Origin of the sequence: Komagataeibacter sucrofermentans DSM 15973 (assembly GCF_040581405.1) — a bacterium.
Lineage (GTDB): Bacteria > Pseudomonadota > Alphaproteobacteria > Acetobacterales > Acetobacteraceae > Komagataeibacter > Komagataeibacter sucrofermentans.
Genome location: NZ_CP137157.1, coordinates 2,540,001 through 2,651,007 on the forward strand (window position 1 = coordinate 2,540,001; position 111,007 = coordinate 2,651,007).

A 111,007-nucleotide genomic window follows, 5' to 3' on the forward strand; every position below is an offset into this window, starting at 1 on the left:
GCCGGCACTGAAGGGCGGAACATCTCGCCCACCTGCTGCTCGCGGGGGGTCATGGCCTTTTCCACCGTGAACACATGCTTCGCGCCATCAGCCGTGGTGATGGTGAGCGGCACGGTGGGCAGCGGGGCCTGCGCGTGGGTGGGTTCACCCGTTTCCTCCGCCGCCATGGCGGGAACGGACACTGCGGCCATGCATGCGGCCAGGGCCAGCCACCGGCCCGCCTTGAAGGACATCATAAGCAAATACTCTCCTGCACCCTTTAATCCATCCGTCAGGTCAGGAAGGGGTTGCCCTTCCGCTCCGCGCCGATTGTCGTTGCGGGACCATGACCGGGCAGGATCGTGACATCATCATCCAATGTAAGCAATTCCCGCCCGATCGCCTCAATCAGCTGCGCATGGTCGCCATAGGGGAAATCGGTCCGCCCCACGCCGCCCCTGAACAGGGTATCGCCCACGAAGGCGAAGCGGGCAGCGGGATCATAAAAGATGACATGGCCCGGCGTATGGCCGGGCACATGGCGCACCTCAAAGCTGTGGCCCAGGGCCTCGAGCTTTTCACCATGCCTTACAAAACGGTCGGGCTTTACGTTCTCCAGCCCGGTCAGACCGAACAGGGCGGCCTGTTGGGGAATGGTTTCAAGCAGGGGCGCATCCGCCCGGTCCGGCCCCAGCACCGGCACGGGGGCGCCCTGCCGGGCCGAGAGTTCGCGCCGCAGGGCATCCGCCCCGCCTGCGTGGTCGAGATGGCCGTGGGTAAGCCAGATGGCGTCAACCGTCAGGGCCTTGTCGGTCAGGAATGCCATGATGCGGGGCACGTCGCCACCGGGATCGACCACGACCGCATGATGCGTATCGGGGTTCCACAGGATCGAGCAGTTCTGCCCGAATGCGGTCACGGGCACGACTTCGAGTGACAGGGGTGTTGGCATGATGGAAAGCCCTACAAACAAAAAATGCGCCCCACGTTACCGCAGGGCGCACCGTTACTGAACCACGCAGGTGACTCAGCTCTCCTTGGCGAGCGGCCAGCCGGTGGCCGGAATATCAAAATGCGGGGCCAGCTTGTTGTCCGGCGTGTTGGTCAGGTCATGCTCGAGAACCTTCACCACCAGCGGGCGGGCTTCCACGTCCAGATGTTCGCGGATCTGGTGCATCACCTCGCCGGGGGCGGCAAGGGCGATGCCCGGTGCTTCCTTTGCGCGGACGGCCTTGTTCAGGAACTCGGCAATTACCTTGCCATAAGCACCGTTGCGCGGAGCGTCCATGCCCTTGGCGTCGTCACTCTTGAGGTGGGTGATGGTGGCCAGGCCGTGTTCGCCATGCTTGAGAATGCGGGCGTGAATGCTATCGGCCACAACATACCAGACCGGATCGACATAGCTCATATAAAATACTCCATTCATGCATCGGGCCACCCAGTGGTGGCCCGCGTGTTGTCACACTACATGGGGTGTCCGGACATGCATGTCCAGCGGGTGACAGGCGCGCATGCGTGCTGATAAAGTGAAGCTGCCATGACAAAACTTTCTTCCACGCCCGATCCGCTGGACCTCCTGACCGAATGGGCCCGGGCGGGACTGCCCTGCGCCCTTGCCACCGTCACCTCCACCTGGGGCAGTTCCCCCCGGCCTGCGGGCAGCATGATGGCCGTGTGCGCGAATGGTCGCATCGAAGGCTCGGTCAGCGGTGGCTGCGTGGAAGGCGCCGTCATAGAAGAAGCCACCACCGTCATGCGCACCGGCAAACCGGCGGCCCTGTCCTATGGCGTATCAAGCGATGATGCCTGGGCGGTGGGGCTGGCCTGTGGCGGACTGCTTGATGTGTACGTGGCTGCGATCAGCACCCCCACCCACCCGCAGGGCACGCTGCCGCTCTCCATGCTGGAAACCGTGGCCGAAAAGCGCCGCGCCCGCGTGCCGGTCATCATGGCGACCGAGCTTGCCACCGGCGCGTGCCGTCTGCTGTATGATAATGTCGCGCCTGCTACGCCCACGGACCTCGAGGGCCGCCTCGCCGCCCGCGCACGCGAGGTTTTTGAAACCGGCCGCAGCCTGCGGCTTGAAGATGAAGCGGGGCAGGCCATATGGTTCCTGCACCTCGTGCCCATGCCGCCACGCCTGTTGATCGTGGGCGCGGTACATATTGCGCAGGTGCTCGCCCCCATGGCGCAGAGCACCGGCTTTTCGGTCACGGTCATTGACCCGCGCACGCAACTGGCCACGCCGGAGCGCTTTCCCGGCATCACGCTGGACACCGACTGGCCTGATGAAGCCCTTGAGCGGCTGGGCATCGATAACCAGACCGCCATCGTCACCCTGACGCATGACACCAAGCTCGATGACCCGACGCTGCAATACACCCTGGGCAGCGAGGCTTTCTATATCGGTGCGCTGGGATCGCGCAAAACGCAGGCCTCCCGCGTGGCGCGGCTGCATGAGAGCGGCTTTGCCGCTGACCAGATCGCGCGCATCCACGGCCCCGTAGGGCTGGCCATTGGCGCGGTGGGGGCGGCGGAAATCGCGCTCTCGATCCTGGCCGAGATCGTGGCCGTGCGGCACAACAAGCCACTGGGGCGGGTATCGGGCTGGGCGTGACAGCCGCGCCCGGGCGCATCGCCGCCATCGTGCTGGCGGGGGGCGCCTCGAGCCGCACGGCGCCCGCCCACAAGCTGCTTGCCCCCGATGCCACCGGCCTGCCCATGATTGCCCGCACCCTGCGCGCGGTCACGGCCAGCCGGGCCGACCCCGTTGTGGTCGTGCTGGGCCACCGGGCCGCCGAGATCCGGCAGGCGGCATTACAGGGGCTGCGACCGGACCGACGACCCCATTTCATTAGCGCGCCCGACCATACGCATGGCCTGTCACGCACGCTGGCCGCAGGCGTGCAGGCGGCCATGGATGACCCCACCATAACAGGCGCGCTGATCTGCCTCGGTGATATGCCGCTGGTCGGCACCGCCCTGCTTGATGCCATGATGGCTACTTTCCACACCCATCCCGGCTGCCCCGGCGTGCTGGCCACGCATGAAGGCAGGCGCGGCAACCCGGTGCTGTGGAGCCGCGCCCTCTTTACTGCCCTGATGGCGGGCGAAGGCGATAGCGGGGCCCGCCACCTGCTGGCGCAGCATGCCCCCGCCATGCCCCGCGTCGCGGCCGGCGCGGAAATTGCAGCGGATTTTGATACCCCGGAACGACTGAGCGAATTCAGCCGCCTTTTCGGGGGGGAGTTGACCTCAGCCCGGGCCAGCGCGAAGAGGGAAGGCAGCGCATGTGGCGCGCCGCATGCCAACCAACCAACCAGGATCCATAACATGAGCAAGATCATTCGCACCGAGCCCAACCCCATCCTGTCCAAGGTGGTGGAGTATCATGGCTTCCTGTTCACGCAGGGATTCGTGGCGAGCGACCTGTCCGCCGACATCACGGCCCAGACCAAGGACGTGCTGGCCCAGATCGATGAAGCACTGGAACTGCATGGCACCGACAACACCCGCCTGCTGCAGGCCCAGATCTGGCTGAAGGACATCAACGACCGTGATGCGCTGAATGCCGTGTGGGGCCCCTGGCTGCCCAAGGGCGGCGCACCGGCCCGCGCCTGTGTCGAGGCCAAGATGGCGCACCCGGACGTGCTGGTCGAAATCATGATCATCGCGACCAAATAAGACCTCGGGGCAGCGGGAAAGGCACCTGTGAAACATGTCACATTTTTGCAACTTTCCCGCTTTCCCAGAATCATTCTACTTCTGTTCTCCTCGCTGAAATCCTTGGAATAAGCGGCAGAAAATCAGGGCATAAATAGTCCGAATAAAGAATATATTCCTATTTTTTAATTCTGAACGTGTTTTTGGAGGAAATATGCAATTGTGCTCTTCATCCTCCACAGCGCAGGCTTGTCAGACTTGCAATGGGCTTGCTACTCGATGAACGCGATGTGAGCGGATCATTTTGAGAATCACCCGGATGGGGTGGAGAGATTGCGAAAAATGCGGATCAGAAACATGAAGCGTGGCGTCCTGCTTTCCGTTCTTACGGCCACTTTCGGATTCATGTTTTCTGAACAGGGCAAGGCCCATACCGTTCGGCATGTCAGCCATGTGCACCCTGTCGCTGCGCACACGACCTCTTCCAGCCACGCGTCAGTCCATCATGTGGCCTATCATGGCACCCATACCCATGAGCGCGGGCATGTGATCCAGTGCGTGGCCTTCGCCAAATCCGCATCCGATGTCGAGATTCGCGGCAACGCGGTAGACTGGTGGTATAAGGCCGCAGGCCGTTACGCGCGCGGCAGCGCACCGGAGGAAGGCAGCGTGCTCAACTTCCGTGGCACGCGCCGCATGCCGCTTGGCCATGTGGCCGTGGTGCGCCAGGTGGTCAACAACCGCACCATCGTCATTGACCAGTCGCACTGGGGCCAGCGCGGCATCAGCCGCGATGTACCGGTCATCGATGTTTCCCCCAACAATGACTGGTCCGCCGTGCGCGTGGCGCTTAACAGCCGCAACGGCGCTTTTGGCAGCATTTACCCCACCTACGGCTTCATCTACGCCCGGCCTGATACCACCTCGCACATGATGCTGAGCACCTATCAGAATGCCATGCGCAACCCTGCCGTCATGGCGCAGGCGCGCACCACCACCACCGCCCGCCACAACGGCACGGAAGTGGCGGAAGCGCCCGAGGGCATTGCGGGGCGTGCGTCCTCGTCCCTCGCCTATACGGATGATGCGCCCAACCGCTCCCTGCGCTAAAAAAGCACGCGCGGCGCCAGACCTCTCCCCGGAAAGTGTCTGGCAACGCTGTTTTCAGGAAATTCGAGACAATACCGCCTTATGAAAAGGCGCTACAGCAGCCCGAGCGGCCTTCAGTCAGGGCGGCCCGCCCGGTGATAGGGATGCCCGGCTGAAATGGCGCGGGCGCGATAAAGCTGCTCGGCCAGCATGCCGCGCACCAACATGTGCGGCCACGTCATCTTGCCAAGCGAGAGCGTATGGTCTGCACGCTGCACAACCGGGCCATCGAGCCCTTCCGCCCCACCAATGACAAAACATAGCGGCCGTGGTGTCTCGATCCACTGTTCCACCGCACGGGAGAAGGCCACGCTGTCATAGGTGCGGCCGCCTTCGTCCATAGCCACGACAATGGCGCGATCAGGCAGGGCCGCCAGAATCGCCTGCCCTTCCCTGCGCTTGATCTCGTTGGGCGCGCCGCGCCCTTCAGGCAGTTCAACCAGCTTGATGCGGGGCGAAAGCCGGGTGGCATAACGCTCGAACAGGTCGCGCTCCACCCGGTCCTTCATGCGGCCCACGGCAATCAGGTGAAACAAGGCTTACGCAACCGGGCCTGCGGGCGCCTCCGGCGGCACGTCGAGGTCATCGCCCCACATGCGCTCCAGCCCATAAAGCGCGCGGGCTTCGGCCTTGAACAGATGCACCACGATATCACCGGCATCAAGCAGCACCCAGTCGGAGCCGGTAGCCCCTTCCGTGCGCACGCGCTTGAGCCCGGCCTCGCCCAGCTTGCGCTCGATATGCGCGGCCATGGCGGCAATCTGCCGGTCGGCCAGGCCGGTGGCGATCACCATGCGATCGGCAAAGGAAGCGCGGCCCGTCAGGTCGATCACCACGATATCCTCAGCCTTGTCATCTTCCAGGCTGGTGGTGATGATCTCCAGAAACTGTTCCACGCGCGGGTCGGGCTCGCGCGCTTCGGCGCGGGCAGGGCCTGCCACGGCGGCCTTCTTGCGCGGCGTGCCCGGCACCTGCACGGCACTGCCCAGTGAACCCGTGACGGCACGCGGCGCGGCATGGGGGCTGCCGGTACGGCGCTTGGCGCCACTCTCGGCTATAGGCTTTCTGGTTATGGCTGTTACTCCCGTCGGCGGCCATGCGCGGCCTGCGATGCACGTATTTCTGTAGCTGATATAGCGTTCTGCGGCGCGGGAAGAAAGACCCATGCGGGCGGCATGCATGTAGCCAGTGTTCCCGCCCTGCGCGCAGGCAGCCGCCAGCGTGCAAGCCTGCGCGCAATCTGCCCGTGCAATGCGGCAGGATTATAGCCCGGGCGCGGCAATACGGCAAAGGGCACCATATGCACGATATCGCGCCACCGCCGCCACCGGTTCATCTGCGCCAGCCCGTCCGCCCCCATCAGCCACACAAAGCGCACATGCGGGAAAAGGCGCTTCAGCCGCGCCAGCGTATCGACCGTATAACGGGTACCGATGCGGCTTTCGATATCGGTGGCCACCAGTCGCCTACCCGCCACGCCGTGAATGCGCGCCCGCACCCCCGCCAGTCGCTGCGCCAGCGGGGCCATGCCCGCTACCGGCTTGAGCGGATTGCCAGGCGAGACAAGGAACCAGACCTGATCCAGCCCCAGTTGCCGCAATGCCCGCCAGGCAAGCTGCACATGGCCTTCATGCACCGGGTTGAACGAACCACCAAGCAGGCCCACGCACAGGCGCCGCCCATCCCCATGGGTCGGGATCACAGGCGCCATGCCACCGTGCACAGCCAGATCAGGGCCTGACCTGCCCCGTGCCGATCACCTCGTAGCGGAAGGTGGTGAGCTGCTCGAGCCCGACCGGGCCACGGGCATGGAACCGCCCGGTGGCAATGCCGATCTCGGCCCCAAAGCCGAACTCGCCGCCATCACAGAACTGGGTGGAGGCATTCCACATCACCACCGCGCTATCCGTGCCGTTGAGGAAGGTGGTGGCCGCCTGCGCATCTTCCGTCACGATGGCTTCAGTATGGGCGCTGCCATAGCGGGCGATATGGACCAGCGCATCTTCCACGCCATCCACCACGCCCACTGAAAGCACGGCATCAAGCCATTCGGTGGCGAAATCCGCATCGGTGGCGGCGGGCAGGTCGGGAATGATCTCGCGCGCGCGCTCGTCGGCGCGGAAGGTGCAGCCACGGGTGGCCAGATCCTCGATCAGGCCGGGTAGTATCCTGGGCGCAATGGCCTGATCGACCAGCAGCGTTTCAGTCGCGCCACAGATGCCGGGGCGGCGCAGCTTGGCGTTGAGCACGATGCGCCGCGCCATTTCCAGATCAGCCGCCGCGTGCACATAGGTGTGGCAAAGCCCTTCGGCATGGGCCAGCACCGGCACGCGGGCCTCGGCACAGACGCGCTCGACAAGCGACTTGCCACCACGGGGAATGATGAGGTCGATCAGCCCGGCCGCACCGAGCATGGCGGCCACATGGGCACGATCAGCATCGGGCGGGATCTGCACACATTCAACCGGCAGGGCCGCCGCTTTCAGCCCCGCCTGCATGGCTGCATGGATCACGCGCGCGCTGTTCAGGCTGTCCGACCCGCCGCGCAGGATCACGGCATTGCCGGACTTGATGCACAGCGCCGCCGCATCCGCGCCCACATTGGGGCGGCTTTCATAAATCATGCCGATCACGCCCACGGGCGTTGCCACCCGGCGGATGCGCAGGCCGTTGGGCCGGTCCCACTCCGCCATGACGTGGCCCACAGGATCCGGCAGGGCGGCAATCTGTTCAAGCCCCTGCGCCATGGCCTCGACCCGCTCGGGGTTGAGTATCAGCCGGTCACGAAAGGCTGCGGCCCCGGCAAATGCCGCCACGTCACGCGCATTGGCCGCTAGCAGTTCCGGCTGGGCGGCGCGCAGGGCCATGGCGGCGGCAGTCAGGGCTTTATTACGGGTTTCGGTCGTGCTGCGGGCCAGCACGCGGGCCGCCGCGCGGGCGGCAAGCGCCATGGTGCGGATCACGTCCGGCTGCGGTGCGTCAGCCCGCGTGGGGGTTGCAACAGCCTGGTCCATGATCCGTAACTCCCTGATCTATCCCTGAACGGGCACCGCGCCCGTATCAGACGTTGAAGCGGAACAGCAGGACATCGCCATCCTGCACCACGTAATCCCGCCCTTCGATGCGCAGCTTGCCCGCCTCACGGGCACCTGCCTCGCCATTGCAGGCGATGTAATCATCATATGCAATGGTCTCGCACGCAATGAAGCCCCGCTCGAAATCGTTATGAATGACGGCGGCGGCCTGCGGGGCCCTGGTGCCTTCGGTAATGGTCCAGGCCCGCGTCTCCTTCGGCCCTACGGTAAAGTAGGTGCTCAGGCCCAGCAGGCGGTAGCCTGCCGCGATCACGCGGTCGAGCCCGCTATCCTTCAGGCCAAGGCCTTCAAGGAACTCGACGCGGTCTTCAGCGCCAAGCTGGCTTACTTCGGCCTCGATCGCGGCGGAAACGACAACCATTGCTGCCCCTTCCTCTTCCGCCCGCGCACGCACACGCTCGGAAAATTCGTTGCCCGTGGCCGCCGAGGCTTCATCCACGTTGCACACATACAGCACCGGCTTCGAGGTCATGAGCTGCAGGCGGCGCACGGCCTCCTCCTGCCCCGCCGGGATGGCCTTGCGCGCGGGCAGGCCCTCACGCAGGGCTTCGATCAGCGGCTCCATCAGCTCAACCTGAGCTGCCGCCTCGCGGTCATTGCCGCGCGCCTTCTTCTGCAGCGCCACGATCCGCTTCTCCAGCGATTCGAGGTCGGCCAGCATCAGTTCGGTCTCGATGATCTCCGCATCGCGGATGGGGTCGACGCCACCTTCCACATGGGTGATGTCATCATCTTCAAAGCAGCGCAGCACATGGATGATGGCATCCACCTCGCGGATATTGGCCAGGAACTGGTTGCCCAGCCCCTCCCCGCGCGAGGCGCCGCGCACCAGGCCCGCAATGTCCACGAACTCAAGGCTGGTGGGCAGGATCTTCTGCGATTTGCCAATCCGCGCCAGTTCCGCCAGCCGCGCATCCGGCACGGCCACGCGCCCGACATTGGGCTCGATGGTGCAGAACGGATAGTTCGCGGCCTGCGCCGACGCGGTCTCGGTCAGGGCGTTGAACAGCGTCGATTTGCCCACGTTGGGCAGGCCCACGATGCCACAGTTAAAGCCCATACGCCCTTACTCCCCGGCCTGCGCGGCCATTCTTGTCATGAACAGTTCCGGCTTGCCATCCGCCAGCAGCGTGGCTTCATCAGCCAGCGTATCAAGCATCGGGTCCAGCCACTCACGGTCCGTGCGGGAAAAATCGCCCAGCACATGGCCCGTCACACGCTCGCGGCTGCCGGGATGCCCGATGCCAAGCCGCACGCGCCAGTATTCTTTCGTGCCCAGCATGCGGTCCATCGACCGCAGGCCGTTATGCCCTGCCGCCCCGCCGCCACGCTTTACGCGGATGCGGCCCGGCTCAAGGTCAAGTTCATCATGGAAGGCCGTAATGGCCTCGGGCGGCAGCTTGTAGAAGGCCGCCGCCTGCTGAACGCTCTCGCCCGAGAGGTTCATGTAGGTCATGGGCTTGAGCAGCAGCACCTTGTGCCGCCCCACCATGCCTTCGGCAATTTCGCCACGGAAGCGCTTGCGCCACGGGCCAAACCCGTGGCGCTGCGCAATCCGGTCCACCGCCATGAAGCCGACATTATGACGATTCCGGCTCATCCCCGTCTCGGGATTACCAAGACCGGTCCAGAGCAGCATCGTTCAGTCTCCTGTCAGGGTTCGTGGCGGTGGGTAAGCAATCAGCCTTCGGCTGCGGCTTCGGCGCCTTCAGCGGCCTCGGGCTCTTCATCAACGCTCGGCGGGGCCACGTTGGCGATGACGAAGTTGTTGTCCTGCAGCACGGGGGTCACTTTTTCCGTGCCCTTGAGGTCTTCCCAGCGCACGTTGTCGTGGAAGTCGAGCTGGGACAGGTCGGCGGTGAAGAATTCCGGAATATCGGCCGGATCAACCACGACATCGACCGTGTGACGGACGATGTTCATCACGCCACCGCGCTTGACGCCCGGCGAAACCTCTTCACCCGTGAAGCGGATTTCCACTTCCACGTGCACCTTATGGCCAGCGGCGAGGCGCTGGTAGTCCACATGGATCGGGGCATCGGTTACGGGGTGCAGCTGGATCTCGCGCAGCAGGGCGTGCACGGAGGCACCACCTTCAACGGAGATGTCATAGATGCGCGAACGCCAGCCGGACTTGTGCAGCTCACGGTGCACGATGCGGGGGTCAAGCGCGATCAGGGTGGGTTCCTGGCCGCCGCCATAGATCACGCCGGGCACGTGGCCGGCACGCCTCGTTGCACGCGCTGCCCCCTTACCAGCCTTCGCGCGCGAAGAGACTTCGATTTTGGTGAATTTGGTCACTTGTCTGCTCCTGAAACACAAGCGCGCGGGCCTCCAGGGGTGCCAGCGCGTGCGCGGCGTTTAACGGAAAACCGCGCCTTATGCAATCACCAAGCCCGGACAGGCCCGGTTTTTCAGGAAAGCGCGGTGAGACTCCACACCCCGGTCGCCCCCGGCTCGGCCCACATGGGGGTGGCGTTGGGCAGGCGCACGTTGGGCTTGAGGTGCATGGCCGCGCGCAGGGCGCGGAACATCGCGCCGTGGCACACGATCAGCGGCACGCCATCGAGCTCAAGCGCGCGATTGACCGCCGAGACCGCGCGCTCGCGCAGGTCGGCAAAGCTTTCGCCATCAGGAGGCGTGTACTCGCCTGCAATCCAACTGTCGTACCACGAGCCCATCGGCTTGCCTTCTTCCGCCCCGAAGCAGACTTCCTTCAGCCCGTCATCAAGGGCGACCTCAAGGCGGGGGGCACCGTGTGCCGCAAGCTGGTCGGCCACGATCTCGGCCGTGCGGCGCGCGCGCACCAGCGGCGAGGCAACAATGCGCACGATGGGCGCATGATCGCGCCAGTGCCGCGCCAGCAGCAGGCCAGCGGCCTCGGCCTGGGCAATGCCCGTGGCGTTGAGCGGAATATCGGTGCGCCCCTGCGAGCGCCCCTGCGCATTCCAGTCCGTTTCCCCATGGCGCAGGTACCAGTATGGCCGGGTCATCAGATCAGTCATGCGTCGTTCCTTCACTCTACTACGCCCTTGGGGGTAGCGCCGGGTGGCCGGGGCGGTCAATCCCGCCCCCTGCCTCAAACCGTATCAGTCGAACAGCGAGGAGACGGAACTTTCATCCGATATGGCCTGCATGGCGCGTGAAATCAGGGCCGCCGTGCTGATCTGGCGGATATTGGCCGCGTCCTTCACCGCCTCGGTCGCCTTAATGCTGTCGGTCAGCGTCAGCATGCCCAGCGGCGACTGGCCCACGCGGCTCACCGCGCTGCCGGTCAGCACGCCGTGGGTCACGTAAGCCTCGACGGCTGCCGCACCATGCTTCATCAGCGCTTCGGCCGCGTTGCACAGCGAGCCGCCGCTATCAACGATATCATCGACAAGGATGCAGTAACGGCCCCGCACGTCGCCAATCACGTTCATCACCTCCGACACGCCCGCACGCTCGCGGCGCTTGTCGATGATGGCGAGGTCCACGTTCAGCCGCTGCGCAAGCTGGCGGGCACGCACCACGCCGCCCACGTCGGGCGAAACGATCATGAGGTTGTGCGGGCCGCCGGGAATGTCCATCGGCGGGGCGTCATAGGGCAGAGGGGGTTCGCCCTCGAGCTTCATGCGGCCACGGATATCGCGCGTGAACAGCGGCGCTGCGTAAAGGTTATCAACGGGGATGTCGAAGAAGCCCTGGATCTGCATAGCATGCAGGTCCATGGTCAGCAGGCGGTTGGCGCCGGCCTCGACCAGGATATTGGCCACGAGCTTGGCGCTGATGGGCGTGCGCGGGCCGGATTTGCGGTCCTGACGGGCATAGCCAAAATACGGCATGACCGCCGTGATGCGCCGCGCCGAGCCACGGCGCAGGGCATCGAGCATGATCAGCAGTTCCATGAGGTTGTCATTGGTGGGCGAGCAGGTGCTCTGGATGACGAACACATCCTCGCCACGCACGTTCTCATGAATCTCGACAAAAATTTCCATGTCGGCAAAACGCCGCACGGTCGCGTTACAGAGCGGTAGCCCCAGTTCCGCCGCAACTTTCTCGGCGAGAGGCAGGTTGCTGTTACAGGCGACAATTTTCATCGTGTGACGCTCCCGGGCGGCGGTAGAGGCGCTGGAGGGCGGTTTTTTCCGCCCCCGTTGTGTATGTGCGGCGTTCTATCAACCGGCACATGGCCTGTCACCTGCCTAAGGGTATGCAAACCTGCACGTCTGCCCCCCGTTGCCGATCCGTCACACCCGTGTGGCCTGCGCCCATAATGCCCTGCCGGGCAGGAAAGCGGGTTCTGGCCCAGATTTTTTCTACAGGTTTCAGGGCTGCGTAGGGGCAGTGGGGGATGCGCCGGCTGCCGGGGCGGGGGCCGGAGCAGGCGCGCTGCCCGGCGTGGGCAGGGTGCCATCGGCGGCAAGCGGTGCGTTTTCGCGGCCGGAATAGCGGGTGATGATCTGCCGCACGGCTCCTGCCGCTTCATCAGCAGCGGCCACGGCCACGTCGCCCCAGCGGGAATCCAGCGAATGGGCCGCGATGTCATGAATCTGGGTGGCGGCACCGGCTTCGGCGCCCTGCGCGTCAAGCACCTTCCATGTCAGCACGATATGCTGCTGGGGCGTGGTCGAGGTGGTGGTCACCGCATCATTGAGCACCACGGTGCAGCGCACCGTGTAATCCGCGCCCGTGGCCGCATGCCGCAGGTCTTCATGCGCATCGGGGAAGGCTGCGGTAAAGGCGCGGGCCAGCGCGTGATCGCCATCGCCCGGCGCACCCTGCACGCCCGCGAAATAGACATGGGCGGGGCGATTCTTGAGGCTGTTGGGGTCTTTTTGCATCTGCGCGGCCTGGATGCCGGTCAGCAGTTCGGCAACCCCGGGGGCCACCTCCTGCGCCGAGCGGGTCTCGGCCTGCCCATCCGCGGCCTGCCACTGTGCCGCAGGCACCGCGGCACCGCTCATATGGCCGCGTTCCTCGCCCTTGGGGGTCATGACGGCATAGGTGGGAATAACCGTATCATCCTGCGCCGTGGTGGTCATTTTCAGCCACCAGTCACCGGGCTTGGCGGGCTGGCCCATGGCTGGCACCGACTGCGCCAGCATGGCCTCGACCATGGCGTGCTGCCAGGCCTGCGCGCCAGCCTCATCCGTGCCGGATGCGGTGGAAACCGGCACGGCCAGCCGCGCGGTGGGGGGCTGCGCGCCGGAGCCATCATGGCGGAAGGGGTGCGGCACATCCACGCAGCCACCCAGCAGGGAAAGCCCCACAAGGGCCGCGAGCGCGCCCGACCGGCGGGCAAGAACGTCTGACATCATGGGGCCCCTTATACCGCCCGGCAGGCGATAACGGAAATCTGGTGCCCGATCGGGCCGCCACCTGCCAGCGTGCGGCGGCGATGGCTGAAAAACCGCTCTTCATCATGCAGGGTATCAAGGCCCAGCGCCATGGCAGACCCCACCCCGCACCGCGCGAGGCGCATGACGCAGTAACCCGGCAGATCGAACATGAAGTGCCCCGCCCGCGCGGCCGGGCTGAAAAACGTATCCCCCGCCACGTCACAGGCCAGCACGGCATCGCGCATGTCCGGCCCGACCTCGTAACTGGCAGGCGCGATACAGGGGCCGACGACAGCGGTGATCTCACTGGCACCGCAGCCCAGCGCGCCCATCGCCGCCACCGTGGCCTCGATAATGCCGCCACATGCGCCCCGCCAGCCCGCATGGGCCGCGCCCACCACCGTGCCCTGCGCGTTGCTGAACAGGATCGGCGCGCAATCCGCCGTAATCACGCCCAGCGCCAGGCCGGGCGTGGCCGTGACAAGCGCATCCCCCTCCGGCCCAGCCCCTGCGGGCCAGAGAACGGTCGGCGTCAGCACGCGATCGCCATGCACCTGGGTCAGGCCCAGCAGGTGATCGGGCAAAACACCGACATACTGCGCCACGCGGCGGCGGTTTTCGCGCAAGGCACGCGGATCATCCGCCGAGCGGGTCGAGCAGTTGAGTGTGGCATATGGGCCGGTGGAGACCCCGCCAAGGCGGGTGAAGAACCCATGGCGCACGCCTTCAAGGGCGGAGGCGCGCACTACCTGCGCATCCGTGATCGCGCTATCCGTCATCCGTGTTTCCCCTCAATCCCGTAGCGGACAAATTTACAGAAGCTTTTTGGATGCCGCCTTTTTTCAGAAAGCTTCACCAAAAACTTCCTTATGCTGACTGCGGGGCACTCCTGTCGCGCAATCCCGCAAAACCCGGCAACAGGCCCGACATGCCCACCGACAGCCCCAGCACGCGAAACAGCCGCCCCATCTGCTCAGGCGCTGCCAGCCGCCGGGCGGCCGCCCTTATGTCGTGCGCCTGGTCGGGAGCCGCGCGCGCAAGCTGCTCGCAACGCGCACCCAGCCCGAGTGCCGCGAGAAAATCACCCTGCTTCACGCTGCCCCACACATCAACGCCACCCGCCGCCTGCGCCATGCTGGCAAAATCGACATGGGCAGTCAGGTCCGCCATGCCGGGATCACGCAACGGATCAGCGGGCTGGCCCTCACGGAGTGCCTGCAGGCTGTCGCCCCAGGCCGGGGCATCGTAACCGTAATCAATCAGCAGCGCCGCCCCGCGCCCGCGTTGCAGGCGGGCGGCAAGGGCGTGCACAAAATCGAGCGCGGGCTGGCAGGTCTCCAGCACGCTGCCCTCCGGCACGGGCCGCGCCAATGCCGGGTGGCCGGACGGCAGCACAGCCGCCTGCTCCACAAACCGCCCCGCCTGCACAAAGCGCTCCGCCCAGCCCTGCCCATGGCGGACAAACTGGCGAATGGGCAACGCATCGACAAACTCGTTGGCCAGCAGAACCACAGGCCCCTCGGGCAGGCTGGCAAGGCCATCATGCCAGTTGACAGGGTTTGGCGTGGCGTCCGTCAGGGCCGCGTTCTGGCAGGCCCGCAGGCGGGGCGAGGTCTCGATCAGATGCACCCGCGCGGCCTTGTGGCAGTCCGGGGCCACGCGGCGCAGCAGGCGCAGGGCATCGGCCATGAGCGTGCCCCGCCCCGGCCCCGCCTCGGCCAGCACGAAGGGATCGGGGCGGCCAAGCTGACCCCACACCACGGCCACCCACGCGCCCAGCAATTCACCAAACATCTGCGAGATTTCGGGCGATGTAATGAAATCGGCAAACGGGTCGCGGCCTGCGTAATAGGCGGCATTGGCCCGCGCCATGAAGTGGTCCAGCCGTTCGGGCTGCCCGGTCATGCCTTCCCCTCGGCGGCCTCTTCCGCCGGTTCCGCCATCACCACCGTGCGCGCGGGGCGCATATACGCATTGAGCATCAACCCCAGCCCGCCAATGGCCATGGGCACGCACAAAACCTGCCCCATGGTCACGCCAAAGGGCAGGAAGCCGATGAACGCATCGGGCTCGCGGAAGCATTCGCACACCGTGCGCGCCACTGCGTAGCCAAACAGGAACAGCCCCGCGATGAAACCGGGATGCTGGCGCACCCTGAGGCTGCGCGAAACGCACCACAGCAGGGTGAACAGCAAAAGCCCCTCGGCAAAGGCTTCATAAAGCTCGGATGGATGGCGCGGCTCCGGCCCGGCATCGGGGAAGATCATGGCCCAGGGCAGCGAGGGCGGGGCGGGCCTGCCCCACAGTTCGCCATTGATGAAGTTGGCGATGCGCCCCAGCCCCAGCCCGATGGGCACCACCGTGGTGATCCGGTCGGAAAAGGCAAGGAAACTCAAACCATTGAGCCGCGTGAATGCAATCAGCGCAATAATCACGCCCGCAGCCCCGCCATGAAACGACATGCCCCCATGCCACACCTGCAAGATGGCCAGCGGGTGCGAAAGGTAATAGCCGGGCTGATAGAACAGGATGTAGCCCAGCCGCCCGCCCAGCACCACGCCCAGCGTGGCCCATGTCAGAAAGTCATCGACCTGCAGCGCCGTGGCCGCCCGGGGGGCAAGGGCCGCAAGGCGGCGGGCAATGCGCCACCCCGCTACCAGCGCCACGATATAGGCCATGGCATACCAGCGTATGGCGAACGGCCCGAAATGGACCATTACCGGATCAAACTGCGGAAAGACCAGAACAGGCAGCATGGGCCGACTTTCAGTAATCAGGGAGGAAGCAGGGGCAGCGGTCGATGCCTAGAGATAGGGATCGGGCGTGGCAAGATAGTCATGCACGTAACGCCGCACGCCATCTTCCAGCGTGGTGAAGGGATGGCTGTAGCCCGCATTACGCAGCCTGCGCATGTCGGCACAGGTAAAGGACTGGTACTGCCCGCGCAGCGATTGCGGCATGTCGATGAATTCGATTTTGGGCGCAACACCCGCCGCATCGCACACCGCATGCGCAAGGTCGGCATAGGTGCGCGCCATGCCGGTGCCGCAGTTGAACAGCCCGCACACATTCGTATGGTCAAGCAGCCACAGCATGACATTGACCACGTCACCCACCCATATGAAATCACGCGCCTGCGCGCCATCGGGCAGGCCCGGCACGTCGGAGCGGAACAGCGTAAGCGGGCCGCCTGCCCGCGCCTCGTCATACTTGACCTTGACCACCGAGATCATGCGCCCCTTGTGGTACTCGTTGGGGCCATAGACATTGAAGAACTTCAGCCCCGCCCATGACAGGCCCGACAGCTCGCCCCGGCCCAGCCGGTGCAGCAAAATCTGGTCAAACGCCTGCTTGGACCACCCATACAGGTTGAGCGGGCTGAGCCTGCCCAGGCCCGCCGGGTCATCGCTGAACTGTTCGATCTTGTCCGCAGCGCCATAGGTGGCGGCCGATGACGCATAGATGAAGCGCACGCCCTCATGCGCGCACCACTCGGCCAGCCGGCATGACAGGTCGACATTGGTGCGCCACACCAGGTCGCCATCGCTTGCCGTGGTCTCGCTGATCGCGCCGAGATGCACCACCGCCGACACATCGGGCCGGGTGGCCAGCCACCCCTCAAGCGCTTCGGGCGCCACGATCCGCACCGGGGCATGGTGGCGCAGGTTGCGCCATTTGCCCGCATTGCCCAGCCAGTCCACCACCACCGTATCGACACCGCGCGCGTGCAGGGCCTGCTGCATGCATGAACCGATAAAGCCCGCGCCCCCCGTAATCACGATCACTGCCCGCACCCCCGCATTCTGCCTGCACATTGATTATGCCGCCCCGAAGGCCGCCACAATCGTGCGGATAGCCCTGAGGCGGCAATGTGTCTATAGTAGCGCCTTTCACCTTCGCGCCGCAGCCGGGCTCCGGTAGTGCGCGGAACGTCATGGAGTATCCACTATGTCCGACAGGCCCCGCATTTTTGATGATCTTGCCGGTGTGGCCGGCGGCGCGTTCTCGGCACTCGCTGGCGTGCGCGAGGAAATCGGCGCCATGGTCCGTGCCCGCGTGGATGAAACACTCGGCAGCCTGAACCTCGTGCGCCGCGATGAATTTGAAGTGGTGCGCGAAGTCGCCACCCGTGCGCGCCTGGCACAGGGCGAGATGGAAAACCGCATCGCACGCCTTGAAGAGCGCGTGTCCGACCTTGAAGCCAGCCTGACCACCCCCGCCCCCCATACCGGAAGCTGAACGAGGCTTGCAGCCAATGCCTGCGGGCCATAGTGTAACAGGATGGTCCGCGCCCTGATTCCCCGTAACAGGACACGGACCGGGTTGCAGAGACACGGAATCCGGCGTCATGCCCGGATCTCCTCCACGACGGCTTCGGGGAGTGCCACATGCCTGCTCTGACTCAGATCACCACCTCTCGTAATACGAACCCGCTCGACCAGATGGAACAGATCGTGGGCGGCTACGACTGGAATTTCGAGCGCCGCAGCGATTCGGAAATGGCAGCCGAGGCACCGGGAAAATGGTGCGATTACGGCCTGTTCTTCTGCTGGTCGGAAGAGGTGAACGCCATGCACTTCACCTGCACGTTCGACCTCAAGGTGCCGCCCGAGCAGCGCCGCAACCTGTTTGAACTCGTGGCCCTGGCCAATGAGCGGCTGTGGATCGGCCATTTCGGCATGGATCTTGAACACGGCACGCCCGTGTTCCGCCATGCGGTGCTGCTGCGCGGCTCGCGCGGGGCGTCGATGGAAAGCCTTGAGGACATGATCGACATCGCGCTGACGGAATGCGAGCGGTTCTATCCCGCCTTCCAGTTCGTGCTGTGGGGCGGCAAAAAACCGGCGGAAGCCCTTGAGGCCGCCATGCTTGACTGCGCGGGGATGGCGTAATGGGCGAACTCCTTCCGCCGCTGCTGCTCGTGGGCTGCGGCAAGATGGGGGGCGCCATGTTCGATGGCTGGCTGAAGGAGGGGCTCGCCCCTTCCTTCATCGTCGATCGCCATCGCGACTCGGTGCCGCCGCCACATCAGCTCGTGCGCAGCCTCGACGCGGTTCCCGCCAGCTTCCGCCCCGGCATGATCGTGCTGGCCACCAAACCGCAGAAAGTGGATGCGGTGCTGCCCACCCTCGCCCCCTTTGCCGCCCACGCCCCCGTGCTGTCCGTGCTGGCAGGCCGCACGGTGGAGAGCCTGGCCACGGCCACGGCCCTGCGCGCCTGCCTGCCCGCAGGCAGCCCGCCTCCTGCCGTGATCCGCGCCATGCCCAATACGCCGAGCGCCATCGGGCAGGGCATGACGGTGTGCTACGCCCCGCCGCCTGCTACCGCGGCCGATCGCAGGCTGTGCGCGCGGCTGATGAGCGCGGTGGGCGAAGTGGCCTGGATCGAGCATGAAGACCAGATGGACATGGTCACCGCCATTTCAGGCAGCGGCCCGGCCTACGTGTTCCTGCTGGCTGAACTGCTCGAGCAGGTGGGCATCGACCACGGCCTGCCCGCCGCCCTGGCCCGCCAGATCGCGCGCCAAACGGTGGCAGGCTCCGGCGCGCTCATGCAGGCCAGCGGGCTTGATGCCGCCACCCTGCGCCAGAACGTGACCAGCCCCGGCGGCACGACGCAGGCCGCCCTTGCGGTGCTGATGGCGCCCGATGCCTGGCCCGCCACGCTCGATGCCGCCCTTGCCGCCGCCGCGCGGCGCGCGCGCGAACTGTCAGGCCCGCAGCCCGTTTCATGACCCAGTGGCAGCGCACGGCCCCTATTTCTACGACCCCCAACCCGGAAGATCAGACCCTCCATGGATAACGACCTGTTTGACGCCACCCTTCTCCGCTCCGCGCTGGAGCGTGCCGGTTCGCACGGATGGCGGCGCACCACGGTCGTTGATGCCGCGCGCGATGCCGGGCTGAGCCTCGAGACCGCGCGCAAGCGTTTTGCGTGCAAGACCAAGCTGCTGTTCACGCTCGGGCGGCTGGCTGATGAATCCGCCCTAGTGGAAGACGAGACGGAAGGCAACGTGCGCGACAGGCTGTTCGACATGCTCATGCGCCGACTTGATGTGTTCCAGCAATACCGCGAGGGCGTGCGCAGCGTGCTGCGCGCCCTGCCCACCGACCCCGCTCTGGCCCTGCTGCTTGGCGGTGCGACACTGGAGAGCATGAAGTGGATCGCCACCGCCGCCGGCGTGGACACCAATGGCTTGGCCGGGGCGGTGCGCCTGCAGGCGCTGGTGGGCGTATGGACCCTGACCCTGCGCACATGGGACCGTGATGACAGCGTTGACATGGGCCAGACCATGGCGGCACTGGAGGAGGCGCTCAAACGCGCGGGCCGCTTTGTCTCCTTCGGGCCTGAGGCCGTCGAGTCCACGGTGCCTGCAGGCCACGACACCGACCCGCTGGTGGACCTGCCGCTTGAGCCTTCAGCCTGACGGGTCCGGACCGCTGTTAAAAATAACGCCTTGATAAAACAGAATGGACGTTTTCGGGTGTCGCCTTTTTTTCAAAAGGCGGCGTTCTTTTGAAGCTTTTTGAAAAAAGCTTCCCCAAAAACATCTTTCTGATGGTCCGGATGTTTTGAGGGCAGACTTTTCAAATCGCGCCTGAGATATTAGAACTGCATCACGCCATGCGAATCGCGTAGCGTTAGCCTGTTGGGGCGTAGCCAAGTGGTAAGGCAGCGGATTTTGATTCCGCCATGCGGAGGTTCGAACCCTCCCGCCCCAGCCAGTTTTTTCCTGAAAAAACGGCCTCTACCAATTTCAGAAACAAAAGTTTCCGGGTGCCGCCTTTTTTCAAAAAGACGGCGTTGCCCGCGGCTTTTCGCCGTTAGCCGCCACTGACCGCCTGCACCGCCACGGGCGGCCAGAAGGCACCCGCGATCTCGTTCTGGATCAGCCGCAATTCGCGCTGGATCCAGTCCATGTATTCATGCAGGCCGCGCAGGATGATGTCCTCCACCGTCTGTTCGGCCAGCGTCACGCGCAGTTCCTCCACCCGCTCCAGAATCGGCCCGCAATGGCGCAGTCGGTATTCTCCCGCCAGTGAGCCGAGCACGCTGTAAACACAGCGCAGGCTGGTAGAGAGCGAACGGGGAAACCCGTCATTCTTGAGCAAAAAACCCACGATATTGGCAGGCGTCATGCCCTCGGGCAGCACGCGGCGAAAGGCGTGGTAGGCCGCAGCCGAACGCAGCACGGATGTCCACTGGCTCATGTCGATATCTGACCCCACCCCTTCGCCGCTAGGCAGCAGGGTGTGGTATTTGATGTCGATCAGCCGCGTGATCTGGTCCGCGCGCTCAAGGTTCTTGCCCAGCAGGTAGAACAGCCAGGCCTGGTCGCGGTACAGCGTGCCCTCGGTAATGCCAAAATGGGTCTGGCAATCCTGCTTGAGCCGCGTGCACAGCGTGGACAGATAGCCCGCCCCCACATCGTCAGGCCCAAGGTCCATGGCCCAGCGGGTAAACATGTTGAGGTGCATCCACATCTCGGTCGAGATCAGGGGACGCAGCACGCGGGCGTTCTCGCGCACGCACCGCGCCATGGACACGATCGAATCCGGGTTATCGGGATCGGTAATGTAAAAGCCGACCACGGTGCGCTCGGTCGCCACCTTGTGGCGCAGGAAGAATGTATCCTCATCGGCATTGATGCGGATGACGCTGTCCCATCCTGCATCCAGGTTGCTGGCATGCACCGATGTGCCCGTGACCTCGATCAGGCGGGCCATGTTCTCGATGCGCTCCATGTAACGCGCCAGCCACATCGTGCTTTCCGCATAGCGCGAGAGCAGGTTGCGCAGGCCCGGCAGCACCGGGGTAGGAAAAACCGAAACCTGTGTCATGACGCCAGCACCCACGTATCTTTCGCCCCGCCACCCTGCGAGGAGTTGACCACAAGCGACCCCTTGCGCAGCGCCACCCGCGACAGGCCACCGGGCAGCACCCATGTCTCCCGCCCGGTTACGGCAAAGGGGCGCAGGTCTACATGCCGCGCCTCGACCCCTGCCGGGCACAGCGTGGGCGAGACCGACAGGCTGATGACGGGCTGGCTGATGTAATTGGCCGGGTCCGCGCGCAGCCTGCCGCGAAAATCCTCCAGTTCGGCCTGTGTGGCATGCGGGCCGATCAGCAGGCCGTAGCCGCCGGATTCGCCCACCGGCTTGACCACAAGGTGCTCAAGGTTGGCCAGCGTATAGGCCAGCCCCTCGGGCTCGGCGCAGATATGCGTCTCCACATTGGTCAGGATCGGCTCTTCATCGAGGTAGTAGCGGATGATGCGCGGCATATAGGCATAGACCGCCTTGTCATCGGCCACCCCGGTGCCGATCGCGTTGGCCAGCGTGACATTGCCGCGCCGGTAGGCATCGACCAGCCCCGGCACGCCGAGCAGGCTGTCGGGGTTGAACACCTGCGGGTCAAGGAAGTCGTCATTGAGCCTGCGATAGATGGAATGGACCGGCCGCAGCCCGGCCACGGTGCGCATGTACACCCGCCCGTCCTCCACGGTCAGGTCGCGCCCTTCCACCAGCGGAATGCCCATCTCGCGCGCAAGGAACACATGCTCGAAATAGGCGGCATTGTAGATGCCCGGCGAGAGCAGGACCACCTGCGGGTCATCCACGCCAGCGGGTGCGACTTCAGCCAGCGCGCGGTGCAGGCGGGGGCCGTATTCATCCACCGGGCGCAGGTCCAGCCCGGAGGCGAGGTCGGGCATGAGGCGCAGCATCATCTGCCGGTCCTCGAGCACATAGGATACGCCTGAAGGCGTGCGCGCGTTATCCTCAAGCACCAGAAAGCGGCCATCGCGGTCGCGCACGAGGTCGGTGCCATTGATGTGCACGTACACCCCGCCGGGCACGTCCAGCCCGACCATGGCCTGGCAGTAATTGGCGTTGCCCAGCACCAGCTGCGCGGGGATCACGCCATCACGCAATATGCGCCGCTCGTGATAGATATCGTGCAGGAACAGGTTGATGGCCCTGACGCGCTGCTGCACGCCGCGCTCGACATGATCCCACTCGGGCGCTGTCAGCACGCGGGGAATGACATCGAACGGCAGCACGCGGTCAATCGCCTCACGGTCGGAATAGACGGTAAAGGTGATGCCAAGGCGGTAGAACTGCGCCTCGACGGCGGCAGCGCGGCGGCGCAGTTCGGCCAGGTCAAAGCGGGCCAGCCGGTCGCGCACCTGTTGCAGCCCGGGGGGCGGGATGTCCTTGCGGTTGAGCAGTTCACAGAAAAAATCCGGGACATCATACGTCGCGAACAGCCCGGCGGCCTGTGCCGCCATCTTCATGTCACTCATGCCCTGCCTCCGTTTGCGGGGAGGAGGATCAGGCGTGAAGGAATCATGTCCACCCACCTGCTGTTTCATTTCGATCCGTTACTAGCGGAGCAAGAAAATCACCTCTTGCCAAGAACGAATCTGCAATCTCTTCCCTTTCGGGCCAAAATGCCGAAAAAATACGATATTGCTGCCACCGCCAATCCTGATACCGTGGGAGTGGCATACCAACCATATCCGAACCGTAACCATCGCCGGGATCACGCACCGGAGTCACGATGGCCGGCATGCGGAACAGCTTACCGAGGCTCAGGATTATATGAACGCGCGTGCCATGCTGGTCCACCACACACGCTACCGCTACGACCGGCCTGTCCACCTCGGCCCGCAGACCATCCGCCTGCATCCCCTGCCCGGCTGCGCCACAATGATCGCGCACGGGCTGGAGATCAGCCCCGCGCCCAGCACGCAGGCATGGTGCCACGACCCGTTTGGCAACCGCGTCGCCCGCGTCACGTTTGATGGGCGTGTCACGCATTTCGATATTACCGTAGCCCTCACCACCGACCAGACGCCCACGACGCCCCGCCCCCTTGCCGTGGCGCCGACCGCCCGGATCTGGACGGCGCGGAGCGTGGATGACAGCCCGTCGCTCATCGCGTACAGGCAATCCGCCCTCACCGATGCGACCACGCCACGGCTTGACGCGCTGGTGGCAGACTGGCGCGCGCGCCTGCCCTGCCCCACGGCCGATCTGCTCATGGACCTGACACGCGCCATCGCGGCCGGCATCACCTACCGCATCCGCACCGAGGCTGGCGTATGGTCGCCCGAGGAAACCCTGCGCCACGGCGCGGGATCATGCCGCGATACCGCATGGCTGCTCATCGCCATCCTGCGCCGCCTGGGCTTTGCCGCGCGTTTCGTGTCCGGCTACCTGTTCCAGCCCGAGCGCTGCGCGCCCGAGCAACTGGGCTGCGAACTCCATGCCTGGGCGCAGGTGCACGTGCCCGGCGCCGGATGGGTGGGGCTGGACACGACATCGGGCCTGCGGGCGGCACAGGGGCATGTGCCGCTGGCTGCAGCCCCCCGCCCGCAGCAGGCCGCCCCCGTGAGCGGGCTGCTTGACCAGTGCGAGGCGACATTCGAGGCGACAATGCAGACCACCGTGCTGCCCGCGCCCGCCGCATGCGGGCCACTGCGGTCGAGCCTGTCTTCATGAAGCTGTTTTTCTGCCAGTCGTGCCAGCAGATCCTGTTTTTCGAGAATACGGCCTGCGAACGCTGTGGCCACACGCTGGGCTACCTGCCCGAGCTGACTGAACTCAGCGCGCTCGATGCCCTTGGCGGTGATTTATGGAAACCACTCGCCGCCCCCGACCAGGCGCGCGCGCTGTGCGCCAACAACGCCCATAGCGCGTGCAACTGGCTGGCACAGCCAGGGCAGGCCTACTGCATCGCCTGCAGCTTCAACCGCACCATCCCCAACCTGTCCGTGCCCGGCAATATAGAACGGTGGCAGAAGCTGGAGGTGGCCAAGCACCGGCTGTTCTACACCCTGCTGCGGCTGGGCCTGCCGCTGCGCAACCGCAGGCAGGACCCCGAGGGCGGGCTGGCGTTCGACTTTCTCGACAGCCTGCCCGATGGCACGCCCGCCATGACCGGGCACATGAATGGCATCATCACCATCGCCATCCATGAGGCCGATGATGCCCAGCGCGAACGCCTGCGGCTGGAAATGGGGGAATATTATCGCACCCTGCTCGGCCATTTCCGCCACGAGATCGGCCATTATTACTGGAACGTGCTCATCCGCGACGCAGGCCCCGAACGCCAGGCCGCCTGCCGCGCGATATTTGGCGATGACCGGCGCGACTATGCCGCAAGCCTCAAGGCCTATTACGCCACGGGCGCCAGCACCGCATGGCAGGGGCGGTATGTCAGCCAGTATGCCACCTCCCACCCGTGGGAGGACTTTGCCGAGACATGGGCGCATTACCTGCACATCATCTCGACGCTGGAGACCGCCTGGACCTACGGCATGTCGATCAACGCGCGGGGCGCGCAGGCCCCGCCGCTACGCGCCAGCGTCACGCGCGACCCCTATACCGAGATGACCTTCGACGAGATCACGCAGGGCTGGCTGCCGCTGACCTATGCCGTCAACAGCCTCAACCGCTCCATGGGGCTGCCTGATTTCTATCCCTTCGTGCTCACGCCCGACATCCTGCGCAAGCTTGCCTTCATCCACGACCTGATCCGCGAGAGTCGGGTGGAGTAGTCAGCAGGGTTTCCAAGAAAGGTTTCCGGGGGACGCCTTTATTTCAAAAAAACGACGTCTGCCGCAGCTTTTTGAAAAAGCGTCCCAAAAACCTTTATCATTTTCCTTCAGCTTCATCGAAAGCGATGGCCTGCGTACCCGCATGCATGTCACGGCAGCACGCCCGCAGGGTCGCGATGAAATTGGACAGCAGCGGCACATGCTGGCCCGCGCGCATGGCAATGGCCAGTTCCGCCCGTGGCGCCTTGGCGCCGAGCGAATGATAGGTCACGCCGCCGGAATGGATCTGGTGCAGCGAGCGCGGCACGACCGAAACGCCAAGCCCTGCCGCAACGAGCGGCACGGTCGAGGCGATCTGCGGGGCCTGCTGGCCCATGCGCGGTGTAAAGCCCGCATTATGGCAGGCGGAGAGAATGGCATCATGAAAGCCCGGCCCCAGTTCGCGCGGGAAAATGATGAAGGGTTCATCAGCCAGCATCTCGAGTTCCAGATGCGGGTTGACGGCCAGCGGGTGCCCTTTGGGCAGGGCCACGACCGTCTCCTCCTCCAGCAGCGGCGAGACCAGCAGCCCTGCCCCATCAGGCACCGGCGGCCGCACGATGGCGATGTCGATCGCGCGGTCATGCAGCGCCTTGCGCAGGGCGGGCGTGTTGCTTTCCTCAAGGTAGATGGTCACGTCGGGCCACACTTCGCGGAAGCGGCGCACGGTCAGCGGAATCATGGGCAGCAGCGAGACCGCGCCTGCCAGCCCCACGCGGATATGCCCCTTCTCACCCCGCGCCAGCCCCGTGGCGGTGGCGATGAACTGCTGCTGCATGCCCAGAAGCGCGCGCGCCTGGTCAAGCAGCACAAGGCCGATATCGGTCAGCTTGACGCCGCGCGTCAGGCGCTGGAACAGCAATACGCCGAGTTCGTTTTCCAGTTGCTTGATCTGCTGGCTCAGAGGGGGCTGCTCCATGCCTATCTGCTCTGCAGCCCGCGTGAAGCTCCCGTTCTCGGCAACTGCCACGAAATATCGTAAATGCCTTAAATCCATATTCCATATAAATTATATATGGGAATCTTCTTCAATATATATTTGACGAAATAACATGCCATGCGCCACGTTTCGCGCCAACCGTGCTGAGGATGAGTATCCCCTGATGAAAATTGGCCTGTTCATTCCGTGTTATATCGACGCATTTTATCCCGATGCCGGGATTGCCACGCTGGAGCTGCTGGAAAAACTGGGGCAGGATGTCGAATATCCGCTGGACCAGACCTGCTGTGGCCAGCCCATGGGCAACTCCGGCTGCAACTCGGATGCCGCGGCGGCTGAAGCGCTGTTCGTGCGCAACTTCGCCAAATACGACAAGATCGTCATGCCTTCGGGCAGCTGCACGCACCATGTGCGTGACAATTTCGATGCGATTCCCCAGACGGATGAAGTCCGCCATGTGCGTGAAAATACCTACGAACTGGTGGAATTCCTGCACGATATCCTGAAGGTCGATGCCTTCCCCTGGGCCGAGTTCAACCACACCGTGGGCCTGCACAACAGCTGCGGCACCCTGCGCGCCCTGCGCACGGCCAGCATGTCGGAACTGGGTGAAAAGCCTTTCTCCAAGCCGATGGACCTGCTGAGCAAGGTCAAGGGCATCCGCTTCGCCACCCCCAGGCGGCCGGATGAATGCTGTGGGTTTGGCGGCACCTTCTCGGTCACGGAAGAGGCGGTGTCGGCCAGGATGGGCGTGGACAAGGTGCGCGACCACCATCAGGCAGGCGCGGAATACATCGTCTCGGCTGATTCATCGTGCATCATGCACCAGCAGGGCTGCGCCGAGCGCGCGGGCGTGCCGATCCGCTTCATTCACATCGCGCAGATCCTCAACGGAGCAGCTCAATGAGCAACAAGCCCGTCAATCACGCAAAGGCGGCGGAGCATTTTCTTGAGGATGCGCCCCACCTGCAGTTCCATGATGAACGCCTGTGGGACATGCGCCAGAAGCGCGATGCCCAGATGCACATCCTGCCCGAGTGGCAGGAACTGCGCGAGGAAGCCTCGCGCATCAAGGAACACACGCTCTCGCGCCTGCCCGAATACCTTGAGCAGTTCGAGACCAATGCCAAGAAGAACGGCATTCACGTGCACTGGGCGCGCGACGGGGCGGAGCATAACCGCATCGTGGGCGAGATCCTCAAGGCCCATAACGCACGCAACCTGATCAAGAGCAAGTCCATGGTCACCGAAGAGTGTGACATGCGGCCCTATCTTGCCAAACAGGGCGTGACGGTAACCGAGACCGACCTTGGCGAGCGCATCCAGCAGCTTGATGACCAGCTGCCCAGCCACATCGTGGTGCCGGCAGTGCACAAGCTGACGGCGGACGTGGCCAAGATCTTCGCCAAGGACTACCACACCGACCCCAACATCCGTGATCCGCACCTGCTTGCCGAAGCCCAGCGCCAGGCCGCCCGCCCCGTGATCCTGCACGCCGATGCAGGCATGACCGGCGGCAACTTCGTGGTGGCGGAAACCGGCACGTTTGTCGTGTGCACCAACGAAGGCAATGCCGACCTGAGTGCAACGGTTCCCAACCTGCACATCGCCACCATCGGCATCGAGCGCCTCGTGCCGCGCATGGCGGATATGGGCGTGTTCATCCGCCTGCTCTCGCGCAGCGCGCTCGGCTCACCCATCACCCAGTACACCACCCATTTCCGTGGCCCGCAGAAGGGTGGCGAGATGCATGTGGTGCTGGTTGATAACGGGCGTTCCGCACGCCTGGGCATGGAAGATTTCTGGACCTCGCTCAAATGCATCCGCTGCGGCGCGTGCATGAACACCTGCCCGGTCTATCGCCGCTCGGGCGGCTTGTCCTATGGGGCGGTGTATTCCGGCCCGATCGGCGCGATCATTGACCCGACCTTCAACGAGCGCAAATACAGCACCCTGCCCTATGCCTCCACGCTGAACGGCAGCTGCACCAATGTCTGCCCGGTCAAGATCAACATCCACGAGCAGCTTTACAAATGGCGCCGCGTGCTGGTGCAGCACCATGAAATGCCGTTCGTCAAGCGTGAGATCATGCACATGGCGGGCAAGCTGATGGGCCAGCCCAAGATGTACCGTGCCGCCATCAAGGCCACCGAGGTCTCGCTCAGCACCATGCCGCGCTTCGTGCTCTATAACTGGCTCAACCCGTGGGGCAAGCACCGCGAGAACCCGCATCCGGTCAAGCAGACCTTCAATGACTGGTATCGCAAGAACCGCGAGACCGCCAAGCCCGCCGCCGCACCGGAGACCAAGAAATGACCGCCGCACGCGACGAGATCCTGCAGGCCCTGCGCAATAACCGCCCCACGCCGGAAAATCATCCGCTGCCGCCGGTTGCCACCCTTGGCGACCTCGATGCCAGCCGCGAGCGCTTCATCACCAGCCTCAAGATCCTGGGTGGCGACGTGCTTGAGCCGGTGGAGGGTGAAACGCTGGATCAGGCCATCCTGCGCCGCCACCCCGATGCCAAGGTGATCTGCTCAAACGTGCCCGAGGCAAAAGGCACGCTGCCGGTCGAGAAGGTCAAGACCCCGCAGGATGCCGCCACCATTGACGTAACGGTGGTGCGCTCGCCCTTCGGCATTGCGGAAATGGGCTCGATCTTTCTGAGCGAGGCCGAACTGCCGATCAATTCGTTTGCCCATCTTGGCCAGCATATCGTGGTGCTGCTGTCAGTTGATCAGCTGACTGCCAACATGCACACCGCCTATCAGGAGCGGCCCGAATTCAAGACCGCCAATTACGGCGTGCTGATGAGCGGCCCCTCCGCCACGGCGGATATTCAGGGCGTGCTGATCCGTGGCGCACAGGGCGTGCGTTCACTTTCGGTCTGGTTTACCTGACCGCAAAAACGGCTCCTTCCTCACGGGAAGGGGCCGGACATCAAAAGATCAGACAGCCTTTTTCAGGTTCGGGCTGGCCTTGAAGCGCACCGTCTTGCCTGCCTTGACCTTGACCGGCTCGCCCGTGCGCGGGTTGAGCGCCTTGCGGGCCTTGGTCTTCTTGACCGTAAACGTGCCAAAAGACGGCAGGGTAAAACCACCCTCGCGCTTCAGTTCCTTGACAATGGCGGCAATCAGGTCAGATGCGGCCTGATTGGCCGCAACGCCAGTGCAATCGATCGAATCCTGAATGACGGCTGCAATGAAGGCCTTACTCATCGGAACTGCCTACTCCTTCCGGGCTGGAAATGAATTTCGTAAATATCCTGTGCCTGTCTTGAAAAACAGGCCAGTCGCCCCACCGGGCCGGACGGTCGCGGCTTGTAACCTGATGACTGAGGTTAGACCAGCAATTTTTTGTTATCACATGAAAATTATCGCTGATTTGTGCAGCAATAACCGACTGAATTCATAAAATGGCAGTCGTGGTCACCGATATGTTCCAGCATGGAGACTTTGTATCGATGAAGCATCATTAATCGTTTTCTTTGAATCAACTCATTGATAAAAAACGATAAAAATTTATGAAAATTTTCTTTTTTTAAAAAACCATGTTGTCTGAAGCTTTTTTGAAAAAAGCTTTACCAAAAAACTTCCTTTAATTTGCATGAGCGCTCATCAGCAGGCTGTTCTGGCCACCTTCCGCGCTCGTGCAGGCTGGTTGAGGGGCGATTCCGCCCCCCGGTGTCAGCTTTTGAAATTCTGCGCCTTAAGGTCGGTCACACCCACGAAGGTGATCTTGGTCTGGTCATCAAGGCTTACGGTTGTATTGCCCCCGCCAACGGTGGCCTGATCGAGCATGGACTGGATGGAAGCCGGAGTCGCATCATAGCCGGACAGGAGAATGGCGTTACCGGCCGACTTGCCAAAATCCTGGATGATGTCGGTGCCGCTATTCTTGCCCTTGATGAATTCGAATTCGGTCGCACCCTTGCCGCCCGCAAGCGTATCGTTGCCCATGCCGCCAACAAGCGTGCTGCTGCCCGCACCACCCACAAGCGAATCATTGCCCCTGCCCGCCACGGCATAGACACTGCCCGCTGCGCCACCGTTGAGCGTTTCGTTGCCGCTACCGGCATAATACGTGGTCGTGCCGCTGGTGACGGCAGTCAGGTCCAGCCCCGCCGCACCAAAAATGGTGGCCTTGGCGCCAGTTACGGTATCCGACACGGGCATGGACGACGCGCCGCTGATGAAGGTCAGCGTGCCCCCCACACTGACGCTGCTCTGGTCCACGCCGACCAGCGTGGCGGACTGGCTGGCTGAAATCGTGTCCTGCATGCCACCCGATACCGTCAGCCCGTGGCTGGCGTTGATCGTGCTGTCGCTCAGTTCGCTCACATTTAGCGAAGTACCGCCGTTGATGGTGTCATCCATACCACCTGTGATGGAGACGGTGGCGTTGCCCGACCCGCTGTTGAAAAAACCATCGGCATTCGTGGTATTGACCGTATCAAACTGGATATCCTGCACCACGACGCCATTGTACACATCGAGCGTGCTTCCATCGCCGTCGAACTGCGTGGGGGCACTGCCTTCCGGGCCGGGAGCCGTCCAGTCGCCTGTCACGGTAGGGGTGCTGTCATAGGCAAAGATGGTGTCCGTGCCGCCCAGGGTGTGGATGACATCCTGCCCCTTTCCGCTAAGGAAGAACGTGTCGCCCGCAGCGGCATAATAATTTACATTGCCCGACCCGCCCGCGTAGACCACCGTGCCCGCATCGCCATCCATCACATTGGTCGCATCGGATCCGCCCCGGATGTTGATCGACTGGTCGAGCACGCTGCCGGTCTTGCTGCCGATCTCGATCGTTCTGGCCGAGGCATCATAGGTGCCCGCTCCGGCCAACGTTTCGATACTGCCGCCTGAAGCCTCCTTGAGTGCCCCGTCAATGGCAACCACGCCCACGGCCTGGTCTGCCAGCGCCGCCCCCCATGCGGGGTTGCTGCTATCCCCTTCCAGCGCGGTGATTTCGTTCCTGGAGATCCCTTCATTAATGGCATTCAGCATATTCTGGGCATTCTGCGCCGCATTCTGCTGCAGGTCCTGCATCTGCGCAGTCGTGTCCTGATTAAGCCCCAGCGTGAGCCCGGTGGCACCGGCTACGGTCACGTATCCCATTCATTCCGTTCCTTGTCTCACGGCGGCAGGAACCGACCTCGCCGCAGATGATCCGCTGCCCCTTCCCTGCCGGTAGCCGGAGGAAGCATTCTTTCAGGACCGTATTTGTCAGGAATGGGTTAAGAAATTCGGAATCAAGATTGATCTGGATCAATCTTTTGGTACGCGCCGCTCCAGTTCTTCCAGCCACAGGCGGGCATTGCCATCCGAGGGCGCGCGCCAGTCACCGCGCGGCGACAGCGCGCCCCCGGCCACCACCTTCGGCCCGTTGGGCATGGCCGAGCGCTTGAACTGGCTGAAACCAAAGAAACGGTTGAGGAATACCCCCAGCCAGTGGCGTATTTCCGCCAATGTGTAAGCCCGCCTGTCATGCGCCGGAAAGCCGGGGGGCCAGTCCCCGCTCGTTGCATCGCCCCAGGCATGCAGCGCCATGAACGCGATTTTTGAAGGACGGAACCCATAGCGCAGCACATGAAACAGGGTGAAATCCTGCAACGCGTAGGGTCCGATCAGCGATTCCGTGCTCTGCACCGCCTGCGTTGCGGTGGCGGGCACCAGTTCGGGCGAGATCTCGGTGCACAGAATGGCCTCGAGCACCGTGCAGGTGCGTGCCTGCTCGCGGCCGCTGCCCATGACCCAGCGGATCAGGTGCTGGATCAGGGTCTTGGGCAGCCCGGCATTGACGTTGTAATGCGCCATCTGGTCGCCCACGCCATAGGTGCACCACCCCAGCGCCAGCTCTGACAGGTCGCCCGTGCCGATCACGATCCCGCCCGACTGGTTGGCCAGCCGGAACAGGAAATCGGTGCGCAGGCCCGCCTGCACGTTCTCGAATGTCACGTCATACACCGCCTCCCCCGCGGCGAAGGGGTGGCCCATCTGCTCTAGCATGAGGCGGGCTGCGGGGCGGATGTCGATCTCGCGCGCCTGCACGCCAAGAGCAGCCATGAGTTCATGCGCGTTGTCGCGCGTGGCCCCCGTCGTGCCAAAACCGGGCATGGTGTAGCCCAGCACCGCCTGCCGCCCCAGCCCGCATTCCTCTGCCGCGCGGGCGGCGACGAGCAGCGCATGGGTGGAATCCAGCCCCCCCGATACGCCAATGACCAGCGTTTTGGCGCGCGAGGCCAGCAGGCGGCGCTTGAGTGCAGTGACCTGAATGGTAAACGCCTCGTAGCAGTCCTGATCGAGCAGCGCGGGATCACTGGGCACAAAGGGGAAGCGTGGAATGTCGCGGCGCAGCCCCATATCCGTTTCAGGCGGGGTGATGGCCAGGTCAATGCGCCGCCACGTGCCCGCCGCGCTCTGGGCGCGATTATCGGCAAAGGTGCCCATGCGCAGGCGTTCCTGGCGCAGCAGGTCCAGGTCAACATCGGCCATGAGCGTGACCTGCCCCGAGGGGAAACGCCTGCTTTGCGCCAGTGTCACGCCATTTTCAAAAATCGAGGTCTGGCCATCCCATGCCACGTCGGTGGTGGATTCGCCCTCGCCCGCCGCCGCATAGACATAGGCGCACAGGCAGCGCGCCGAATGCGACTGGCACAGCAGCGTGCGCGTGCGCGCCTTGCCCACGGTAATGTTGCTGGCTGAAAGATTGGCAATGACCGTGGCCCCGGCCAGGGCAGCATCGACGCCCGGGGGGTGCGGCACCCACATGTCCTCGCAGATCTCGGCGGCCACGACCAGCCCCTGCACCGCAGGCGCATGGAACAGGAGATCGGTGCCAAACGGCACGGCCTCGCCGCCCAGGGTGACCATGCCACCGCGCAGCCCCGCGCCGGGGGCGAACTGACGCGCCTCGTAAAACTCGCGGTAATCGGGCAGGTAGGATTTGGGCACCACGCCAACCACGCGCCCGTCATGCAGGGCAACGGCGCAGTTATACAACGCATCGCCCACGGCCAGCGGCGCGCCGACAAGCACCAGCGGCAGCAGGCCTGCCGTCTGCCCGGCCAGCCAGCCAATCGCCTCGTGCACGCCATCGAGCAGCACATCCTGCTGGCGCAGGTCATCAATGGCGTAGCCCGACAGCCCGAGTTCGGGAAATACGGACAGCACCGCCCCGGCCTCGTGGCAGGCCCGGATGGCCTGTAATGTGTGGCGGGCATTTTCCATCGGGTCAGCCAGGACAACGGGCAGCGTGCAGGCCGCCACCCGGGCAAAACCATGGTGGTACAGGCTATGAAAACCTGCCGTGTCCGTGCCGTCTTTCATGGGCTGCCTCCCGCCTGATCTGCGCGAAACCCCGCTCGGGTCGCGACCGCGCCGGGGCCAAAATAACGTATTGCGATGAACCCGTCGCCCTCTGGCGCATTGTTAAAGGGCGGATGTCATGCCCGCGTCTGTCACAACATCGATCGGAAGGAACCGGATCATGGACCTGTTACGCTGGACCATCACATTCCTTGTTCTCGCCCTGATCGCCGCGGTTTTTGGCTTCGGCGGCATTTCGGACACGTTTGCCTATTTCGGCAAGGTGCTCTTCTTCATCTTCATCGTGCTGTTCATCCTTGGATTGTTTTTCGGCCGCGGCCGCGGAACTTCGCCCTGATCCGTAACCCCCGGCGCACGACAGGGATCAGCGCCAGCGCGTAGATCCCGCCCAGCGCCGCCATGGAAAGCGGCACGCCGGGCACAAGATAGGTTGCCGCATCGCACGGCTTGGCCGGGCGGCGCGGCATGGACGCCAGACGCTGCGCGAAACTGCCGCCATGAAACGTGGGCGCGCGGCATTCGGGCAGCGGACTGGGCCACCAGCCCTGCTCCACCCCTACATGCAGCCCGCCAAGAAAAGCTGCCACCAGCAGCACCGGCATGCAAAGCCATAACGCGCCGCGCGCCGCATCACGCGGCAGCACGAGGCCAAGCAGCCCCAGCCCCGCCAGCACCCGATAGGGCCAGCGCTCCCACAGGCACAGCCCGCAGGGCACATGGCCCAGCGTGTATTCACTCCACCAGGCCACGCCAAGGGCGGCGCACCCGGCCAGTACCATCAATAAAGCAGTTGAACGCATGGGCGGTTACGACCGCCCCGCAACAGGTGCCGCCTCAAGTGCCTGCAGGAAATCAGCCGCCCAGCTGATGGCCGTGGTGCTGCTGACTTCCTGCTCCAGCGCCTGCCAGCGCGTGCGCCGCTCCGCCAGCCCCATGGTCAGGGCGGCATGCAGGGCATCGGCAATCTCATCGGGATCATAGGGATTGACCAGAATGCCCTCATCCATTTCCGGCGCGGCGCCAGCAAAATGCGACAGGATCAGCACGCCCGGATTGTCCGGGTTCTGGGCGGCCACGTATTCCTTGGCCACGAGGTTCATGCCATCGCGCAGCGGCGTGATCAGGGCGGCTTCGGACCGGCGGTAGAACCCGGCCAGCACCTCACGCGGGAGCGGACGGGTGATGTAGCGGATCGGCGTCCAGTCAAACTCGGAATAGGCGCCATTGATCCGCCCGGTCAGCTCATCAAGCTGGCGGCGCAACTGGCGGTATTCCTCCACGCTGCCGCGCGAGATGGGGGCCACCTGCAGGAACGTGACCTTGCCACGATGCTCGGGGTAGCGCGCCAGAAGCGCCTCATAGCCACGAAACCGCTCGGGCAGGCCCTTGGAATAATCCAGCCGGTCCACGCCCAGCACCAGCTTCGCGCCGCGCAGGCTGCCTTCAAGCCGCTCGACCTCCGGGCCTTCCATGCTCTTTTCAGCCTGTGCGCGGAACTCATCGGGGTCGATGCCGATGGGGAAGGCCTGGCCCCGCGCATCAAGACCATTGGCCTGAAGGGAATGGTTGAGGTTCTCGGCATCCTCTGGCGTCTGCACGCCAATCAGGTCGTAGCTCTGCATATCCTCAAGCAGCAGGTCAGCACCGGGCAGCGAGCGCACGAGGCTCCATGGCGGGAACGGAATATGCAGGAAGAAGCCGATGCGGCACTTCACCCCAAGGTCACGCAACGCCTGCCCAAGCGGGAACAGGTGGTAGTCATGCACCCAGATCGTGTCATCAGGCTTGAGCAGGGGCAGCAGCGTGCGGGCGAACATGGCGTTGACCGCCAGATACGTCTTCCAGTCCGTGCGGGAATAGTTCATCAGCCCGACGCGGTAATGGAACAGCGGCCACAGGATGCCGTTGGAGAAATTCTGATAGAACCCCTCATATTGCAGCGGGGTCAGGTCAATGGTGGCGTAGGTGACGTTATCAACCTTGTCGAGCCGGGGCACCGGGTCGCCGCCATGTAGCTGCACCTGCTTGCCCGACCAGCCGAACCACAGCGATTCCCCCTCGCGCAGGGCATCTTTCAGCCCTACCGCCAGGCCGCCCGCGGGCTGGCTGCGCTCACGCGGGGAAGGCACGCGGTTGGATACGATTATCAGCCGCCCCATGCGCCATCGCCCCCCTGCGCCAACTGGGCCAGCCATGCACGGAAAGCCGCCGGATCAGGGAAATCATTGGGAATGCGAAAACCCACGCCTCCAAGCCTGACCGCTTCACGCATGCCATCCTCATCGGTCACGTCATCACCCACGAAAATGGGCAGCCGGCCTGCAAACGGCGCGCTCTGCATCACCGCTTCGACCGCATGGCCCTTGTCGATGCCAGCGGGGCGGATTTCCCACGCCATCTTGGCGGCCTGCACATGAAATGCGCCACTGGTGGCCTTAACCCATTCATCCGCGATCCGACCCAGAGCCGGGCCCGCATCGGGCGCGCCACGATAATGCAGCACCAGCCCCGCCTTCTTGTGTTCGATCCGCACGCCGGGGTGGGAGGCGGCCAGCTTCTCCGCCTCATCAATCCATGCCCGGGGCACTGGCGGCAGTGCCGCGCGCTCGATGGGCTGGCCCGGCGCATGACGGATGGCGATGCCATGCTCGCCCGCCACGGCATAAGGCACATCAGGCAGGAAATGGTCGATCTGCTCAATGGGGCGGCCCGAGATGACCGCGAGCGCATTGCCGCATTTATCGCGCAGGCGGCGCAGGGTATCGCGCAGGCCGGGCGCCACGACCACGGATTCGGGCGTGGGTGCGATATCCACCAGCGTGCCGTCAAAGTCCAGAAGGAAGGCCGCCCGCGCGGGAGGCGGCAGCCGATCGAGCGAAGGGAGGGAGGGTGTCTTGCTCATGGTAGGTCTAGCCTCTGGCAAAGCTGGATAATACGCAAGCCCACAAGCGTGCTGTCAGGGCTGCAGCATTTATACGACACAAATTAAATAATTTTCTAATGCAACATCAGGGGGGCTGCCCCTTCATCAGCAGGTTCGGGCGGCATGGCGGGCATCGGTGGTGAAACCGGCTGCGGCGCGGCCTGGGGCGCGATGGGCGCGGCATTCCCCCCACCCGCTTCAGGCGGTGCGGGCTGGCCATCAGGCGTGGTCATGGCGGGTGCGGTCGCCGCAGGCGCGGCGACAGTGGCGAGTGGCGGCGGAGTGGGCGCGACATTGTCACCCGCGCAACCGACAAGCTGCACATCATAAAGCGGATTCTGGAACACGCCGGTCGCGGGCTCGGCTACCGCCATCCAGCCCTGAAAGGCGGCCATGCCCTCATGCGCGTCGTGCACGTCCAGCCACGCGGCGCTATCGGCTGGCAGGGTGGCGGGGCGCTGCAGGCATGACGTGGCGCGCAGGGTCAGGCTTTTATAGGGCATGTCCTGGCCTACGGGCACGTTGAGCAGTTCGGTATGGGCATCAAGCTTGTCGAGCACGCGCACCACCGCAACCGTGCGCCCCTGCCACGTATCGGGCGGGTACATGGCAGGTGGCGACAGCCATTCGGTGGCGTGGGCAAGGCCCGGCAGGCCAGCAAGCAGCAGGGCGGGCAGGCAGCGGAGCGCGCGCCTCATGCGTGGGGGCTCCGCAGGGTGTTGATTACATCGATCAGGATCTGGCGCATGGCCGCCTCATCCACGCCCATCAGCACGGCATCCTCGAACGCATCTTGCAAGATACCCTGCACTTCCGCATGATTTTCCTGCAGGACCAGCAGTTTGTCGCGGCATGAAACCGGCGTGCCATCGCGCTGCGGCCACATGGCGGGCTGGGTGCTCCCATCACTCATGGCGCGTCTCCGCCCGGCGCAGGGGGCGTGGCCTGGCTGGCCTTGTCCTGCCGGGCCTTGGTCAGCGTATCGGTTACCGAGAAAATGAATTTGCTGAGCAGTTGCTCAAGGCTGATCGCGCCCTGGGTCTCGCCAATCGTGCCACCGGGGGCGAGCATCTTGTCATCGCCGCCGGGCGAGAGGGCGATGTATTTGCCGCCAAGCAGGCTGTCGCTGGTAATGATGGCCGCCGTATCATCAGGCAGCCTGATGTCGGGGCGCACGGTAAAGGTGACCTGTGCGGCATAGGTTTTGGGGTCGACGCGCTCATCGACCACCTGCCCCACCGTAATGCCCGCAAGCCTGACATCCGACCCGATGGACAGGCCATCAATATGGGCGAACCCGGCATTGAGCCGGTAGCCGGTTTCATGCGGACGGCCCTTGTCGAGCACGGCATAGGCCAGCAGCCCCGCAAGCCCTGCAAGCACGGCAAACCCGGCAAGAAGTTCCGCTGGCTGACGGCCCGCGCGCCCTGAAACAGCAGCAACCATGGTGGCAAAGCTTCCCCAATATCCAATGGCGCACACCCTAGCAGGTTACGCCACGGGTTTCATCCCTCGGGGTACCATGCCTCATAATCACTGGTGGTTGAAGCCCGCTGGCCACCCCGGCAGTCGCTGCCGGGCGGATGATAGGCCCCCACTGTTCCGGTCTGGTTGGGCTGCCAGGGCTGCTGCCACGGCTGGCGCGCGCTTTCGGGCAGGGGGGCGGCCTCCATGTGGTGCAGCCAGCCCCACCATTCGGACGGCACGGCGGATGCGTCCTCGCCCTTATGATAGATGACCCAGCGCTCGTGGCGCTTTTCCCCGCCGCCGGTGCGGTTGGGGGTGCGGGCCTCATAATAACAGCGGCCATCGGCATCCTTGCCGACCAGCCGCCCCCTGAAGCGGGTATAGATACGGGTGCCTAGATTTGCCATGCCGCAAGCCTAATCCGCCAGCAACCGTATGGTCCACGCGCATCTGCGCGCGCGCCCGTCACATCTGCGGGATCAGCGTGGAGAGGATCAGCGCAGGGAGTGCATTGCGGCTGCCAGCACTTTCAGGGACGCCGCCTTTTTGAAAACGGCGGCCACCCGGCAACCCTTATTGGCAAGGCGCACGGAGCACCCGCCTCACGGCGCGGTGATGAGGGTGGATGCGCCTTGTGCACAGTTATCCCCCATATCCACTGTATTCAGGGGCATGTATAGTTGCGACTCCGTTGTAAGCGGGTTCCGCTGGTGTGCGACCGACCGGTAAACAGGAAGCATGACAGCACGAAGCCACTGGAACGGCGTGCGTATGCGTACCGTTGAAGCCGCAGCGGACCCAGACGACGCGCCGCGTTCCGTAACCCTGCCCGCCGACTGGGATGACACGGCAGCCGAGGCCGTGGCCCGGCTGGCCCCCGGTCATGGCCCCGCCAACCTGCCCGAACTCGCGGCGCGATGGATCGATGACCTGTGCGCGGGCGAGGTGTCCGGCCCGGTCATTGGCCCGGTCGCGCGTGCGCTGTCGTGCCTGCTGCTCATGCGCCAGGCCGCGCCCACCGAAAGCCTGTGGCATGGCCACCATGACCGCAGGCCCGCCTTCGTGATCAACCTCGCCGCCTTTGTCGAGGCCGATAACAGCTTCATGGCGCGCGACTTCGTAGCCGCCCTGCGCCTGCTTGCCCGCGTGCTGCGCACCCTTGCGCACCAGAAGCTGCACATGCGCAATGGCGAACTGCCCCTGCCCGAGCCCGCGGGCGGGCCGGTGGCCCACCTGCGCGCCGTGGCCCCGCCCACTGCCAGCGAAAGCCATGAACGCCCCCCCGTTGCGGGGGCGCTGCTGCTGACCAACCTCGATGCGTGTCTGGCCGGGCTGGGGCTCGATTATGACAGTGAGGCCGGGCGCGACGCGGCGTGCAGCATCGTGGCGCTGGCCACCCTTGTAGCCCATGCGGGCGAAGGGGCGGACGCCATGCCGCTGCCCCCCGTGCGCAGCATCCTGCCCGGCGTGAGCCAGATCGCGCGCAGCGTGTGGCAGGAAGCGGCGGTCGAGACCGACCAGCCCGCCGCCCGTGTCGAGACCGGCTTTTCAACCCCTGGCCCCATCGATGCGCTGCTGGGCGTGGAAGCGTGCGGACTGGCCCCCGTCTTTTCCCCGCTGCGCGCTGACGGGCGGCTGGCCATGAGCACGCTGGCCCGCCTGGCCAGCCGGGGCCTGACGCTGGAGGCCGCCTTTGCCGCAACCCTGGCGGGCGAGAGCGTGCTGCCCCTGCCGGGTGCGGTATCGCATCAGGCCATGCACCGTGCGCTCAGTGGCTTTGTGGACCGCGTGCCCGCACGCCCTGACGCCACGCGCGACACGCTGGCCACCCGCGCGGGGCTGGAGCGCGGCGTGCGCCGCCACCTGCCCGCCCGCCATGGCGGCTTTACGCAGAAGACCCGCATCGGCGGCCACCGCCTGTTCCTGCGCACGGGGGAATATGCCGATGGCTCGCTGGGCGAGATCAGCCTGACCCCCACGCGTGAAAGCCCCATGGTGCGCGGCCTGATGGACACGCTGGGCCAGGCCGTGAGCATTGGCCTGCAATACGGCGCGCCGCTGGAAAGCTACGTGGAGGCCTTTGCCTACACACAGTTCGGCCCCGCCGGCACGGTAGAGGGCGACCCGGTTGCATCCTACGCCACATCCATGCTCGACTACGCCTTCCGTGCCCTGTCAGATGCCTATCTGGGCCGCAGGCTACCCGATGCCCCGCATGAGGACGCACTGGCCGAAAGCCCCGCCCCCATGCTGCCGCTCGACCTGCCCGGCTCCGGCAATGACGATGGCGATGACACGCCCCCCCGGCGGCGCGGGCTGCGGCTGGTCGGATAACCCGGCGCAGCACCCCGCCGCCTGAATGTAAGGATTGTTGCCCATGCCCGATACAACACCCGAACAGCGCCTCAGGCAGCTTGGCATCGTGCTGCCCACGCCTGCAACGCCCGTGGCCAATTACGTGGGCACCGTCATCAGCGGCTCCTCGCTGGTGGTGTCCGGCCAGTTGCCGCTGGTTGATGGCAAGCTGCTGACCACCGGCAAGCTCGGCGGCACCGTGGCGGTGGAACTGGCGGTGGAAGCCGCACGCTACAGCATGATCAACGTGATCGCGCAGGTTAAGGCCGCCCTTGGCGACCTCTCGCGCGTCAAGCGCGTGGTGCGGCTGGGCGGGTTCATTGCCTGCACGCCCGACTTCACGCAGCATGCCGCTGTCATGAACGGGGCCTCCGACCTGGCGGTGGCCGTGTTTGGTGATGCAGGCCGCCATGCGCGCTCGACCGTGGGCGTGCCCTCGCTGCCGCTCGACTCCGCTGTCGAGGTCGAGGGCCTGTTCGAAATCGGCTGATGTAACCGCCACGCATAACAAAGGGAGCCTGTCATGACCGCACCGCCCCGCACAGCCTGCACCAAGGCGCAGGCGTCATGACCGGCACCACCATGACCCTGCACCGCCGGATTGCCGAAATCCCGGCGGCGCAGTGGGATGGCTGCGCGGGCGATGAAAACCCGTTTGTCAGCCACGCCTTCCTCTCCGCTCTTGAAGACAGCGGCTCCACCGGCCCCCAGACCGGCTGGATGCCCCAGCACCTCGCCCTGCGCGATGGTGAAGGCCGCCTGCTGGCAGTCGCCCCGCTTTACGCCAAGGGCCATTCCTTTGGTGAATACGTGTTCGACCACGCCTGGGCCCGCGCCTTTGAGCAGACGGGCGGGCAGTATTACCCCAAATTGCAGGTGGCCGTGCCGTTCTCGCCCGTGCCGGGGCCGCGCCTGCTCGTTCACCCCACCGCGCCTGATGCCGACAGCCTGCGCCTGCTGGCGGGCCGCGCGCTGCGACAGGCCTGTGGGGAGATGGGGCTTTCCTCCGTGCATGTCACTTTCTGCACCACGCATGAATATGAACTGCTGGGCGAAGGCGGCTGGCTGCAGCGCCTTGGCGTGCAGTATCACTGGGATAATCAGGACTACACCAGCTTTGACGATTTTCTGGGCATGCTCGCCTCACGCAAGCGCAAGGCCATAAGGCGCGAGCGGCGTGACGCCAATGCCTGCGGGCTGAGCTTCCATACCTATCGCGGCGCAGAGATTACCGAGGCGCTGTGGCAGGATTTCCATCACTTTTACCTTTCCACCGTAGATCGCAAATGGGGCAGCGCCTATCTGCAACCTGCCTTCTTCCCGCTGCTGTCCGAACGGCTGGGCGACAAAGTCGTGCTGATGATTGCCAGGCAGGACGGCGTGCCGGTGGCGGGCGCGCTCAACCTGATGGGGCGCGATACGCTGTATGGCCGCAACTGGGGGCGGCGCGATGGCGACTGGCCGTTCCTGCACTTCGAGCTGTGCTATTACCGCGCCATCGACTTCGCCATCGCCCACGGGCTGAAACGGGTGGAGGCAGGCGCACAGGGCGAGCACAAGCTGCAACGTGGCTACCGCCCGTGCCTGACCCATTCCGCCCACTGGATCAGCCACCCCGGCCTGCGCGAGGCCGTGGCCGAATTCCTGCAACACGAGCGCGCGGCCATACGGGCCGAACTCCCTGCCCTCGATTCCATGACCCCTTACCGCGCGGAGGAATAGGTCCGGAATTCGGTTAAACGTTTTTGGAAAAAGGCGGCATCCAGGAACTGCTGTTTTCTGAAGCAGGACAGCACGATGATGCAGGTCATGCCGCAGGCGCCGCTGCCATGCTAGCCTGCGCATCATGGCACCAGCGGCCAGCAGGCCGCACCTGTACAGCCAAAGGAGCGCCACCATGTACGCAATGCGACTGCTCGCCCCCCATACTCCCCTGCAATGGACCGAACTGCCCGACCCGCAGCCCGGACCGGGGCAGATCCGCGTCACCGTAGGCGCGTGTGGCGTGTGCCGCACCGACCTGCACGTGGTCGATGCCGACCTGCCCTTCCCCGGCCATGCGCTCACGCCCGGCCACGAGATCGTGGGGCGGATCGACGCCATCGGCCCCAATGTGGAAGGTCTGCACATGGGCCAGCGCGTGGGCATTCCGTGGCTTGGCCATACCTGTGGCTGCTGCCACTACTGCCAGACCGACCATGAGAACCTGTGCGACCACCCGCTATTCACCGGCTACACGCGCGATGGCGGCTACGCCACCAAGGCGGTGGCGGATGCGCATTTCACCTTCCCCCTACCTGATGGGGATGACGACGTGGCCACGGCCCCGCTGCTCTGCGCGGGGCTGATCGGCTGGCGCTCGCTGGTCATGGCGGGCACGGAGGCGCGCAGCATCGGGCTGTATGGCTTTGGGGCAGCGGCCCATATCATTGCGCAGGTGGCGGTGTGGCAGGGCCGCAAGGTCTATGCCTTCACCCGCCCGGGTGACACGAAAACCCAGGAATTCGCCCGCTCGCTGGGCTGCGTATGGGCCGGTGGCTCGGATGAAGCCCCGCCCGAACAGCTTGACGCCACCATCATCTTCGCCCCCGTGGGGGCCCTTGTGCCCGCGGCCCTCAAGGCCGTGCACAAGACGGGGCGCGTGGTGTGCGCGGGCATCCACATGAGCGAGATCCCGGCGTTTTCCTATGACCTGCTGTGGGAGGAACGCCAGATCATGTCGGTGGCCAACCTGACCCGGCAGGACGGGATCGACTTCCTTGAACTCGTGCCGCACGTGGGCATCCGCACCACCACCACGCCCTATCCGCTGAAGGACGCCAACAGGGCGCTTGATGACCTGCGCCATGGCCGCTTTGAAGGCGCGGCCGTGCTGGTGCCCTGAAAAAGCTGGAAAAAGTTTCTGGCGAAGCTTTCTTCAAAAAGCTTCGCCAGAACGCCGATTTATAAACCGGGGCAGCACCCGGAAACTTTTTTCCCGCCCCCTGACCCGCATTGAGAGTGCCTGCGTGCACGCGCAAAAACGCCCGGCCCATTATTAATTCTGGCTTTTGGGGCAATCATTCTTTATGCACCGGCCTTCTCCCCTGACGCATGAACACGGCCGGCGGCCAGTTTCCTTCCTGCGTCGCCCATGTTCTTCATGTTTTTGTCCGGATTACCCGATACATGCCGTTTCCCGAAACCCACCCCGCCCTGCAACGCGCGCTGGACGAGCGTGGGTACGATAACCCGACTCCCGTCCAGAAAGCGGTCCTGGATGTCGCAGCCGAAGGGCGCGACCTCCTCGTTTCCGCCCAGACCGGCTCAGGCAAGACCGTTGCCTTCGGCATCGCCATGGCCGACACCCTGCTTGGCGGCGCGGAGCACTTTGGCCCCGCAGGCCCACCGCTGGCCGTCATCATCGCGCCCACGCGCGAACTGGCCATGCAGGTCACGCGCGAGCTGACCTGGCTCTACGCCCCCGCAGGCGGGCGCATCGTGTCGTGCATTGGCGGCATGGATGCCCGCCGCGAGGCACGTGCGCTCCAGATGGGTGCGCACATCGTGGTCGGCACGCCGGGGCGGCTGTGCGACCATCAGTCCCGTGGCCGTCTGGACATGTCGGACCTGCGCGTGGTCGTGCTTGATGAAGCCGACGAGATGCTTGACCTCGGCTTCCGCGATGAACTCGAGCAGCTACTCGACGCCATGCCCAAGACGCGCCGCACGCTGCTGTTCTCGGCCACCATCGCCAAGGAAATCGCATCGCTTGCGCGCCGTTACCAGAACGACGCCGTGCGCATCGACACTCTTTCGGGCGCCAAGCAGCATGCCGATATCGAATATCGCGCCATCGTGGCCGATGCCCGCGAGCTGATCCCCGCCGTCGTCAACGTGCTGCGCTATACCGACAGCCAGACCACCATGGTGTTCTGCGCCACGCGTGAGATGGTGCGCCACATGCAGGCAGCCCTGGTCGAGCGCGGTTTCTCCTCGGTCGCCCTTTCGGGTGAACTGGGGCAGAACGAGCGCACGCGGGCCATCGACAGCCTGCGCAAGGGCCAGGCCAACGTGTGCGTGGCCACCGACGTGGCCGCCCGCGGCATCGACATCCCCGCGCTGGCGCTGGTGGTGCATGCCACCCTGCCGACCGACCCCGCCACCCTGCTGCACCGTTCGGGCCGCACGGGCCGCGCGGGCCGCAAGGGCGTGTGCGTGCTGATGGTGCCCATGTCGCAGCGCCGCCGCGCCGAGCGCCTGATGCAGGGTGCGAAAATCACCGCCACATGGTCCGGCGTGCCGACCGCAGCCGAGATCCGCGCGAATGACGCCAAGCGCCTGCTGGCCGACCCCGTGCTGAACCAGGACGTGGCGGAAGCCGATGCCGAACTGGTGGGCCAGCTTGTGGAAGGCCGCACGAGCGAACAGCTTGCCGCAGCCCTTCTGCAGATGTACCGCGCCCGCCTGCCCGCGCCCGAAAACGTGCGCCACATCACGCCCGACGCCCCGCGCCCCGTGCGTGAGCGCCCCGAGCGCGATGGCCCCCGCCCCCCGCGCGAGAGCTATGGCAGCGGCGAGCCGGGTGCCTGGTTCGCCATGAATGTGGGCCGGCAGGAAAAGGCCGACCCGAAATGGCTGATTCCGCTGATCTGCCGCCTTGGTGGCGTGCGCAAGGCAGATATTGGCGCCATCCGCATCAACGACAGCCAGACGCTGTTCGAGATCACGCCGGAATCGACCGAGAAGTTCCGCTCGTGCATTGCCGCGATCGAGAATGACGAAGTGCAGATCTCGCCTGCCGCCGCTCCGGCTGGTGGCGCGGGCCCGCGCCGCAGCGGCCCGCCGCGCGGTGGTCGCCCCTTCGCCGCCCGCAAGCCCGGTGGTGGCGGTGGCCGCCCCGCTGGCGGATTTGGCGGGGGGCCGCGCGGTGCTGCTTCATCGCGCAAGCGCCCGCCGCGCCCGTAAGCGCAAACGTCTTTCTGTCATCCTTCATGCCCGGCATCGTCCGGGCATGTTGCGTTTCAGGGCCGTAAAACAGCGCTGCCCCATACGGCGCACTCTTTTGTGCCTTTGCAACCGCCTGCCCTGCGCGTTCGGGACCAGGCCACGCATGAGCGTGCTGCTGGCACAGCATATTTCCAAAAACACTTCATCAACGCAGCCCGGCGGGGCCTTTATTGGGAAGGTTCAAAAAAAATGCCGCCTTCCGAAAGAAAGGCGGCATCTGAAGACTTTTATGTGACCTATTATAAACCAGTTCTTTACTGGCTGTTCTGGCCATTGCCGCCAAACAGGCCGCTCACGTCGGAGTGGGTCTGGCTTTTCAGGTTATCCCAGCGCTGGCGTTCTTCGCTGCCTGCGTCACGCAGCTTGTCGAGGCGATTTTTGGGTGTATTGCGAATCGCATCAAGCCGGTCACGGCCGTTCTGGATCTTCTGGTCCACGCGGTCGCGGTCATCGGTCAGCTTCTGCTTTTCATTATCCCACCGGCCTACCGTACCCTGGCGCAGCTTGTCCTTGCGGTCCTGATAACCCTGCTCGACGTTCTGCCGTTTGTCTTTCCACGCCTGCTCGCGGTCCTGCACCCGGGTGTTGGCACAGTCACCGGCCTGCGCCACGCGGCCGAGCACATCCCATTTGGAGGTGGTCTGGCTGCTATCGCAATCAGCGGCCCGCGCCGTCATGGAAACGCCCGTGCCTGCCGCCACAACTGCCAGAACAAGCATATATTCACGAAACTTCATCAACGGGTCCTTGTACAAAATGGTTTCTACCTGAAAATTTACAGCAACATATGTCAGGTTCCGGTCAGAAACATGACAATGCACTGTCATCATTCCTGAATATAGTAATCAAACGCTGAAAGCGTAACGCCTGCAGCACATGCCACCTGCCCTGCAAACGCAGATGAACCCGAGACCCCTGGTGGACAGCCCGCCATAATGGCACTATGTGACGCATTAACACGTATACCAGCTATCCCGAACCATAACCCTGAACCCGGCTGCGCCCCACCGCCCTGTTGCGGCAATGCGACTGCCTGCCTGCCTGCGATGGTCCCTGCCGCAATGTGGAACGAACCATACCTTGAAACCTGCTGCCGCTCGGCCCTGCACCGGCTGAAGCTGAGCGGGGAAAACGGACGCCCGACCGGCCTGCGTGATGATCCCTGCCTGCGCAGGCTCACCGGCATGGGTCTGGCGCATATGCATGGCGAGACCCGCTTCACCATGACCGCACAGGGGCAGACCCGCCACCGGACAGAAATACTGAAACTGGCCCCATGATCACCCATGCCAACATCTGGCGCGCAATCGACCGCCTGGCCGCCGAGCGCGGACTGACCCCTTCAGGCCTTGCGCGGGCAGCAGGGCTGGACAGCACCACCTTCAACCCGTCCAAGCGGATCACCTCCTCGGGCCGCCCCCGCTGGCCGGGTACCGAAAGCCTTGCCCGCACGCTTTGCGCCACCGGCATCTCCTTCGAAGGGTTCAGCCGCCTGCTCGCGGGCCATGGCGACCCCGAGGTGGAGGGCAAGGTGCATCATTCCCACCTCAAGATCGCTCCGTTTTCGCAACTCGCCCACCCCGAACTGTTTGATGAAACCGGCCTGCCCGAGGGCGAACGGTGGGAGCAGTGGGATTTTCATGGCATGGCCGACCACCATTCCTATGCCGTGCATGTGGATTGCGATTCCATGGAGCCGATCTTCCGCAAGAATGGCACGCTCATCATCTCGCCCACGGCGGCCATACGCGTGGGCGACCGCGTGCTGCTCCATACCGCGCAGGGCATGACCTGCTGCGGGCATGTGGTCGAGCGCTGGCATGATGCACCCGTTACCGCCCCGCTGCATGAGCTCGTGCGCATCCGCGGCCTTGGCGCCATTGACGGGCAGGAAATCATCCTTGATGGCAATACGCGCATCCATCGCATCACGATGGCGTGCATGTAGGCCCGCGCGCAGCGCGGCCCCGATATTTTCCTGCCCGGCATGACAGGTAGCGGCTGACTTTCGTGCAAATTTACACTATGTCTCGCCCATGACCGACACGCCCCTCTCCCTGATCCGCAATTTCTCGATCATCGCGCATATCGACCATGGCAAATCAACCCTGGCCGACCGCCTGATCCAGGCCTGCGGCGCGCTGACACAGCGGGAAATGACCAATCAGGTTCTGGACAATATGGATCTGGAACGTGAACGCGGCATCACCATCAAGGCCCAGACCGTTCGCCTGACCTATCCGGCGGAAGATGGCAAGACCTACGTGCTCAACCTCATGGACACGCCGGGCCATGTCGACTTCGCCTATGAAGTCAGCCGCTCGCTCGCGGCATGCGAGGGCTCGCTGCTTGTCGTCGATGCATCGCAGGGGGTGGAGGCGCAGACCCTGGCCAACGTGTATCAGGCCATCGACGCCAACCACGAGATCGTGCCGGTGCTCAACAAGGTTGACCTGCCCGCCGCCGACTGCCCGCGCGTAAAGGAGCAGATCGAGGAAGTGGTGGGCATCGACGCCGAGGACGCCGTCGAGGTCTCGGCCAAGACCGGGCTGAACATCGAGGCCGTGCTCGAAGCCCTCGTCAAGCGCCTGCCGCCGCCCACGGGCGATGCCGAAGCCCCGCTCAAGGCGCTGCTCGTCGATAGCTGGTACGACCCGTATCTGGGCGTCATCACGCTGGTGCGCGTGAAGGAAGGGCGCCTCAAGCGCGGCATGCGCATCCGCATGATGTCGTCCGGCGTGGTGCATCTTGTTGACCAGGTGGGCGTGTTCGCGCCGCGCATGACCAACGTGGCCGAGCTTGGCCCGGGCGAGATCGGCTACATCAACGCCGCCATCAAGACCGTGGCCGACACCAATGTGGGCGACACCATTACCGATGACCGCCGCCCCGCCGAGACCCCGCTGGCAGGCTTCAAGCCCTCCATCCCGGTGGTGTGGTGCGGCATGTACCCCATCGTGGCCGATGATTTTGAAAAGCTGCGCGACAGCCTGGCCAAGCTGCGGCTCAATGATGCCTCCTTCCATTACGAGGCCGAGACTTCCGCCGCCCTGGGCTTCGGGTTCCGCTGCGGGTTCCTTGGCCTGCTGCACCTCGAGATCATTCAGGAGCGGCTGAGCCGTGAATTCGACCTTGACCTGATCGCGACCGCGCCTTCGGTGGTCTATAAAATGCGGCTGACCAATGGCGAGACGGCGGAACTGCATAACCCCGCCGACATGCCCGACCTGTCGCTGATCGAGACGATCGAGGAGCCATGGATCAAGGCCACCATCATGGTGCCCGATGAATATCTGGGCGCGGTGCTGACCCTGTGCAGCGAACGGCGCGGCGTGCAGGAAGACCTGACCTATGTGGGCAACCGCGCCATGGCGGTCTACCGCCTGCCGCTCAACGAGGTGGTGTTCGACTTCTATGACCGGCTGAAATCCGTCACCCGCGGTTATGCCAGCTTTGACTACCAGATGGATGGCTATGAGGAGAGCGACCTCGTGCGCATCTCCATCCTTGTCAACCAGGAGCCGGTGGATGCGCTGTCCTTCATCGCCCACCGCTCGGCCGCCGAGACGCGCGGGCGCTCCATCTGCGCCAAGCTCAAGGAACTGATTCCGCGCCAGCTGTTCAAGATCGCGGTGCAGGCCGCCATTGGCAGCCGCATCATCGCGCGCGAGACCATTGGCGCCATGTCGAAGGACGTGACGGCCAAGTGTTATGGCGGTGACATCTCACGCAAGCGCAAGCTGCTCGAAAAGCAGAAGGAAGGCAAGAAGCGCATGCGGCAGTTCGGCAAGGTCGAGATCCCGCAGAGCGCCTTCCTCGCAGCGCTCAAGATGGACCAGTAACCCCTGCCCCGACCGCGTGCCGCGCCGAATTGCGGCGGGCGGTCAGGACATGCCGTTTTTCGCTTGCGCGGACGGAATTTGGTGATATGTTCCGCACCCATCGGATACCGCCACCCCACGGGCGTGGCCAGACTTCGATACGGCTGGAGAGATGGCCGAGCGGCTTAAGGCGCACGCTTGGAAAGCGTGTGTACGTTAATAGCGTACCGTGGGTTCGAATCCCACTCTCTCCGCCACGCCATATAAGGCATTGATTTTCCACCACAATTTAGATGGCTTCCCGCAGTGTGACACATGCTTGTGACACACGGATCGACATGGCCACACCCTATATGACCCAACGTGGAAACACCTGGTTTTTACGTGTCAGGGTTCCTTCCGACCTTCGCCCGGTTGCCGGGTGCTATGTTGTCAGGACACTGCGAACCCATGATAGGATGACGGCACGAAACAGGGCCGTAGCCTTGGTGGCGACACTGTCGGGACTCTGGGATGAAATGCGTCTGAAGCTGGCCCAGGCCATCAAGGCTTATAACGACAACGACATCACGCTGTCGGACCTGAAAGCCTTCCTGCGCGAGCATCGGGACGAAATCGACCAGTTGCCCCAGACCGACCTGAAGCTGGTGGCCGACTGGATGAACGCCAGAAGCGACCGCCTGGACGGTGAAAATCGGGCAGAACGGGCCAATCTGGAAAACATCCGTATCCTGACCGATGCGTGGGCCGATGCTCACGGCAAGGGCGTTACGGAAGGGCTGGAACGGGCCATCAGGCTTGGTGGTCTGGGTGCCACTGCAAGCAGAAGTGGTCCCCATTTTTCGGACAGGGCGATAAGCTATCATCTGACCTGAACGAGGACGGGTTTTATGGGCAAGGTTACGCGGAAACGGTATGCGGCGGAGTTCAAATCACGGGTTGCCCTGGAGGCGATCCGTGGCGAACTGACGCTGGCGGAACTGGCGTCGAAACATGGCGTGCATCAGACGATGATCGCCCAATGGAAGCGCCAGGCGATCGAAGGCATGGCAAGCCTTTTTTCTGGTAAGTCAGTAACGGAACCTTCAGTCAGCCCTGCTGATGTAGAGAAACTGCACGCCAAGATCGGCCAGTTGCTGGTGGAACGGGATTTTTTGCGGGATGCCTCTGCTCGGTTGGGCGTGATCAGAGGCGGCAGATGATTGACCCGAAGCGAGCGCGCCTGCCGATAATCCGGCAATGCACGCTGCTGCAACTCAACCGGTCGGGCGTCTACTATCGACCTGTGCCACAGAGCGAGGCCAATCTGGAGCTGATGCGGCTGATCGACGCCCAGTTCCTGGAAACGCCGTATTATGGCTCACGGCAGATGACATGGTATCTGCGCCGCCTGGGACATGAAGTGGGCCGCAAGCGGGTCCGGCGGCTCATGGCGATCATGGGCCTGCGGGCGATCTACCAGAAGCCGCGCACGACCGTGCCCCATCCGGAACATCGGAAATATCCATATCTGCTACGGGATCTGGTCATCAATCGGCCTGACCAGGTCTGGTGTTCCGATATCACATATATTCCCATGAAACGGGGATTTCTCTATCTTGTGGCGATCATGGACTGGTTCACGCGCAAGGTCCTGTCCTGGCGTCTGTCGAACACGATGGACGTGGAGTTCTGTATCGAGGCGCTACAGGATGCCCTCATGCGCTATGGCGCCCCGGACATTTTCAATACTGACCAGGGGTCGCAATTTACGACACCCCGTTTCACCGGGATACTGGAAGAGCGTCAGATCCGCATCAGTATGGACGGGCGTGGGCGATGGCTGGATAACGTGTTCATCGAGCGTCTGTGGCGGTCGCTGAAATATGAATGCGTCTACCTGCACGCGTTCGAGACCGGATCAGAACTGAGGGCCGGGCTTGGCAGATGGATCGCCCATTATAACGAAAGGCGTCTGCATGCGGCGCTGGCTGGACGAACGCCCGATGAGGCGTATCATAACGTGCCGACGCCCTCTGGTCCGGGGTTAACCCCGGACCAGAGGGCCAACAGCAACGCCGTCAGAAGGGCGGCATAACAACAACCGGGTATAGCTTATCAAGCCCGCAAAACTGTCCGAACGGACGGGACCACCTCAGCAGGCACGGTGTGATGATACGTGCAGGTTTTGCAGTAGCCGGCATTTCCCGGCGGCGGGCGCTGCATACGTCTAAAGTATAGATGCACAAATCTGCCAATGACGTGCCGGCACAATCAAAACATGCCGTTCATATCCTTCCCTTTCCCTTTCATGAGTGGAAAAGGGCTGCGCGCGCAGGCTCTGTCGTTGCGTCAATCCGCACGGCCGTATCGTAACAAAGAATGACTGTGGCTTATCGACGGATTATTTTATTCCAGATAGCATGGTCCCATGGCCGCCACGAGGGTGACATGATTCCGTCATGGCACGACAAAACAGCTTGCGGAATATCCGGTCTGGCGCGTATCAGGCGCGACAACAGGCATTGCGCTCAGGGAAGTACGAAGATCATTGGAAAAGAGTGCGTTAAACGAAAAACCTGGTGCAGGTGAAGGCCGGGTTGCCGTTGTCACGGGGGCAACGGGTGGTATCGGGCAGGCTCTCGTCCGCCTCATGCGTGCGCGGGGCTACGCCATCATCATCCTGTCGCGTCAGGCACGGGCCGCGAGTCCCGGCATTACCAATGTCGTGTGTGACCTGACCGATAGCGAGAGCATAAAGCAGGCCGCAACCCATATTGCAGCCCAGACCTCCAGGGTTGATGTGCTGGTGCACTGCGCGGGCATCATCACGCCGCAGGTCGTGGGCAAACTCGACAGCGCCACGATTACCAGCCAGATTGCCGTTGACCTGACCGCGCCGATCGAACTGACCAATGCCCTGCTGCCCATCATGCGGCGCGGGGGGCATATTGTTTTCGTCAATTCCATGGCGGCGGCCTTTCCGCTTGCGGGCAGCAGTGTCTATACGGCGGCCAAATTCGGCCTGCGCGGGTTTGCGCGCGCGCTCGAGCAGGAACTGCGGCCCCGGCGCATACAGGTTTCCTCGATCTATCCCGCCAGCGTCAACACCCCCATGCTCAGCCAGGAAATGGCGGCGGGCGGGTCGATCTACAACTTCATCGACCCGCCACAGGAACCCGATGTCACGGCGCAGCGCATTCTTGAATGCTGCGAGCGTGGCAGCCGCGAGGTCTTCAGTTCCGTATTCGACAAGCTGTTCACCCATGCCTGCCTCACCTCCATGGGACTGCTCAAGCTGAGCCTGCCCATCATGAAACTGCTCGGGCGCAGGGGCTACCGCCGCTACCAGCGCGGCCTCACCACCCGCCCCTGATCCCAGCGGGGCCGGATTCAGGCCTTTTGCAGCAGTTCGCGCGCCAGTTCATTATGCCGGTGCGCCAGGCGATCAGGGTCATGTTCGGTAAACTGCCCGTCACGGATCAGCACGCGCCCGTTGACAATGGTGCAGGCCGCGCGGCGGGGCGTGCAGAACACAAGGGCCGCCACCGGGTCGGCCTGCGCGCCGGCATGGTCGATGCCACGCAGGTCAAACGCCACGATATCCGCCGCCATGCCCGGCGCGAGATGGCCAATGTCGTCACGCCCCAGCACGGCCGCCCCGCCGCGCGTGGCCAGTTCCAGCACTTCACGCGCCTGCATCATGGGCTGGCCCTCCGGCGTTTCGATCAGGCGGCCAAGCAGCATGGCCTGCCGGGCCTCGCCCAGCATGTGGCTGCCATCGTTCGAGGCCGAGCCATCCACTCCCAGCCCGACCCGCATGCCCGCCGCCACCATGCGCCGCACGGGCGCAATGCCCGAGCCAAGGCGCATGTTGGAGCACGGGCAATGCGCCATGCCGGTATGGGTGGCGCCAAAGCGGTGGATGCCCGCATCATCCAGCCGCACGCAGTGCGCGTGCCATACATCGGGGCCGATCCAGCCGGTATCCTCGGCATATTCCGCTGGCGTCATGTTGAATTTTTCGCGGCTGTAGGCGATGTCGCTGGCGTTTTCAGCCAGATGGGTGTGCAGCATGGTGCCGGTGGCCCGCGCCAGGGCGGCGGCATTGCGCATGAGGTCGCGACTGACCGAAAATGGCGAGCAGGGCGCCACCGCAATGCGCTGCATGGCCAGCGGTTCGGGGTCATGATAGGCCGCGATCACGCGCGCGGTGTCGGCCAGGATCGCGTCTTCGTCCTCCACCACGCTGTCAGGCGGCAGGCCGCCCTTGCTTTCGCCCACGCTCATGGCGCCCCGGGCGGCATGAAAGCGCATGCCCATCTGCCGTGCCGCCTCGATCTCGTCATCGAGCCGCGCGCCATTGGGGAACAGATACAGGTGATCGCTGCTTGTGGTGCAGCCTGACCACAGCAGCTCGGTCATGGCCGTGCAGGCAGAAACCCGGATCATCTCGGGCGTCAGCCCCGCCCAGATGGGATAGAGCGCCTGCAGCCACCCGAACAGCGAGGCATCCTGCGCTGCGGGAATGACGCGGGTCAGCGTCTGGTACATGTGGTGATGGGTGTTGACCATGCCGGGCATGACCACATGGCCGGTCATGTCCATCACGTCATCGGCGGCGGGCAGCGGGTCGGTAGCAGTGCCAATGGCCGCCACCTGCCGGTCACGCACAAGCACCCACCCGCCTTCGATCTCACGCCTTGCGGCATCCATCGTGACGAGACGCAGTGCATTCTTGAGCAAAAGGGTACGAGCCATGGGCCATCACCATACAGAAACGGGAAAACGAATGCTTATGCCCCATTTTGCGTGCCATGCCCATGGAACCACGCGAACGGGTATGGTTTCTAGAATTCTGAAACTGGCCTGTTCCCCTTCAAGGAGTTCGCACCATGGCAACACCCGCCGATACCCTGCATGTCGATCCGCTCGTATGGGGTCATGGCCCAAAAGTATTCGAGGCGTTTTTAGAGCCGACCTGCCCGTTTTCCGTCCGGGCCTTCACCAAGCTGCCCGAACTGCTTGAGGCGGCGGGGCCGGCGCGCATCACCATCAAGATCCGCCTCCAGTCACAGCCGTGGCACATGTTCTCGGGCGTGATCGTGCGCTGCATCCTCGCCGCAGCAACCCTGCCAGACGGGCGGGAAGCCGCCCGCGCCGTCATGGCTGCCGTGGGCGCGCACCGCGAGGAATTCGAGTTCACCGACCACTGCGCCGGGCCGAACATGGATGCGACCCCCAACGACATCATCCGCCGGATCGAACGCTATAGCGGGCTGCAGCTTGCCACGGCCTTTGCCGTGCCCGCATTGCAGAAGGCCATCAAGTGGCAGTGCAGATATTCCCGCCAGAACGGCATTCACGTCTCGCCCACCTTCATGGTCGATGGCCTGATCGACCCTGCTATCAGCAGCGGCGATACGGTGGAAGAGTGGGTGGCGCGTATTTTTGCCTGACCAGCCATAAAGGGCAAAAGGCTGGAAGCGCTGCCTTTATTTCAAGATAAGGCAGCGTTCTCTGAAGCCTTTTGAAAAAAAACTTCACCAGAAACTGTTCATGATTTTTAGGGGATATGGTGCCGGGTGAGGGATTTGAACCCCCGGCCTTCGGTTTACAAAACCGCTGCACTACCACTGTGCTAACCCGGCATTATAGCACTGCTGCTATGCTGTTTTCCCTTTTTGCCGAAATGTCCCGCACGGTCAAGCAGGGATTCGCGGGGCTGGTGGCTGCGTGAAAAGCCCATGCGAAAAACAGAAGAAAGTTTTTGGTGAAGCTTTTTTCAAAAAGCTTCAGAAGAACGCCGCCTTTTTGAAAAAAGGCGGCGCCCATAAACTTTTATCATTTATTATCAATGCATTGATTCCAATAATCCCTTAATGCGCCGCCATTTTCTTGGCCCATGCGGCATGGATACGCGCGCGTTCAGCCGCACTCAGCCCACCATTGCCAACCGACGGGGCCAATGCAGCCGGAGCCACCGTGCGGGCATGACGCCCATGGCGCACCGGGCGCGAGGCATGGGGCGCAATGCCTGCAGCCGGGTTCTCGTTCACATCGCGGATCGCGCTGGCGCAGGATGAGTTCTTGCCCACGCCACCTTCAATGGTAGGCAGCAGGCCGATAGGCGAGAACACGAAGCCCGTCAGCACCGAGGCCACGGCGCGGCCAATAATCTCGGCGCCGGGGCGGATATTGGGGCTTTTGAGCGGGCCGGTGATGTAGAGCGGGCCGGGAAAGGACGCGATAGCGAAATGCCGCGAATGCGTGAGCAGCGTATAGTCGATGGTGTTGTTGCTGAACTTGATGTCGCCCTTGCCCACGGTGCGCGTATCGCCTGTTTCAAGCAGCATGGTGCGGGTGTGGAAGACGCCCTCATTGAGCGGCATGTCGGCTATGAGGCATTTGAGGTCGGTGCGCGCGGGCAGGCCAAGGGCCGAGAGCAGCGCCTTGCCGAGTTCCAGCCCCAGCAGGTCGGGCAGTATGGCGGAAATATCGCCGCCATCATCAAGCGCCACGGTAATGCCACCATTGCCGCTGCCCACGATCTGGGCCAGTGACTGGCCATGGCCATGCACCATGATGTGCCCGCCAATAATGCCCTGCCCGTGCAGGTTGCGGCCCATCGCCTTCATGAGGCGGGCAAGATCGATCTGTTCCATGTCGATGCGGATGCGCGCATCAACCCCGTTGCCCTGCGGCACGAAGGTGCCACTACTGGCCAGCCGCCCGCGACCCACGCCAAAATTCAGGTGGTGCACGTCAATCGTGCCATCGCGGATATCAGCCAGCACATCGATGTTGTCGAGCGGGACGTGCTGGTTCTCGATATGGTCGCCATGATAGGCGAGATGGACATTGGTGGCCTTGAGCTTGGGCATGTTGATGGGCGTTGTGGGCAACACGGCGCCGCTGGCCTCATGCGCCTTCTCTTCAGCCGCCTGCTGCGGGGTCGAGGGGTGATCGCCCGGTGTTGCGCCAAAGAAACCGCCCAGATCGGCCAGGTCCACATGGCGCGAATGCAGGTCGGTATCGACAAAGGTCACGGCCTGATGCGGGTCCACGCTGATCGTGCCACCCAGGTCGCTGGAGCCGACCTTGCCCTCGAATTCATGAAAGCGCACCCGGCCATCGACATAATCAAGCCCGCCCGCCACACGGTATGCCGGGGTTTGCGGAATTACCACGCCGGTCAGCGGGTAGAGCAGCGACATGTCCGGCCCCGCCAGCGTCAGCCGCAGCCGCGCGCCCCTGAACGAGAGCGGGTCATCCACCGACCCCACCAGTGTCAGCCGTGTGGGGCCGTGGCGCACGTCCACATCCACCGGGTAGGGCCTCGTCCGGTCCGCCAGCGAGACCAGCGCCCCACCGGAAACATGCCCGGTAATGGCCTGCCCGGTATAGGTGCCGCGTATGTCGGCCACGATGCGGGGCTGCACGTCGCCCTTGCCGGGCGTGGTGTGCACCGCAGCCCGCATGTCGCTGCGCAGGCCCGCATGCACGAGGTGGAGCTGGCCGTCATTGATGGTGAGTTCGCCAATCTGCGGCATGCCGCCCGACGAACTGTCGCCGCTGGTGGGGAACTGGTAGTTGGCCCGGCCCCCGCGCTGCTCGTTGAGTTCAACCACCGGCTTGTCGAGCGCGATGACCGGCAGGTCGATCCGGCCGCCCAGCAGATGCCACAGGTTAAGGCCCACCATCAGGTGGTCGGCGGTGGCGAAGGGGGGCAGCTTTTCAAACCCGTCCGGCTCGTCAATCCGCACGCCATCCGCCGTGACGCGGATCACGCGCCCGATATGCACATGCAGGTGAGCCACCGTAACCTTGCGGCCCAGCGCAGCCCCCGCCCTGCGCTCCACGATGGGAATGAACCAGTCCCATGACCAGAAGATGACCAGCGCCATAATTGCAATGGCCAGCACCCCCAGAACCGGAAAACGTATCTGCGCCAGCACACCGCGCCGTACCGTGCTGTTCTTGGGTTCCGGTTGAGGCATTGCTGCTTGTGCTCCTTGTGCAGATGGGGATCAGCCATCAGATGAACGACTGGCTACGGGGTGGAGTTGCGCCCCACTCCCCGCAGCCTTGCACACCCCCGGTTAACGGCTGGTTCAGGCCAGTGCGCTTTGGGGTGGCGCGGGGAGCGTGCGTCCTGTATGCGATCAGGCAACTTTATCCCCTTCTGTAACCAGATTGACGCGAGAGGTCACTGTCATGCCCGCCTATCGTTCCCGCACTACGACCCATGGCCGCAACATGGCCGGTGCGCGCAGCCTGTGGCGTGCAACCGGCATGAAGGATGGCGACTTCGGCAAGCCCATCATCGCCATCGCCAACTCGTTCACGCAGTTCGTGCCCGGCCATGTCCACCTCAAGGATATGGGCCAGCTCGTGGCGGGCGCCGTGGCCGAGGCCGGTGGCATTGGCCGCGAGTTCAACACCATTGCGGTTGATGACGGCATCGCCATGGGCCATGGCGGCATGCTGTACAGCCTGCCCTCGCGCGAGCTGATTGCCGATGCGGTGGAATACATGGTCAACGCCCACTGCGCCGATGCGCTGGTGTGCATCAGCAACTGCGACAAGATCACGCCGGGCATGCTCATGGCGGCGATGCGGCTCAACATCCCCACCATCTTCGTCTCTGGCGGGCCGATGGAAGCGGGCAAGATCCTCAACAACGGCACCGAGCAGCAGGTTGACCTCATCACATCCATGGTGGCGGCGGCCAACTCGGATGTCAGCGATGAGCAGTCGGCCACGATCGAACGCTCTGCCTGCCCCACCTGCGGCTCGTGCTCGGGCATGTTCACCGCCAATTCCATGAACTGCCTGACCGAGGCGCTGGGCCTGGCCCTGCCGGGCAATGGCAGCCTTGTCGCCACCCACACCGACCGCCGCGAACTGTTCGAGCGCGCGGGCCGCGACATCGTGGCGCTGGCGAAGCGGTGGTATGAGAACGATGACGCCACCGCCCTGCCGCGCGGCATCGCCACCAAGCCCGCGTTTGAAAACGCCATGACGGTCGATGTCGCCATGGGTGGCTCAACCAACACCGTGCTGCACCTGCTGGCCGCAGCGCACGAGGGCAAGGTGCCCTTCACCATGGCCGATATCGACCGCCTCTCGCGCCGTGTGCCCAATCTGTGCAAGGTCTCGCCGTCGCGCATGGACATCCATATGGAAGACGTGCACCGCGCGGGCGGCATTCCCGCCATCATGGGTGAACTGGCCCGCATGGGGCTCCTGCACATGGACGTGCCGAGCGTGCATGCAGCCGATCTCGGCACGGCGCTGGGCCAGTGGGATATCAGCGCCACAACGGCGGATGAGGCGGCGCGCACCTTCTTCAGCGCGGCACCCGGCGGCGTGCGCACCACGCAGGCGTTCTCGCAGTCAAGCCGCTACAAAGCACTTGATACCGACCGGGCGAATGGCGCGATCCGCGATGCGGAGCACGCCTACAGCCGCGATGGCGGGCTGGCCGTGCTGTTTGGCAACCTGGCGGAAGATGGCGCCATCGTCAAAACCGCAGGTGTTGCCGACAACTTGCTCACCTTCACCGGGCCTGCCCGCATCTTTGAAAGCCAGGATGCCGCCGTCTCGGCCATTCTGGGCAACGAGATCGTGGCGGGCGACGTGGTGGTGATCCGCTATGAAGGCCCTAAGGGCGGCCCCGGCATGCAGGAGATGCTGTACCCCACCAGCTACCTCAAATCGAAGGGGCTGGCCGAGAAATGCGCCCTGATTACCGATGGCCGCTTCTCGGGCGGCAGTTCGGGGCTTTCGATCGGCCATATCTCGCCCGAGGCGGCGGAAGGCGGAATCATCGGCCTGCTCGAGGAAGGGGACACGATCGAGATCGACATCCCCAACCGTATCCTGCGCACCACCGTAAGCGATGCCACGCTGGCCGCCCGCCGCGACGGCATGGAAGAACGCGGCGAGCGCGCCTGGCAGCCTGACCGCACGCGCACGGTCTCGGTAGCACTACAGGCCTATAGCGCGCTGACCACCAGCGCGGCCCGTGGCGCCGTGCGCGATGTCAGCCAGCTTGGCCGCCGCACCAGCCGCTAGAATGCACAGGTGCCGCCGTGACCTGTCACGGCGGCACCATTGTCGAAGCTGTTTGAAAAAAACGCCTTACGCGCCCGGCAGGCAGGCCCTGCCACGCCCCATGCGGCGGAACGTGGCCGTGACATGGTGCCGCAGCGCCGCAAGGTCTGGCAGGATGGCGTTATGCAGCGAGCGCACGCTTTCATGCGTGGCATAAAAGCGCAGCGACGTGGCCAGCCCGGTGATGATGGCAGCCCCCACGAACACGCCATCCACTTCTATAATCTTTGAATCAAACATAACTTCCTGCCCTGAACGGCCCTTTACACCAGCGCACCGTGCGGTTCTTCCCCAGGTGGAGAAAACCCGCATGCCGGTCATGGCCTGTTTCTTGCTATTGTCGTAACGCGCCAACGCGGCCCGGACTGAAGGGTTGCCGGGCGAACTGGCACTTAAAAACATTTTTTTACAGACACTTGCGTCCGATTTCGCAACGCCGCGCCGTATCATGTTGCCGCATGCTGTAGCACTTCATGGCAAGGATAGAAAGAGCGTTATTGTGGCATTTCAAGGGCCATTTTTATATCATGACAAAACGATACTGGAACAATACATACGAGATATAATATATTTTTAATAAATGTCGAAAGATGCGTTTCAATTACATAGATTTGATATGCAACCCTGCCATGAGGCATACCCCGCCTGCCGGGCAGGGCTGGCATGAAGCCGCTCTTCATGACAGGAAAGAAGCCAGAACTGTTTCCTTACCTTCAATACGGACTGGTCCCGCCTTGCACCGCCCTGCATGCCCTTCCCTACCGCAACGCCTGCGTCGCCTGCTTCAGGGCGCGGGCGCCTGTCTTGCCGTGACCCTGCTGCCTGCGCCGGGCCATGCGGCACCGGCCTATCCCGCGGCGATCATGGGGCCGCAGACCACGGCCCATGCCTGGGGCATCGAAACCCGTTTTGCCCAGAGCACGCCCTGCCGGGTGGACATGACCATCAACCAGACAATTTTCATGGCCCACATGCCGGAAATGATTCAGGCCGGGCTATTCAACACGCAGGTCACGCCCGCGCTGCAAAAACAGATCCCGCACTATCTCATGAATACATTGCAGATCGATGTGACGCCGGGCTTCGTGCATGCGCTGTTCACCCAGCGCGGCGCGCCCGCAGGCTGCCATTTCGACTGGTTCTATATCGCCCCTGATGGCACCCGCCACCCCATGGTGGGCTTTGACATGACACGCGCGGCCGATGCGCGGATTGACTGGGCACATCTGCGCTTTGGGGATATGGCGGCAGCCACCCGCAACCCGGTGATAGACCCCCGGTTCGATGCGCTGGTCAATCAGGAGACAGTGGATGTGACCATTGCCCTGGGGCAGAACCAGAACGCGGCGGAAAGCGAGTTGCCGCCCCCTTCAAACGCAGGCAAGCCCGCGCAATAACCGGTTGCCCCCAAAGCTTGAAGGCGTTGTCTTTTTTTTAAAGGGCATTACGCTTTCAAAGCTTTTCTCATTCTTCTTTGCACGCGCTAGGCGCGGTGCCTGATGAACTGGAGCATGAGATCAATCAGGGCTGCCACCGCCAGCAGCACCGTCACCACGCGCAGCACCAGCCGCAGCCGACGCTCGCGCGGGGTCGGGGCCAGTTCGCGCCGGTTCATGATAAGGGGCTCCGGCTGGCGCGGAGTGCCTTGATCGGGTCGTTCAGCCATTGCCCTGTGCCATCAGATGTTTCATGGATAGGCCGCCGTTTTACCAGAACAGATGGATAACACCAGAGCGTGCCCCTTCCCTTTCTCCGCCCGCGCGCAGCTTGGTCCGCGCTGCTTTTTTCCGTGGTTCTACTGGCCACCGTGCCCAACCGCGCGGCTCATGCCCAGAACTGCACGGAACTCGGCGCAGGCCAGCAACTGCCCGTAGTGGATAACCCGAAACTGGCGCGTGACACGCAACTCCTGTGCAGCACCCGCTTTGCCGTGCTGTATTCCGCTCTGGCGCGTGAGCCGCTCTGGGTGGCCGAGCATCTCGATACCGCCATGGTCCGCGCCGCCATGCAAACCCCGCGTGAAGGCGAATTTCACCCTGACACGCGCATTGCCCCCGGCGCGCGCGCGGAACTTGAAGATTACGTGCGCTCGGGCTTCGATCGCGGGCACATGGCCCCCTCGGGCGACATGCCCGACCGGCAGACACAGCAGGAAACCTTTGCGCTCTCCAACATCGTGCCCCAGCGCGCGACACTGAACCGGGGCCGCTGGGCCGAGATCGAATCCGCCGTGCGCGGCCTGGCCCTGCGCACGGGCAACCTTTACGTGGCCACCGGCCCGGCTTTTCACTCAAGCAGCCTGTCAGCCATCGGGCCGGACCGGGTGCTTGTGCCCACTTCCACATGGAAGGCGGTCTATGACCCCCGCAGGCAGCAATCTGGCGTGTATGTCTGCCATAATGTGGCGCGCAGCCCCCGGTGCAGCCATGTCAGCGTAATGGAACTGACTCGGATTACCGGGGTCGATCCCTTCCCCGCGCTGCCAGCGAACGTCAAGCAGACCTGCATGACGCTACCGCTTGGCCATGCCCGCACGGCCACGAAGCATGCGCGGCGCCGCACCCGACGGCGTGTCTATGCACGCTGGTAAAAAGCAAAAAATAAAAGTTTTTGGGTGCTGCCTTTTTGCAAAAAGGCGGCGTTTCCTGAAGCTTTTTGAAAAAAGCTTCACCAAAAACTTCTGGTTTTTTCACCGGCCCTGCAAGAAATATTCTGGATGAAGGAGACATGACCATGACCGCCCACTCCCCCAAATCCACTACCCTCGTGCCCTTTGCCGATAACAGCGCCAGCCGCACCATTGCCGGCATGACGGTGGAAAACGGCACCGATAGCATCGCTTTTTATGGCCAGACGGATTTCAGCCGCGACAAGGCCGGCCTGGCACGCGCCCAGGCGCTGCTGGCCTTCATGCAGCAAGTTGTCACGACGCTGGAGGCACAAAAAGACCTGCCCGATGCCCTGCCGCCGCGCAAGCCCGCCAAGGTGGACAATCCCTTCATGTAAAATCTCCCCCCAACGCACAACGGGGCCGGTCCATTGCTGGACCGACCCCGTTGAAAAACCCGTTCCCCGCAGCACAGGGCTGCGGGAAAAGCCGGATCAGCGCTTGCTGAACTGGAAGGAACGGCGGGCCTTGGCGCGACCGTACTTCTTACGTTCAACAACACGCGAATCGCGCGTCAGGAAGCCAGCGGCCTTCAGGATGCTGCGCAGCGCGGGCTCATAGTGGGTCAGCGCACGGCTGATGCCGTGACGGACCGCACCGGCCTGACCGGACAGACCACCACCAACGACCGTGCAGTACACGTCGAACTGGTTGTAGCGGTCAGCCACCAGGAAGGGCTGCGTGATCAGCATGCGCAGCACGGGGCGCGCGAAGTAGGTGCCGACCGGACGGCCATTGACGATGATGTCGCCCTTGCCCGGCTTGATCCACACGCGGGCCACGGCATCCTTACGGCGGCCGGTGGCGTAGGCACGGCCCTGCGCATCGCGCTTGGCTTCATAAACCGGAGCGGCTTCCTGCGCGGACGTCACCTGACCGGAAGCAACGGCTTCCTTGAGGTCAGCGAGCGTGCCTGTACGTTCTTGGGTTTCAGACATATGGTTCAGCCCCCGACCTTCTGGGTGTTGACGGCATTCTTGCGGTTGAGCGATGCAACATCGAGAACCTGCGGCTTCTGCCCGTCATGCGGGTGCTCGGCGCCGGCATAGACATACAGGTGCTTCATCTGCGCGCGCTGCAGCGGGCCGCGCGTGATCATGCGCTCGATGGCCTTGCGCACGACATGGCCGGGGTTCTTGCCGGTCAGGCGCTGGGTGATGGTGCGCTCCTTGATCCCACCGGGGTAGCCGGTGTGATAATGGAACAGCTTCTGGTCAACCTTGTTGCCGGTCAGGCGAACCTTCTCGGCGTTGATGATGACGATATTGTCGCCACAATCAACGTGCGGGGTGAACTGCGGCTTGTGCTTGCCGCGCAGGCGCTGGGCAACGATGGCGGCCAGACGGCCAAGAACGAGGCCTTCGGCGTCGATCAGGGTCCAGCCACGCGTCACCTCGGCGGGCTTCAGCGAAAGTGTGGTCTTCATGGATCTAGTGTTCCGTCCAGTAATGTAGCGGTAACAGGTGGCGCGTTATCAGCCGCATCATGTGCAAACGTCAAGCACATAATCCGTTCCGAGCGGCATTTTTCCGCTAAAAAATCGTGTGTGGTATCATGATACCGCCATCTTTCGCATCACGACCTTTCCACGAGCGATTGCCGAGGGGGGGCACAATGCGATAGCAGTCAGTTCAAGGTCATTACGGATATCAGCCTCGTGAAGAAACTCTACCCTGCCATTCCCCTGCTTGTACTGGTGCTGCTGGTTGGCAGCTGGGGGGTGCATCACTTTGCCCAGCACAGGCTTGAAGCCGGCATAGCCGACTTCCGCGCCTCCATCGGGCCGAACGCCACGTTCAGCTACGCCACGGCCCGGCCGCGCACGCTGGCGCGGGGCGCGCATTTTACGGCCGTTACCTACCACAACCCCGCCATGACGCTGATCGCGGCTGACGTGCGGCTCGGCGGGCTGACCGGCAACAACGTGCAGGGCGAGAAGATCGGCAGCATCGTGCTGCGCGATGTCAAGATCATGACCCAGACCAGCACCATCTCGCTCGATGAGGTGGACCTGCGCAACCTGGTGCTGCCCAATACCGACCGCGCGAGCGCCGATTCCAGCCGCCCGCTGGGCTTCGATTCCCTCGTGCTTGATAACGGCACGTTTGCCAACATGCATCTGGCCATGCCCGCCAGCCAGACCGATGTCACCGTCGCCCGCATGAGCGTGGAGCAGTACGGGATGGGCCGCGCCTCGCATCTCGATCTCGACCGGCTGGCCACCCAGATCAACCTCACCCCCCCGCGCCGCATCTCGGTCGAGCACATCAAGATCGACGGACCGGATTTTGCCAGCGAGGTCGCGAGCCTGATCCAGTCGGGCCACCTGATCCATGAAAGCCATCCGCACACGATGGACCTCAAAAAGGTGGAGATCGACAGCACCCACCCCATGCTCCAGATCGACCATGTCGCCACCTCCAGCTTCTCCACCGCGACCGAGGACAAGATGGACACGACGCTGGGCAACCTCACGCTGTGGTCCACCGGCACGGATAACCAGACAATCCTCAATGCGTTCGGCTATGACAGTTTCAACGGCAACATCCATATCAACAGCACCAGCGACCGCAGTGCCGGGCGGGTGCATCTCGAGCCGATGACCATCGAGTCGGCCGACATGGGCAACCTGACCGTGGTGGCCGAGCTGGACCAGATTCCCTTTGATGACATGGCCATCATTCCCGAGACTGCCCGCATCGTCTCCGCCGCCATGACGTGGGAGGACCGCTCGCTGGCCAGCCATGTGCTGGCAGGCCTGGCCAAAAGCCGCAATACCGACCCCGAAATCTACCGCCAGAACCTGCTGGCCACGCTGGCCGCATCCGATGATGCCTCGATGCGCGCCATGGGCCGGTTCCTGCAATCACCGCAGGACCACCCGCTGCAGATCGCGCTGCGCCCGATGAAGCCGGTCAACCTGATGATGCTGGGCGTGGCCCTGTCGATGGCGGGCGATCCGTCGGTCGCGGCCCCGCTGGGCCTGACCATTTCCACGCCCTGATGTCCTGCCCCGGCCCCGTGCATGTCATCGGGGCCAATGGCCGCTCGGGGCTGGCGCTGTGCCGGGCGCTGCAGGCCGAAGGCCGCGATGTCGTGCCCATCGTGCGCGACAGGGCACGCTGGCAGGCAACGCACCTGCCCATGCCCGCCCGGCTAGCCGATCTTGCGCATGACCCTGGCCGCCTGCGTCACGCTCTGCTTGACGCCACCACCATTGTCCTGACCGCCCATGCCCGACACCTGCCCGCAGTAATCGCAGCGGCTCCCCCACAGGCGCGACTCGTTGCCCTGGGCAGCACGCGCATCTTTACCCGCTGGCCCGATGCCCATGCGCATGGCGTGCTTCATGGCGCGCAGGCGCTGGCCCGCTCGGGCCGCGATGGCGTGCTGCTGCACCCCACCATGATCTATGGCGCAACGGGCGAGAACAATGTGCAGCGCCTCGCCGCCCTGATGCGCCGCCTGCCGGTGCTACCGCTACCCGGCGGCGGACGCGCGCGGCTCCAGCCCATATGGCAGGGTGACGTGACCCGTGCGCTGCTCGCCGCCATCGGGCGCGCGTGGCATGGGCCGCACAGTCTGGTTATCGCAGGGGGGGATCAGGTCAGCTACCGCGATTTCACGCGCATGGTTGCCGTGGCTGCGGGGCTGAGGCCGCGCCCGGTGCTGCCGGTGCCGGGTGCCGTGCTGATGGCGCTGGCGCGTTTCAGGCTGCCGGGGCTGCCCACCATTACGCCCGCCGAGGTCCGGCGGCTCATGGAAGACAAGATTTTCGACATTACCCCCATGCGCGCGCAACTCGGGCTGACGCCCCTGCCGCTGGCAGCGGGGCTTGCGCGCACATTCGGGGCCGCAGCTATTTGCTGAAACGCGACAGAAGGCAAAGCCTTCTGGGAAAAGCTTCAGCAAAACATTTCTGATTTTCAGGGAATTACGGGTTGGGGCGAACGACGGGGCTCGAACCCGCGACCACCGGTACCACAAACCGGCGCTCTACCAACTGAGCTACGTCCGCCACAACTGGAGCGGTTATTTAGAGAAGCCGGGCAGACCCGTCAATTACCCTTTTTGCATTTTCATGACATTTTCCGCGCAGAGCTGTCCGCGCACGTTCTGCAGCCGCTGCACCGCCTGCGAAATGACGCCCGTTTTCTTGCAGAACGCAAAACGCACATACCGGTCGGGAATATCCGCGCCCGTATCATCATAGAAGGCCGAGACGGGAATGGCCGCCACCCCCACCTTGCGCGTCATCTGCTGGCAAAAGGCCACATCGCCCCCCGCAAAGCCCAGCGGCGCGATATCCGCGATCAGGAAGTAGCTGCCATCGCATGGCAGCACGTCGAATCCGGCCCGGCCCAGCCCTTCGGCCAGCCAGTCGCGCGCAGAACTCATGCTCTCGGCCAACCGCTCGAAATAGGCCGTATCCTTGTCCAGCCCCACCGCCACGGCGCGTTGCAGGTTGGGCGCCACGGTAAAGGTAAGCAGCTGGTGCGCCTTGGCCACAAGGGCGGCAAGCGGCGCGGGCGCGGTGACGTAGCCCACCTTCCACCCGGTCATGGAGAAGCTCTTGCCCGCGCTGCCAATGCGGATGCAGCGCTCACGCATGCCCGGCAGCGCCATGAGCGGCACGTGGCGGGCAGGGGCGAAGGTCAGGTGCTCGTACACCTCGTCACACACGGCATAGGCATCATGCCTGGCCACCAGCCCTGCGATGAATTCCAGCTCATCACGCGTGAACACCTTGCCGGTGGGGTTCATGGGCGTGTTGAGCAAGATGGCCTTGGTGCGCGGGGTAAAGGCGGCTGCGAGTTCCGCGCGCGGCAGGTCCCACCGCGGCGGGGCGAGGCGCACGGTGCGCACCACGGCGCCAAGCAGGCGCAGCACCGGCAGGTAGGTGTCATACAGGGGTTCGAACACCACCACCTCGTCGCCCCGGTTGACCAGCGCCATGAGCGAGGCGGTGATGGCCTCGGTCGCGCCACAGGTCACCACCACTTCACGCGCGGGCTCGACGGCAATGCCATAAAAACGCGCGTTTGACCGCGCCACCGCGCCCTGCAGCTCGGGCAGGCCGGCAAGCGGGGGGTACTGGTTGCGCCCGTCGCGCAGGGCGGCTGCCGCGGCATCGACAAGGTCGGCCGGGCCTTCGGTATCGGGAAAGCCCTGGCCGAGATTGATGGCGTCATGCTCCACGGCCAGCGCCGACATGACGGAAAATATGGTGGTTGGCAGCCCCGAAAGCATCGCGTTGGCGGGTTTCATCGTCTTATCCTGTCCGTGTGCGCATGGGTGTGGGCAATGCGCATTTTTGCCCATATCACCCGATTGCCTGAAAATGAAAGCCGTGCAACCCTGCCACGGCAACACGGGCGGCATGCGCTACAGATGCCATGAGACGGAAGACAGACCAACAGGCATGAAAAAGATCGAGGCCATCATCAAGCCCTTCAAGCTCGACGAGGTGAAGGACGCCCTGCATGAGATCGGCCTGATGGGCATTACCGTCACCGAGGCCAAGGGCTTTGGCCGGCAGAAGGGCCACACGGAACTGTATCGCGGCGCGGAATACATCATCGACTTCCTGCCCAAGGTCAAACTTGAAATCGTCTGCCCCGATGACATGACCGAGCGCGCGGTCGAGGCCATCATGGCCGCTGCCCGCACCGGCCGCATCGGCGATGGCAAGATCTTCATCACCCCGGTGAGCGAGGTGATCCGCATCCGCACCGGCGAGCGCGGGCCTGACGCCATCTGAGGGTTGGCCTGCAAACATGGGTCTCATGGCGGCTGGCCTATCGACAGCGGCCCTGCGTTTCCGTAACCATAACCGCCGCGCCGCATGGAACGGCACACCAAAGTCAGGACAGGTAATTAACATGGCAAAAAAAGCACAGGCTTCAGCCTCGGTTTCGACACCGTCGCATTCTGCTGAAGCCATCGCGAAGGTCTTTGAAATCATCAAGGAAAACGCGGTCGAGATGGTTGACCTGCGTTTCACCGATCCGCGCGGCAAGTGGCACCACACCACCCAGTACGTCACCACGATCGAGGATGACACCTTCCGCGAAGGCTTCATGTTCGATGGTTCCTCCATCGCGGGGTGGAAAGCCATCAACGAAAGCGACATGATCCTGTTGCCTGACCCGACCACCGCGGTGATGGACCCGTTCTCCGCCAAGCCGCAGCTGATCCTGATCTGCGATATCGTGGAGCCCTCCACCGGGCAGTTCTACAACCGCGATCCCCGCGCCACCGCCAAGCTGGCCGAGCAGTACCTCAAGTCGACCGGCCTGGGTGATACCGCCTTCTTCGGCCCCGAGGCCGAGTTCTTCATCTTTGACAGCGTGCGCTTCGGCACCGGCCCGAACTTCGGCACCTACGAGCTGGAAAGCATCGAAGGCCCCGGCGCGTCGCTCAAGGACTACCCCGAAGGCAACATGGGCCACCGCCCCGGCGTGAAGGGTGGCTACTTCCCGGTTGCTCCGGTTGACAGCGAAGGCGACCTGCGCGCCGAAATGCTGACCACCATGGGCGAGATGGGCCTGCCCATCGAGAAGCACCACCATGAGGTCGCGCAGTCGCAGCACGAACTGGGCACCAAGTTCGACACGCTGGTCCGCTCCGCCGACTTCATGCAGATCTACAAGTACTGCGTGCACAACGTTGCCCATTCCTACGGCAAGACGGCAACCTTCATGCCCAAGCCGATCTATGGCGATAACGGCTCGGGCATGCATGTGCACCAGTCGATCTGGCGCGACGGCAAGCCCACCTTCGGCGGCAACGGCTATGCCGACCTGTCTGATGAGGCGCTGTACTACATCGGCGGCATCATCAAGCACGCCAAGGCGCTCAACGCCTTCACCAACCCGTCCACCAACTCCTACAAGCGCCTGATCCCGGGCTTCGAGGCCCCCGTGCTGCTGGCTTACTCCGCCCGCAACCGTTCCGCCTCGTGCCGTATCCCGTATGCGACCAGCCCGAAGGCAAAGCGCGTCGAGGTCCGCTTCCCCGATCCGACCGCGAACCCCTACCTCGCGTTTGCCGCCATGCTCATGGCCGGCCTCGACGGCATCAAGAACAAGATCCACCCCGGCGATGCCATGGACAAGGATCTGTACGACCTGCCGCCCGAGGAACTGAAGCAGATCCCGACCGTGGCCGGCTCGCTGCGTGAAGCCCTGACCGCGCTGGAATCCGATTACGAGTTCCTGCTCGCCGGTGGCGTGTTCACCAAGGACCAGATCGAGAGCTACTGTGAAGTGAAGTGGCAGGAAGTCTACACGTTCGAGCACACGCCGCACCCGGCCGAGTTCGAGATGTACTACTCCGTCTGATCCCGCCTTCCCCCACGGGGAACGGAACTGACACGAAAAGCGCCGGAACCTTGCGGGTTCCGGCGCTTTTTTCATGTCTGGCCCACGGCACGCGCACGTTTGCTCGATTATGCAGCCCGCGCACTGGTCGCAGCCGTCATATCGCCTACACCTTGGGAGCCTCCATCAGCACAAGGACAGACCATGACCCAGCCACCCCCCGCCACCATGCAGGCCGTGACCGTGAGCGAACCGGGCGGCCCCGATTCGCTGCACATCGCCACCGTGCCCGTGCCGATGCCCCGCGCGGGCGAGGTGCTGGTGCGGGTCATGGCGGCAGGCATCAACCGCCCCGACATCATGCAGCGCCAGGGGCTGTATCCGCCGCCGCCGGGGGCAAGCCCCCTGCTGGGGCTGGAAGTGGCGGGCGAGGTCGTGGCGACTGGCGAAGGCGTGCCGCCCGATGCCTTTCCCGCACCCGGCGCGCGGGTGTGCGCGCTGGTCAATGGCGGGGGCTATGCGCAGTACTGCACCGTGCCTGCGGGGCAGTGCCTGCCCTGGCCCGCGGGGTTTGACGCGCTGCACGCCGCCGCCCTGCCCGAAACATTCTTTACCGTATGGTCCAACCTGTTCATGACAGCGGGGCTGAAACCGGGCGAGAGCATGCTGGTGCATGGGGGCACCAGCGGCATCGGCACCACGGCCATCCAGCTTGTGCGCGCCCTGGGCGGCACGGTTTACGCCACCGCTGGCACGGACGAGAAATGCACGCTGTGCACCACGCTGGGCGCAAAAGCCGCCATCAACTACCGCACCGAGGATTTCCCCACCCGCATCAGGGAACTGACGGATGGCACGGGGGTCAATGTCATCCTCGACATGATTGGCGGGGCCTATATGGAGGGCAACCTCAAGTCCCTTGCCGTTGCGGGGCGGCTGGTCATCATCGCGCTGCAGGGCGGGGCGAAGGCGGATGGCGTCAGCCTTGCGCGCATCATGACCCGCAGGCTGGTGGTGACCGGCAGCACGCTGCGCCCGCGTGAGGCTGCCTATAAGGCCGAAATTGCCCGCGAACTCGAAGCCCATGTCTGGCCGCTGCTGGCGCGGCGGGCCATCCGCCCGCTCATCCATGCCACCTTCCCCTTGGCGCGGGTTGCTCAGGCCCATAAACTCATGGAAAACGGAACCCATATGGGCAAGATCATGCTGGACCTGCAACAACCGCCCCGACAGACGACCGGACGATAGGAACACAAGCTGGTGCTACTGAACGTCATTGAGCGCGGACCCGAGGAAACCGGACCCGACACGGCCGGCAGGCCCCCCATTGTCCTGCTGCATGGCCTGTTCGGGCGGGCGCGCAACCTTGGCTTCTTTCAGCGCAGGCTCGCGCGCACCCGGCGCACGCTCGCCATCGACCTGCGCAACCATGGCGACAGCCCGCATGGCCTGATGGACTACAACACCATGGCGGGCGACCTGCTGGAAACGCTGGCCCACCACAACGCGCTGCCCGCAACGCTGGTTGGCCACTCCATGGGCGGCAAGGTGGCCATGACCCCGGCCCTGACCCGGCCGGGCATGGTGCACAGCCTGCTCGTGGCCGACATTCCGCCCGCGCGCACCGGCCACGGGCAGTTTGCATTGGGCGAGCAGATGCTGCGGGTGCCGTTTCCGCCCTTTCTCAACCGGGCGGGGGCGGAACGGCTGCTCCAGCATTACATCCCCAACACCGATGTGCGCGCGCTGATGCTGCAGAACATCCGCGTGGGGGAAAACCCCGGCTGGAACATCGGCCTGCGCGAGATGGTGGACTCGATGTCCAATGTCGAAAGCTGGCCCTACATCCCTGAAGGCTATACCTATCCCGGCCCCACGCTGTTCCTGGCGGGGGGGAATTCGCCCTATATCCGCCCTGAACATTATGCCATCATGCGTAGGCTTTTTCCGTGTTACCGGCTGGAACTGATCGAACGGGCAGGGCATTGGCTGCATGTCGAAAATCCGGAGAGATTCGCCGAATTACTGGAAAATTTTGTCGAAAGCTACTGAAGTAGCCTCCGTTACGCATCCGGTCCTTGACAGGCCCCCCCCCCGCGTCAGTTATGCTGGCAACATGCCAGGGCAGGCAGGCAGGCCCCGGCAACAGACCCACATGGCGGAGACCCGCAGCCTTTCATGACGGTGACACTCAGTCCCTCCTCCCGGCGGCCAGACGCCGTGGAGCCCGTACTGATCCCCCGCGAGCCGCCGCCTGGGGGCGGCCTGCCACGCAATGGCCGCACGGAACAGTACAACCCGCCCGCGCGTGAAAGGCTGCTGCCCGGCAACGCCGTGCCGCCGCCACCCGGCTACCGCAAGCTACGCCCCATGATGTCGGGCCTGATTCGCCCCGACACGGTGGAAACGCCGGGACCAGGGCGCGCGATTGCCATATCGGGCCTGCTGCATGCCGCCCTGCTGGCCGCGATCCTGATCGAATCCGCCCATCACAGCCAGCACGGCACGCCCGACGCCACGCGCACGGAGCCGCAGGTTGAGATGGTGTTCTCGCCGCCCACCTCCAGCGGGTTGCAGGGCCAGTCCTCGCCCGATATGGCGGGCGGCCAGAACGCGCCCCGGCAGCAGCAGACCAAGGAGCAGCAACCCAGCGCGCAGGAAAAGACGAACAACCCGCAAAAGAACAGCGAGGATTCGTCGCCCTCCGCCAATGCCTCCAGCGAGGATACCCCCTCCGCCCCGCCGCTGAGCGATGCGCCCTCCGACCTGTCGGTGCCGCAGTCGCAGCAGCAGGACAGGTTCAACCCTGCCATGCAGAACTCCGGCCACGGCAACCGCGCGGCCCAGCAGGCACAGAACCAGTCCTCGCCCAATGCCTATGCGGCGTTGCAGCACCCGATGAACTGGTCGCTCTCTCCCTCCCCCCTGCCCCGGCGCAGCAAGCAGGGCCGTGCGGGCGGCACGGGCGGGCCGATCGACCTTTCGCTCGGGCCGGTAGTGCAGAATGGCAAGATCAATGCCCCCTACTCCACCACAACCCAGATCAAGGGCGTGAGCGACGATTATGGCGAGGAACTTGAACGCTGGATCCGCAGCCACCTGTACTACCCCGAAGAAGCCCGCCAGGCAGGCGAAGAAGGCGCGGCCTCACTGCATGTGGAAATCGACCGCGACGGACACGTGACCAAGGTGCGCCGCACCGGGGCGTCCGGCTCGTTTTATCTTGACGCCGCGGCGATGAGCATATTCCGCAACGCCCAGTTGCCCCCCGTGCCGCCCGACATGCAGGGCAACAACTTCCCCATTGACCTGACCATCAACTACATCCTGCTCCGCCGCTGAAAGCACGGGCAGAAGGAGATTTCATCGCCATGGACACAGCACGACTCCTGCAGCAGGCCGGGCATGACTTCCACGCCTTCGACAATGCCGATGCCGCCGTGGCCCGCATTACCGAGCTTTATGACCAGGCCGCCGGGCTGATCCGCCATGCATTCGCCACGCGCGATACATCGGGCCTGGCGGATGCGGTCTATCCCTACCTCGCCTTCATGCCCGCCACGGCCCTGCCCCCCGATGGGCCGCGCCCGCCCTTTGACGTGGTGCTCGAGCCCGGCTTCTATGGCACCACGCTCACCCGCCCTGCCCTGTTCGGCGCCTACTGGCGCGAGCAGATCGAAAGCCTGCTGCGCCATTACCGCACGCCGGTCATGGTCGGCCTGTCGCGCCAGCCCATCCCGCTCTCCTACGTGATGGAAGAGGCGGTGACCTCGCTGACCGAATCCGACCTTGCATGGATCCAGACGCATTTCGCGCTGCCCGACCTGCACGTGACCGACGATTCGATCGCCAATTGCGAATACATCCCCCGCCCCGACGTGCCGCGCCCGCTTGCGCTGTTTACGGCCCAGCGCACCGATTACTCGCTGGCGCGGCTGCACCACTATACCGGCACAGCGCCACGGCATTTCCAGCGTTTCATCCTGCTGACCAACTACCAGCGCTATGTCGATGCATTTCGTGAATACGGGCATGCGCAGGTGGATGCGGGGTCGGAATACACGGCCTTTGTCGAGCCGGGCGAGATCATCCACACCCGCGACGCCCCCCACGCAGCCACCCATGCGGGCCAGAACCTGCCGCAGATGCCCGCCTACCATCTGTGCCGCCCCGATGGCGATGGCATAACGCTCATCAACATCGGCGTGGGGCCTGCCAACGCCAAGACCATTACCGACCATCTGGCCGTGCTGCGCCCGCATTGCTGGCTGATGGTGGGGCACTGCGCAGGGCTGCGGCGCAGCCAGAGGCTGGGCGACTACGTGCTGGCGCATGGCTACCTGCGCGATGACCATGTGCTGGACGACGACCTGCCGCCCTGGGTGCCCGTGCCCCCCATTGCCGAGGTGCAGATGGCCCTGCAGGACGTGACCGCCCGCGTAACCGGCCTGCATGATGCCGAGGTGAAAACCCGCCTGCGCACCGGCACGGTCATGACCACCGACAACCGCAACTGGGAGTTGCGGCTGGGTGCGCTGTTCACGCGCATCAACACCTCACGCGCCATTGCGGTGGACATGGAATCGGCCACGATTGCGGCGAACGGCTTCCGCTTCAGGGTGCCTTACGGCACGCTGCTGTGTGTTTCAGACAAGCCGCTGCATGGCGAACTCAAGCTGCGTGGCATGGCCAATGCCTTCTACCGCGAGCGCGTGCGCCAGCATCTGGTGGTGGGAATCGAGACCATGCAGCAGTTGCGTGCGCAGGGCGTGGACCGGCTGCATTCGCGTAAGCTGCGCGGGTTTGACGAGCCTGCCTTCCGCTAAATCGTTAAAATCATAAAAGTTTTTGGGTGCCGCCTTTTTTCAAAAAAAGGCGGCGTTCTTTTGAAGCTTTTATCCGTTGATCAGAAATCCGGCAGCGTGGGTGCCAGATGCCCCCCCTGCCGCACCGGCGCCATGCGGCGGGCCAGGCCGGTGGCATCATCGGTTTCCACCATCATGCCCGCAATGCTGGCATCCCCCTCGGCGGGTTGCAGCCGCTCACCGGGCATCTTGCGCACGAATCGGGCAATAGCCGCCTCCTTGCCCATGCCGATCACGCTGTCATAGTCGCCACACATGCCCGCATCGGTCTGGAAGGCGGTGCCGTGGGGAAAGATACGGTGGTCGGCGGTGGGCGTGTGCGTGTGCGTGCCAATAACCAGCGACACGCGGCCATCAAGGAAATGGCCCATGGCCCATTTCTCGCTCGTGGCTTCGGCGTGCACGTCCACTACGGCGGCGTGCATGGTCACGCCCAGCCGGTGGCGCGAGAGGATGTCGGTCACGCTGCGGAAGGGGTCATCCATCGCATCCATGAACTGCCGGCCCATGATGCTGACCACCAGCGCCTTGCGGCCATCGACGAGTTCCACCACCACGCTGCCCTGCCCCGGCGTGCCGGGCGGGTAGTTGGCGGGGCGGATGATGCGGGGTTCGCTGTCGATATGGCCGATCAGGTCGCGCCGGTCCCAGCTATGGTTGCCCAGCGTGATGACATCGGCCCCCGCTTCGAGCAGGTCGCGGCCAATGGCGGGCGAGAGGCCAAAGCCGTGGCTGGCGTTCTCGCCATTGACCACCACAAGGTCGAGGGCAAGATCACGCCGCAGGGCGGGCAGGCGGGAAATGACGGCCTCGCGCCCGACGCGCCCGACAATATCGCCCAGAAACAGTATTCTCAAGAAAACAGCCTTTATCTACCGCGTCCGCCCGTCACCACGACACCGGATCCATTCACGCTCGGTCACGATCGCGGGCAGCGCCACGTCATACCGGCCGGTCGGGATGCACGCCACTTCCTGAAAGGAAAAGCCAAACCCCACCGCCCGCGCGGCAGGCAGGCTGGCCAGCGTGCGATCATAATAGCCCCCGCCATATCCCAGCCGCATGCCCCGCCTGTCAAATGCCAGCAGCGGCACGCACACCACATCAGGCTGCACGATGGGGCCTTCGGGGTGGGATGTGCCATAGCGGCCCGCCTGCATGGCGCAGGCCGGCCGCCACAGGCGGAAGGTCAGCTTATGGCCCTTGGGCGTGGTTTCGGGCAGGGCAATGCACAGGCCATCGGCGTGGAGCGCGTGCATGACGGGCTGGAGTTCGCTCTCGCCGGGCAGGGGCCAGACAAGGGCTACCGCATCACCGGGCGAGGCCATGGCGCGCAGGGCGCGGACCATGCGGTGCTGGAGGGATTTCTCGGCCATCTCGCGCCCGGGCGCTGTGGCGAAGGCGGCCCGCCTGCTGGCCATGACGCCACGCAGGGCCTGTTTGGCATGTGCGGTGGACCACGATTCGTTTGCGATGGAAGTCATGGAAAATGATACGGAGCCGCCATGGCCGTTGGTCGGATCAGCCCTCCCGGACCTGCTGACGCAGGTGGGCGCCAGATAACGTGACCACGATCACGACAGTGCCAGCTCCCTAGGAAGTGCTTATCGGCCCAGGGGTTGAATCATGCCTGACGCACCCGGCAGCCCCGCCCTTTCTATTTAGTCCTCTTCCAGTGCGTCCGCAATGTTTTCCGCACGTTCGACAAGGTGGGCGAGCTGCTCCTTGCGGCGTTCGTTCTCGAGACGCGCCTGCCGGCCCTGTGCAAGCTGGTGGGCGGTGTCCGATGACATCTTTTCCGCCGTCAGGTCATGGATCTCGTCGGCCATGAGCAGGGCGGCAAGCGCCAGCAGCCGCCCCTCGCCGCTATGGCCGCCGAGTTCGCGGATGCGCTCGATCCGGCGCTCGACTTCCTGCGCCATGGCCTGGAGGTGTTTCTCCTGCCCTTCCTTGCACCCCACGGCGTAGGAAAAACCATTGATGCGCACGGTAACCTGGCTCATGGCCTATTCCTCCCCGCTAGTGGTTTCCCCACCTTCATCAAGCACGTCGCGCACGCGGGCAATGAGCACATCGATATTGGCGGCAAGCGCCTGCAGGTCGACATCAGGCGCTGCCGGCGGCGCGATGGCGGCCTGCGCGGTACGACGATCAAGGGCGAAGGCAATGCGATTGAGGGCGAGTTCAAGGCGGTCAGCCGGATTCTCTCCAGCCTCCGAGGGGGAGCGCGCGGCGTCCTGTTCCGGTGGCATGATAATATCAGACACGTTCATCCTTTCCCTCGTTCCTCCCCTTGAACTGATCGCGCGGTGCGGTTTCAACGTCAAGCATGATCGACAAACATGACCATTATATGCCGCTTGTCACGGTTTCAGGCGCGGGGGAGCTGGCGCTGGTCACTGCCACGGCGGCATCGTTACGCATGGAGTGCGCCGTGGTTTCCCCGCCCGGCGCGGGGTGTTTCATGGGCGTGCCATGGTGGGCGGCGCTGGTGGCGGGCTGCCCGCTGCCCGCCTGGCTGGACTGCGGGCAGGCGGCGGGCCATGCGGCAGCAGCCCTGCGCGCAGGATTGAGCGGTGTCATTGTCAGCGCCACGGCCCCGCAGCACCATGCGCTCGCATCACTGGCACGCATGACGGGTGGCCATGTGCTGCGCGCGCGCCCCCACGCGCTGGAACTGCCCGCAAGGGGGGCGAGGGATGCGCTGGAAAGATACCTGAGCGCCCGCCACATGCCATGACAGAACCGTCAGGGCAGGCGCAGGATGAACGGACACCCATTTGCAAGGGGAACGAAAAATGACACTGACACCGCAGGTCAAGGCGATCCTTGACCACTACGAAAGTGACACGCCGGGCACCAGGGCCAACCTCTACCGGCTCATGAACACCGGCAAGCTCGCGGGCACCGGCAAGCTGGTAATCCTGCCGGTCGATCAGGGCTTCGAGCATGGGCCGGGCCGTTCATTCGCTCCCAACCCGCCCGCCTATGACCCGCATTATCACTACTCGCTGGCCATCGAGGCCGGGCTGAACGCATTCGCAGCCCCCCTGGGCATGCTTGAGGCCGGGGCCAGCACGTTCGCGGGCCAGATTCCCACCATCCTCAAATGCAACAGCTCCGACAGCCTGACCACGCAGAAGAACCAGGCCGTGACCGGCACGGTGGCTGATGCGCTGCGGCTGGGCTGCTCGGCCATCGGGTTCACCATCTACCCCGCCAGCGACTACCAGTTCCACCAGATGGAGCAGCTGCGCGAAATGGCGCGCGAGGCCAAGAACGCGGGCCTTGCCGTGGTGGTGTGGAGCTACCCGCGCGGCCCGATGCTCGACAAGGCGGGCGAGACGGCCATCGACATCTGCGCCTATGCTGCCCACATCGCGGCCGAGCTTGGCGCGCACATCATCAAGGTCAAGCCCCCGACCGAGGATCTGTGCCTGCCTGCGGCCAAGAAGGTCTATATCGATGAGAAGGTCGATATCGCCACCCTGCCCGCGCGAATCCGCCATGTGGTGCAGTCGGCCTTCGCGGGCCGCCGCATCGTGATCTTCTCGGGCGGCGAGCACACCACCACCGCGCACCTGCTCGACACCATTCGTGGCATCCATCAGGGTGGCGGGTTCGGCTCGATCATCGGGCGCAACACTTTCCAGCGCCCGCGTGCCGAAGCGCTGAAGCTGCTTGGCGAGATTACCGACATCTTCGCGCAGAAGGTCTGACCCTGCTGCAAATTCCCCGCATGGCGAAGCGGGCCATGCGGGGGCTGTTCGCCACCGCCACGGTGGCATAGGATCGGCCCGACATGACCGATTGCCAGCTCTATCTCATCACCCCCGAATCGCTTGATCCGGCCACCTTCGCCCCCCGCCTTGCCGCAGCGCTCGACGCAGGCCCGGTGGCGGCGGTGCAACTGCGCCTTAAAAACGTGGATGACGACACCATCCGCCGCGCGGTGGACGTGCTCCAGCCCATAACCCATGCGCGTGACGTGGCCTTCATCATGAATGACCGGCCCGACCTTGCCGTAAGCTGCGGCTGCGACGGGGCGCATGTGGGCATGGACGATACCGACGTGGCCACCGCCCGGCGCATTCTGGGCGACAACCTGCAACTTGGCGTATCGTGCTATGACAGCCGCGACATGGCGCTGCGCGCGGGTGAGACCGGGGCGGATTACGTGGCATTTGGCGCGTTCTTCCCCTCGCCGTCGAAGGAAACCGAAGTGCGGGCCGACCCGGCGCTGCTCACATGGTGGAGCAGCATGATCGAACTGCCGGTCGTGGCCATTGGCGGCATCACGCCCGATAACTGCGGCACACTGGTGCGCGCGGGGGCGGATTTCCTGTCGGTCATCAGCGCGGTGTGGTCGCACCCTGATGGACCGGGTGCAGGCGTAAAGGCCATGAACGCGGCGATTGCAGCCGCCGAAGAATAAAGGTTTTTGGTGAAGCTTTTTCTAAAAAGCTTCAGAAGAACGCCGCCTTTTTGAAAAAAGGCGGCACCCAAAAACTTTCATTATTCCCTGATGTTTTACGATCCCTCTCCCAGCCACTGCACATCCGCAATCCGGTTCGTGCCCGCAGCCAGCATCACCAGCCGGTCAAAGCCCAGCGCAATGCCCGCGCAGGGCGGCAGGTTGCCAAGGGCGGACAGGAAAGCCTCGTCCATCGGCCAGTCCAGACCGGATTCGCCGGGGTAAAGGGCTGCACGCCGCGCCCGGTCGGCCTCAAAACGCACGCGCTGCTCGGCGGGGTCGGTCAGTTCCTCAAACGCATTGGCCAGTTCGATGCCGCCCGCATAAAGCTCGAAACGCAGCGCCACGCGCGGGTCAGCAGGATCACGCCGGGCCAGCGCTGCCTGGCTTGCAGGCCAGTGGGTGAGAAAGGTGGGGCGCGTGCGGCCGATATGTGGCTCGATGCGCGCCATCATCAGGCGGAAGAACAGATCCTCCCACGTCTCGCCCCGGCGCAGTTCACAGCCTGCGGCCTCAGCCAGCGCCGGGGCATCGCCCTCATGGGCCAGAATGTCCACGCCCGCATACCGGGCAAAGGCTTCAGCCACCGTCAGGCGCTCGAACGGAGCGGTAATGCTGATTTCATCCCCGCCCGCCCGCACCACGGGCGGCAGGACCGCGCGCAGCAGGGCTTCGGTTTCATCCATCAGCCCCGCCAGCGTGGCGCCGGGGCGATACCATTCCAGCATGGTGAACTCATGGGCATGCAGCCTGCTGCCCTCGGCATTCCGCCACACCCGCGCCAGTTGATATACGGGCAGGCCGGTGGCGGCGACGATGCGCTTCATGGCAAATTCCGGGCTGGTGTGCAGCCACAGCCGCTCGCGGCTGCCATCGGCCCCCGCGCGCTCGGTCGCGAATACTTTCAGATGCACTTCCTCGCCCGGAGTCGGCACGGCATAGGGGGTCTCGACTTCCGTATAGTGCCGCGCATCAAAAAATGCCCTCACGCCACGCAGCACGAGGCCCCGGCGCAGCAGTAGCGGCAGCCGGTCGGCAATGCGGGCACAGTCGGGGCGTGAAGGCAGGGACTCGGGCATGGGGCACGCTCTTTGGTTGCAGCGGACGGATACGCGCAGTACAGCCCTTGCATGGCATCACCGGTCAATCCCCCCCAGCCCCGGCGCACGCTGCGCAGCGTGGCCGACCTGCTTGCGGCAGGGCTGATTACCCCGGCGCAGGCACCAGAACTGGAAAACGTGGCGAAGCACTACGCCACCGCCATTCCGCCCGCCTTTGCCAGCCTGATCGAAACACCCGATGACCCGATCGGCCGCCAGGTCATTCCCGATGCGGCGGAAAGCCATACCGACCCCACCGAAGACCCGGACCCGATTGGCGATGACGCGCTCTCGCCCGTGCCGGGCATCGTGCACCGCTATGCCGACCGCGCGCTGCTCAAGCCGCTGCTGGTGTGCCCGCTTTACTGCCGCTTCTGCTTCCGCCGCGAGCATGTCGGCCCCGGCGGTGGCGTGCTTGACGAGGCGGCACTCGAGACAGCGCTCGACTGGCTGCGCACGCACCCGGACATTCATGAAGTCGTGATGACCGGCGGCGACCCGCTCATGCTCTCGCCGCGCCGCATGCGCGCGATCATGCAGGCGCTTGAGGGGATGGCGCATATCCACACCATCCGCATCCACACCCGCGTGCCGGTGGCCGATCCCGACCGGCTGGATGAGGAGATGGCCGAAGCCCTCGAGACCACGCGCTCGATGTGGCTGGTGGCGCACATCAACCACGCGCGTGAACTCACGCCCGCAGCCCGCGCCGCCATCCGCCGCGTGCAGGCGCGCGCCATACCCGTGCTGGGGCAGTCCGTGCTGCTGCGCGACGTGAACGACACGCCCGAGGCGCTCGAGGCACTTTTGCGCGCGCAGGTCGCCGCCCGCATCCGCCCCTATTACCTGCACCAGCTTGACCCCGCGCCGGGCACCGCGCGCTTTCACGTGCCCATACGCGAGGGGCAGCGCCTGCTGGCCAGCCTGCGCGGGCGGGTGACGGGCATTGCGTGGCCGACCTATGTGCTCGACATTCCCGGCGGGCATGGCAAGGTGCCGATCGGACCGGATTACCTGCGCACCGGCCCCGATGGCATGCTCGGCGCACTGGCGCCTGATGGCACGCTGCACCGCCTTGCGCGCGAACAGGGCTGAAAAGAGAGGCGCGAAACCTTGCCCTTCCGCGCGCGGGGCGCTAGAAGCCGAACCGCCATACTTCCCACAACCATACAGGGACCACCATGAAGCAGCAGGCAAACCTGATCCGTGCCGGGCAGGTCATCGAGCACGACGGCCGTCGCTGGACGGTCCTGAAGCAGCAGATCATCACGCCGGGCAAGGGCGGCGCATTCATCCAGGTGGAAATGCGCGACCTCAAGACCGGCAACAAGACCAACGAGCGCTGGCGCACCGCCGATACCGTTGAACGCCTGATGACCGAGGAGAAGGAATACACCTACTCCTACATGGATGGCGACAACATCGTGCTCATGGACCCCGAGACCTTCGAGCAGCTGATCCTGCCGCTTGACCTGCTGGGCGATCAGGCCCCCTTCCTGCAGGACAACATGACCCTGGTGCTCAACCTTGTGGAAGGCGACCCGGTTGGCGTGACGCTGCCAGCCCAGGTGACCCTTGAGGTGGTCGAGGCCGATCCGGTGGTAAAGGGCCAGACGGCAAGCTCGTCCTACAAGCCCGCCCGCCTGTCCAACGGCGTGAAAACCATGGTGCCCCCCTTCATTGAAGCCGGCGAGCGCATCGTGGTCCGCACCGAGGACAGCAGCTACGTCGAGCGCGCCAAGTCCTGACCCCATAAGGGCGGCAGCCTGCCCGCACGCAGGCCGCCACCCGTTTTTTTTCTTCACCCTTCACACCCGTTCCACCGCCGAACCAGACAGGACCGATCACCGTGGCAATGCGACTCTCTCCCCATATGACGGTGATGCAGAACGCTGCCCAGAAGGCCGCACGCCGCCTTCTGCGTGACTTCAGCGAAGTCGAGCAGCTTCAGGTCAGCATCAAGGGGCCTGGCGATTTCGTCTCGCAGGCCGACCTGCGGGCCGAAACCACCATCCACGAGGAACTGGCCCGCGCCCGGCCCGGCTACGCCTTCCTAATGGAGGAAAGCGGTGCCTCGGGCAGCGAAGGCTGGACGTGGCGCTGGGTGATCGACCCGCTCGATGGCACCACCAACTTCCTGCACGGCGTGCCGCACTGGGCCATTTCCATCGGCCTGCAGCGCCGCCTGCCCGATGGCACGATCGAGATCGTGGCGGGGCTGGTGTACAACCCCGTGGCCAACGAGATGTTCTGGGCCGAAAAGGGCGTTGGCGCGTTCCTTAACGACCGCCGCCTGCGCGTATCCGCCCGCCGGTCGATGAACGAGGCGCTGTTTGCCACCGGCATCCCGTTTGCCAAGGTCTCGGCGCGCAATCGCCTGTCGTTTGCGCGCACGCTGGGCGCACTCATGCCGCAGGTGGCGGGCATCCGCCGATTCGGTGCCGCCGCCCTCGACCTCGCCTGGGTCGCGGCAGGCCGGTACGATGGCTACTGGGAACTGGGTATCAAGCCGTGGGACTGCGCCGCCGGCATCCTGCTCGTGCGTGAGGCCGGTGGTTACGCAACCGACCCTGCGGGCGAGGATCTGAACGATCTCGCGGCCTCCATCGATGCGGTGGTGGGCAACCCCCACATGCACGGCCCGCTGCGCGAACTCGTGGCCAGCAGCATCGGCTGATGCACGGCAGGGCCCCCGTGGCCCGTTTGCCGATTGCGCCCCCGCCTGTGGCCCGGTAGCCTGCCGGGCATAATGCAGCACACATTCCCCTCCCTTCCCCGCCGGTCCGCGCGTGTGCTGGCCGTGCTGGGCGTTGCCACCTGCGCCCTGCTGGGCAGCGCGCATGCACAGGTCACCACCAGCAAGAGCGCGCTTGACGCCCTTGGCGCACCCAAAAAGCGCCCTGCCATGCTGCCCGATGGCGGCAGCATGAGCCTGTCGGGCGCCACCATGCCCGACATGCCGGAAAGTGCCACCAGCGCGCCGCCAGCAGCCCAGGTGCCGCCCACGCCCATGGCCCGCCCCCGGAAGGGTGCCAGCACCCCGCCACCCGCCACCCATCATGCAGCCGCTCCGGCACCAGCTCCGGCTCCAGCTCCAGCATCGCAGGCCGCCAGCCCCGCGCCAGCGCGCGCTGCAACAGCCCCGGCCAGCACGCACGCGACAGTTCCCGCGCCCACGCCGAGCAGCAGCACCAATGCCGTAGCGCCTGCCGCCGCCATTGCCGCCCTGCCGCCCGTAGCCGCAAGGCCGCCTGATAACCCGGTGCTGCACCCGCCCGAGACGCCCGTGCAACTGCACCCCTTCACGCCCCCGCCCGAGGTCAAGGCCGACCCGCAGGCACGCGGCCGGGCGGAAAAGGTTACGGGCGGCACGCGCCTGCACTTCGCCACGCAGTCAGCGGACATGAATCCGCGCATGATTACGGCCCTGCAAACATTTGCCACAATCATGCAAAAGCTGCCCGACCAGCACATCAACATCGTGGCCTATGGCGAAGGCCGCCCCGATGATCCCTCAACGCCACGGCGGGTTGCCTTGAGCCGCGGGCTTGCCGCGCGTTCGGTGCTGATCCACGCGGGCGTGGCCCCCACCCGCATCTATGTGCGCGCCATCGGCCTGCCCGATGCAAACGCCCAGGGCGCGGGTGCGGATTGTGTTGACGTAACCCGTTCCGGTGTGGTGGCCTCAACCACCCCTACCGACCCACCGGCGCATTAAGGAAACCATTGCGTGACACGACCGACGACCTACCTTTTACGGGTTCTTGTGTTTCTTCTGGCTGTCGGGGTTGTCGCAGCCCTGCTTTCCCCCACCCTCTATCAGGCGTTCTGCAACAATCCCTATCTTGATGGCCTGATCATCGGCATTCTCGTGCTCGGGGTGGCGTGGAACATCATCATGATCCTGCGCCTCATCCCCGAAGTGCGCTGGGTCAACATCCTGCGCCACCCGCGTGAGGGGCTGACCACGCCGCCGCCGCCGCGCCTGCTCGCCCCCATGGCCTCGATGCTGGCCACCCACGACAAGGGCCGCAGGCTGACGCTTTCCGCCCCGGTCATGCAGTCGCTGCTCGACAGCCTGTCCGCACGCCTTGACGAAGGGCGCGAACTCTCGCGCTACCTCACCGGGCTGCTCATCTTCCTCGGCCTGCTTGGCACGTTCTATGGCCTGCTGCTGACCGTGGGCTCCATTGCCGATGTGATTGGCAACATGTCGGTAGGCAGCGGCGACACCAACGCCATGTTCGACCAGCTCAAGACCGGGCTGGCAGGCCCGCTGCACGGCATGGGCACGGCGTTCTCGGGCTCGATGTTCGGGCTGGCGGGCGCTCTGGTGCTCGGCTTCCTTGATCTTACGGCGGGCCAGGCCCAGACCCGCTTCTTCAACGAGCTTGAGGAATGGCTGGCCACCATCACCCGCCTTTCGGCAGGCGGCCTGCAGGTGGGCGGCAATGATGCCAGCGTGCCCGCCTACGTGCAGGCGCTGCTCGAGCACACCGCCGAGAACATGGAAAAGCTGCAGGCCCTCATGGCGCGCAGCGAGGAGACGCGCGCGCAGGAGCAGCGCCTGCTGACCGCGCTGAACGACCGCCTGGCCCAGCTGGCCGACAACCGGGGCGAGGACCACCTGCAGGGCATTGAATCCCTGCTGGCCCGCCTTGTGCAGGAATCGGCGGCAGGACGCGAGCAGATGGCAGCCGACATCCGCAACGACCTGCGCCTGCTTGCGCGCACCATTGCTGCAAGCACGCCCGGAACGGGCCACTCCGCTTCCTGACCGCAGACCAAGGCAAGGGTTATTTCATGGCGCGCCGTTCCCGTCGCTCGATCCGTTCCGAACTGAATGCCTGGCCGGGCTATGTTGATGCGCTGTCAACATTGCTCATGGTCATCATCTTCGTGCTGCTGGTGTTCGTTCTGGGGCAGGCTTTCCTGTCCGTTACCCTGAACAAGCGCCAGCAGGCCCTTGACCAGCTCGAGCACGAGGTGGCCCGACTGGCCCAGATGCTCTCGCTCGAGCACAGCCACACCACCGCGCTCCAGACCGAGATCGCCACCCTGCACAAGGAGCACGAGGCGGACGCGGCCACCGCCAGCTCGCTCACCGCCCAGCTCAACCAGCAGACCAGCGAGCGCGATACCGCCCAGAGCCATGCTTCTGCTCTTGATGCCCAGCTTGCCCAGCTCAATGCGCAGCTCAGCGCCGTCAGCGCAGCGCTCGAAGTGAGCGAGCAGGCCGTGCAGGAGCGCGACCACAAGATCGACAACCTTGGCATGCAGCTCAACGTGGCGCTGGCGCGCAAGGTGGAGCAGTTGCAGCAGTACCGCTCCGAATTCTTTGGCCGCCTGCGCAGCGTGATGCAGGATCACAAGGGCGTGCAGATCGTGGGCGACCGCTTCGTGTTTCAAAGCGAGGTGCTGTTCCCCGTCGGCAGCGCCGACCTGTCGCCTGAGGGCGTGGAGCAGATCAAGATACTGGCCAAGACGCTGCGGCAGGTCGCTGCCCAGATTCCGCCCGACGTGCCGTGGATCCTGCGCGTGGACGGCCATGCCGACCGGCTGCCCATTCACACCGCCTTCCCCAGCAACTGGGAGCTGTCATCCGAGCGCGCCATTACGGTGGTCAAGCTGCTGATTGCCGAGGGCATCAACCCGCACCATCTGGCCGCGACCGGCTTTTCGGACTACCAGCCGCTTGATAACGGCACCACGGCCGAGGCCTATGCCCGCAACCGCCGCATCGAGTTCCGCCTGACGGACCGCTGACAGGCAAGAATCAGGATCAAAAGTTTTTGGGCGCCGCCTTTTTTCAAAAAGGCGGCGTTTCCTGAAGCTTTTTGAAAAAAGCTTCACCAAAAACTTTTATCTTTTAATGATGTTTTTCAGGTGGGCTGGCCAAAGGCCTTCAGGCGCAACTGCTCGGTCTGGTGGGCTGCATCGGGAATGGTGGGCTCGAGCTGCAACACATGCTGCCAAGCTTTCCACGCTGCCTGCCAGTCGCCGCGCTGGGCTTCCGCTTCTTGCAGAATCTTCCATGCCATGACATCGCGCCCATCATGGTGCAGGGCCACGCCAAGGTCGGCCACCGCGCCATCAGGGTTGGCCGCGGCAAGGCGGGCCTGCGCGCGGTTGCGCCACAGCACCTCCACATCGGGCTGAAGCAGCAGGGCATCATCCATGTCCTGCTCGGCATCAAGCGGGCGCTGGGCGTCAAGATCATCCTGTGCGCGGCGCACCAGCAGAGTGGTGGTGGGCGCCAGATCCTTCAGGCGTAGCTGCTCGATGCGCCCGAGCAGATCACGCGCGCCACGTGCCGTGGCGGCATGGGCCAGTTCCGTCTCGAGACTGTCCAGCGATGGCTCGGCCGACGTGCTGCCCTGCGCCCTGGCGGGCGGGCCTGCGTGCCGGTCAAGCCCGTGGGCCGGAGCATCCGCCGCGCGGGCAGGCAGGGGCAACAGGCTGGCTGCAAGCATGAGTACGCACGAAAAGCCACGCACACAGGTTATTGAAAACCTGCCTGCGCGGCTTTGCGGCTGTTCAAAGATGAACCGGACGGTCAAGGCCGTCTGGCAATCAGCCCTGACGGGCCTTCATGCGCGGGTTCTTCTTGTTGATGACGTAGACCTTGCCACGGCGACGGACCACACGGCAGTCCTTGTCCCGAACCTTGGCCGATTTCAGGCTGTTTCTGATTTTCATGATCCGACCCTCGACTAGCGGCGATGTGCCGCAAAAGAGGCGCCCGAATACCCTTGCCTGCGCCAAGAGTCAACTCCAGCAGCGGATTCTGGCGCCATTTACAGCAGGGAATTCGCCTGCGGGATCGAATCTGGCATAAAAAACGGGGCAATGGCCTGAAAATCCGCAGCCCGGGGCGAGCGCGGTCGCCAGGCCAGGCCAATGGTGCGCCAGGCCTGCGCGCCGCTTACGGGGCGCACGGTCAGGCGGGTCCAGTCCATCAGCTGCGAGTCGACCGCCATCTGCGGCAGCAGCGCCAGCCCCATGCCTGCCGCCACCATTTCCACCAGCGTGAACAGCGAGGTAACGGCGCATTGCGTCTCGTCCTCCGGGCGCGGCCAGCCGCCCGCCTGGCGGCACATGGCCAGCGTCTGCTCGCGCAGGCAGTGCCCGTCCTCGAGCAGGATCATGCGCTCATGCGCAAGGTCGGGCACGGGCACCACGTCAAGGCGGGCAAACGGGTGCGCGCGCGGCATGACCAGCATGAAGGGGTCGCGCCACAGCGGCAGGGTTTCGCTATCGGCGCAGTCACACGGCATGGCCAGCAGCACGAGATCGAGTCGGCCCAGCGCCAGTTTTTCCATTACGTTATGGGTCAGGTCTTCGCTCAGCGAGAGGTTCAGCCGGGGGTACTGACGCGGCAGGCGGGCCACGAGGGCAGGCATGACAAACGGCCCGATGGTGGGAATGACGCCCAGCCGCAGCAGCCCGCTCATCGGCTCACGCGAGGCCACGGCCATGTCGAGCACGCCCTGCAGGGCCTCAAGCGCGTGGCGGGCCTGACCCACCACCCTGTCGCCCAAGGGGGTGAACACGACTTTCTTGCCCACCTCACGGTCGAGCAGCTTCACATCCATCTGGCGCTCAAGGGCCAGGATACCGGCGGAAAGCGTGGACTGGGTTACGGCGCAGGCCTTGGCAGCACGACCAAAATGACGCAGCTCTGCCAGCGAGACCAGATAACGGAGCTGCTGGGCGGAAGGCATCGGAAGCATCGATAATGCCGATCAATATGTCTATGAATTATTCACTGGTATGATAGCAGCATCCCCGCCATAGATACAGTTGCCGGGTTGCGATACCGACCCGTTCCATATTTTAACCCAAACAGGAGATTTCCTGATGCTGACAGTTGGTGACAAGTTTCCCGCCTTCAACCTGACCGCCGTTCCCGGTGGGCCCGAAGGGCTCAAGGGCGAGTTCGTGCAGATCACGGACGCGTGCAACGAAGGCAAGTGGAAGGTCGTCTTCTTCTGGCCGCTCGACTTCACCTTCGTCTGCCCGACCGAGATCGTGGCCTTCGGCAAGCTCAACGGCGAGTTCAAGGACCGTGACGCCGTGGTGTATGGCGTGTCGATCGACAGCGCCTTCGTGCACCTGAACTGGCGCCTGAACCACGAGGAACTCAAGAACCTCGAGATTCCGATGCTGGCCGACATCAAGCGCGAGCTGATCGAAAGCTGCGGCGTGATGGCACAGCAGGCTGGCGCCGCACTCCGCGCCACCTTCATTGTCGACCCCGAGGGCATCATCCGCCATGTCAGCGTCAATGACCTGTCGGTTGGCCGCAACCCGCAGGAGGTGCTGCGCATCCTCGACGGGCTGCAGAGCGATGAGCTGTGCCCGTGCAACTGGAACAAGGGCGACGCCTTCATCAAGGCCTGATCCTTACAGCCGGTTCAGGTTTCCGCGCGGGTCATGCCCCCGCGCGGCAGCCCGCGCCGCCTGCCCCGACACCTGCCGCCAGACCGCGCGCAGGCGTGGGGACAAGCGGGGCCATGCCCCCTGCCACCCCTGACACTTATGGAGAAAGCCCATGTCGATCGACTCCATCAAGGCCGCGCTGCCCGATTACGCCAAGGACCTCAAGCTCAACCTGAGTTCGCTGGCCAATGACATCACGCTCACGCCCCAGCAGCTTGGCGGCACGTTTGTCGCTTCCGCCATTGCCACGCGCAACACGGCGCTGACCCATGCGCTCGTGGCCGAGTATGGCCCGAAGCTCACCCCCGAGGCGCTCGAGGCCGCCCGCGCGGCAGCCGCCATCATGGGCATGAACAATGTCTATTACCGCTTCGTGCACCTTGTGGGTGGCGACTATGCCAAGATGCCCGCGCGCCTGCGCATGAACATCATTGCGCGCCCCGGCGTGGAGAAGGCTGATTTCGAGCTGTGGTCCATGGCGGTCTCGGCCATCAATGGCTGTGGCATGTGCATGGAAAGCCATGAGCAGCAGCTCCGTGCGGCAGGCATCAGCACCGAGCAGATCCAGACCGCCGTGCGCATTGCCGCAACCGTAAGCGGCCTGGCTGTTGTGCTCGAAGGCGTGGAAATTCCCGCCTGAACGCACCCACTACCCTGAAAAACGCCATGAATCGGAAGATCATGGCGTTTTTTTTCGCCTGCCCTGTTGCCATGACGGGGCCAGCCTGTTATTTGCCCTTTCACCGAATGGTTGCCACCCCAAGGGGTTGCAGCGGATGCGGGTGTAGCTCAGTTGGTTAGAGCGCCGGCCTGTCACGCCGGAGGTCGCGGGTTCGAGCCCCGTCACTCGCGCCACTTTACGGTGCCTCCCAAAACTAAAATCTTCTCTATGAGAATAAAGTTTCTGGTGAAGCTTTTCGAAAAAAGCCGGCACCCAAAAACATCTGTTTTTCTGGCTTAAACCTGCCCTGCCCCAGCATCAGCAAGATACTGCGCCACCATGGGCCGGTATGTCGCACCAAACAGGCGCAGATGCACCAGCGCGATCCATAGCCGGTAGATGGCGAAGCGCACCGCATATCCCGCCTCCAGCGGGCCTTCAGCCATATAGAACGCCGCTGGCGGCTGCGAGAACACGCCAGCCGTGGCCAGATCTACCTCGGCATGGCCGTAATAGCAGCACGGGTCGATCAGGCCGGTCACGCGCCTGTTCGCCACCAGCACGTTCCCACTCCACAGATCGCCATGCAGCAGGGCGGGCGCAGGCATTGCGGGCAGCAGGTCCGGCAGGCGGCGCATGAGTGTCTCAAGGCTGTGGGCCACATCTATGGGCACATGCGCCAGATGCACGCCCAGACGGTGCTCGGCCCAGAATTGCGGCCAGCTATCAGCCCATGTATTGCGCACGCTGACCGCGCCAAGGGCGTAATCCCCGGTCCAGCCATAGCGGGTCAGGCCCCCTTCGGGGCGGGCTTCATGCACCTGCGCCAGCACGCGGCCCAGATCGCCCCAGCAGGTGGCCAGCGTGCCTTCGGTGGGTCGGTATTCCATCACCAGCGCATCCGCATCCACCGCCAGCACGGTGGGCACGGGGGCGCCAGTCGCGCCAAGGGCGCGCAGCATGGCGGCCTCAGTCAGCGGGTCGGGGCCGTTCTTGGCCACGACCCTGCGCCCGTCATTAAGGTAGACCAGCAGGGTCTGGGCAATGTCGCCGCCCTGGAGCGGCTGCCAGTTCCACAGCCCCGACCCCAGCAGGGTGGCGGCATGGCGGGCGAGGCGACTCATGGGCGGGCCTGCAAGAGCCTGACCAGCGCCTCCGCCCCGGCGCTGACATCGCGCCATGTGGTCTCGAACCCGCTGGCATCGCCATAATATGGGTCAGCCACCGCCTCGCCCTGCCTGCCGGGCACGTGGTCGAGCAGCAGCGAGAGTGCGGCACGCGCGCCCTGTGGCTGCATGGCCCGCAGATGCGCAAGATTGGCATGGTCGAGGGCAATGATGTGGGTAAAGCGGGTAAAATCGGCAGGCCGGACCACGCGGGCGCGGTAACGACCCATGTCGATGCCATGCTGCCGCGCCACAGCACAGGCCCGGCGGTCGGGCGGGGAACCGGCATGCCAGTTGCCCGTGCCCGCCGAATCGACCACAACCTCCAGCCCGGCCGCCTGGGCAGCCTGCTTTAACGCGGCCTCGGCCAGCGGCGAGCGGCAGATATTGCCCATGCAGACAAACAGGACGGCAGGGCGGGTGGTCATCTAGCCCCCTTTGCGCTCGGGAAATTTCTGCGCCAGAATTCCCAGCGTCTCGGCAATGAGGGCAGCAGGCGTTTCCTCAAGATGCACCACGATGGGGTGCTCATCCGCCGTGGGCGGCTCGAGTGTTGCAAGCTGGCTGGGCAGCAGGCTGGGCGGCATGTAATGCCCGCGCCTGCGTTTGAGGCGGTCGTAGAGCGTGTCCTCGGGGATTTCGAGATAGATGAACACGATATCCGCCGCCCCGTCCGCGCGCAGCAGGTCGCGGTAGGAGCGCTTGAGCGCCGAGCAGGTCAGGATACCCCCCTGCCCCGACGCCACGCGCTCGAGCAGCCATTTATGGCACTGCTCAAGCCATGGCAGGCGATCGGCATCGGTCAGGGGAATGCCCGCGGCCATTTTTTCCACATTGGCGCGCGGGTGCAGCAGGTCGCCTTCCTGATAAGGCCAGCCCAGCACGTTGTGCAGCCCTTCGGCCAGCGTGGTCTTGCCGCAGCCCGAAACCCCCATGACGACCAGAACCAGCGGCCTGATGCCCTGGTCCTGCAAGCCGCGCCCGGTCATGCCACGCCCAGCCGCTGCAGGCCGTCGGCGGTCGCCACGATCACCTCCGACGTACGGCCAATGAACAGCCCGGTCTCGATCACGCCCACGATCTGCTCAAGTTCGCGCTGCAGGCCAACGGAATCGGCAATCGGGCCAAAGTGGCAGTCAAGGATCATGTTGCCGCCATCGGTCACGAACACATTGCCGCCCCGGTCCAGGCGCTGGCTGATTTTGGCTCCCAGCGCTTCAAGCTGGCGGGCGGTGCTGGTCCAGCCGAAATTGGCGACCTCGACCGGCACGGGCACGCGCGCGCCAAGGCGGTCGACGATCTTGCTGTCATCAACCACCACCACGAATTTGCGCGCGGCGGCAGCCACGATCTTCTCGCGGAACAGCGCGCCGCCCAGCCCCTTGATGAGGTTGAGCGAACCGCGCTCGACCTCATCGGCGCCATCAATGTCGATATCGATCTGCGGATGGGTGGCGAAAGTGACGAGCTTGATGCCATGCGAGCGCGCCTGCTCGGCCGAGCGCTCGGATGTGGGAATGGCGCTAAAGCGCAGGCCATCCGCCCAGCGGCGGCCAAGTTCCTCGATCATGAAAGCCGATGTGCTGCCTGAGCCAAGGCCGACCACCATGCCTTCCTTGACCATGTCGGCGGCTTCGATGGCGGCCTGCCGCTTCAGTTCTGCCCGTGGGTCCGCGTTATGGGTGGACATGCGCTGCTTCCTCTTCCTGCGGGGCATCCCGGCCATGGGTGCCCCGTCGTTTTTATTTGGCCCTGCACCGTATCACGCCGATACGATACGCCACGCACTTATTGCCCTGCCGCCGCCTTGTCCATAAGCCAGATGAGTTCACCCTCGCTGGTGATATGGCTGGCAGGCTCCGCCGGGTCGCCCGCGCGCACCTTGGCAAAGGCTTCGCGCTTGCCAGCGCCTGCCAGCATGAACACCACATGGCGGCTGGAATGGATGGCGGGATAGGTCAGCGTCAGCCGCGTATGCGGCGCATCATCGGGCACGCAGGTCGAAACCCACAGCTTTTTTTCCTGCAGCACGGGCTGGCGCGGAAAGAGCGAGGCGGTATGCCCGTTATCACCAAGGCCCAGCATCACCACATCAAAGAGCGGGCGGCCGGGTTCGAGCACCCTGCCGCCATAAACCGCTTCAAGCTCCGCCTGATACTTTGCCGCCGCCTGCGCCGGATCGCCCGATGTGGGCATGGGGTGCACGTTGGCGGGCGGCACCGTTACGTGCGCCAGCATCTCGGTCTCGACCATGTTATAATTGCTGGCCGCATCACTTTCGGGCACGAAGCGCTCATCACCAAAGAAGAACTGCGTGTTCGCCCACGGGAAGCGGTCGCGGTATTCGGCGGATGCCAGGATCTGGTACAGCCGCTTGGGCGTGGACCCGCCAGAAAGGGCCAGCACGAACGGGCCATCCTTCTTGGCCAGCGCCTGTTCGGTCAGCCACTGCGCCATATGCTGGGCAACGGCCTCGGCATCGGGCAGGACCACCATGGCCCCGGTTTTTACATCATGTCCACCGGTCATCTCACGCATCCCCCAGCACGAATTTCTCGATCCCGTTGGCGAATCCCTCTTCCTCGCACGAGGTGGAGACATAGGTCGCCTGCTGCTGCACTTCCGGGCTGGCCTGCCCCATGGCGATCGACATGCCGCTCTTGCGGAACATCAGCACATCATTGGGCTGGTCGCCCAAGGTCACCATCTGGCTGGCGGGAATGCCGAGCAGGCGCTCGAGCGCCATCACCACGCCGCCCTTGTTGGCATCCTTGTTGGTCACGTCCACGTAATAAGGCTGTGACAGGGCGGCGGACGCCGTATCACCAAGCGCCTGCTGCAGGTCGTGCTCGAGGCGCTTCATCAGCTCAAGGTCATCGCTGACACCCGTGATCTTGACCACCTGGTCCAGCTTCGCCTCGACATCGCCGACCACGGGCGGGAATTTGACCGTCCACTGCTCGCGCGCGACATGCGGCGCATCGACGTTGGAGACGATCCAGTCATTGCCGTTATACACCCACGGGTCGGCCTTGTGGTCGCGGATGATGCCGATCACCTTGCGCGCGGTGTCAGCAGGCAGGGTGCGGGCCTCGATTACGGTAAAATCGGGCCTGACCATCATGCCACCATTGAAGCCCGCGATCGGCTCGGAAATGTTCAGCGGGTCGATCACCATCTTCATGCCCTTGGGCGGGCGGCCGCTGGTGATGGTGAACGCGATGCCCCGCTCACGCAGGCGCTCGACCGCGCGGATGGCGCGTGGGGTCAGGATCTTGTCCTTCGTGACCAGTGTGCCATCCACATCGGCCAGCACCAGCCTGATCTGGCCTGCTGGCGTTCCGGCTGCATCGTGGGGCATGTCGCCTCTCCCTTCTGTGCCGCGCCTCAGGGGCGGGGCAGGACAAAGTTTTCCATCGCGTAGGCCCAGCCATCATCGGTGTTGGGCCGGGTCACGAAACGGGCATGGGCCTTGACGTTATCAAGTGCGTTGCCCATCGCGATGCTGACCCCCGCTTCCTTCAGCATGGGGATGTCGTTGTTCATATCCCCGATGCATGCCGTATCCCGGATATCAATATCCAGCAATTTGCCCAGTTCTTTTGCCGCATAGCCCTTGTTCGCCTGCGGGTGCGTAATATCAAGGTAGATGGGCGAGGACTGGTGTACGCTCGCCTTGCCCCCCAGCATGTTTGCAAGGTCGCGCTCCACGCCCGGCAGGGTCTCGGGATTGGTCGAGACACCCATGATCTTGCCCACATTGACATAATGACCGGCAAAGTCATCCACCCGCACGGGCGTGGTCTGCACCACTTCGCGCTCATGGGCGACCTGTGGCGTGTCATCGCGGCGCACCAGCCAGTCATGGCCAATGAACAGCCACGGCTCGACCCCGTGGTCGATCAGGAATTCAACCGCCCTTTGCGCCACCACCGGCTCGAGCGACAGGCGCTCGCGGATGGTGCCGTCAGGCGCGCAGATCAGCCCGCCATTGAGGCCCGCGATGGGCTCGCGGATATCAAGGGCGCGGACGAACTGCATCATGCCACGCGGGGCACGGCTGCTGATGAGGCTGAGCCTGATGCCTGCCGCCCGCAGGTCGGCTGCCGCCTTGTGGGCGGCGGGGGTGAGTTCGCGCGCGGGCGTAATCAGGGTGCCATCGATATCGGACACCACAAGCCTGACGGCATGCGGGCGGGAAACGGGTGGGGTCATGGGCATCATCCAATCTTGAGCCAGTGGCGGTGGTCGCGGGCGAGCAGGGCATCGGCGGCTTCCGGCCCTTCGCTGCCGGCCGCGTAAAAGGCGAGGCTGCGGGCATCCTGCCCCCAGTCCAGCACCGGCTGCACGGCACGCCAGCCCGCCTCGATATTGTCAGCACGCTGGAACAGGGTGGCATCGCCGATCATGCAGTCATAGATCAGGGTCTCATACCCCGTGCTCGGCCCTTCGCTGAACCATTCGGCGTAATCGAACTTCATGCGCACGCCGCCCAGCCTGACCGAGGGGCCGGGAATCTTGGCCGAGAACTGCATGGTCACCCCCTCGGTAGGCTGGATGTGGATGACCATGATGTTGGGGGCAAGCTTGTCCACCGGCGTGTCGCGGAACAGGGCGTAAGGCGCGGACTTGAAATGGATGGCGATCTCGGTCTTGCGCGCGGCCAGCCGCTTGCCCGTGCGCACGTAAAACGGCACCCCCGCCCAGCGCCAGTTATCAATACCGAATTTCATGGCCACATACGTCTCGGTCAGGGAATGGGGGTCCACGCCCGGTTCCTGCCGGTAGCCCGGCACCGCTTTTGCGCCCACCGTGCCCGGCGCGTACTGCCCGCGCACCACATCGGCGGGGGCAAGGGGGTGGATGGCGTCGAGCACCTTGGTCTTTTCGTTGCGCACGGCATCGGCATCGAACGAGATCGGCGCTTCCATCGCCGTCATGGCCAGGAGCTGCATGACATGGTTGGGCACCATGTCGCGCAGGGCGCCGGTGCCTTCATAGAATTTGGCGCGCTGCTCCACGCCCACGGTCTCGGCGGCGGTGATCTGCACGTGGTCGATGTTCTGGCGGTTCCACAACGGCTCGAAAAATCCGTTGGAAAAGCGCAGGGCGAGGATGTTCTGCACCGTCTCCTTACCGAGGTAGTGGTCGATGCGGTAGATCTGCTGCTCCTCAAGCGTATTGAGCAGCCTTGTATTGAGCGCGATGGCTGATTGCAGGTCATGGCCGAAGGGTTTTTCCACGATCACGCGGCGAAAGGCGTCCGACCCTTCGCGCACAAGCCCCGCCTCGCCCAGCCGGTCCACGATGGAGCCAAAGAAACGGGCCGCCACGGCCAGATAGAAGATGCAGTTCTGCCCTGCCGTGACATCGGCTATGGCCTGATAGGTCTGCACGGATTCAAAGTCGCCCTGCACGTAGCGGATGCGGGGCAGCATCCAGTCCCAGACATCCTCGCGCAGGCTGACGGCTTCGGCCCCCCGCCGGGCGGTAAAGTCCTCAAGGGCCGCGCGTACGTTCTCGCGCAGTTGTTCATCGGTCAGGTCCGCGCGGTCAACGGCCACGATGCCAAAGCCATCATCAAGCAGCCCGGCGCAGGCCAGATTGTATATGGCCGGTAGCAGAAGGCGGCGCGTCAGGTCGCCGCCGCCACCAAAGATGACGAACGAACCCGGCGGGCTGCGCCGGGGGGCGGCCTCATGGTGCGTGTCGCCAACCTGCGAGACTGCCGAGGCAATAATGTTTTCCATTGTGCTGCTGTCCCTGAACTGTGTTCGCTATAATCCTCCCCCGGCTGTTCCGGTTGCAGTCATTAAGCGCTGTCATTTCATGGGGAACAGCCAGAGCCTGCCCAGATGCCTAGCATCCGGGCAGGTTGTCAGTTACCGGCTGAGCGTCGGGTCAGTTATTCGTACCCTCAATGTGACCGCCAAAACCAAAACGCATGGCAGACAGCATCTTCTCGGCAAAGTTGTTGCCGGTGCGCGAGCGGAAGCGTGTGAACAGCGAGGCGGTGATGACGGGCACGGGCACCGCCTCCTCGATCGCGGCTTCGATGGTCCAGCGGCCCTCGCCGGAATCGGCCACGTCGCCCTTGTAGTTCGACAGGTCCGGGTTGCCTGCCAGCGCACTGGCTGAAAGGTCGAGCAGCCACGACGAGACCACGCTGCCACGCCGCCACACCTCGGCAATGTCGGCCATGTTCAGGTCGAAACGCTGGTTCTCGGGCAGGGCATCGCTGTTCTTGGACCGCATCACGTCAAAGCCTTCGGCGAAGGCCTGCATGATGCCGTATTCGATGCCGTTATGGACCATTTTCACGAAGTGGCCCGAACCTGCCGGACCGCAATGCAGGTAGCCCTGCTCGGCCCGCGGGTCGAAACCGGGCTTGTCGCGGTTTGGCGTGCGGGGAATATCGCCAATGCCCGGTGCCAGCGCTGACAGGATGGGGTCTACATGATCGGTGGCTTCCTTCGTGCCGCCGTACATCATGCAGTAGCCGCGCTCCAGCCCCCACACGCCGCCCGAGGTGCCGACATCGATATAGTCGATGCCCTTCGTGACCAGTTCGGCCGCGCGGCGGATGTCATCCTTGTAGAAGGAATTGCCGCCATCGATCACGATGTCGCCCTTGCCCATCAGGGTGCCAAGTTCCTGCACCGCCTGCTCGGTCACTTCACCCGCGGGCAGCATGAGCCAGATGATCCTGCGGCCCTTGAGCTTGCCCACCATGTCCGCAAGGCCGGTGGCGGGAATGGCGCGGCCCCCTTCGGCCTGCGCGCATACCTTGGCGGTAACAGCGGGGTCACGGTCGAAGGCCACCACGTCATGGCCGTGGCGGGTCAGGCGGATGGAAATGTTGCCGCCCATCTTGCCAAGGCCAACAATACCGATTTGCATGATCTAACACTCCTGGAAGCGGGATAGGCCCGTAGTCCTATCGCCTTGGGGCGCATTTCCCAATGATCCCCATCAAAAAACCCGCCCCGCCAGAGGCGGGACGGGCAAACGGTCGGCTCAGACCGCGCGGGCGATATCAAGCCCGAGTTTTTCAAGGCCTGCTTTCAGGTCGCCATGAATGTGCACCCGCAGCACGCGGCGGCCACGTTCGGCCAGCACCTCCATGTCGCCACGCGCCTGGGCTTCCTTCACGATGCTGAAGGTATATTTCTCGCCCGGCACCGGCAGGTTCACGTCATCATCGCAGGTGATCTGCACGAACACGCCCGTGTCAGGCCCGCCCTTGTAGGCCTGACCCGTGGAATGCTGGAAGCGGGGGCCGAATTCGGCCGCCGTCGCCAGCTTCAGCGCATCGCGCAGGCCGAGCCGCGCCTTCTGGATCCACTCGCGCGTGAAAGTATCGCGGTCGATATAGGCCAGCAGGGCCACGTAATCACCGGCCTTCGCACGGGCGAAATGCGCCTTGAGAATGGCTTGCGCCGTCGTTGCCCCGCCGAGCGCCTGCGCGTTCTTCGGGTCGGCATAGAAGGCGAACGGGCCATCTTTGGCAAACGGCGTGTAGGGCGGCAGCTTGCCGGTCTCGTTATAGGCGGTGGTGATCTTCTTGGTCTCGATCTTCGATTCCTCGACATCGGGCTGGTTGAACGGGTTGATCCCGATCACCGCACCGGCCACTGCGGTCGCGAACTCCCAGCGGAAGAACTCCTCAAGCACCTGACGGCGCTCATGCAGCTCGATGGTCACCACCGGCTCGCCGGCCTCAACGAGGGCCGCGAAGGCGGCATCCTGCTTCGGGCACGGGTCCTCGGCGAGGCGCAGGTAGGTGAACACGCGGTCCTTGCCATACACGCCTGCCTTGCCGATCGTCTCGTCATCGATCGGGATCAGGCCCTTGCCATCCTTGCCGGTCGATTCCGCAATGAGCTGCTCGAGCCATGCGCCCATGTCATAAATGCCGGGCGAGGCGATGATGGTCACCTTGTCGCGGCCAAAGTCGCGGGCGGCCACGCCAAGCACGGCGCCGAGCACCACGCCGGGGTTCTGCGCGGGCGGAACGGAAGCGGCGCAGGACTTCTCGCCACGCTGGGCGGATTCGAGCAGCAGCTTGAGCGGCAGGCCCGCCACGGCGGCGGGCACCATGCCGAAATCGGACAGCACGGAGTAGCGCCCACCGATCTGCTTCTCGCCGTAGAAGATCTTCCAGAAGCCGTCCTTCTTCGCCACGTCTTCCATGTGCGAGCCGGGGTCGGTCACGGTGATGAAGTGCGAGCCGACCTTGTCACCCAGCACCTTTTTGGCCTGATCGAAGAAGTAGGCCTTGAGGATGTTGGGCTCCAGCGTGCCGCCCGACTTGGACGAGACGATGAACAGCGTCTTGCTGATGTCGATCTTCTTCTCGAAATCACGCACCTGCTGCGGGTCCGTGCTGTCGAGCACGTAAAGATGCGGGAAGCCTTCACGCTTGCCAAAGGTGTTGGCCAGCACTTCCGGCCCGAGGCTCGAGCCACCCATGCCCAGCAGCAGCACATCACGGAAGCCGCGCGCCTTCACCTCGGCCTGGAAGTCCTCGAACTTGGAGAGTGCTGCCACCTGGTCATCGGTGATGTCGAGCCATTTGAGCCAGCTTGCCTCGTCCTTGCCGGTCCAGACGGTGGCATCCCTGTCCCACACGCGGCGCACGGTGCCATCCTTGCGCCAGGCTTCAAGCTCCGCATCGACCGCCTTTTGCAGGTCGGCAGGCAGCCTGAGCGCGGTGGAGGTGACTTTCTTGCCCAGGAACGCCGCCTGCTTGGCCGCGACCGAGCCGAGCAGGTCGTCAAACGCATCAGCGAAGGAAGCAACGCCTTCATCGACCAGCGTGCGTGTCACGCCATCAAGGTCGAGGCCAAGGCTCTTGGCCTCATCGAGCACCCGCAGCGCACCCGTCACGTCCTGCGTCAGCGTATCCGCCACCTTGCCGTGGTCACGGAAGGCATCGAACGTGGCTGGCGGAATGGTGTTGACCGTGTCCGGGCCGATCAGGCCATCGACATACACCACGTCGCTATAGGTCTTGTCCTTGGTGCCGGTGCTGGCCCACAGCAGGCGCTGCGGGTTGGCGCCTGCATCAGCCAGCTTCTTCCAGCGCGGGCTGGCGGTCACTTCGCGCCAGTATTCATAGGCCGCCTTGGCGTTGGCGATGGCGACCTTGCCGCGCAGGGCCTTGAGTTCAGCCGAATGCTTGTCGCCTGCGGCCACGCGGGCATCGATTTCCTTGTCGATCTTGACATCGATACGGCTGACGAAGAAGGACGCGACCGAGGCGATGCCCTTCACGCTCTCGCCACGGCTCAGGCGGTCTTCAAGCCCGGTGATGTAGGCTTCAAGCACCTTCTTGTATGCATCGATCGAGAAGAGCAGCGTTACGTTGATGCTCAGCCCTTCGGCAATGGCGGCGCGGATGGCGGGAACGCCTTCCTCCGTGCCGGGAATCTTGATCATGAGGTTGCGGGCATCGACCGCTTTCCACAGGCGCAGCGCCTCGTGCAGCGTGCCCTTGGTGTTGCGCGCGAGGTAGGGCGAAACCTCGAGGCTGACATAACCGTCCAGCCCCTTCGTCTGTTCATAGACGGGGTAGAGCACCTTGGCGGCGGCCCGGATGTCATCAATGGCGAGCAGTTCGTACAGCGCGCCCGCGTCAACCACCTGATGTGCCAGCACATCGCGGATCTGGGCATCGTAATCGGTGCCCTGGCCCATCGCCTTCTGGAAGATGGACGGGTTGGAGGTGACCCCTTTCAGTCCGTCTTCCTCCACCAGCTTTTTCAGCTTGCCGCTTTCGGTATAGGAGCGCTGGATGAAGTCCAGCCAGGGGGACTGACCCAGACGCGCCAGTTCCTTTAATGGATTTTCAGCACCAGATTCACGCGCACTCATTGACTGTGCTTCCTTTACTTTTCAGCAACGCGGCAAACCCGCACTGCCAATAATACCTTGCTCAAAAACACGACAGGCAGGACTGAATGTCCTGCCTGCCTGCGTGTTCTTTTATTTTCCGGCCTGCCTGCGGGCAGCCGCCACCACGGCGTCCACCGTGAACCCGAACTTCACTTCCAGCTCGCCCGCCGGAGCGGAGGCGCCAAAACCGTGCATGACAATCATCTCGCCAGCAAGGCCGGTATAGCGGTCCCAGCCAAGCCCTGCGGCCTGCTCCACCGCCACGCGGGCGGTGATGTCGGGCGGCAGCACGCTGTCGCGGTAGGCTTTGGGCTGCGCCTCGAACAGATCCCATGACGGCATGGAGACAAGGCGCACCTTGATGCCCTCCGCCTTCAGCGTTTCCGCCGCCTTGATGATCAGCCCCACTTCGCTACCTGTCGCCATGAGGATGACATCGGGACGCCCGTCGGCATCTGCAAGGACATAGGCCCCTTTTGCCAGCCCCGATGCAGGCGCATAGGTCTTGCGGCAGATGGTGGGCAGGTTCTGGCGGCTCAGCGCGAGCACGCTGGGGCGGTCGGTGATCTGCACCAGCGTGCGCCAGGCTTCGGCCACTTCGTTGGCATCGGCGGGGCGCAGCACGGTCACGCCGGGGGTGGCGCGGAGCTGGGCAAGCTGCTCGATGGGCTGGTGCGTCGGCCCGTCCTCGCCCACGCCAATCGAGTCATGGGTGAAGATATAGGTCACCGGCAGCTTCATCAGCGAAGACAGGCGGATGGGCGGCTTCATGTAATCGGAGAAGATCAGGAACCCCGAGCAGTAGGCCCGGATGCCATACAGCGCCAGACCGTTGCTGATCGAGCCCATGGCATGCTCGCGCACGCCAAAATGCAGATTGCGCCCGCCATAGGTGCCCCCCCATTGCGGCGGCTGGAAGTCGCCCGCGCCCTCGAAGGTGAGGTGTGTCTTGGTGGAAGGCGAAAGATCGGCCGAGCCGCCGAGCATCCACGGGTAGTTCTTCGCCACCACATTGAGCACCTTGCCCGAGCTTGCGCGCGAGGCAACGCCCTTGGCATCCGCATCAAAGACCGGGATGTCTTTGTCCCACCCTTCGGGCAGGGTGCCCGCGAAGATGTGGTCAAGCTGCGCGGCCTCGGTGGGGTATTTGGCGCGATAGGCGGCGAACAGCTCATTCCATGCCTTGCTGGCGGCCGCCCCGCGGGTGGCGATGCCTGCGCGGAAATGCTCGGTCACGCCTTCGGGCACATAGAAGTTCCTGTCTTCCGGCCAGCCATAAAACTTCTTGGTCTCGTGGATTTCCTCAACACCCAGCGGCGAGCCATGGGCTTCCGCCGTGCCCGCAAGGTGCGGCGCGCCCCAGCCGATGATGGAGTGGACGATGATCAGCGTGGGCCGCGAGGTCTCGGCCTTCGCCTCGGCAAGCAGGCGGCGCAGGTCGCCGGTGTCGTTGGCGTCCTTCAGTTCAAGAACGTGCCAGCCATAGGCCTCGAAGCGCTTGTGCACGTTCTCGGTAAAGGCGATGTCTGTCGAACCCTCGATGGAGATCTGGTTGCTGTCATAGATCCACGTCAGGTTGCCAAGCTTGAGGTGGCCCGCGATTGAGGCAGCCTCGCTGGCAACGCCTTCCATGTTGTCGCCATCGCCGCACAGCGTATAGACGTGATGGTCGAACAGCTTGAAGCCGGGGCGGTTATAGCGCTCGGCCAGCCATTTTTCCGCCATCGCCATGCCCACGGAATTGCCACAGCCCTGGCCAAGCGGGCCGGTCGTGGTCTCGACGCCTGCGGTGTGGTGATATTCCGGGTGGCCGGGGGTGAGCGAGTCAAGCTGGCGGAACTGTTCGAGGTCTTCAAGCGTCAGCGCCGGGCGGTCATGCGTGACCCCGCCGGGGCGCACATCGCGGATACCGGCAAGATAGATGAGCGAGTAGAGCAGCATCGACGCATGGCCGATCGAGAGCACGAAGCGGTCGCGGTTGGGCCATAGCGGCTCGGCCGGGTCATAGTTCAGCACGTCGCGCCACAGCGTATAGCCTACGGGTGCGAGCGCCATGGGCGTGCCGGGATGGCCGGAATTCGCTTTCTGCACCGCGTCCATGGATAGCGTGCGAATCGTGTTGATGCACAGCGTATCGATATTGGTGGGCATGCCGCCACCTCCTTCAGGAGCCATGAGGGGGGATGTGTACAAAGAACGCATGAGGGACCGGCCTCCTTACAGCCATGGTTGTTGTTCCGACCAAACCGGGCCACGTGCCGGAAGCCGACAACCCTTTCTTGTTATTCTTTCCGCGCTACCCACGCCCGCCCGGCCCGCATGCACGCGCAGCGGGAAGGCGCAGGGATAAAGGCTTTTCACGGCGCGTACCTTCTCACGACCTTCAGGACGGAACAAGCCATCTCATCAAGCCGTTACCCAATCCACGTCACAGGTGCCAGCGCATGTGCACGCCGCCAGTTCCGCCCGACCGCGCCCATGGGCCGGGAATTTGACATGGCCCCGCCCTCCCGTTCACCTGTTGGCTCCGGATACGCCGGCAGATGGAGACCCACGCATGCCCGAGCTACCCGCCAGCGACCACACGGATGGCACGCGTTTTTTCAATCCGGCCGCCATCTGCCCCGAGGGCATGCCGCCCGCGCGGCTGCGGTATCTCGCCATTTTGCAATGGCAGTGGAACCGCCCGAAATCGGACTGGCCCGCCTGGATCGAAAACCCCACCCCCACCGGCGACCCGCATGCCCTGCCCGCGCCCGACACGGTGCAGCTGACCTTTATCGGCCACAGCACCTTTCTCATCCGCCTGCCCCGGCCCGATGGCACGGCGCTCACCATCCTGACCGACCCGATCTTTTCGCAACGCTGCTCCCCGCTGCCCTTTCTGGGGCCAAAGCGGGTGCGCGCGCCCGGCCGCAGGCTGGCCGACCTGCCGCGCATCGATATCGTGCTGGTCTCGCACGCGCATTACGACCACATGGACCTGCCCAGCCTGCGCGCCATCGCCCGCCGCGGCGACAACCCGCTTGTGGTCACGCCCCTGGCCAATGCGCGCTTCATGCGCAGGACCGGGCTGAAGCGCATCATGGAGCTGGACTGGTGGCAGGCGGTGGCTTCCGGTGGCATCCGCATCACCTGCACGCCAGCCCGCCATGGCGCGGCCCGCACGCCCTTTGACCGCAATACCAGCCTGTGGGGCGGCTTCATGGTGCAAGATGAGGCGGGCCACCAGCTGTTCTTTGCAGGCGACACCGCCGATGGCCGCCACTGGCGCCTGATCCGCCAGCGCCTTGGCGCGCCCGACATAGCCCTCCTGCCCATTGGCGCGTATGAGCCACGCGCCCTGATGGAGCGCGTGCACACCACGCCGGAGGAGGCGCTGTCGGGCCTGCGCCAGCTTGGGGCGCGACACGGGATTGGCATGCATTTCGGCACCTTCCGCCTGACGGATGAACCCATGGACGAGCCGGTCACGCGCCTTGCAAAAGCCGTGCGCGACGCGGGCCTGCCGCCCGATACGATGGGCATCATGGCCCATGGCGCATGCCGCGGCATTGCGTGGGATCAGCCCAATGATGCATGATTGCCCGATGTTCTTTTCAGCCAAACCGTCCTATGATCGACCGCTCATGACGGGACCGGCCTCCGCCCCCGTTTCGCGCAATCCGACCAGCCAGGCAGGCACATGAGCAAGACAATCGCCCACGGCGACCCCGCCGCCGACGCACCCGAATCCTTCAGCAACGCGGAAATCGAGACCCTGTTCCTTTCCGCGGCAAGGGATGGGCAGACGGATCTCGTTACCGAATTCCTCAAGGCGGGCATCAACCCCGATATCCGCAACGACAAGGGCTACACCGCGCTGATCCTTGCCGCCTATAACGGCCACGAACCCACCGTGCGCGCCCTGCTTGAAGGGGGTGCGAGCCCCGACCTGCAGGATGCCAAGGGGGCCACGGCACTCGCGGGCGTGGCCTTCAAGGGCGACCTGCCATGCGCGCGCGTGCTCGCGGCGCACGGCGCGGGCATTGACGTGCCCAATTTCGTAGGTCGCACGCCGCTGATCTTTGCGGTGATGTTCAACCGCGACCCCATGGTTACCTTCCTGCTTGAGCACGGGGCCAACCCCGACCTGCGCGATGGCGAGGGCATCAGCGCCCGCCTGTTCGCCACCCGGCAGGGCAACACCGCCCTGCTCGATGCCATGAAACGCACGGCCCCCGCCCCGCAGGGCTGAACCACCCTATCCTTTCTTTCATCCCTTTCCCGCCGCCACGGCACCTGTTGCCGTGGCGTGCCTTTATGTTCATGACCTTGTGGAATTCACCCTGATGAGCCGTTTCTGGAGCCCGATCGTACACAGCCTGACCCCGTATGTGCCGGGCGAGCAGCCCAGAATGGCCAACCTGATCAAGCTGAATACCAACGAGTGCCCGTACGGCCCCTCGCCCAAAGTGATCGAGGCCATCAGGGCCGCCACCAACGACACGCTGCGCCTTTACCCCGACCCCACGGCCCAGGCCCTGTGCACCGCCATCGCCACCGCGCATGACGTGCCGGTAGACCATGTGTTCGTGGGCAATGGCTCGGACGAAGTGCTCGCCCATGCCTTCCAGGGGCTGCTCAACCATGAGGCGCCCCTGCTTTTCCCCGACATTACCTACAGCTTCTACCCCGTCTATTGCGGGCTGTACGGCATACGCCACGAGACCGTGCCGCTTGATGGGGTAATGGGCATCGACATTGCGGCCTATCGCAGGCCGTGTGGCGGCATCATCCTGCCCAACCCCAACGCGCCCACCGGCATCGCCCTTGGGCTGGACGCCATCCGCGCCCTGCTGCGCGATCACCCCGATGCGGTGGTGGTGGTGGATGAGGCCTATGTCGATTTCGGGGCCGAGACGGCCATACCGCTGGTTGCCGAACACCCCAACCTGCTGGTCGTGCGCACGCTGTCGAAATCGAGCGCGCTGGCGGGGCTGCGGGTGGGCTATGCCATTGGCCAGCCTGACCTGATCGCAGCCCTGACCCGCATCAAGGACAGCTTCAACTCCTATCCGCTTGACCGTCTGGCGCAGGCAGGCGCCATTGCCGCGATTGAAGATCGGGAATGGCTTGCAAATACAAGCGCCAAGATCATAAGCTCACGCGACAGGCTGACAGACAGCCTGGGAAAGATGGGGTTCGAGGTCCTGCCATCACGGGCGAATTTCGTATTCGCCCGGCACCCGGACCGTGATGGCGCGCAGCTTGCCGCAGCCCTGCGGGCGCGCGCGATCATCGTGCGCCATTTCCGGACCCCGCGCATTGCACAGTGGCTACGCATCACCATTGGTACGGATGCCGAATGCCAGGCCCTGGTACAGGGGCTGGCCGACGTGCTTGCGCTGAACGAGGGGTAAGCCCCCCGGTTCATCATGCATCGGCGCTGCGCCCTGCCCCCTCGGGCCGGACGGGCGTGGGTGTGTGCTGCGCCTCTTTCCATCACACGGTTAACAACTCATTTCCTGGACCACAGGTCCACAGGATCCTTATCATGCGCGCATTCCACGGACAGATGTCCGATAACCAGCCGATCCGTCGCACCCTTGCCGAAAAGCAGAAGCAGTTGCGCGACCTGCGCGAGACGCTGGCCTCCATGAAATCGCATACTTCACCCGCCCTGCGCGAAAGCGTGCAGAAACGCATCCGCCAGCTTGAAAGCGAAGTAACCGCCGCCCCGGCCCTCAAGGCGGGCGACCGGCGCAGCACGCAGGCGGCACCGGGTAGCACCGACCGCCCCCGCACCCCGCGCAGGCGGCCCGAACGCAGCATCTGACCCACGGAAAAAGGCCGGAGCCCACAGGGTTCCGGCCTTTTTTATATCGTCACGCCGGGCGTCAGGCCCGCAATCAAAAGTTTTTGGTGAAGCTTTTTTCAAAAAGCTTCGAAAAGAACGCCATCTTTTTGAAAAAAGGCGGTACCCAAAAACTTTTAACTTTTCCGACATGTCATAAAAAACGGGCCTGCCCTTTATAGGGGCAGGCCCGCTTCACCCGCACAAACTAGGCGGGGCAGCCGGATCAGTGACCCAGGGTCACTTCCTCCGCCACATCACCGCGGGCGGCGGCTTCATCAATGTAGCGACGGGCTTCAGGCGAGACCGTCAGCACCAGCGTCATCAGGGCCGAGGCCACATACAGGCCACAGAAGATCCAGATGATGCCTTCAATGCCGTGCCAGCTTTCGAACCACGTCACGATCGCCGGGCCAACCCAGGTGCTCGCACCCGCGCCCAGACCCAGGGCGGACAGGGCGGCAGCCTTTTCCTTCGGGCAGATCTGCGGCACCAGGCCGGACAGCGGCACGAAGGCGGCAATGGTTGCGCCATACAGCGCGCCCATGACGGCAGCGATGGCGAAGTTGCCGGGGAACATCTGCGGCACGTAGTAGAACAGCGGCACCGTGATCGCAGCACCAACACAGCCGAACAGCGCGACAACGGTGCGGTGGCCCAGACGGTCCGCCGTGATGCCGGACACAAGGTTCACCAGAATGTTCGACAGGAAGATGATCGACAGGAGCTGCAGCCACTGCGACAGCGAGAAGCCGATGACCTTGGTGAAGAACGCCGGCATGATCACGAGGAACGCATATTCGGACGACGTGTTGATGGTGCGCACGATCATGGCGACAAACGTCTTGGGCTCGCGCCACAGGATGCTGATCGAGCTGAAGAAGATCGTGCCGGGCTTCGTGCCCACGGGGGCCAGGCGGCGCGAACCGATGGGCTCACGCGTCATGAGCAGGGCCAGCAGGCCACCGAACATGACCAGCCCCAGCGAGGACCAGAACGTCGCCATCTCGCCGATCAGCGGAATGGAGAAGCTTGCGAACAGCGAACCCAGCGTGGGCAGCCCACCCGAGAACGCGAACCAGAACCAGCCCGCAGCCGAGCCAAGCTGGCGCGGCGGCGTTGCAGCGGCGATCCAGACCAGAAAGCCATAGGTGAACAGCGGGTAGCCAAAACCACGCATGGTGTAGGCGGCCAGCATGATGGGGTAGCTGTTCACGGCCACGCCAAAGGTCAGGAACAGAACCTCGAATACGCCCCAGATGGCAAGCCCGATCCACATGACCCGCTTGGGGCCCCACAGGTCGGACAGCGGCCCCGAAGCCCAGGAGGACAGGGATACGGTCACGCCATAGATGGTGAACAAAAGCGCGGTATTGCGCGATGAAATGCCCTGCCCCTCAAGATAGGGCGCAAGGTAGCCAGCCTCGACACCATCACCGATCATGAAGAACAGCAGACCGACGAACCCCCAGAACAGGGGGGCCGGAATGCCAAGCCGATCGGCTAGGGACGTTGATTCGGACAGATTGTCTGTCTGTTTCAAGGGGAGAGTCTCCTCTTTCACAGGCAGCCGACACGAAAACGAGCGGCCCCGCCTCATTGCGGAGCGTCGATGCAGGCTGCGTCCGCACAGTCCGGCTTTCCGGAAACACCAGTGCGGAACTCAGTTTCACAAGTCGGGCGTGCAACCACCCGTGCAGGTCACAACCATGAGGGACAGGCAGGCGGCACAAGCGCCAAAACGCCAGCGCATCATGCCTGGCAGACCTGCTGTTCATGCGTGTGACCAGCCATAAAGTCATCAATCCGGCAGGAAAACGCGCGCCTGGGCGCGACATTCACAGCAATGCGATGAAAAAGCACACAAACTGCACCGAAAAACGCGCACGATGCCGTGATTTCCCAACGCCGGAAAGACCATGAATTGGCCAGATATACAAAATCGTTTCAGTATCGAACGATTTCACAGTGACAGGATAGTTTCCGACCTCCGCCAAAACACGAAAAATATATTCATTGGGGATAATCTATACTAAAAAAGTCTCGCGGATGTAAGGGAATTTTCAAATTTTTGACACGATTCCGATTTCTTCCTTATTATATCAATAACTTTTAGATGATATTTTTATGCATGGACTACATGCATCGCCCGCCACCCCCACCTTTCGCACCGGGTGGGTTCCTGCCATAGTCGGGGCCGCAACCCGGTGGGCAGATGCGCCCGCGCGGCCCCTCGCTGCCGGGACACGACAAACGGAACGGTCATGGTGAACATCAAGCTGTCTTTACGCCTCGCCGCACTGCCGGTTGCATTGCTGCTTGCGCCTGTGGCGTCGAGCACGCTGGCCCATGGGCAGAGCCTGGCCACGCAGAAGGTGCAGCGCGCCATGGACGTGCTGCGCCTCAAGCCTGATCTGGCCAGCAAGGCGTGCCTCGACAAGCTTGATGACCTGCACAAGATGGAAAAGGTCATTGAGGATGCGGGCGAGAGCGCGCACAACCCCAACCTGTCGCTCGCGCATGACGTAATGGAATCCGACTACGAGGATGCAACCGAATCCTGCGTGCCTGATGCCGCCAAGCTGTGCGCCGCCCCCGGATCGCTTGCCAGCGCCAGCCAGAAGAAACTGTGCGATTCGCTTGATGCGATCATGTCGGTTGACGGATCGGATGAAGGCGATGAGGCCGTGGCGCCCCCGCAGGGCACGTCATCGGACTGATCCGCCCACACCACTTCTGAAACCATGAAATTTTCTGGTGAAGCTTTGTTCAAGAAGCTTCAGGGGACGCCGCCTTTTTCAACAAGGCGGCGTCCGTAAGCATTTACGATTTCAAGGCAACTGCGCCAGCAGGTGCAGCCCTTCGGCGCTGCCCAATACGGCGGATTTTTCCGCCCGGTTGAGCGAACGTACCGCCGTGGCCAGATCAGGAGCCTCGCGCAGCTTGAGCAGGCCGACAAGCAGCGCCGGATTGATCGGGTCGCCCCGCCTGCGCGGCGGCGGCAGCATGATCTCATGCACCCGCAGCAGTCCCGCACGGGCCCGCAGGGCCGCAATGGCCTCCTGTATCGGGTGGCCCGCCATCTGGCCCATATAGACCACGGCCTCATGCAGCACCGGCGGCGGGTCCGTCTCCTCGGGGATGAGCAGCAGGCGCGCGCGGCGCAGGGCCTGCCCTGCCGCTTCGCTGCCGGTCAGGGCGGCAAGCGGAATGGCGCAGACCAGCCCCAGCGTGACCGGCAGCATCCACAAGAACAGCGGCAGCGATACGCTCCACGCCGCCCCCGCCAGCGCAATGCCCAGCACCGTATGCACCCAGTACAGCCGCACGTTCTGCATGATCTGCAGGCCGCCCGCGTCACGCCGCTGGGCATTCCAGCCCGAATCACGGCCGAGCAGGATGGAAAGCACGCCCGCCGTCTGGATTATCATGGCAATTGGCGCGATCAGGCCGCCGATCAGCGTCTCGACCAGAATGGAGGCGCCCGCCATGATCGCGCCCCCGCAGCCCCGGCGCAGCGGGCCATCAATGACCAGCAGCGCATAGGCCAGGATCTTGGGCGCGAGCAGCACGATCATGGTGCCGATGAACATGTATTCCGCCTGCACCGGGTCAACATGCGGCCAGTGCGGGTAGAGCAGCTTGGTATCGCCAAAATATTCCGGCTTGTAGAAGCGGTTCTGCAACGACACCACAATGCCAACGAGCAGGAAGATCAGCCACAGCGGCGCCGTGACATAGGAACCGATGCCCATGAGCATGTGCATGCGGCTGACCCAGTGCAGCCCACGCGCGGGCAGCACCTTGGCGTGCTGCAGGTTGCCCTGGCACCAGCGCCGGTCGCGGATGGCGATATCGGTCAGCGAAGGCGGGCTTTCCTCATAGGACCCCATCAGGGCGGGCACCATGTGAATGGCCCAGCCGCCACGGCGCATCAGGGCGGCTTCCACAAAATCATGACTCAGGATCGCGCCGCCAAAGGGCTTGCGGCCCGGCAGGTGCGGCATGCCCGCCTGCTCGGCAAAGGCCGCCGTGCGGATCACCGCGTTATGGCCCCAGTAATTGCCCTCCGAGCCATGCCACCAGGCAATGCCGTGGGCAATCAGCGGGCCATACACGCGGCCCGCGAACTGCTGCATGCGCGCAAACAGCGTGCGCCCGTTCACGATCACCGGCAGGGACTGGATCAGGGCCACGCCGGGGTTATTTTCCATGGCCGAGGTCAGGCGCACGATCACGTCGCCCGACATGACGCTGTCGGCATCGAGCGTGATCATCTGCTGGTAGGCCGCGCCGTAATTGCGCACCCATTCGCCAATATTGCCGGCCTTGCGGTCGGTATTGACCGCGCGCCTGCGGTAGAACAGCCGCCCGCCCCAGCCCGTGGCGCGGCACAGGGCCATGTAGGCGGCCTCCTCCGCCACCCAGATGTCGGGGTCGGTCGTGTCGGACAGGATGAACACATCAAACGCGCGTTCCTGCCGCGTAGCGCCCAGGCTGTCGATGGTGGCGCGCAGCCCGGCCATGACACGGCCCGGGTCTTCATTATAGGTCGGCATGAGCAGCGCCGTGCGGGTGGTGACCCGCGGCAGCGCGCCACTGCGCCTGATGCCAAGCCCCAGCCCGCCATGCGCCAGCATGGAGGCAAAGCCTGCGAGCGCCGAGGTAAAGGCCAGCGCGATCCACAAAAACAGCATCACGAACAGCAGCAGCATGACCATGCCCGCCACCGAGCGCTGCACGGCATTGAACACGAGGTCCATCTCGTAGCCGGCCATGCCGGTCATGGCCACGGCGCCGCCAATGACCAACAACCGCCGCAGCCCGATCAGCCGCCATTCGGTAGCGGGCACCGGGCCACGCCCATGCCGGTCGGGCTCGGCCTCGAGCGCGCGCACGGGCATGTCGAGCGGGGCTTCGGGCGGCAGGGCGGCCCAGCCCTGCGGCAGCAGGCTGGCAGGCGGCGCCGGGCGTGGTGGCGCCCCTACGGCGTCCATCGATAGACCCATTCTTCCGATACGGGGCCGTTGTCATCGGCCAGCACGCAGTTCAGTTCCGCCACCTTGGCATCGCCGGGCGCGAACTCGAACGTGCTGCGCCAGCCGTGAATGGGCTCGACCGGCTCGACCACCACATTGCGTATCTCACCCGCCGAGGTACGGCACTGCAGGTGGAAATGCGGGTTATCGGGCAGCTTGTCGAAGGGCGCGCCGGTAAAATCAAGATCGAAGAAGCGCGTATGCGAATCATCGGTCGCATCACCCACGCGGGTGGCGGCAATGCGCGCAAGCCTGGTGGGCCACGGCGTATCCCACCCCCAGTACATGCGGTAGGTGAACACGTATTCGCGGCCTGCCGCCAGCGGCTCCTGCGGGCGCCAGAACGAAACGATGTTGTCATTTACCTCGTTGGGGGTGGGAATTTCCACCAGGTCAACCGCCCCTGCCCCCCAGTCCCCGATCGGCTCGATCCAGAGCGAGGGGCGCTTTTCATAATTCAGCGCCACATCCTCGAAATCGGTAAAGGCGCGCTTGCGCTGCATCAGGCCAAAGCCGTGCGGCCGCACATCGGTAAAGGCCGAGAACTGCAGGTCGCGCGGGTTGCGCAGCGGCCGCCACAACTGCTGGCCACTACCGGTCCACATCGAAAGACCCTCGCTGTCATGCGCGGCGGGGCGCCAGTCATCTACGCGCGAGCGGTCATTGGCATCAAAATAGAACATGCCGGTCAGGGGTGCGATGCCGGACTGGGCAATCGCCTTGCGCGGATAAAGCGAGGACTGCACGTCAAACACCGTGGTCTCGCCGGGGCGGATGGTAAAGCGGAACGCGCCGGTAAGCGAG

General features: G+C 64.2%; 115 protein-coding genes, 5 tRNA genes, 1 other RNA gene and 2 pseudogenes (2 of these 123 only partly in view). 59 read left to right on the plus strand and 64 right to left on the minus strand.

From position 1 onward, the window contains the following. The 3 genes from R5N89_RS11950 to R5N89_RS11960 form a co-directional block, all read right to left on the minus strand. Window positions 1-236 carry the 5' portion of a DUF192 domain-containing protein gene (locus tag R5N89_RS11950; RefSeq protein ID WP_110569889.1) on the minus strand. Its footprint begins 277 nt before the window's first position, so only the first 236 of its 513 coding nucleotides appear in the window; the start codon lies at window positions 234-236; its stop codon lies beyond the left edge, outside the window. 35 nt (window positions 237-271) lie between these two features. Then, window positions 272-931: an MBL fold metallo-hydrolase gene (locus R5N89_RS11955; RefSeq protein WP_110569934.1), complete on the minus strand. Its 660-nt coding sequence runs from the start codon at window positions 929-931 to the stop codon at window positions 272-274. A 75-nt stretch (window positions 932-1,006) separates the two neighbouring features. Next, complete coding sequence (locus R5N89_RS11960) at window positions 1,007-1,387, minus strand: host attachment protein (protein ID WP_110569890.1); 381 nt, start codon at window positions 1,385-1,387, stop codon at window positions 1,007-1,009. Window positions 1,388-1,516: 129 nt separating this feature from the next. Between R5N89_RS11960 and R5N89_RS11965 the strand changes: the two genes are divergently transcribed. The 4 genes and pseudogenes from R5N89_RS11965 to R5N89_RS11980 all read left to right on the plus strand — a co-directional run bounded on the left by R5N89_RS11965 (window position 1,517) and on the right by R5N89_RS11980 (window position 4,752). Further along, a complete protein-coding gene (locus tag R5N89_RS11965) occupies window positions 1,517-2,596 on the plus strand; it encodes an XdhC family protein (RefSeq protein ID WP_110569891.1) in 1,080 nt (359 codons plus the stop codon). Between the two features lie 29 nt (window positions 2,597-2,625). After that, window positions 2,626-3,072, plus strand: a pseudogene (locus tag R5N89_RS11970) (NTP transferase domain-containing protein); the annotation flags it as partial. 240 nt (window positions 3,073-3,312) lie between these two features. Beyond that, complete coding sequence (locus R5N89_RS11975; RefSeq protein ID WP_110569935.1) at window positions 3,313-3,663, plus strand: RidA family protein; 351 nt, start codon at window positions 3,313-3,315, stop codon at window positions 3,661-3,663. A gap of 321 nt (window positions 3,664-3,984) precedes the next feature. Then, a complete protein-coding gene (locus R5N89_RS11980; protein WP_208624717.1) occupies window positions 3,985-4,752 on the plus strand; it encodes a CHAP domain-containing protein in 768 nt (255 codons plus the stop codon). A gap of 113 nt (window positions 4,753-4,865) precedes the next feature. Here the strand turns inward: R5N89_RS11980 and R5N89_RS11985 are convergent, their stop codons facing one another. The 14 genes from R5N89_RS11985 to rfaD form a co-directional block, all read right to left on the minus strand. After that, the gene (locus R5N89_RS11985; protein WP_110569893.1) at window positions 4,866-5,327 is read right to left on the minus strand and encodes a 23S rRNA (pseudouridine(1915)-N(3))-methyltransferase RlmH; all 462 of its coding nucleotides are present in this window, start codon (window positions 5,325-5,327) and stop codon (window positions 4,866-4,868) included. Between the two features lie 3 nt (window positions 5,328-5,330). After that, window positions 5,331-5,780, minus strand: a complete 450-nt coding sequence (gene rsfS, locus R5N89_RS11990; protein WP_078527999.1) for a ribosome silencing factor — start codon at window positions 5,778-5,780, stop codon at window positions 5,331-5,333. Between the two features lie 89 nt (window positions 5,781-5,869). Then, complete coding sequence (locus tag R5N89_RS11995) at window positions 5,870-6,502, minus strand: nicotinate-nucleotide adenylyltransferase (RefSeq protein WP_110569894.1); 633 nt, start codon at window positions 6,500-6,502, stop codon at window positions 5,870-5,872. A 19-nt stretch (window positions 6,503-6,521) separates the two neighbouring features. Next, window positions 6,522-7,805 (minus strand): glutamate-5-semialdehyde dehydrogenase, encoded by a 1,284-nt coding sequence (locus R5N89_RS12000; RefSeq protein WP_110569895.1) that lies wholly within the window; start codon window positions 7,803-7,805, stop codon window positions 6,522-6,524. Between the two features lie 46 nt (window positions 7,806-7,851). Continuing rightward, window positions 7,852-8,946 carry a redox-regulated ATPase YchF gene (gene ychF, locus R5N89_RS12005; RefSeq protein ID WP_110569896.1) on the minus strand — a complete coding sequence of 365 codons (1,095 nt, stop codon included), beginning with the start codon at window positions 8,944-8,946 and terminating at the stop codon, window positions 7,852-7,854. A 6-nt stretch (window positions 8,947-8,952) separates the two neighbouring features. Continuing rightward, entirely contained in the window at window positions 8,953-9,525 is a 573-nt protein-coding gene (pth, locus tag R5N89_RS12010) for an aminoacyl-tRNA hydrolase (protein ID WP_110569897.1), read from the minus strand. Window positions 9,526-9,566: 41 nt separating this feature from the next. Beyond that, window positions 9,567-10,187 carry a 50S ribosomal protein L25/general stress protein Ctc gene (locus R5N89_RS12015; protein ID WP_110569898.1) on the minus strand — a complete coding sequence of 207 codons (621 nt, stop codon included), beginning with the start codon at window positions 10,185-10,187 and terminating at the stop codon, window positions 9,567-9,569. 113 nt (window positions 10,188-10,300) lie between these two features. Continuing rightward, window positions 10,301-10,891, minus strand: coding sequence for a histidine phosphatase family protein (locus tag R5N89_RS12020; RefSeq protein ID WP_110569899.1), 591 nt, complete (start codon window positions 10,889-10,891; stop codon window positions 10,301-10,303). A gap of 84 nt (window positions 10,892-10,975) precedes the next feature. Further along, window positions 10,976-11,965, minus strand: a complete 990-nt coding sequence (locus R5N89_RS12025; protein WP_110569900.1) for a ribose-phosphate pyrophosphokinase — start codon at window positions 11,963-11,965, stop codon at window positions 10,976-10,978. Window positions 11,966-12,193: 228 nt separating this feature from the next. After that, on the minus strand, window positions 12,194-13,186 hold the full coding sequence (locus R5N89_RS12030; RefSeq protein WP_244192258.1) for a hypothetical protein: 993 nt from the start codon (window positions 13,184-13,186) through the stop codon (window positions 12,194-12,196). 8 nt (window positions 13,187-13,194) lie between these two features. Continuing rightward, window positions 13,195-13,986: a peptidoglycan editing factor PgeF gene (pgeF, locus tag R5N89_RS12035; protein ID WP_110569901.1), complete on the minus strand. Its 792-nt coding sequence runs from the start codon at window positions 13,984-13,986 to the stop codon at window positions 13,195-13,197. Window positions 13,987-14,074: 88 nt separating this feature from the next. Beyond that, entirely contained in the window at window positions 14,075-15,112 is a 1,038-nt protein-coding gene (locus R5N89_RS12040; RefSeq protein ID WP_110569902.1) for a class I SAM-dependent methyltransferase, read from the minus strand. Next, window positions 15,109-15,963, minus strand: coding sequence for a prolipoprotein diacylglyceryl transferase (lgt, locus tag R5N89_RS12045; RefSeq protein ID WP_110569903.1), 855 nt, complete (start codon window positions 15,961-15,963; stop codon window positions 15,109-15,111). The genes R5N89_RS12040 and lgt overlap by 4 nt, the downstream gene beginning before the upstream one ends. 48 nt (window positions 15,964-16,011) lie before the next feature. Further along, entirely contained in the window at window positions 16,012-16,992 is a 981-nt protein-coding gene (rfaD, locus tag R5N89_RS12050; RefSeq protein WP_110569904.1) for an ADP-glyceromanno-heptose 6-epimerase, read from the minus strand. A gap of 163 nt (window positions 16,993-17,155) precedes the next feature. Here rfaD and R5N89_RS12055 point away from each other — a divergent pair, with 163 nt between their 5' ends. The 5 genes from R5N89_RS12055 to R5N89_RS12075 all read left to right on the plus strand — a co-directional run bounded on the left by R5N89_RS12055 (window position 17,156) and on the right by R5N89_RS12075 (window position 19,932). Continuing rightward, the gene (locus R5N89_RS12055) at window positions 17,156-17,446 is read left to right on the plus strand and encodes an accessory factor UbiK family protein (protein ID WP_110569905.1); all 291 of its coding nucleotides are present in this window, start codon (window positions 17,156-17,158) and stop codon (window positions 17,444-17,446) included. Between the two features lie 149 nt (window positions 17,447-17,595). Further along, entirely contained in the window at window positions 17,596-18,099 is a 504-nt protein-coding gene (locus tag R5N89_RS12060) for a YbjN domain-containing protein (protein WP_110569906.1), read from the plus strand. Further along, on the plus strand, window positions 18,099-18,941 hold the full coding sequence (gene proC / locus R5N89_RS12065; RefSeq protein WP_110569907.1) for a pyrroline-5-carboxylate reductase: 843 nt from the start codon (window positions 18,099-18,101) through the stop codon (window positions 18,939-18,941). The genes R5N89_RS12060 and proC overlap by 1 nt, the downstream gene beginning before the upstream one ends. 60 nt (window positions 18,942-19,001) lie before the next feature. Continuing rightward, on the plus strand, window positions 19,002-19,634 hold the full coding sequence (locus tag R5N89_RS12070) for a TetR family transcriptional regulator (protein ID WP_110569908.1): 633 nt from the start codon (window positions 19,002-19,004) through the stop codon (window positions 19,632-19,634). Window positions 19,635-19,857: 223 nt separating this feature from the next. Next, window positions 19,858-19,932: transfer RNA gene (locus R5N89_RS12075), tRNA-Gln, on the plus strand. A 99-nt stretch (window positions 19,933-20,031) separates the two neighbouring features. Here R5N89_RS12075 and R5N89_RS12080 read toward each other — a convergent pair. Further along, on the minus strand, window positions 20,032-21,048 hold the full coding sequence (locus tag R5N89_RS12080; protein WP_341865164.1) for an alpha-E domain-containing protein: 1,017 nt from the start codon (window positions 21,046-21,048) through the stop codon (window positions 20,032-20,034). Then, window positions 21,045-22,511 (minus strand): circularly permuted type 2 ATP-grasp protein, encoded by a 1,467-nt coding sequence (locus R5N89_RS12085; RefSeq protein WP_110569910.1) that lies wholly within the window; start codon window positions 22,509-22,511, stop codon window positions 21,045-21,047. The genes R5N89_RS12080 and R5N89_RS12085 overlap by 4 nt, the downstream gene beginning before the upstream one ends. Before the next feature lie 298 nt (window positions 22,512-22,809). Here R5N89_RS12085 and R5N89_RS12090 point away from each other — a divergent pair, with 298 nt between their 5' ends. Both R5N89_RS12090 and R5N89_RS12095 read left to right on the plus strand, forming a co-directional pair. Then, window positions 22,810-23,712: a transglutaminase family protein gene (locus R5N89_RS12090; RefSeq protein ID WP_110569911.1), complete on the plus strand. Its 903-nt coding sequence runs from the start codon at window positions 22,810-22,812 to the stop codon at window positions 23,710-23,712. Beyond that, entirely contained in the window at window positions 23,709-24,770 is a 1,062-nt protein-coding gene (locus R5N89_RS12095; RefSeq protein WP_110569912.1) for a putative zinc-binding metallopeptidase, read from the plus strand. The genes R5N89_RS12090 and R5N89_RS12095 overlap by 4 nt, the downstream gene beginning before the upstream one ends. Window positions 24,771-24,867: 97 nt before the next feature. On the opposite strand, the gene R5N89_RS12100 is transcribed toward R5N89_RS12095, so the two are convergent. Next, on the minus strand, window positions 24,868-25,806 hold the full coding sequence (locus tag R5N89_RS12100) for a LysR family transcriptional regulator (protein WP_110569913.1): 939 nt from the start codon (window positions 25,804-25,806) through the stop codon (window positions 24,868-24,870). A 106-nt stretch (window positions 25,807-25,912) separates the two neighbouring features. Here R5N89_RS12100 and R5N89_RS12105 point away from each other — a divergent pair, with 106 nt between their 5' ends. From R5N89_RS12105 to R5N89_RS12115, 3 genes are read left to right on the plus strand one after another with little or no spacing between them, the layout of a single operon-like run. After that, window positions 25,913-26,656, plus strand: coding sequence for a (Fe-S)-binding protein (locus R5N89_RS12105; protein ID WP_110569936.1), 744 nt, complete (start codon window positions 25,913-25,915; stop codon window positions 26,654-26,656). After that, window positions 26,653-28,065 (plus strand): lactate utilization protein B, encoded by a 1,413-nt coding sequence (locus R5N89_RS12110; RefSeq protein ID WP_110569914.1) that lies wholly within the window; start codon window positions 26,653-26,655, stop codon window positions 28,063-28,065. The genes R5N89_RS12105 and R5N89_RS12110 overlap by 4 nt, the downstream gene beginning before the upstream one ends. Continuing rightward, a complete protein-coding gene (locus tag R5N89_RS12115) occupies window positions 28,062-28,649 on the plus strand; it encodes an LUD domain-containing protein (protein ID WP_110569915.1) in 588 nt (195 codons plus the stop codon). Before R5N89_RS12110 ends, R5N89_RS12115 begins: the two co-directional genes overlap by 4 nt. Before the next feature lie 48 nt (window positions 28,650-28,697). Here R5N89_RS12115 and R5N89_RS12120 read toward each other — a convergent pair whose 3' ends face one another. From R5N89_RS12120 to R5N89_RS12130, 3 genes are all read right to left on the minus strand, one after another. Beyond that, the gene (locus tag R5N89_RS12120) at window positions 28,698-28,967 is read right to left on the minus strand and encodes an HU family DNA-binding protein (RefSeq protein WP_010514654.1); all 270 of its coding nucleotides are present in this window, start codon (window positions 28,965-28,967) and stop codon (window positions 28,698-28,700) included. Window positions 28,968-29,435: 468 nt separating this feature from the next. After that, window positions 29,436-30,869, minus strand: coding sequence for a hypothetical protein (locus R5N89_RS12125; RefSeq protein WP_110569916.1), 1,434 nt, complete (start codon window positions 30,867-30,869; stop codon window positions 29,436-29,438). 150 nt (window positions 30,870-31,019) lie between these two features. Next, the gene (locus tag R5N89_RS12130; protein WP_110569917.1) at window positions 31,020-33,080 is read right to left on the minus strand and encodes an NAD(+) synthase; all 2,061 of its coding nucleotides are present in this window, start codon (window positions 33,078-33,080) and stop codon (window positions 31,020-31,022) included. Between the two features lie 160 nt (window positions 33,081-33,240). Here R5N89_RS12130 and R5N89_RS12135 point away from each other — a divergent pair, with 160 nt between their 5' ends. Continuing rightward, window positions 33,241-33,417 (plus strand): DUF1328 domain-containing protein, encoded by a 177-nt coding sequence (locus R5N89_RS12135; RefSeq protein ID WP_078526178.1) that lies wholly within the window; start codon window positions 33,241-33,243, stop codon window positions 33,415-33,417. Here the strand turns inward: R5N89_RS12135 and R5N89_RS12140 are convergent. From R5N89_RS12140 to R5N89_RS12170, 7 genes are all read right to left on the minus strand, one after another. Continuing rightward, on the minus strand, window positions 33,371-33,859 hold the full coding sequence (locus R5N89_RS12140) for a disulfide bond formation protein B (protein ID WP_244192259.1): 489 nt from the start codon (window positions 33,857-33,859) through the stop codon (window positions 33,371-33,373). The genes R5N89_RS12135 and R5N89_RS12140 overlap by 47 nt on opposite strands. Before the next feature lie 27 nt (window positions 33,860-33,886). Beyond that, complete coding sequence (locus R5N89_RS12145; RefSeq protein WP_110569919.1) at window positions 33,887-35,239, minus strand: trehalose-6-phosphate synthase; 1,353 nt, start codon at window positions 35,237-35,239, stop codon at window positions 33,887-33,889. Further along, window positions 35,227-35,982 carry a trehalose-phosphatase gene (gene otsB / locus R5N89_RS12150; protein ID WP_110569920.1) on the minus strand — a complete coding sequence of 252 codons (756 nt, stop codon included), beginning with the start codon at window positions 35,980-35,982 and terminating at the stop codon, window positions 35,227-35,229. The genes R5N89_RS12145 and otsB overlap by 13 nt, the downstream gene beginning before the upstream one ends. 95 nt (window positions 35,983-36,077) lie before the next feature. Beyond that, complete coding sequence (locus R5N89_RS12155) at window positions 36,078-36,701, minus strand: DUF2155 domain-containing protein (protein ID WP_110569921.1); 624 nt, start codon at window positions 36,699-36,701, stop codon at window positions 36,078-36,080. Beyond that, the gene (locus tag R5N89_RS12160) at window positions 36,698-36,916 is read right to left on the minus strand and encodes a hypothetical protein (RefSeq protein ID WP_110569922.1); all 219 of its coding nucleotides are present in this window, start codon (window positions 36,914-36,916) and stop codon (window positions 36,698-36,700) included. The genes R5N89_RS12155 and R5N89_RS12160 overlap by 4 nt, the downstream gene beginning before the upstream one ends. Further along, window positions 36,913-37,449 (minus strand): outer membrane lipid asymmetry maintenance protein MlaD, encoded by a 537-nt coding sequence (gene mlaD, locus R5N89_RS12165; RefSeq protein WP_110569923.1) that lies wholly within the window; start codon window positions 37,447-37,449, stop codon window positions 36,913-36,915. Before mlaD ends, R5N89_RS12160 begins: the two co-directional genes overlap by 4 nt. Before the next feature lie 59 nt (window positions 37,450-37,508). Next, window positions 37,509-37,877, minus strand: coding sequence for an NADH-ubiquinone oxidoreductase subunit NDUFA12 family protein (locus tag R5N89_RS12170; RefSeq protein WP_110569924.1), 369 nt, complete (start codon window positions 37,875-37,877; stop codon window positions 37,509-37,511). 364 nt (window positions 37,878-38,241) lie between these two features. On the opposite strand from R5N89_RS12170, the gene R5N89_RS12175 reads away from it, so the two are divergent. The 6 genes from R5N89_RS12175 to R5N89_RS12200 all read left to right on the plus strand — a co-directional run bounded on the left by R5N89_RS12175 (window position 38,242) and on the right by R5N89_RS12200 (window position 45,049). Continuing rightward, a complete protein-coding gene (locus R5N89_RS12175; protein ID WP_208624718.1) occupies window positions 38,242-39,804 on the plus strand; it encodes a vitamin B12-dependent ribonucleotide reductase in 1,563 nt (520 codons plus the stop codon). Between the two features lie 43 nt (window positions 39,805-39,847). Continuing rightward, window positions 39,848-40,315, plus strand: coding sequence for a RidA family protein (locus R5N89_RS12180; RefSeq protein ID WP_110569926.1), 468 nt, complete (start codon window positions 39,848-39,850; stop codon window positions 40,313-40,315). A gap of 77 nt (window positions 40,316-40,392) precedes the next feature. Next, entirely contained in the window at window positions 40,393-41,547 is a 1,155-nt protein-coding gene (locus tag R5N89_RS12185; protein ID WP_167400898.1) for a GNAT family N-acetyltransferase, read from the plus strand. A gap of 175 nt (window positions 41,548-41,722) precedes the next feature. After that, window positions 41,723-42,709: a zinc-dependent alcohol dehydrogenase family protein gene (locus tag R5N89_RS12190; RefSeq protein ID WP_110569927.1), complete on the plus strand. Its 987-nt coding sequence runs from the start codon at window positions 41,723-41,725 to the stop codon at window positions 42,707-42,709. A 284-nt stretch (window positions 42,710-42,993) separates the two neighbouring features. Continuing rightward, window positions 42,994-44,772 (plus strand): DEAD/DEAH box helicase, encoded by a 1,779-nt coding sequence (locus tag R5N89_RS12195; protein ID WP_110569928.1) that lies wholly within the window; start codon window positions 42,994-42,996, stop codon window positions 44,770-44,772. 145 nt (window positions 44,773-44,917) lie between these two features. Further along, the gene (locus R5N89_RS12200) at window positions 44,918-45,049 is read left to right on the plus strand and encodes a hypothetical protein (protein ID WP_265001382.1); all 132 of its coding nucleotides are present in this window, start codon (window positions 44,918-44,920) and stop codon (window positions 45,047-45,049) included. A 19-nt stretch (window positions 45,050-45,068) separates the two neighbouring features. Here R5N89_RS12200 and R5N89_RS12205 read toward each other — a convergent pair whose 3' ends face one another. Next, window positions 45,069-45,551: a hypothetical protein gene (locus R5N89_RS12205; RefSeq protein WP_110569929.1), complete on the minus strand. Its 483-nt coding sequence runs from the start codon at window positions 45,549-45,551 to the stop codon at window positions 45,069-45,071. Between the two features lie 324 nt (window positions 45,552-45,875). Here R5N89_RS12205 and R5N89_RS12210 point away from each other — a divergent pair, with 324 nt between their 5' ends. The 8 genes and pseudogenes from R5N89_RS12210 to R5N89_RS12245 all read left to right on the plus strand — a co-directional run bounded on the left by R5N89_RS12210 (window position 45,876) and on the right by R5N89_RS12245 (window position 51,990). After that, window positions 45,876-46,094, plus strand: coding sequence for a hypothetical protein (locus R5N89_RS12210; RefSeq protein ID WP_110569930.1), 219 nt, complete (start codon window positions 45,876-45,878; stop codon window positions 46,092-46,094). Beyond that, entirely contained in the window at window positions 46,091-46,762 is a 672-nt protein-coding gene (locus tag R5N89_RS12215; RefSeq protein WP_110569931.1) for a S24 family peptidase, read from the plus strand. Before R5N89_RS12210 ends, R5N89_RS12215 begins: the two co-directional genes overlap by 4 nt. 88 nt (window positions 46,763-46,850) lie before the next feature. Further along, on the plus strand, window positions 46,851-48,656 hold the full coding sequence (gene lepA / locus R5N89_RS12220) for a translation elongation factor 4 (protein ID WP_110569932.1): 1,806 nt from the start codon (window positions 46,851-46,853) through the stop codon (window positions 48,654-48,656). Window positions 48,657-48,801: 145 nt separating this feature from the next. Continuing rightward, window positions 48,802-48,892: transfer RNA gene (locus R5N89_RS12225), tRNA-Ser, on the plus strand. Window positions 48,893-48,988: 96 nt separating this feature from the next. Continuing rightward, window positions 48,989-49,099, plus strand: a pseudogene (locus R5N89_RS12230) (DUF6538 domain-containing protein); the annotation flags it as partial. Window positions 49,100-49,120: 21 nt separating this feature from the next. Continuing rightward, window positions 49,121-49,510 (plus strand): hypothetical protein, encoded by a 390-nt coding sequence (locus R5N89_RS12235; protein ID WP_110569933.1) that lies wholly within the window; start codon window positions 49,121-49,123, stop codon window positions 49,508-49,510. A 15-nt stretch (window positions 49,511-49,525) separates the two neighbouring features. Further along, window positions 49,526-50,712, plus strand: a protein-coding gene (locus tag R5N89_RS12240) for an IS3 family transposase (protein WP_354680681.1) whose coding sequence is annotated in 2 segments (ribosomal slippage) — window positions 49,526-49,796 and window positions 49,796-50,712 — 1,188 coding nt in all. Because the reading frame shifts where the segments join, the coding sequence is not laid out codon by codon here. Window positions 50,713-51,267: 555 nt separating this feature from the next. After that, window positions 51,268-51,990, plus strand: a complete 723-nt coding sequence (locus tag R5N89_RS12245) for an SDR family NAD(P)-dependent oxidoreductase (protein ID WP_244192219.1) — start codon at window positions 51,268-51,270, stop codon at window positions 51,988-51,990. A 17-nt stretch (window positions 51,991-52,007) separates the two neighbouring features. Here R5N89_RS12245 and R5N89_RS12250 read toward each other — a convergent pair whose 3' ends face one another. Next, window positions 52,008-53,375, minus strand: coding sequence for an 8-oxoguanine deaminase (locus R5N89_RS12250; protein WP_110569583.1), 1,368 nt, complete (start codon window positions 53,373-53,375; stop codon window positions 52,008-52,010). A 134-nt stretch (window positions 53,376-53,509) separates the two neighbouring features. On the opposite strand from R5N89_RS12250, the gene R5N89_RS12255 reads away from it, so the two are divergent. Further along, complete coding sequence (locus tag R5N89_RS12255) at window positions 53,510-54,073, plus strand: thioredoxin (RefSeq protein WP_110569582.1); 564 nt, start codon at window positions 53,510-53,512, stop codon at window positions 54,071-54,073. A 117-nt stretch (window positions 54,074-54,190) separates the two neighbouring features. Here the strand turns inward: R5N89_RS12255 and R5N89_RS12260 are convergent. The 3 genes from R5N89_RS12260 to R5N89_RS12270 form a co-directional block, all read right to left on the minus strand. After that, window positions 54,191-54,265 (minus strand) — tRNA-Thr (locus tag R5N89_RS12260). A 1-nt stretch (window position 54,266) separates the two neighbouring features. Further along, window positions 54,267-54,449, minus strand: a complete 183-nt coding sequence (locus tag R5N89_RS12265) for a hypothetical protein (RefSeq protein WP_167400886.1) — start codon at window positions 54,447-54,449, stop codon at window positions 54,267-54,269. A gap of 44 nt (window positions 54,450-54,493) precedes the next feature. Next, window positions 54,494-56,614 carry an AsmA family protein gene (locus R5N89_RS12270; protein WP_110569581.1) on the minus strand — a complete coding sequence of 707 codons (2,121 nt, stop codon included), beginning with the start codon at window positions 56,612-56,614 and terminating at the stop codon, window positions 54,494-54,496. Window positions 56,615-56,831: 217 nt separating this feature from the next. Here R5N89_RS12270 and ilvD point away from each other — a divergent pair, with 217 nt between their 5' ends. Continuing rightward, a complete protein-coding gene (gene ilvD, locus R5N89_RS12275; RefSeq protein WP_110569580.1) occupies window positions 56,832-58,694 on the plus strand; it encodes a dihydroxy-acid dehydratase in 1,863 nt (620 codons plus the stop codon). Window positions 58,695-58,760: 66 nt separating this feature from the next. Here ilvD and R5N89_RS12280 read toward each other — a convergent pair whose 3' ends face one another. After that, window positions 58,761-58,973 (minus strand): hypothetical protein, encoded by a 213-nt coding sequence (locus tag R5N89_RS12280; RefSeq protein WP_061272419.1) that lies wholly within the window; start codon window positions 58,971-58,973, stop codon window positions 58,761-58,763. 494 nt (window positions 58,974-59,467) lie between these two features. Here R5N89_RS12280 and R5N89_RS12285 point away from each other — a divergent pair, with 494 nt between their 5' ends. Continuing rightward, window positions 59,468-60,130 (plus strand): hypothetical protein, encoded by a 663-nt coding sequence (locus tag R5N89_RS12285; protein WP_244192218.1) that lies wholly within the window; start codon window positions 59,468-59,470, stop codon window positions 60,128-60,130. A gap of 86 nt (window positions 60,131-60,216) precedes the next feature. Here the strand turns inward: R5N89_RS12285 and R5N89_RS12290 are convergent, their stop codons facing one another. Next, on the minus strand, window positions 60,217-60,348 hold the full coding sequence (locus R5N89_RS12290; protein WP_265001397.1) for a hypothetical protein: 132 nt from the start codon (window positions 60,346-60,348) through the stop codon (window positions 60,217-60,219). A gap of 120 nt (window positions 60,349-60,468) precedes the next feature. Here R5N89_RS12290 and R5N89_RS12295 point away from each other — a divergent pair, with 120 nt between their 5' ends. Both R5N89_RS12295 and R5N89_RS12300 read left to right on the plus strand, forming a co-directional pair. Next, entirely contained in the window at window positions 60,469-61,323 is an 855-nt protein-coding gene (locus R5N89_RS12295) for a DNA/RNA non-specific endonuclease (protein ID WP_244192217.1), read from the plus strand. 143 nt (window positions 61,324-61,466) lie between these two features. Further along, entirely contained in the window at window positions 61,467-61,739 is a 273-nt protein-coding gene (locus R5N89_RS12300; RefSeq protein ID WP_110569578.1) for a hypothetical protein, read from the plus strand. Window positions 61,740-61,835: 96 nt separating this feature from the next. Here the strand turns inward: R5N89_RS12300 and rpsI are convergent, their stop codons facing one another. Both rpsI and rplM read right to left on the minus strand, forming a co-directional pair. After that, window positions 61,836-62,339 carry a 30S ribosomal protein S9 gene (rpsI, locus tag R5N89_RS12305; protein WP_061272413.1) on the minus strand — a complete coding sequence of 168 codons (504 nt, stop codon included), beginning with the start codon at window positions 62,337-62,339 and terminating at the stop codon, window positions 61,836-61,838. Window positions 62,340-62,344: 5 nt separating this feature from the next. Beyond that, a complete protein-coding gene (rplM, locus tag R5N89_RS12310; RefSeq protein WP_110569577.1) occupies window positions 62,345-62,827 on the minus strand; it encodes a 50S ribosomal protein L13 in 483 nt (160 codons plus the stop codon). Between the two features lie 231 nt (window positions 62,828-63,058). On the opposite strand from rplM, the gene R5N89_RS12315 reads away from it, so the two are divergent. Together R5N89_RS12315 and R5N89_RS12320 are read left to right on the plus strand one after the other, a co-directional pair. Further along, window positions 63,059-64,405 (plus strand): hypothetical protein, encoded by a 1,347-nt coding sequence (locus R5N89_RS12315; RefSeq protein ID WP_110569576.1) that lies wholly within the window; start codon window positions 63,059-63,061, stop codon window positions 64,403-64,405. Next, a complete protein-coding gene (locus R5N89_RS12320; RefSeq protein WP_110569575.1) occupies window positions 64,405-65,271 on the plus strand; it encodes an NADH-ubiquinone oxidoreductase in 867 nt (288 codons plus the stop codon). The genes R5N89_RS12315 and R5N89_RS12320 overlap by 1 nt, the downstream gene beginning before the upstream one ends. Window positions 65,272-65,343: 72 nt before the next feature. Here R5N89_RS12320 and R5N89_RS12325 read toward each other — a convergent pair. Both R5N89_RS12325 and R5N89_RS12330 read right to left on the minus strand, forming a co-directional pair. After that, window positions 65,344-65,419: transfer RNA gene (locus R5N89_RS12325), tRNA-His, on the minus strand. 44 nt (window positions 65,420-65,463) lie between these two features. Further along, window positions 65,464-66,669, minus strand: coding sequence for an aminotransferase (locus R5N89_RS12330; protein ID WP_110569574.1), 1,206 nt, complete (start codon window positions 66,667-66,669; stop codon window positions 65,464-65,466). Window positions 66,670-66,823: 154 nt separating this feature from the next. Between R5N89_RS12330 and R5N89_RS12335 the strand changes: the two genes are divergently transcribed. The 6 genes from R5N89_RS12335 to R5N89_RS12360 all read left to right on the plus strand — a co-directional run bounded on the left by R5N89_RS12335 (window position 66,824) and on the right by R5N89_RS12360 (window position 73,549). Next, a complete protein-coding gene (locus tag R5N89_RS12335) occupies window positions 66,824-67,162 on the plus strand; it encodes a P-II family nitrogen regulator (RefSeq protein WP_110569573.1) in 339 nt (112 codons plus the stop codon). 121 nt (window positions 67,163-67,283) lie between these two features. Continuing rightward, window positions 67,284-68,744, plus strand: coding sequence for a type I glutamate--ammonia ligase (gene glnA, locus R5N89_RS12340; protein WP_110569572.1), 1,461 nt, complete (start codon window positions 67,284-67,286; stop codon window positions 68,742-68,744). 183 nt (window positions 68,745-68,927) lie between these two features. Next, window positions 68,928-69,971, plus strand: a complete 1,044-nt coding sequence (locus R5N89_RS12345; RefSeq protein WP_208624701.1) for an NAD(P)H-quinone oxidoreductase — start codon at window positions 68,928-68,930, stop codon at window positions 69,969-69,971. 12 nt (window positions 69,972-69,983) lie between these two features. Continuing rightward, window positions 69,984-70,775 (plus strand): alpha/beta fold hydrolase, encoded by a 792-nt coding sequence (locus R5N89_RS12350; RefSeq protein ID WP_354680682.1) that lies wholly within the window; start codon window positions 69,984-69,986, stop codon window positions 70,773-70,775. Between the two features lie 126 nt (window positions 70,776-70,901). Then, entirely contained in the window at window positions 70,902-72,065 is a 1,164-nt protein-coding gene (locus R5N89_RS12355; RefSeq protein WP_110569570.1) for an energy transducer TonB, read from the plus strand. A gap of 29 nt (window positions 72,066-72,094) precedes the next feature. Beyond that, on the plus strand, window positions 72,095-73,549 hold the full coding sequence (locus tag R5N89_RS12360; RefSeq protein WP_110569569.1) for an AMP nucleosidase: 1,455 nt from the start codon (window positions 72,095-72,097) through the stop codon (window positions 73,547-73,549). An 80-nt stretch (window positions 73,550-73,629) separates the two neighbouring features. Here the strand turns inward: R5N89_RS12360 and R5N89_RS12365 are convergent, their stop codons facing one another. The 5 genes from R5N89_RS12365 to R5N89_RS12385 form a co-directional block, all read right to left on the minus strand. Beyond that, window positions 73,630-74,445, minus strand: a complete 816-nt coding sequence (locus R5N89_RS12365) for a TIGR00282 family metallophosphoesterase (protein ID WP_110569568.1) — start codon at window positions 74,443-74,445, stop codon at window positions 73,630-73,632. 15 nt (window positions 74,446-74,460) lie between these two features. Beyond that, window positions 74,461-75,072, minus strand: coding sequence for a 5-formyltetrahydrofolate cyclo-ligase (locus R5N89_RS12370; protein ID WP_110569594.1), 612 nt, complete (start codon window positions 75,070-75,072; stop codon window positions 74,461-74,463). Window positions 75,073-75,081: 9 nt separating this feature from the next. Beyond that, a non-coding RNA gene (gene ssrS, locus R5N89_RS12375) (6S RNA) lies at window positions 75,082-75,240 on the minus strand. Between the two features lie 9 nt (window positions 75,241-75,249). Continuing rightward, on the minus strand, window positions 75,250-75,591 hold the full coding sequence (locus R5N89_RS12380) for a cell division protein ZapA (RefSeq protein ID WP_110569567.1): 342 nt from the start codon (window positions 75,589-75,591) through the stop codon (window positions 75,250-75,252). Window positions 75,592-75,594: 3 nt separating this feature from the next. Beyond that, window positions 75,595-75,861, minus strand: a complete 267-nt coding sequence (locus tag R5N89_RS12385; protein ID WP_110569566.1) for a hypothetical protein — start codon at window positions 75,859-75,861, stop codon at window positions 75,595-75,597. Between the two features lie 56 nt (window positions 75,862-75,917). Between R5N89_RS12385 and R5N89_RS12390 the strand changes: the two genes are divergently transcribed. From R5N89_RS12390 to thiE, 3 genes are all read left to right on the plus strand, one after another. Then, on the plus strand, window positions 75,918-76,328 hold the full coding sequence (locus tag R5N89_RS12390) for a hypothetical protein (RefSeq protein ID WP_110569565.1): 411 nt from the start codon (window positions 75,918-75,920) through the stop codon (window positions 76,326-76,328). A 58-nt stretch (window positions 76,329-76,386) separates the two neighbouring features. Further along, window positions 76,387-77,307: a class I fructose-bisphosphate aldolase gene (locus R5N89_RS12395; protein WP_110569564.1), complete on the plus strand. Its 921-nt coding sequence runs from the start codon at window positions 76,387-76,389 to the stop codon at window positions 77,305-77,307. 83 nt (window positions 77,308-77,390) lie between these two features. Further along, window positions 77,391-78,023, plus strand: coding sequence for a thiamine phosphate synthase (thiE, locus tag R5N89_RS12400; RefSeq protein ID WP_110569563.1), 633 nt, complete (start codon window positions 77,391-77,393; stop codon window positions 78,021-78,023). 95 nt (window positions 78,024-78,118) lie between these two features. Here the strand turns inward: thiE and epmA are convergent, their stop codons facing one another. After that, window positions 78,119-79,141 carry an EF-P lysine aminoacylase EpmA gene (gene epmA / locus R5N89_RS12405; protein ID WP_110569562.1) on the minus strand — a complete coding sequence of 341 codons (1,023 nt, stop codon included), beginning with the start codon at window positions 79,139-79,141 and terminating at the stop codon, window positions 78,119-78,121. Window positions 79,142-79,192: 51 nt separating this feature from the next. Here epmA and R5N89_RS12410 point away from each other — a divergent pair, with 51 nt between their 5' ends. The 6 genes from R5N89_RS12410 to R5N89_RS12435 all read left to right on the plus strand — a co-directional run bounded on the left by R5N89_RS12410 (window position 79,193) and on the right by R5N89_RS12435 (window position 84,928). After that, on the plus strand, window positions 79,193-80,257 hold the full coding sequence (locus R5N89_RS12410) for a lysine-2,3-aminomutase-like protein (protein WP_110569561.1): 1,065 nt from the start codon (window positions 79,193-79,195) through the stop codon (window positions 80,255-80,257). Window positions 80,258-80,343: 86 nt separating this feature from the next. Further along, window positions 80,344-80,910, plus strand: coding sequence for an elongation factor P (efp, locus tag R5N89_RS12415; RefSeq protein ID WP_110569560.1), 567 nt, complete (start codon window positions 80,344-80,346; stop codon window positions 80,908-80,910). A 107-nt stretch (window positions 80,911-81,017) separates the two neighbouring features. Continuing rightward, a complete protein-coding gene (locus tag R5N89_RS12420; protein WP_167400888.1) occupies window positions 81,018-81,839 on the plus strand; it encodes an inositol monophosphatase family protein in 822 nt (273 codons plus the stop codon). Between the two features lie 72 nt (window positions 81,840-81,911). Then, a complete protein-coding gene (locus R5N89_RS12425) occupies window positions 81,912-82,880 on the plus strand; it encodes an OmpA family protein (RefSeq protein WP_244192216.1) in 969 nt (322 codons plus the stop codon). 12 nt (window positions 82,881-82,892) lie between these two features. Next, window positions 82,893-83,939, plus strand: coding sequence for a flagellar motor protein MotA (locus R5N89_RS12430; protein ID WP_110569558.1), 1,047 nt, complete (start codon window positions 82,893-82,895; stop codon window positions 83,937-83,939). 26 nt (window positions 83,940-83,965) lie between these two features. Continuing rightward, window positions 83,966-84,928, plus strand: coding sequence for a peptidoglycan -binding protein (locus tag R5N89_RS12435; protein ID WP_110569557.1), 963 nt, complete (start codon window positions 83,966-83,968; stop codon window positions 84,926-84,928). A 116-nt stretch (window positions 84,929-85,044) separates the two neighbouring features. Here R5N89_RS12435 and R5N89_RS12440 read toward each other — a convergent pair whose 3' ends face one another. From R5N89_RS12440 to R5N89_RS12450, 3 genes are all read right to left on the minus strand, one after another. Beyond that, window positions 85,045-85,635, minus strand: a complete 591-nt coding sequence (locus R5N89_RS12440) for a hypothetical protein (RefSeq protein WP_110569593.1) — start codon at window positions 85,633-85,635, stop codon at window positions 85,045-85,047. A 100-nt stretch (window positions 85,636-85,735) separates the two neighbouring features. Next, window positions 85,736-85,861 (minus strand): type B 50S ribosomal protein L36, encoded by a 126-nt coding sequence (gene ykgO, locus R5N89_RS12445; RefSeq protein WP_003617324.1) that lies wholly within the window; start codon window positions 85,859-85,861, stop codon window positions 85,736-85,738. 98 nt (window positions 85,862-85,959) lie between these two features. Then, a complete protein-coding gene (locus R5N89_RS12450; protein ID WP_110569556.1) occupies window positions 85,960-86,895 on the minus strand; it encodes a hydrogen peroxide-inducible genes activator in 936 nt (311 codons plus the stop codon). Window positions 86,896-87,022: 127 nt separating this feature from the next. Between R5N89_RS12450 and R5N89_RS12455 the strand changes: the two genes are divergently transcribed. The 3 genes from R5N89_RS12455 (at window position 87,023) to R5N89_RS12465 (ending at window position 88,459) form a co-directional block, all read left to right on the plus strand. Next, the gene (locus R5N89_RS12455; RefSeq protein ID WP_110569555.1) at window positions 87,023-87,565 is read left to right on the plus strand and encodes a peroxiredoxin; all 543 of its coding nucleotides are present in this window, start codon (window positions 87,023-87,025) and stop codon (window positions 87,563-87,565) included. Window positions 87,566-87,716: 151 nt separating this feature from the next. Further along, window positions 87,717-88,244, plus strand: a complete 528-nt coding sequence (locus R5N89_RS12460) for a carboxymuconolactone decarboxylase family protein (protein WP_110569554.1) — start codon at window positions 87,717-87,719, stop codon at window positions 88,242-88,244. A gap of 138 nt (window positions 88,245-88,382) precedes the next feature. Beyond that, window positions 88,383-88,459, plus strand: a tRNA-Asp gene (locus tag R5N89_RS12465). A gap of 102 nt (window positions 88,460-88,561) precedes the next feature. On the opposite strand, the gene R5N89_RS12470 is transcribed toward R5N89_RS12465, so the two are convergent. From R5N89_RS12470 to tkt, 11 genes are all read right to left on the minus strand, one after another. Beyond that, window positions 88,562-89,389, minus strand: coding sequence for a fructosamine kinase family protein (locus tag R5N89_RS12470; protein WP_110569553.1), 828 nt, complete (start codon window positions 89,387-89,389; stop codon window positions 88,562-88,564). Beyond that, window positions 89,386-89,859, minus strand: a complete 474-nt coding sequence (locus R5N89_RS12475; RefSeq protein WP_110569552.1) for a low molecular weight protein-tyrosine-phosphatase — start codon at window positions 89,857-89,859, stop codon at window positions 89,386-89,388. The genes R5N89_RS12470 and R5N89_RS12475 overlap by 4 nt, the downstream gene beginning before the upstream one ends. Next, the gene (locus R5N89_RS12480) at window positions 89,860-90,420 is read right to left on the minus strand and encodes a gluconokinase (protein ID WP_167400887.1); all 561 of its coding nucleotides are present in this window, start codon (window positions 90,418-90,420) and stop codon (window positions 89,860-89,862) included. After that, window positions 90,417-91,121: a ribose-5-phosphate isomerase RpiA gene (gene rpiA, locus R5N89_RS12485; RefSeq protein ID WP_110569551.1), complete on the minus strand. Its 705-nt coding sequence runs from the start codon at window positions 91,119-91,121 to the stop codon at window positions 90,417-90,419. The genes R5N89_RS12480 and rpiA overlap by 4 nt, the downstream gene beginning before the upstream one ends. Window positions 91,122-91,219: 98 nt before the next feature. After that, complete coding sequence (gene pgl / locus R5N89_RS12490; protein WP_110569550.1) at window positions 91,220-91,969, minus strand: 6-phosphogluconolactonase; 750 nt, start codon at window positions 91,967-91,969, stop codon at window positions 91,220-91,222. Further along, a complete protein-coding gene (locus R5N89_RS12495) occupies window positions 91,962-92,792 on the minus strand; it encodes a Cof-type HAD-IIB family hydrolase (protein WP_110569549.1) in 831 nt (276 codons plus the stop codon). The genes pgl and R5N89_RS12495 overlap by 8 nt, the downstream gene beginning before the upstream one ends. A gap of 26 nt (window positions 92,793-92,818) precedes the next feature. Further along, entirely contained in the window at window positions 92,819-93,655 is an 837-nt protein-coding gene (locus R5N89_RS12500) for a Cof-type HAD-IIB family hydrolase (protein ID WP_110569548.1), read from the minus strand. Then, a complete protein-coding gene (gene zwf / locus R5N89_RS12505) occupies window positions 93,652-95,181 on the minus strand; it encodes a glucose-6-phosphate dehydrogenase (protein ID WP_110569547.1) in 1,530 nt (509 codons plus the stop codon). The genes R5N89_RS12500 and zwf overlap by 4 nt, the downstream gene beginning before the upstream one ends. Window positions 95,182-95,332: 151 nt before the next feature. Further along, window positions 95,333-96,331, minus strand: coding sequence for a phosphogluconate dehydrogenase (NAD(+)-dependent, decarboxylating) (gene gnd / locus R5N89_RS12510; protein ID WP_110569546.1), 999 nt, complete (start codon window positions 96,329-96,331; stop codon window positions 95,333-95,335). Between the two features lie 117 nt (window positions 96,332-96,448). Beyond that, complete coding sequence (locus R5N89_RS12515; RefSeq protein WP_110569545.1) at window positions 96,449-99,307, minus strand: bifunctional transaldolase/phosoglucose isomerase; 2,859 nt, start codon at window positions 99,305-99,307, stop codon at window positions 96,449-96,451. A gap of 111 nt (window positions 99,308-99,418) precedes the next feature. Further along, a complete protein-coding gene (gene tkt, locus R5N89_RS12520; RefSeq protein ID WP_373320475.1) occupies window positions 99,419-101,479 on the minus strand; it encodes a transketolase in 2,061 nt (686 codons plus the stop codon). Window positions 101,480-101,885: 406 nt separating this feature from the next. Between tkt and R5N89_RS12525 the strand changes: the two genes are divergently transcribed. The 4 genes from R5N89_RS12525 (at window position 101,886) to R5N89_RS12540 (ending at window position 105,146) form a co-directional block, all read left to right on the plus strand. Beyond that, entirely contained in the window at window positions 101,886-102,911 is a 1,026-nt protein-coding gene (locus R5N89_RS12525; protein WP_110569543.1) for an MBL fold metallo-hydrolase, read from the plus strand. Window positions 102,912-103,013: 102 nt separating this feature from the next. Then, on the plus strand, window positions 103,014-103,565 hold the full coding sequence (locus tag R5N89_RS12530; RefSeq protein WP_110569542.1) for an ankyrin repeat domain-containing protein: 552 nt from the start codon (window positions 103,014-103,016) through the stop codon (window positions 103,563-103,565). 94 nt (window positions 103,566-103,659) lie between these two features. Continuing rightward, on the plus strand, window positions 103,660-104,730 hold the full coding sequence (hisC, locus tag R5N89_RS12535; RefSeq protein ID WP_110569591.1) for a histidinol-phosphate transaminase: 1,071 nt from the start codon (window positions 103,660-103,662) through the stop codon (window positions 104,728-104,730). Between the two features lie 134 nt (window positions 104,731-104,864). Next, a complete protein-coding gene (locus R5N89_RS12540) occupies window positions 104,865-105,146 on the plus strand; it encodes a hypothetical protein (RefSeq protein WP_110569541.1) in 282 nt (93 codons plus the stop codon). 244 nt (window positions 105,147-105,390) lie between these two features. On the opposite strand, the gene R5N89_RS12545 is transcribed toward R5N89_RS12540, so the two are convergent. Beyond that, the gene (locus tag R5N89_RS12545; RefSeq protein ID WP_110569540.1) at window positions 105,391-106,707 is read right to left on the minus strand and encodes an MFS transporter; all 1,317 of its coding nucleotides are present in this window, start codon (window positions 106,705-106,707) and stop codon (window positions 105,391-105,393) included. A 721-nt stretch (window positions 106,708-107,428) separates the two neighbouring features. Between R5N89_RS12545 and R5N89_RS12550 the strand changes: the two genes are divergently transcribed. After that, window positions 107,429-107,884, plus strand: coding sequence for a hypothetical protein (locus tag R5N89_RS12550; RefSeq protein ID WP_244192215.1), 456 nt, complete (start codon window positions 107,429-107,431; stop codon window positions 107,882-107,884). 111 nt (window positions 107,885-107,995) lie between these two features. Here the strand turns inward: R5N89_RS12550 and mdoH are convergent, their stop codons facing one another. Both mdoH and R5N89_RS12560 read right to left on the minus strand, forming a co-directional pair. Next, window positions 107,996-110,161: a glucans biosynthesis glucosyltransferase MdoH gene (gene mdoH / locus R5N89_RS12555; RefSeq protein WP_110569539.1), complete on the minus strand. Its 2,166-nt coding sequence runs from the start codon at window positions 110,159-110,161 to the stop codon at window positions 107,996-107,998. Continuing rightward, window positions 110,149-111,007 carry the 3' portion of a glucan biosynthesis protein gene (locus R5N89_RS12560; RefSeq protein WP_110569538.1) on the minus strand. Its footprint extends 647 nt past the window's final position, so the window shows 859 of its 1,506 coding nt (coding positions 648-1,506); its start codon lies beyond the right edge, outside the window; its stop codon occupies window positions 110,149-110,151. Before R5N89_RS12560 ends, mdoH begins: the two co-directional genes overlap by 13 nt.

Coding starts and splice junctions, on each gene's coding strand:
- R5N89_RS11955 (WP_110569934.1), bottom strand. CDS start 931: ATGCCAACACCCCTGTCACTCGAAGTCGTGCCCGTGACCGCATTCGGG.
- R5N89_RS11960 (WP_110569890.1), bottom strand. CDS start 1,387: ATGAGCTATGTCGATCCGGTCTGGTATGTTGTGGCCGATAGCATTCAC.
- R5N89_RS11965 (WP_110569891.1), top strand. CDS start 1,517: ATGACAAAACTTTCTTCCACGCCCGATCCGCTGGACCTCCTGACCGAA.
- R5N89_RS11975 (WP_110569935.1), top strand. CDS start 3,313: ATGAGCAAGATCATTCGCACCGAGCCCAACCCCATCCTGTCCAAGGTG.
- R5N89_RS11980 (WP_208624717.1), top strand. CDS start 3,985: ATGCGGATCAGAAACATGAAGCGTGGCGTCCTGCTTTCCGTTCTTACG.
- R5N89_RS11995 (WP_110569894.1), bottom strand. CDS start 6,502: ATGGCGCCTGTGATCCCGACCCATGGGGATGGGCGGCGCCTGTGCGTG.
- R5N89_RS12000 (WP_110569895.1), bottom strand. CDS start 7,805: ATGGACCAGGCTGTTGCAACCCCCACGCGGGCTGACGCACCGCAGCCG.
- ychF (WP_110569896.1), bottom strand. CDS start 8,946: ATGGGCTTTAACTGTGGCATCGTGGGCCTGCCCAACGTGGGCAAATCG.
- pth (WP_110569897.1), bottom strand. CDS start 9,525: ATGCTGCTCTGGACCGGTCTTGGTAATCCCGAGACGGGGATGAGCCGG.
- R5N89_RS12020 (WP_110569899.1), bottom strand. CDS start 10,891: ATGACTGATCTGATGACCCGGCCATACTGGTACCTGCGCCATGGGGAA.
- R5N89_RS12025 (WP_110569900.1), bottom strand. CDS start 11,965: ATGAAAATTGTCGCCTGTAACAGCAACCTGCCTCTCGCCGAGAAAGTT.
- R5N89_RS12030 (WP_244192258.1), bottom strand. CDS start 13,186: ATGATGTCAGACGTTCTTGCCCGCCGGTCGGGCGCGCTCGCGGCCCTT.
- pgeF (WP_110569901.1), bottom strand. CDS start 13,986: ATGACGGATAGCGCGATCACGGATGCGCAGGTAGTGCGCGCCTCCGCC.
- R5N89_RS12040 (WP_110569902.1), bottom strand. CDS start 15,112: ATGACCGGGCAGCCCGAACGGCTGGACCACTTCATGGCGCGGGCCAAT.
- lgt (WP_110569903.1), bottom strand. CDS start 15,963: ATGCTGCCTGTTCTGGTCTTTCCGCAGTTTGATCCGGTAATGGTCCAT.
- R5N89_RS12055 (WP_110569905.1), top strand. CDS start 17,156: ATGTCCGACAGGCCCCGCATTTTTGATGATCTTGCCGGTGTGGCCGGC.
- R5N89_RS12060 (WP_110569906.1), top strand. CDS start 17,596: ATGCCTGCTCTGACTCAGATCACCACCTCTCGTAATACGAACCCGCTC.
- proC (WP_110569907.1), top strand. CDS start 18,099: ATGGGCGAACTCCTTCCGCCGCTGCTGCTCGTGGGCTGCGGCAAGATG.
- R5N89_RS12070 (WP_110569908.1), top strand. CDS start 19,002: ATGGATAACGACCTGTTTGACGCCACCCTTCTCCGCTCCGCGCTGGAG.
- R5N89_RS12080 (WP_341865164.1), bottom strand. CDS start 21,048: ATGACACAGGTTTCGGTTTTTCCTACCCCGGTGCTGCCGGGCCTGCGC.
- R5N89_RS12085 (WP_110569910.1), bottom strand. CDS start 22,511: ATGAGTGACATGAAGATGGCGGCACAGGCCGCCGGGCTGTTCGCGACG.
- R5N89_RS12090 (WP_110569911.1), top strand. CDS start 22,810: ATGAACGCGCGTGCCATGCTGGTCCACCACACACGCTACCGCTACGAC.
- R5N89_RS12095 (WP_110569912.1), top strand. CDS start 23,709: ATGAAGCTGTTTTTCTGCCAGTCGTGCCAGCAGATCCTGTTTTTCGAG.
- R5N89_RS12100 (WP_110569913.1), bottom strand. CDS start 25,806: ATGGATTTAAGGCATTTACGATATTTCGTGGCAGTTGCCGAGAACGGG.
- R5N89_RS12105 (WP_110569936.1), top strand. CDS start 25,913: ATGAAAATTGGCCTGTTCATTCCGTGTTATATCGACGCATTTTATCCC.
- R5N89_RS12110 (WP_110569914.1), top strand. CDS start 26,653: ATGAGCAACAAGCCCGTCAATCACGCAAAGGCGGCGGAGCATTTTCTT.
- R5N89_RS12115 (WP_110569915.1), top strand. CDS start 28,062: ATGACCGCCGCACGCGACGAGATCCTGCAGGCCCTGCGCAATAACCGC.
- R5N89_RS12120 (WP_010514654.1), bottom strand. CDS start 28,967: ATGAGTAAGGCCTTCATTGCAGCCGTCATTCAGGATTCGATCGATTGC.
- R5N89_RS12125 (WP_110569916.1), bottom strand. CDS start 30,869: ATGGGATACGTGACCGTAGCCGGTGCCACCGGGCTCACGCTGGGGCTT.
- R5N89_RS12130 (WP_110569917.1), bottom strand. CDS start 33,080: ATGAAAGACGGCACGGACACGGCAGGTTTTCATAGCCTGTACCACCAT.
- R5N89_RS12135 (WP_078526178.1), top strand. CDS start 33,241: ATGGACCTGTTACGCTGGACCATCACATTCCTTGTTCTCGCCCTGATC.
- R5N89_RS12140 (WP_244192259.1), bottom strand. CDS start 33,859: ATGGTACTGGCCGGGTGCGCCGCCCTTGGCGTGGCCTGGTGGAGTGAA.
- R5N89_RS12145 (WP_110569919.1), bottom strand. CDS start 35,239: ATGGGGCGGCTGATAATCGTATCCAACCGCGTGCCTTCCCCGCGTGAG.
- otsB (WP_110569920.1), bottom strand. CDS start 35,982: ATGAGCAAGACACCCTCCCTCCCTTCGCTCGATCGGCTGCCGCCTCCC.
- R5N89_RS12155 (WP_110569921.1), bottom strand. CDS start 36,701: ATGAGGCGCGCGCTCCGCTGCCTGCCCGCCCTGCTGCTTGCTGGCCTG.
- R5N89_RS12160 (WP_110569922.1), bottom strand. CDS start 36,916: ATGAGTGATGGGAGCACCCAGCCCGCCATGTGGCCGCAGCGCGATGGC.
- mlaD (WP_110569923.1), bottom strand. CDS start 37,449: ATGGTTGCTGCTGTTTCAGGGCGCGCGGGCCGTCAGCCAGCGGAACTT.
- R5N89_RS12170 (WP_110569924.1), bottom strand. CDS start 37,877: ATGGCAAATCTAGGCACCCGTATCTATACCCGCTTCAGGGGGCGGCTG.
- R5N89_RS12175 (WP_208624718.1), top strand. CDS start 38,242: ATGCGTACCGTTGAAGCCGCAGCGGACCCAGACGACGCGCCGCGTTCC.
- R5N89_RS12180 (WP_110569926.1), top strand. CDS start 39,848: ATGCCCGATACAACACCCGAACAGCGCCTCAGGCAGCTTGGCATCGTG.
- R5N89_RS12185 (WP_167400898.1), top strand. CDS start 40,393: ATGACCGGCACCACCATGACCCTGCACCGCCGGATTGCCGAAATCCCG.
- R5N89_RS12190 (WP_110569927.1), top strand. CDS start 41,723: ATGTACGCAATGCGACTGCTCGCCCCCCATACTCCCCTGCAATGGACC.
- R5N89_RS12195 (WP_110569928.1), top strand. CDS start 42,994: ATGCCGTTTCCCGAAACCCACCCCGCCCTGCAACGCGCGCTGGACGAG.
- R5N89_RS12200 (WP_265001382.1), top strand. CDS start 44,918: ATGAGCGTGCTGCTGGCACAGCATATTTCCAAAAACACTTCATCAACG.
- R5N89_RS12205 (WP_110569929.1), bottom strand. CDS start 45,551: ATGAAGTTTCGTGAATATATGCTTGTTCTGGCAGTTGTGGCGGCAGGC.
- R5N89_RS12210 (WP_110569930.1), top strand. CDS start 45,876: ATGTGGAACGAACCATACCTTGAAACCTGCTGCCGCTCGGCCCTGCAC.
- R5N89_RS12215 (WP_110569931.1), top strand. CDS start 46,091: ATGATCACCCATGCCAACATCTGGCGCGCAATCGACCGCCTGGCCGCC.
- lepA (WP_110569932.1), top strand. CDS start 46,851: ATGACCGACACGCCCCTCTCCCTGATCCGCAATTTCTCGATCATCGCG.
- R5N89_RS12245 (WP_244192219.1), top strand. CDS start 51,268: ATGCGTGCGCGGGGCTACGCCATCATCATCCTGTCGCGTCAGGCACGG.
- R5N89_RS12250 (WP_110569583.1), bottom strand. CDS start 53,375: ATGGCTCGTACCCTTTTGCTCAAGAATGCACTGCGTCTCGTCACGATG.
- R5N89_RS12255 (WP_110569582.1), top strand. CDS start 53,510: ATGGCAACACCCGCCGATACCCTGCATGTCGATCCGCTCGTATGGGGT.
- R5N89_RS12265 (WP_167400886.1), bottom strand. CDS start 54,449: ATGGGCGCCGCCTTTTTTCAAAAAGGCGGCGTTCTTCTGAAGCTTTTT.
- R5N89_RS12270 (WP_110569581.1), bottom strand. CDS start 56,614: ATGCCTCAACCGGAACCCAAGAACAGCACGGTACGGCGCGGTGTGCTG.
- ilvD (WP_110569580.1), top strand. CDS start 56,832: ATGCCCGCCTATCGTTCCCGCACTACGACCCATGGCCGCAACATGGCC.
- R5N89_RS12280 (WP_061272419.1), bottom strand. CDS start 58,973: ATGTTTGATTCAAAGATTATAGAAGTGGATGGCGTGTTCGTGGGGGCT.
- R5N89_RS12290 (WP_265001397.1), bottom strand. CDS start 60,348: ATGAACCGGCGCGAACTGGCCCCGACCCCGCGCGAGCGTCGGCTGCGG.
- R5N89_RS12300 (WP_110569578.1), top strand. CDS start 61,467: ATGACCGCCCACTCCCCCAAATCCACTACCCTCGTGCCCTTTGCCGAT.
- rpsI (WP_061272413.1), bottom strand. CDS start 62,339: ATGTCTGAAACCCAAGAACGTACAGGCACGCTCGCTGACCTCAAGGAA.
- rplM (WP_110569577.1), bottom strand. CDS start 62,827: ATGAAGACCACACTTTCGCTGAAGCCCGCCGAGGTGACGCGTGGCTGG.
- R5N89_RS12320 (WP_110569575.1), top strand. CDS start 64,405: ATGTCCTGCCCCGGCCCCGTGCATGTCATCGGGGCCAATGGCCGCTCG.
- R5N89_RS12330 (WP_110569574.1), bottom strand. CDS start 66,669: ATGAAACCCGCCAACGCGATGCTTTCGGGGCTGCCAACCACCATATTT.
- R5N89_RS12335 (WP_110569573.1), top strand. CDS start 66,824: ATGAAAAAGATCGAGGCCATCATCAAGCCCTTCAAGCTCGACGAGGTG.
- glnA (WP_110569572.1), top strand. CDS start 67,284: ATGGCAAAAAAAGCACAGGCTTCAGCCTCGGTTTCGACACCGTCGCAT.
- R5N89_RS12345 (WP_208624701.1), top strand. CDS start 68,928: ATGACCCAGCCACCCCCCGCCACCATGCAGGCCGTGACCGTGAGCGAA.
- R5N89_RS12355 (WP_110569570.1), top strand. CDS start 70,902: ATGACGGTGACACTCAGTCCCTCCTCCCGGCGGCCAGACGCCGTGGAG.
- R5N89_RS12360 (WP_110569569.1), top strand. CDS start 72,095: ATGGACACAGCACGACTCCTGCAGCAGGCCGGGCATGACTTCCACGCC.
- R5N89_RS12370 (WP_110569594.1), bottom strand. CDS start 75,072: ATGACTTCCATCGCAAACGAATCGTGGTCCACCGCACATGCCAAACAG.
- R5N89_RS12380 (WP_110569567.1), bottom strand. CDS start 75,591: ATGAGCCAGGTTACCGTGCGCATCAATGGTTTTTCCTACGCCGTGGGG.
- R5N89_RS12385 (WP_110569566.1), bottom strand. CDS start 75,861: ATGAACGTGTCTGATATTATCATGCCACCGGAACAGGACGCCGCGCGC.
- R5N89_RS12390 (WP_110569565.1), top strand. CDS start 75,918: ATGATCGACAAACATGACCATTATATGCCGCTTGTCACGGTTTCAGGC.
- R5N89_RS12395 (WP_110569564.1), top strand. CDS start 76,387: ATGACACTGACACCGCAGGTCAAGGCGATCCTTGACCACTACGAAAGT.
- thiE (WP_110569563.1), top strand. CDS start 77,391: ATGACCGATTGCCAGCTCTATCTCATCACCCCCGAATCGCTTGATCCG.
- epmA (WP_110569562.1), bottom strand. CDS start 79,141: ATGCCCGAGTCCCTGCCTTCACGCCCCGACTGTGCCCGCATTGCCGAC.
- R5N89_RS12410 (WP_110569561.1), top strand. CDS start 79,193: ATGGCATCACCGGTCAATCCCCCCCAGCCCCGGCGCACGCTGCGCAGC.
- efp (WP_110569560.1), top strand. CDS start 80,344: ATGAAGCAGCAGGCAAACCTGATCCGTGCCGGGCAGGTCATCGAGCAC.
- R5N89_RS12420 (WP_167400888.1), top strand. CDS start 81,018: ATGCGACTCTCTCCCCATATGACGGTGATGCAGAACGCTGCCCAGAAG.
- R5N89_RS12425 (WP_244192216.1), top strand. CDS start 81,912: ATGCAGCACACATTCCCCTCCCTTCCCCGCCGGTCCGCGCGTGTGCTG.
- R5N89_RS12435 (WP_110569557.1), top strand. CDS start 83,966: ATGGCGCGCCGTTCCCGTCGCTCGATCCGTTCCGAACTGAATGCCTGG.
- R5N89_RS12440 (WP_110569593.1), bottom strand. CDS start 85,635: ATGCTTGCAGCCAGCCTGTTGCCCCTGCCTGCCCGCGCGGCGGATGCT.
- ykgO (WP_003617324.1), bottom strand. CDS start 85,861: ATGAAAATCAGAAACAGCCTGAAATCGGCCAAGGTTCGGGACAAGGAC.
- R5N89_RS12450 (WP_110569556.1), bottom strand. CDS start 86,895: ATGCTTCCGATGCCTTCCGCCCAGCAGCTCCGTTATCTGGTCTCGCTG.
- R5N89_RS12455 (WP_110569555.1), top strand. CDS start 87,023: ATGCTGACAGTTGGTGACAAGTTTCCCGCCTTCAACCTGACCGCCGTT.
- R5N89_RS12460 (WP_110569554.1), top strand. CDS start 87,717: ATGTCGATCGACTCCATCAAGGCCGCGCTGCCCGATTACGCCAAGGAC.
- R5N89_RS12470 (WP_110569553.1), bottom strand. CDS start 89,389: ATGAGTCGCCTCGCCCGCCATGCCGCCACCCTGCTGGGGTCGGGGCTG.
- R5N89_RS12475 (WP_110569552.1), bottom strand. CDS start 89,859: ATGACCACCCGCCCTGCCGTCCTGTTTGTCTGCATGGGCAATATCTGC.
- R5N89_RS12480 (WP_167400887.1), bottom strand. CDS start 90,420: ATGACCGGGCGCGGCTTGCAGGACCAGGGCATCAGGCCGCTGGTTCTG.
- rpiA (WP_110569551.1), bottom strand. CDS start 91,121: ATGTCCACCCATAACGCGGACCCACGGGCAGAACTGAAGCGGCAGGCC.
- pgl (WP_110569550.1), bottom strand. CDS start 91,969: ATGCGTGAGATGACCGGTGGACATGATGTAAAAACCGGGGCCATGGTG.
- R5N89_RS12495 (WP_110569549.1), bottom strand. CDS start 92,792: ATGCCCCACGATGCAGCCGGAACGCCAGCAGGCCAGATCAGGCTGGTG.
- R5N89_RS12500 (WP_110569548.1), bottom strand. CDS start 93,655: ATGATGCCCATGACCCCACCCGTTTCCCGCCCGCATGCCGTCAGGCTT.
- zwf (WP_110569547.1), bottom strand. CDS start 95,181: ATGGAAAACATTATTGCCTCGGCAGTCTCGCAGGTTGGCGACACGCAC.
- gnd (WP_110569546.1), bottom strand. CDS start 96,331: ATGCAAATCGGTATTGTTGGCCTTGGCAAGATGGGCGGCAACATTTCC.
- R5N89_RS12515 (WP_110569545.1), bottom strand. CDS start 99,307: ATGAGTGCGCGTGAATCTGGTGCTGAAAATCCATTAAAGGAACTGGCG.
- tkt (WP_373320475.1), bottom strand. CDS start 101,479: ATGCCCACCAATATCGATACGCTGTGCATCAACACGATTCGCACGCTA.
- R5N89_RS12525 (WP_110569543.1), top strand. CDS start 101,886: ATGCCCGAGCTACCCGCCAGCGACCACACGGATGGCACGCGTTTTTTC.
- R5N89_RS12530 (WP_110569542.1), top strand. CDS start 103,014: ATGAGCAAGACAATCGCCCACGGCGACCCCGCCGCCGACGCACCCGAA.
- hisC (WP_110569591.1), top strand. CDS start 103,660: ATGAGCCGTTTCTGGAGCCCGATCGTACACAGCCTGACCCCGTATGTG.
- R5N89_RS12540 (WP_110569541.1), top strand. CDS start 104,865: ATGCGCGCATTCCACGGACAGATGTCCGATAACCAGCCGATCCGTCGC.
- R5N89_RS12550 (WP_244192215.1), top strand. CDS start 107,429: ATGGTGAACATCAAGCTGTCTTTACGCCTCGCCGCACTGCCGGTTGCA.
- mdoH (WP_110569539.1), bottom strand. CDS start 110,161: ATGGACGCCGTAGGGGCGCCACCACGCCCGGCGCCGCCTGCCAGCCTG.